This window comes from Amycolatopsis sp. NPDC098790 (assembly GCF_044759945.1).
Lineage (GTDB): Bacteria > Actinomycetota > Actinomycetes > Mycobacteriales > Pseudonocardiaceae > Amycolatopsis.
In genome coordinates this window covers 1-102,738 of the sequence record NZ_JBIWAI010000013.1, presented here as the reverse complement: position 1 = coordinate 102,738, position 102,738 = coordinate 1, and the positions used below count along the sequence as shown (strand labels likewise).

Sequence of the window (102,738 nt, the reverse complement as noted above, 5' to 3'; positions counted from 1 at the left end):
TTTAATGCTCTCAAAGGAACCTCATACGAGGTTCAATACATAAGCTCTACTGGCTTAGTTCACTAGCACACTGTTGAGTTCTCAAGCAACACACTTCGGACCGCCGCGCCGCGAAGCGCCTTGGTCTTCGGCTTTTGTTTCAAGCTTTGTTCCAGGGATACCACCCTGGTTCGGGACCACCCACTCTACCACGATCGTGGGAGCTTGGTTCGTGTTCCCGGCGGCCACCCGGTTTCCCTGGCGACTTGGAGAACTTTACATGCCCCCGAAACCCCCTTGCACAGGGGGGTCCCTTTAACCGCGCCAGGCCGCTGACCTGCACCGATCGGCGCTCACACCGTCTGGGGCTCGCCGTGGGTCGCGACGACCGTCAGCGCGACGAGCGCGGCCGTCAGCACCGCGGCGACGTGGATCGGCGCCGGCGTGAACGACGCCGCCAGGACGAGCACCGCCGTCACCGGGAAGCCGATGGCGATCGGACGGCACTCGTTGGTCGGCCCGATGTGCAGCAGCCACACGCTCAGCAGGAAGACCGCGACCGGGATCGTGGTCGGCAGCGCGGCAGCCACCCCGCCCAGGTGCAGGGTCCCCGTGTCGTACGCGACCGCCACCTCGAGCCCCGCTCCGACGGCCGCGATGGACGCGAAGATGAAGTAGTGCCCGTAGCCCCAGCTCATCGACGTGAACATCGTCGGGCGGCGGACGAGCCGCGCGTGGCCCGGGCGGTCGAAGTACAGCCACCACATGGAGAACACGAGCACCAGCCCGGCCGCGGCCAGCGAGACCAGCGCGCCGGTGTGCCCCGGTCCGGCGGCGCCCTCCTTGATCGCGTTCGTCGCGCCGAGGATCACCTCGCCGAGGACGATCAGGGTGAACAGGCCGTACCGCTCGGCGATGTGGTGCGGGTGCCACGTGGTGCCTTGGCGGCGCTCCGCCCACACCGGCACCCCCATCTCCAGGACGGCGAACACCACGAAGGCCGCCACCCGCACGCCGTGCGGCAGCCACAGGTAGGAAACCCACAGCACCTGGATGACCGCGATGCCGGCGGCGTACCGCAGCGCGGCGGGCCGGCAGCCGGGATCCGACCGCGCCGCCCGCAGCCACTGGAACACCAGCGCGAGCCGCATCAGGACGTACCCGACGACCATCAGCCGGAAGTCGCCTTCGAACGCGCTCGACACCGCCGCCGCGACGGTCAGCCCGCCGGCGATCTGCACGAGCGTGGCCAGCCGGTACGGGACGTCGTCGGTGTCGAACGCCGAGGCGAACCAGCTGAAGTTCAGCCAGCCCCACCAGATCGCGAAGAAGACCATCGCGAAGGACGAGACGCCGTGGGCGGCGTGGCCCTCGGCGAGCGCGTGGTGCAGCGAAGCCCCGGCCTGGCCGACGGCGACGACGAAACAGAGGTCGAACAGCAGTTCCAGCGGGGTCGCGACGCGGTGGTGCTCACCGCTGTCGCGCGAGCGCATCGGCCGGTACCACACCCGGAGCCGGCTCTCCGGCCGCGACGGCTGCTGGGTCATCGGAGCTCCCGGTGTCGTGCCTGTCGGACGCGGTCATCCCAACATGATCACGAGCGGGGTGGAAGCACGACACGAAGAACGGGCGGGCCCGGTTCCCCCTCACCCGGGCCCGCCCGCTGCCGTCACGCGCCGGCGGCTGCCGATGGGCATCCCTTCCGCGACTGCCGGACGGTCCCCCGCGGACGCCGACACTCACTGGACGGAAGGTGACCGAGTGTGTCCATTCCCTCGAACTCCGGACGCCTCGATCGCTCGGGCCGGTCACCCCATCCCCGGGTGGCCGACCGATTGCCACTGTCGGTAGCCGAAGCCGCGCAGTGAAGGCTCCATAAGATCTACCCGGTTGCTCTGCGTAGCACCAGTGTCTTTCCGTGCTCGTCACTCGTTTGGAGCATCGCGAATCTGCGGACAGTAGTGTCTCAGCCCCGCTGGACGTCCGCGGCGGACGTCTCGGCCCGCCGGTCCTCGGTTTCGTGCTCGGAAGTCTGCGCACGGTGGCGCCGCGCCCGGAGTTCGGCGATCGCGAGGGCCAGCGCGGTGCACGTCAGGCCCGCCGCGCAGCACAACGCGATGGTGAGAGCGAGCGGGTAGTCCTTCGCGGAGCCGACGACCGTGCCGAACACCGACGCGAGCACGGCGGTGCCGATGGCCGTGCCGATCCGCTGCCCGGTCTGCAGCGCGCCGCCGGCGACGCCCGCCATCCGGACCGGCACGCACTCGAGCGTCAACGTCGTGTTCGGCGAGATCACCATGCCGCCGCCGACCCCCGCGAACAGCAGCGGCAGCGCGAACGCCCACCCGGACGCCGACGGCGGGACGAACTCGGCGAGCAGCGCCACCGCGAGCAGGCCCAGCGCGACCATGGCCAGGCCCGTGACGGTCAGGCGCCTTCCGTACGTCGGCACGAGCCGCCCGGCGACGGCCGCGGACACCGCCGAGCCCAGCGCGAACGGCGTCACCGACAGGCCCGACTGCAGCGGCGTGTAGCCGAGGCCCTGCTGGAAGAACATCGCGAAGACCAGCCAGATCCCGGCGAACCCGCAGAAGTAGAGCGCGCCGACCGACGCCCCGGCCGCGTACCCCGGCGTGCCGGTGAACAGCCGGGTGTCCAGCAGCGGCGACCGGCCGCGCCGGACGACCGAACGCTCCCAGCGCACGAACCCGAACCCGAACACCGCGGCGACGAGGAACAGCCACCAAAGCTGCGCGAAGCCGCCGCTGTCGGAATCGATGACCGGCAGCAGCACGCCGAGCACGGCGACCGCGAGCAGCGCGATGCCGACGAAGTCGATCTCCGCCCCGACCTTGACCTTCTTCTTTTCGCTGCGTGGCAGCAGCCGCAGGGCCAGCACGAACGCGACGACGCCGATCGGGACGTTGACGTAGAACACCCAGCGCCAGCCGTCCTCGGCACCGAAGACGGCGAGGATCGCGCCGCCGAGGATCGGGCCGACCGCCGTCGAGATCCCGACGACTGCGCCGAACATCCCGAACGCGCGGCCGCGCTCGGCGCCGCGGAAGAGGTCCTGGATCAGGCCGGTGTTCTGCGGGGTGAGCATGCCGGCCGCGACGCCCTGGGCGAGCCGCGCGATCACCAGCATCGTCTCGTTGGGGGCCGCGCCGGCCAGCGCGCTCGTGATGACGAACGCGGCGAGGGCGCCGAGGAACATGTTCCGGCGGCCGAACGCGTCGCCGAGCCGGCCACCGGTGACCAGGACCAGGCCGAACGCCAGTGCGTAACCGGAGACGACCCAGCGGATGCCGCCGCTGGTCGCGTGCAGCCCGGACTGCATCGACGGGAGCGCGACGTTGACGATGCTGACGTCGAGCAGGCCCATGAACCCGGCCGTCAGTGAAACGGCGAGCGCTTTCCAGCGCCGGGGATCGGGTTCGTACGACATCGAAGGGCTGACCTCACGCGTGTTCACCGGCCGGGGATACCCCGCTCAGCAAACACGAAAGGCGGGATCCGCGCGCGTTGTGCTCCGCGGTTCCCGCCCTGTTCGTCACGTGCTGGCCGTAATGCCCCGGATGCCCTTCAGCTCGCCGATCAGCATGGAGCTGACCTTCACCGGGTAGTCGTAGAGCGCGAAGACCGTCTGGTTCCGGCCGACCAGCTTGAGGTGCACCGGGGTTTCCCCCTTGTGGGCGAGCAGCGTGGACCGCAGCTCGCTGACCACCGACTGGTCGATCTTCTCCGCCGCGGCCAGCAGGACCAGCGGGGGCTCGTCGTCGCCGTTGCCGGTGCCGACCTCGGACAGGTCCAGGGTCGCCAGGCCGCCGCCGAAGATGGACATCTTGTCCTCGCGCCAGTTGACCCGGCCCTTGACCAGCACCGCGTTGTCCTCGATCAGCTCGCCCGCGAAGAGCGCGTACGACTTCGGGAAGAACAGCACCTCGAGCGAGGCGTCCATGTCTTCGACCGTGCAGATCGCCCAGGGCTCGCCCTTCTTGTTGACCCGCCGCTCCAGCGACGTGATCAGCCCGGAGATGACGATCTCGCCTTCCTTGGGCGGGTCGGCGAGGATACCGGCGATCGGTTTCGGGGCGTGCTTGCGCAGGATCCGCTCGGCGCCGTCCAGCGGGTGGGCCGAAACGTACAGGCCGAGCATCTCGCGCTCGTAGGCGAGCAGCTGCTTGCGCGGGTACTCCTCCTCGCCGAACTTCAGGTGCGCGAGCGGCGAGGACGACGGGGCCGCCTCGCCGTCGTCGCCGCCGAAGCCGAAGAGGTCGAACTGGCCCATCGCCTCCTGGCGCTTGAGCGGGACGACGGCTTCGACCGCGTCCTCGTGGACCTGGATCATCGACAGCCGCGTGTGGCCGAGCGAGTCGAACCCGCCCGCCTTGATCAGCGACTCGATGACCCGCTTGTTGCAGGCCACGAGCTCGGACTTGTCGAGGAAGTCGGTGAAGGAGGCGTACTTGCCCTTCTCCTCGCGGGTCTTGATGATCGACTCGACGACGTTCGCGCCGACGTTGCGGACGGCACCCAGCCCGAAGCGGATGTCGTCCCCGACGGCCGCGAACCGCAGGGCCGACTCGTTGACGTCCGGCGGCAGCACCTTGATGCCGAGCCGGCGGCACTCGGACAGGTAGACCGCCGACTTGTCCTTGTTGTCGCCGACCGACGTCAGCAGGGCGGCCATGTACTCGGCGGTGAAGTTCGCCTTGAGGTACGCGGTCCAGTAGGAGACCAGGCCGTACGCGGCCGCGTGGCTCTTGTTGAACGCGTAGCCGGCGAACGGGAGGATCGTGTCCCAGAGCGCCTTCACGGCCTCGGCCGAGAACCCGCCCGGGAGCAGGTCGCTGGCCTTCATGCCGGCCTCGAAGCCCTCGTACTCGAGGTCGAGGACTTCCTTCTTCTTCTTGCCCATCGCGCGGCGGAGCACGTCCGCGCGGCCCATCGTGTACCCGGCCACCTTCTGGCCGATGTGCATGATCTGCTCTTGGTACACGATCAGGCCGTAGGTGTCGGCCAGGATCTCCCGCAGCGGCTCGTCGAGCTCCGGGTGGATCGGCTTGACCTTCTGCCGGTTGTTCTTCCGGTCCGCGTAGTCGTTGTGCGCGTTCATGCCCATCGGGCCGGGGCGGTAGAGCGCGCCGACCGCGACGATGTCGTCGAAGACCGTGGGCTCCATGCGGCGGAGCAGGTCGCGCATGGGCCCGCCGTCCAGCTGGAACACGCCGAGCGTGTCGCCGCGGGCGAGCAGCTTGTAGGTCTCCGGGTCCTCGACGCCCAGGGTGTCGAGGTCGATGTCGATCCCGCGGTTGGCTTTGATGTTGTCGATCGCGTCACCGATGACCGTGAGGTTCCGCAGGCCCAGGAAGTCCATCTTGAGCAGGCCGATGGCCTCGCACGACGGGTAGTCCCAGCCGGTGATGATCGAGCCGTCGTCACGCTGCCAGAGCGGGATCGCGTCGGTCAGCGGGTCGCACGACATGATGACCGCGCAGGCGTGCACGCCCGCGTTGCGGATCAGGCCCTCGAGGCCGCGGGCGGTCTCGAAGATCGTCTTGCACTCGTCGTCGGTCTCGACGAGCGCGCGGACCTCGGCGGCCTCGCCGTAGCGCTCGTGCTTGTTGTCGACGATGCCCGAAAGCGGGATGTCCTTCGCCATGATCGGCGGCGGCAGCGCCTTGGAGATCTTGTCCGCGATCGCGTACCCGGGCTGGCCGAAGTGGACGCGCGCGGAGTCCTTGATCGCCGCCTTCGTCTTAATGGTGCCGAACGTGATGACCTGGGCGACCTTGTCCGAGCCGTACTTGTCGGTCGCGTACCGGATCATCTCGCCGCGCCGGCGGTCGTCGAAGTCGATGTCGATATCGGGCATCGAGACGCGCTCGGGGTTCAGGAACCGCTCGAACAGCAGCTTCTGCGGGATCGGGTCCAGGTTGGTGATACCGAGGACGTACGCGACGAGCGAGCCGGCCGCCGAACCACGGCCCGGGCCGACCCGGATGCCGACGCGGCGGGCGTAGCTGATGAGGTCGGCGACGATCAGGAAGTAGGCCGGGAAGCCCTTCCCGATGATGACGTCGAGCTCCTTCTCGATGCGCTCGTCGTAGCCCTCGGGCGGGCCGTCCGGGAAGCGCCACTTCAGGCCCTTCGCGACCTCTTCGCGCAGCCAGCCGCCCTGGTCGTAGCCTTCCGGCACCTCGAAGAACGGCAGCCGGTCCTTGTGCGCGTAGACGTCTTCGTAGGACTCGATGCGCTCGGCGATCATCAGCGTGGTGTCCGCCGCGCCCGGGACTTCCTTGTCCCAGTACTCGCGCATCTCGGCGGCGGACTTGAGGTAGTAGCCGTCGCCGTCGAACTTGAACCGGGTCGGGTCGTTGAGGGTCTTGCCTGCCTGGACGCACAGCAGGGCGGAGTGCGTGTCGGCCTGGTCCTTGGTGACGTAGTGCGAGTCGTTCGTCGCGAGGGGCCTGAGGTCGAGCAGCCGGCCGATCTCGAGGAGACCTTCGCGGACCGACCGCTCGATCGGCAGGCCGTGGTCCATCAGCTCGAGGAAGAAGTTGCCGGCGCCGAAGATGTCCTTGTAGTCGGACGCGGCCTGGATCGCCGCTTCCTTCTGGCCCAGCCGCAGCCGGGTTTGCACCTCACCGGACGGGCAGCCGGTGGTGGCGATGATGCCGGAGTGGTTCTCGGAGATCAGCTCGCGGTCCATTCGCGGCTTGCGGTAGTAGCCCTGCATGCTGGCCAGCGAGGACAGCTTGAAGAGGTTCCGCAGGCCGGTGGCGTTCTGCGCGAGCATCGTCATGTGGGTGTACGCGCCGGCGCCCGAGACGTCGCCGCCCTCGCCCAGCTCGTCGGAGCCGCGCTGGTTCGACTGTCCCCAGAAGACGGGCTTCTTGTGGAACCGGCTCTCCGGCGCGATGTAGGCCTCGATGCCGATGATCGGCTTGAGGCCGGCCTTCTTGGACTGCTGGTAGAACTCGTCGCCGCCGTACATGTTGCCGTGGTCGGTCATGCCGACCGCGGGCATGCCGAGGCGCGCCGCTTCCGCGAAGAGGGGAGCGATCTTCGCCGCACCGTCGAGCATCGAGTACTCGGTGTGGACGTGCAGGTGGACGAAAGAATCGTTCGACACCAGCGAAAACCTCCCCTTGGTTGGTCGGACCTGCGCGCCCGGGTCCCTCACCCTAACCCGTGGCGCTCTCGGCTCCGACACGTGCTCGCAGGGTCGATTCTGCTCCTCGGGGGAGGTGTTCCGCCGGTGGGACACGCCCCCCTTTTCGGGCGGTGGTGATCACGGGCACGCGGTGCTGCCGGGCGGTCACGCGGGGCGCCGGTTGAGGGGGTGGGCCGGTCTTGGGGATCGGTTCGGGTGGGGCTTGTGGCCGGGGGCGCGGGACGGCGGCTGGGCCCGGGGGCGGCGGGGTGGCGGCGGCTGGGGCACGGGCCGGCCGACGACATGAACGACCCTTTCATGTCGTCTGGTGACATGAACGACCCTTTCATGACGTCCGGTGAGACGAGCCGGCGAACGGCGGGGCAAGCCGAGTCGCCGCCAAACCGAGGCCGGCGGCGGCCGGGTGCGCGTCACGAAGCCAAACGCCGGTGAGGTGAGCCACAGCCGCCGCCGCTCGCGTTGACACCCCGTCCCCCGGCGCCGAGCATCCCTCCCATGAACCTGTCTGACAGCCAGACAGCCGGACAAGGTGGTCCCCGGCGGGTCAGCGCCATGGAAGCCGTCCTGGCGCACCTGCGGCAGCTCATCGAGCGCGGTGACTACCCCGTCGGCGCCAAGCTGCCCTCCGAAGCGGCCCTCAGCAGGGAGTTCGAGGTCAGCCGCTCGGTTGTCCGGGAAGCCCTCCGCGGTCTGCAGGCCCTCGGGATGACCGAGTCCAAGACCGGCAAGGGCACCTTCGTCACCGCGACCGGCCCCGCCGACAACCCCACCTTCGGGCCCTACTCCGCCCGCGACCTCATCGAGGTCCGCCGGCACGTCGAGATCCCCGTCGCCGGCTACGCCGCCACGAGACGCAGCCAGGACGACCTCGACCTGCTCGGCCACCTCCTCGACCGGATGGACGCCGAGACCGACAACACCGCCTGGGTCGCGCTCGACTCGCTCTTCCACATCACCATCGCCCAGGCCTCGGGCAACCCCGTCTTCGGGAAGGTGATCGAAGAGATCCGGGACGCGCTGGCCCGCCAGTCCGCCTTCCTCAACCAGCTCGGCGACCGGCGGCGGCAGTCGAACATCGAGCACCGCGAAATCGTCACGGCCATCGCGAGCGGCGAAGAAGCAGCAGCCGTCGACGCCATGACCGCGCACCTCACGCACGTCGAAGCCACTCTCACCAGCATCGTGAACGGGGACCAGTGACCGAGCAGACCCTCACGGCCCCCGCGGACGCGGGCGACGCCGGCTACAACAAGGCCCTCAAGCCCCGGCACGTGAACATGATCGCCATCGGCGGCGCGATCGGCACCGGGCTCTTCCTCGGCGCCGGCGGGCGGCTCGCCCAGGCCGGGCCCGCGCTCGCCATCGTCTACGCCGTCTGCGGGCTCTTCGCCTTCTTCGTCGTCCGCGCGCTCGGCGAGCTCATCCTCTACCGGCCCTCCAGCGGTGCCTTCGTCTCCTACGCCCGCGAGTTCATGGGCGAAAAAGGCGCGTACGTCGCCGGGTGGATGCACTTCCTCAACTGGTCGACCACCGGCATCGCCGACATCACGGCCATCGCGCTCTACGCGCACTTCTGGTCGTTCTTCTCCCCGATCCCGCAGTGGGTGCTCGCGCTGATCGCCCTCGCTGTCGTCCTGACGCTCAACCTCGTCTCGGTGAAGCTGTTCGGCGAGATGGAGTTCTGGTTCGCCATCGTCAAGGTCGCCGCGCTCGTGCTGTTCATGGTGATCGGCATCTTCCTGCTCGTGACGCAGACGCCGATCGACGGCGCGGCAGGCGGGCCGCAGCTGCTCGCCGACCACGGCGGGATCTTCCCCACCGGGCTGCTGCCGATGGTGCTGATCGTGCAGGGCGTGGTGTTCGCCTACGCCTCGGTCGAGCTGGTCGGCGTCGCCGCCGGGGAGACCGAGCACCCGGAGAAGATCATGCCGAAGGCGATCAACTCCATCATGTGGCGGATCCTCGTCTTCTACGTCGGCTCGGTCGTGCTGCTGGCGATGCTCCTGCCGTGGAGCTCCTACACGAAGGACCAGAGCCCGTTCGTCACCGTGCTCTCGCACCTGGGCGTGCCCGCGGCGGACAGCGTGATGAACCTGGTCGTGCTCACCGCGGCGCTGTCGAGCCTCAACTCCGGCCTCTACTCGACCGGCCGGATCCTGCGGTCGATGGCCAAGGCGGGTTCGGCGCCGAAGTTCACCGGCGTGATGAACCGCAACCAGGTGCCCTACGGCGGCATCCTGCTCACCGCGTCGGTCTGCGTGCTGGGCGTCGGGCTCAACTACCTGGTGCCGAAGGAAGCCTTCGACATCGTGCTCAACTTCGCCGCGATCGGCATCCTCGCCACCTGGGCGATCATCGTCCTCTGCCACCTGCTCTTCGTCCGGAAGGCCAAGCGCGACGGGCTCGAGCGGCCCGCGTTCCGGCTGCCGTTCTCGCCGTACACGGAAATCGCGACGCTCGTGTTCCTCGCCGCGGTCGTCGTGCTGATGGGCTTCGACGAGACCGGCCGGATCACCCTGCTGGCGCTGCCCGCGATCGCCGTCGCGCTGGTCGCGGGCTGGTTCGCCGCCCGCAAGCGGATCGACATGCGCGCGTTCGACGAGGAGGGCATGTGACCACCGAACCCCTGGTCGAGCTGGTCCGCGACGGTCTGGTCGAAGGCGTCCACCACGGCGCCGCGATCGTGCTCGGCCCGGACGGCGAGACGCTGTTCGCCGCGGGCGACCCGGACGTCGCGATGTACCCGCGGTCGACGGCCAAACCCCTGCAGGCCACGGCGATGGCGCGGCTCGGGCTGCGCCTGTCCCCCGCCGGGTTCGCCATCGCGGCGGCCAGCCACTCCGGCGAGCCGATGCACCTCGACGCCGTCTCGGACGTGCTCGCCGGCCGCTCCCCCGACGCGCTCGGCAACCCCGCCGACCACCCGTACGACCCGGTCGAACGGGACCGCTGGGTCGCCGCGGGCCGGGCGCCGAGCCGGCTCGGGCACAACTGCTCCGGCAAGCACGCGGCGATGCTCGCGACCTGCGACCTGAACGGCTGGAGCACCGACGGCTACCTCGACCCGGCGCACCCGCTGCAACGCGCGATCGCCGCCACCGTCGAGGACCTGACCGGGCACGGCATCGAGCGCGTGGCGGTCGACGGCTGCGGCGCACCCCTGTTCGCGACGACGTTGCGCGGCCTCGCGACCGCCGTCTCGAAGATCGCCACGGCCGCGCCCGGGACGCCGGACCACCTGGTCGCCGACGGGATCCGGCGGCACCCGGAGCTGGTCGGCGGGAGCCGCCGGGACGTCACCGCCGTCATGCGCGCGGTGCCCGGGCTGATCGCGAAGGACGGCTTCGAGGCCGTCCAGGTCGCCGCTTTGCCGGACGGCACGGCGATCGCGGTCAAGATCTCGGACGGCGGTGACCGCGCGCGGTACCCCGTGCTGGCCGCCGCGCTGAAGCTGTGCGGGGTCGAGGTCCCGGACGGACCGGGCAACCTGCGCGTCACCGGAAAACTTCTCGTGGAGAGCCGGCGATGACCACCCGACGCGAACACGACCTGCTCGGCGACAAGGACGTCCCCGCCGACGCCTACTGGGGCGTGCACACCGCCCGCGCCCGCGAGAACTTCCCCATCACCGGCACGACGATCGCCGCCTATCCGCACCTGGTCGAGGCACTGGCCGCGGTGAAGGAAGCCGCGGCGCGCGCCAACGCCGAGCTGGGGCTGCTGGAACCCGAGATCGCGGACGCCGTAGTGAGTGCCTGCCGGGAAATCCGCGAAGGCGCGCTGCACGGCGAGTTCGTCGTCGACGTCATCCAGGGCGGTGCCGGGACCTCGACCAACATGAACGCCAACGAGGTGATCGCCAACCGCGCGCTCGAGCTGCTCGGGCACGCCAAGGGCGACTACCACGTCGTGCACCCGAACGAGCACGTCAACCTCGGGCAGTCGACGAACGACGCGTACCCGACCGCGGTCAACGTCGCGACGATCATCGCCGTGCGCGAGCTGTCCGACGCCATGGTCGTGCTGGAGAAGGCGTTCGCCGCCAAGGCCGTCGAGTTCCACGACGTCCTGAAGATGGGCCGGACGCAGCTGCAGGATGCGGTCCCGATGACGCTCGGCCAGGAGTTCGGCACCTACGCCGTGATGCTCGGCGAGGACCGGCTGCGGCTGAACGAGGCCGTCGCGCTGCTGCACGAGATCAACCTCGGCGCGACCGCGATCGGCACCGGCCTCAACGCCGCGCCGGGGTACGCCGAGGCCGCGTGCCGGCACCTGCGCGAGATCACCGGGCTGCCCGTCGTCACCGCGGCCGACCTGGTCGAGGCGACGCAGGACTGCGGCGCGTTCGTGCACCTTTCGGGCGTGCTCAAGCGGATCGCCGTCAAGCTGTCGAAGAGCTGCAACGACCTGCGGCTGCTGTCCTCGGGCCCGCGCGCCGGGCTCAACGAGATCAACCTGCCGCCGGTGCAGGCCGGGTCGTCGATCATGCCCGGGAAGATCAACCCGGTGATCCCCGAGGTGGTCAACCAGGTCGCGTTCGAGGTCATCGGCAACGACGTCACCGTGACGATGGCCGCCGAAGCCGGACAGCTGCAGCTCAACGCCTTCGAGCCGATCATCCTGCACGCGCTGTCGGAGAGCATCACCCACCTGGGTGCGGCCTGCCGGACGCTCGCCTCGAAGTGCGTCGAAGGGATCACCGCGAACGTCGACGTGCTGCGCGCCTACGTCGAGAATTCGATCGGGCTGGTCACCGCGCTCAACCCGAGCATCGGCTACGCGGCCGCGACGGAGATCGCCAAGGAGGCCCTCGCGACCGGGCGGGGCGTCGCCGAGCTCGTCGTCGAGAAGGGCCTGCTCCCCGCCGAAGAGCTGGCCAGGCTGCTGCGTCCGGAAACGCTCGCGCGGGCGAACTGAGGTACGGTCGGATCCGGAAGGATCTACTCCACTTCGGAAGGCGGGCGCCCGTGCTGGACCGACTTGTCGACAAGCTGCTCGGACTCCCCCAGGCCGAAGGACCGAAGCCGGTCGTGACGCGCGACCTGACCGTGCCGATGCCCGACGGCGTCACGCTGCTCGCCGACCGGTACGCGCCGCCCGGCACGACGTCGGCACCGGTGGTGCTGATCCGCACGCCGTACGGGCGCAAGGGCATCCTGTCGAAGCTCTTCGGCGACACGTTCGCCCGGCACGGCCTGCAGACGGTCATCCAGAGCACGCGCGGCTCGTTCGGCTCCGGCGGCGAGTTCCGGCCGTTCCACCTCGAGCGCGAGGACGGCGTCGCGACCGCCGAATGGCTGCGCGCGCAGCCGTGGTGCGACGGCGACATCGCCATGGCGGGCGCCAGCTACCTCGGGCACACGCAGTGGGCGGTCGGGCCGTACCTCGACCCGCCGCTGAAGGCGATGTGCCTCGGCGTGACGGCGTCGGAGTTCGTCTCGACGTTCTACCCGGGCGGCGTGCTCGCGGCGGACAACATGGTGTCGTGGTCGGCGATGATCGGCCGTCAGGAAGAGCGTTTCGCCGCGCTGCCCAACCCGCTGCAGAAGCGCAAGACGCGCAAGGCGATGTCGTTCCTGCCGCTGAGCCGCGCCGACGTCGCCGCGATCGGGAAGCCGGTGCGGTTCCTCCAGGACATCACCGAGCACTTCGTCCCCGACGACGACTACTGGGCGATGTCCGACCACAGCGCCGAAGTCGCGAAGCTCAACGTCCCGGTGTCGATGGTGACCGGCTGGTACGACCTGTTCATCGGCTCGCAGCTGCGCGACTTCCGGACCCTCGCCGAGGCGGGCAAGGCGCCGCGGCTGACGATCGGGCCGTGGGCGCACGGCGAGCCGGGGAGCATGGGCCCGATGATCCGGGACCAGCTCGGGTTCCTGCGCGCGCACCTGCTCGGCGACCGGACGCAGCTGCAGCGTTCGCCGGTCCGGTTGTTCCTGCAGGGCGCGGGCACGTGGCTGGACTTCGAGTCGTGGCCGCCGCCGTCGACGGCGACCGCGTCGCACCTGCGGCCGATCGGCGGGCTCGGCGAGACGGTCGCCGGCGAGGCGCGGCCGACGACGTTCACCTACGACCCGGCGGACCCGACGCCGGCGGTCGGCGGTCCGCTGCTGACCGGCGAGTGGAAGCAGCGCGACAACCAGGAGGTCGAAGCCCGGCCGGACGTGCTGGTGTTCACCGGCGAGCCGCTGCCGGCGGAGCTGGACGTCATCGGTGAGGTGACGGCGACGGTGCACGTGCGCACGGAGCTGCCGCACGCCGACGTGTACGTGCGGCTGTGCGACGTCGACACGAACGGCGTGTCCCGCAACGTGACGGACGGGATCCTGCGGCTGCGGCCCGGTTTCCCGGAGGCCGGCGAAGACGGGGTGGTGACGGCGGAGGTGACGCTCGACCCGACGGCGTACCGCTTCCGCCGCGGCCACCGGTTGCGGGTGCAGGTGGCGGGCGGGGCGTTCCCGCGGTTCGCGCGCAACCACGGGACGGACGAGCCGGTGACGTCGGCGGTGAAGGGGAAGCCGAACCGGTTCGAGGTGTTCCACGACGCGGAGCGGCAGTCGAAGATCACGTTACCGGTGTTCGGCGGCTGATCAGGCGGGTCAGGCCCGCGGCGATCAACCGCTGACCACGCGCGCCCACGGGCGGCGCAGCAGCGGCCAAGCGGCGAGGAACGCGGCGGCCGCCGTCCAGACCGGCCAGCCCGCCGTCGCCCACAGCCCGATCGCCCGCGGGGTGCCGGACTCGCCGAGCTGCAGCCACGCGGCGTTCGCGGCGAGCAGCAGCCAGCCGAGCTGGACCAGCCAGCCCAGCGGGTAGCACGCGATCGCCGCCACGGCCGTGGCGCGCGGGCCCGCGGCGAGCAGGCGACGGCGCAGGGCCATCGGCGGGTGGGTGAGCCGCGCCGTCATGCGGTGGGTCTTCGGTGCGCCGAGGCGGGTGGCCGCCGCCGCGCCGGCGACGTGGTCGGCGGCGAACTCGGCGCTCCACGAGCCGGCGACCGGCAGCGTCACGGCGGCCAGCGACGAGCCGAGCGCGGTCAGCAGCATCAGGCCGAGCCCGGTGGCGATTTCGCGGCCGGCGTACCCGCCTCCGTCGAAGACAGCGGCGAACCACACCGCGCCGACGGGGACCACGGCCGTCCAGACGAACAAGCCGAACCAGTGCCGGACGACGAAGGCCAACGGACTGGTGGCGCCGGCGAGGAGGGTGTCGCCCTGCCGGCAGTGCGCGAGTTCGTGCCGCACGACGGCTTCGGCGGCCGCGCGGTCCCGCCGCCAGAGCACGACGAGCGGCCCGAAGACGGCGAGCCGCGGCCGGCGCGGCCGGCGGAGGTAGGCGAAGGCGAGCAGATCGGTGCGCCGGAGGTTCGCCCGCACCTCGACGGCGGGCAGCTGCGCTTTCGCGTACCCGGCGATGGCGGCGACGGTGGGAGTACGGGGCTCGCCCAGCCGGTACCGGCGTTCGACGAGCCGCCCGCGGACGCCGGCCCCGGCAACGGTTGCGACGGCGGAGAGAAGCACGAAGGCGGACACGAGATCGACCAGCCCGGCGACGCGGAGGAGATCGCTGCCCGGGACGGTCGTGGCGGGGTTCGGCGTGGTGCCGAGGAGGTCCAGGAGGGTGTCCCGCCAGAAGGGGAACTGGCGGGGCGCGGTCCAGCCGACCGCGGTGAGGAACCAGAAGAGCAGCCAGGGCGGTGCGGGCGAGAACCCGCCACGCACCCACGTCGTTCCGGGCGCTCCCGGCCCGGGCCGGCGGGCGTAGGCCGGAAACCCCGGTCCGGACGTCACCGCTTCCGCTCCTCCACCGGCGCCGCCGCCAAGAACGCCCGCGTTCCCGCGCCGTCCTCGATCAGTGCCCGGACTATGCGGAACGTCAGGACCTCGCTCTCGATCGGCGGCACCCCCGCCGCCGTCAGTTCCGCGACTATCGTGTCGATCAGCCGGTTCAGCTCCGGCAACGGCGGGTCCGCGGGCGCCGTCTTCGCGCGGCGGCGGTCCCACAGGTCGCCCAGGTTCTTCAGCAACGTCGAGACGCTGCTCAGATTGCCGCCCAGCGCGGCCCAGATCGCCGGGGCCGCCAGGGACACCGCCGCCAGCACGTGCGGGAACAGCACGATCGGCGCGGTCACGTCGAAGCCGCCCGGGGCGGAGTTCGCGCGGGCGAACAGTTCCCGGCGGGCCGCTCCGCCCGTCAGGTACGCCACCGTCAGCTCCGGGACCAGCTCCGCCTCGTCCGGCGCCACCCCCTCCGCCAGCCGCACCGCCCAGCCGATGACCTCGTCGCTCACCCGCTCCGCCTTCCTACGCGAACGCCTCGTGGAACTCCACCTCGTACGGGCCCGGCACGAACGCGCCGCCGAGACCCAGCTCGACCACCACCGTCGCGCCCGGGGCGACCGCGGTCCGCACCTGGCCGAACAGGTCCGCCACCTTCGTCCCGCCGGCCGACAAGGTCAGCCGGAACAATCCCGTCCGCGCCCGGGAAGCCTGGTTGGTCACCGTGATTTCGCCGGTGAAGAACCCGGTTCCGTCGTCACCCACCCGGGCGCCGCGCAGCTCCCACTGCCGGTCGCTCCCCGAAGCCGGAACGTCCGTCAGCGACGGAGCAGCGGGAGCGAGCACCGGTTCGGCCGGCCGGCTCAGGTGGATGCCGAACCCGAGCAACGCGGTGACCGCGACCACCCCGAGCGCGCGGAACCCCGCGCGGCGAACGACGCCCGGCATCCGATCCTCCACTGTGGACGGACACCCGGCCGGGCGTCCGTCCGGGAGTCGCGCCCGCGGGCGAAGCCGTTACAAACCGGTCGTAACGTCTCCGCGGCCGCCACCGACCTACGCCGTGACACGCCGCCCAGGTCAGGATTTCCCTTGATCAGCAACCGAAAGATCGTCGCCGTGCTGACCGCCGGACTGCTGCTCACCGCCGGCTGCGGTGGCGTCGAGCAGGTCGCGAGCCCGGTTTCGGCGACGGACACGCCGACGACCACGACCGAGCCGACGACGGACACCCCCACGACCTCCGAGACGACCGAAACGACCGAGACGTCCGAACCGGAAACCACCACCGAGGAAGAAACCACAACCTCGGAGACCGAGGAAGCGCGCCGGACCTCGTCCGGCTCCTACGACGTCACGATCTCCGGCTCGGTCTCGGGCCATTCGTTCCGCCGGTCGGCGACCCTGCGGGTCGTCGAGACGATCTCCTCGAGCGGCACCACGAACGACGTCAACCCGGTCGACGTCTGCCTGGTCTCCGGCAACCCCGCCGCCCAGCCGCAGCCCGGCGCGCTCCGGTTCGGCTCCAACTCCGGGTGCCTGCCCGGTTCCGGCGCCGCGGACCTCGACCTGGCGAGCGTGGAGGCCGACGGCGACACGATCACCGTCGAACCCGTGGAGAACATGGCCGCCACCGGCGGGAACGTCTTCACGTCGTCGTCGAGCGTCGCGGCGTGCCCGTTCTTCCCGAAGTCGGGACGGCTGCGGGTGACGATCGACGGCGGCGACGTCTCCGGCAGCATCGAAGTCACCGGCTACGGCGGCGCTTTCTGCGGCAACACCGTCTACGACGCGCAGATCTCCGGCTGAGCCTCAGCCGGCCACGCGGTGGTGGCTGGTCACCCGGCCGTCGTCGTGCAGGACGTGCAGCAGCAGCGACGGCGGCCGCTCGTAGTCCAGCGGGCCGCCTTCGTCCCACCCGCGGTCCGCGCCGGGCTCGACCGGCAGAAGAGACTGCGACACGACGCCGGGCGCGATGCGCAGCGGCACCCCGGCGAACGTCGTCGACGCGCCCGTGTGCACGTGCCCGGCCAGCAGCGCCTTCACGCGCGGGTGCCGGCCGAGCACCGCCGCCAGCCGGTCTTCGCCGGTCTGGCGGATCGCGTCGACCAGCGCCACCCCCACCTCGACCGGCGGGTGGTGGAACGCCACGAACGCGGGACCGTCGCCGCCGGACAGCACTTCGTCGAGCCAGTCCAGCGTCGCGTCGGCCAGGAAACCCGCGCCGCGGCCGGGAATCGTCGAGTCGCACAGCGCGAACAGGACGCCGTCGACCTCGTGCGCGAGGTCGATCGGGTCGTCGGACGCGGGCAGGTCCAGCAAACCCGTGCGGAACGCGGACCGGACGTCGTGGTTGCCCGGGCACACCAGCACCGGCGCCGGGTGCTTCAGCAGTTCGGCGGCGCGTGCGTATTCGGATGCCGCGCCGTGGTCGGCGATGTCGCCGGTCACCACGATCGCCTCGATCGGCTTCGCGAGCCCGCCGAGCCAAGCCATGACGGCGGCGACCCGGTCCTCGGCCCGCGGGTCGCCGTCGAGGTGCAGGTCGCTCAGGTGCGCGATGATCATCGTTCGTCCTTCCCCAGGTACGCCAGCGCTTTCACCCAGTTGCGGACGAGCACCGCGGACGCGGCCGGCAGGTCGCCGTCGCGCAGCGCGGCGGCGATCCGGCGGTGCTCGCCGATGCTCTCCCCGGCGCGGCCGGCTCCGCCGAAGTAGCACGATTCGTACCGCTTCAGCAGCGGCTTGGTCTGCCCGATCAGCCGCAGCAGGTGCGGGTTGGGGCAGCGCGACAGCAGCAGGGTGTGCCACCGTTCGTCCACATCGGACAGATCGGCGCCGGACTCCAGCGCTGCCACCATTTCGTCGGCGACGGCGTCGAGCGCGTCCGGCAGCCCGGCCAGCTCCAGCGGCGACGTCCAGCGCAGGGCGAGTGCTTCCAGCTCGGCCACCAGCGGGTAGAGGCGGCGGGCCTCGTCCGGGTCGAACGGCGGCACCAGGAACCCCCGCCCCGGCGCGGAAACGAGCAGCCCGCGGTCGGCGAGCCCGATCAGCGCCTCCCGCAGCGGCGTCCGGCTGACGCCCAGCTCTCGGGCCAGGTGCACCTCGTTGACGCGCGCGCCGGCGGCGAGCCGCCCGTCCAGCACGCGGGTGGTGATCTCCTCGATGAGGTCGCTGCGCAACGGGGTCCGAGCCATGGACGGCAGTATTGCATACAGAAGAGAGCTACTGTATTCAGTTCACATGACCTTCGACGTCGACCGCGCTCGCCGTGACACGCCCGGCTGCGCCGAAGTGGTCCACTTCAACAACGCCGGTTCGGCGCTCCCGCCGTCCGTCGTCACCGACACCGTCGTCGGCTACCTGCGCCACGAAGCGCTGGTCGGCGGCTACGAAGCCGCCGCGGAAGCGGCCGACCGGCTCGCCGCGGTGTACGCGTCGGCGGCGCGGCTCGTCGGCGGCGAACCCGGCGACATCGCGCTCACCGACAACGCGACCCGGTCGTGGCAGGCGGTCTTCTACGCGCTGCCCTTCAAGACCGGCGACCGGATCCTCACCTCGCGCGCCGAGTACGCCAGCAACGCCATCGCGTACCTGCAGGTCGCGCGGCGCACCGGCGCGGTCGTCGAGGTGGTCGGCGACGACGAGTCGGGCCAGCTCGACGTCGAAGACCTCAAGCGGCGCGTGGACGGCGACGTCAAGCTGATCGCCGTCAGCCACGTGCCCACCCAGGGCGGGCTGGTCAACCCGGCCGAGGAGATCGGCGAAGTCGCCGCAGCCGCCGGCATCCCGTACCTGCTCGACGCGTGCCAGTCCGCCGGCCAGCTCGACCTCGACGTCTCGCGCCTGAAGTGCGACGCGCTGTCGACGACCGGCCGCAAGTACCTGCGCGGCCCGCGCGGCACCGGGTTCCTCTACGTGCACCCGCGGCTGCGCGAACGGCTGGAGCCCGCGATGCTCGACCTGCACTCGGCCAGCTGGGAGTCGCCGACCGAGTACGTCGTCGACCCGACCGCGAAGCGCTTCGAGGTGTGGGAACGCGACTTCGCGGCGGTGTTCGGCCTCGGCGCGGCCATCGACTACGCGCTCGATTGGGGCTTGCCCGCCATCGAAGAGCGCGTCGCCTCCCTGGCGGCCACGCTGCGCGGCCGCCTCGCCGACGCCGGGGCGCGCCTGCACGACGTCGGCGCCCGCAAGTGCGGCATCGTCACGTTCAGCCTCGACGGCACCCCGGCCGCGGAGGTCAAGGCGCGGCTCGCCGAGGCGAACATAAACACGTCGGTGTCGTCGCGCACCTCGGCGCAGTACGACTTCACGGCGCGCGACCTGCCGGACCTGGTCCGGGCGTCGGTGCACTACTACAACACCGAGGCCGAGATCGACCTGCTGGTGCGGCAGGTGGAAAAGCTCTAGAACGCGTTGACGCCGGTCAGTTCGGCCGACACCGTCCAGAGCCGCTCGGCCAGGACCGGGTCGATCGCGTAGTCCTTGACGCCCGTGCGGGTGCCGTCGGCGGGCGCGGGCCCGGCGATGTCGCAGTCGTCGAGGTAGACACCGCCGAGGCCGTCGAGCTGCGGGGACGTCGCCGCCCAGACCTGGGTCGCGGCGCCCTGCTCCGGCGTCTTCGCGCCGCCGGTCACCTGACCTTCGGCGTCCACCATGCCCGCGTCGACCAGTTCCTGACGGTCGAGAAAGCGCACGAGGTCGGTCAGGATCCGGCCCGGGTGCAGGGCGAACGCGCGGACACCGCGGTCGCGCGCCAGCGCGTCGAGGTGGACGGCGAAGAGCACGTTCGCCGTCTTCGCCTGGCCGTAGGCGAGCCACTTGTCGTAGCCCCGCCGGAATTCGAGGTCGTCGAAGCGGACCGGGCCGTAGTGGTGGCCGCGCGAGGACACCGAAACCACGCGGGCGCCGGCGGTGAACGCGGGCCAGAGCCGGTTCACCAGGGCGAAGTGGCCGAGGTGGTTGGTCGCGAACTGCGCTTCCCAGCCCGGCCCGACGCGCGTCTCGGGCGACGCCATGATCCCGGCACTGCCGATGAAGACGTCGATCCCGCGGCCCGACGCGAGGAACCGCTCGGCGAACGCGCGGACGCTGTCCAGGTCGCTCAAGTCCACTTCGTCGACCTCGACGTTTTCGAAGCCCCGCAACGCTTCTTCGGCCGTCGCGCGGCGGCGGGCCGGGACGACGACGTGCGCGCCGGCCGCGGTCAGCGCCCGCGTCGTCTCCAGGCCGATGCCGGAGTAGCCGCCGGTGACGATCGCGAGCTTGCCGGTCAGGTCGATCCCCGCCACGACCTCGGCCGCGGTGGTCTCGGCCCCGAAACCGGAGCCGATCTTGTGCTGTGCAGTGGTCATGAACCCGACGCTAGATCCTGGAGTGGACTCCAGCGCAAGTTCAGTCCTTGAGCAGCTGCCGCGCGATCACGAGCTTCTGGATTTCGCTGGTGCCTTCGTAGATGCGGAACAGCCGGGCGTCGCGGTAAATCCGCTCGACCGTGACGCCGCGCACGTACCCCATCCCGCCGTGCACCTGCACCGCGCGGTCGGCGACCCGGCCGAGCATCTCGGTGCAGAACAGCTTCGCCGACGACGGCCCGAGCTTGCGGTCCTCGCCCGAGTCGTACTTCGCGGCGGCTTCGTGGACCATCGCGCGCCCGGCCGCGAGCTCCGCGTGCGACTCCGCGAGCAGCGCCTGGACGAGCTGGTACTCGCCGATCACCCGGCCGCCTTGGCGCGCCGTCCGCGCGTACTCGACGGCTTCGGCGAGGGCGCGTTCCGCCATGCCGACGCACAGCGCCGCGATGTGCAGCCGGCCGCGGGCGAGCGAGGCCATCGCGATGCCGAAGCCCTTGCCCTCCTCGCCGACCAGCGCGTCGGCCGGCAGCTCGACGTCGTCGAAGACCACCTCGGACGTCCACGCGCCGGCCTGGCCCATCTTGGCGTCGTGCGGGCCGACCGTCACGCCGTCCGCGCCCGCGGGCACCAGGAACGCCGAAATCCCGCGGCTGCCGGTGCTGTCGACGTCCGTGCGCGCGAACACGACGAAGACCTCGGCCAGCGGCGCGTTCGTGATGAACCGCTTGGTGCCCGACAGGCGGTAGCGGTCGCCGTCACGGACCGCGCGGCTGGTGAGCCCGCCCGGGTCGGAGCCGGCCTCGGCCTCGGTGAGCGCGAAGGAGGCGATCGCCTGCCCGGCCGCCAGCCGGGGCAGCCAGCGGGTGCGCTGCTCCGGCGTCCCGTAGTGCACGATCGCCTGGCCGGCGATGCCGTTGTTGGTGCCGAACAGCGACCGGAACGCGGGAGTCGTGTGGCCGAGCTCGACGGCGAGCCGGACGTCTTCGGCCATGCCGAGGCCGAGCCCGCCGTACTCCTCCGGCAGCGCCCAGCCGAACAGCCCCAGCTCGGCGGCCTTGTCCCGGATCTCGCCGGGGATCTCGTCACGCTCGTCGATCTCCGCCTCGCGCGGCACGACCTCCTTGCGCACGAAGTCCCGCACCGCGCCGAGAACCTGCCCGAAAAGCTCCGCGTCCATGCGTCGCACGCTACCCGGTAACGTGCGCTCGTGAGCACCTTCTTCGACGTCGCCGAACAGCACCCGGACCGCCTCGCGGTGCTCGCGCCGGACGGGACGGCGGCGACCTTCGGCGAGCTGGCCGCGCGGGCGAACCGGCTGACGCACGCGCTGCACCGGCTGGGGCTCGGCCCCGGCGACGGCGTCGTCGCGATCGTCCACAACGGACTCCCGTACTTCGAGCTGCTGTTCGCCACGCTGCAGGCGGGGATGTACTTCACGCCGGTCAACTACCGGTCCTCGCCGGACGAAATCGCTTACTTGGTGGGGAACAGCGGCGCCCGCGTCGTCGTCGCCGACGCGGCCATCGCGCGGACGTGCGACCCCGGCGTGCCCCGGTTCTCGGTCGGCCGGGTCGAGGGCTGGGGCGACTACGCGTCCTGGGGCGAGGACGAGCCGTCGGCGCCGCCGCAGCCCCGGACCGCGGGCCAGACGATGCTCTACACGTCGGGGACGACCGGCCGGCCCAAGGGCGTCCGGCGCGCGCTGAGCGGGAACCCGCCGTCGCTGCACCCGATCCACCGCGACCTGCTGGCATCGTTCGGCGTTCTCCCGGGGCCGGGGGTGCACCTGGTGGCGTGCCCGCTCTACCACGCGGCGCCCGGCTCGTTCGCCGTCAACGCGATGCACCTGGGGCACAGCGCGGTGCTGATGGACCGCTTCGACGCCGAAGAGACGTTGCGGCTCGTCGAGGAGCACCGCGTCACGGACACCCACCTCGTGCCGACCATGTTCCACCGCATGCTGCGGCTGCCCGACGACGTCCGCGCGCGGTACGACACGTCGAGCCTGACCAGCGTCATCCACGGCGCGGCGCCGTGCCCGCCCGAGGTCAAGGAGCGGATGATCGCCTGGCTCGGCCCGGTGGTGCACGAGTACTACGGCGCTTCGGAAGGGCTGATCTGCGGGGTCACGGCGCCGGAGTGGCTGGCGGCGCCGGGCACCGTGGGCCGGCCGTTGACCGGCGTGCGGCTGAAGGTCCTCGACGACGACGGCGCCGAGGTGCCGGACGGCGAACCGGGCACGATCTGGTTCAGCTCCGCCCACACGGCGATCGACTACCTCGGCGACCCGGAGAAGACCGCGGCCGCCCGGTCCGGGGAGTTCATCACCGTCGGCGACTTCGGTTACCGCGACGCCGAAGGCCGCGTCTTCCTGCTCGACCGCCGGACCGACCTGATCCTCTCCGGCGGCGTCAACATCTACCCGGCCGAGATCGAGGCGCGGCTGCTCTCGCACCCGGACGTCGCCGACGCCGCGGTGATCGGCGAGCCGGACGACGAGTGGGGACAGCGGGTCGTCGCCGTCGTCCAGCCGGTGCCGGGCGTCTCCGGCGACCTGGCCGCGCGGCTCGACGAGCACTGCCGTGCCGCGCTGGCCGGGTTCAAGACGCCGAAGCGGTTCGACTTCACCGATCGCCTGCCGCGCACCGAATCGGGCAAGATGGTGCGGCGCACCCTGCGCTCATCGTGAGGAGACCCGCCCGATGCGCAAGACCTGCACGATCATCGCCGCTGCCGCGCTCGCCGTCGCCCTGCTGCCCGGGACCGCGTCCGCAACACCCGGCAGCGGCGTCACCGGCACGATCCTGGCCCAGAAGACCATCGGCCACACCGACTACACGCTGCGGGAAATCACCGTCCAGCCCGGCGGCTACACCGGCTGGCACTTCCACGACGGCACGCTCTACGCGTACGTGAAATCCGGGACGCTGACGCACAACCTGGCCGACTGCAGCATCGACGGCATCTTCGGCACCGGGCACGCGTTCACCGAAAAGCCCGACCAGGTGCACATCGGCCGCAACCTCGGGTCGACGCCGCTGGTGCTCGAAGTCCTGTACGTGCTCCCCGCGGGCAGCCCCCTGTCGGAGGACGCGCCGGACCCGGGCTGCGGTTTCTAGCTCGAGAACCAGCCCGCCGCGTCGAGCCGGTACGCGGCGGGGCCGACGACCTTGCGCAGGTCGGTCTCGAGCGCGCTGATCCGGTCGGCACCGACCGTGCGGGCCCAGTCCCTGCGCAGGTCGTCGAAGATCTCCGCGGACTTGCCGAGCGCGTCGACGCCGTGGGCGGTGAGCCGCACGATCTTGCGGCGCGCGTCGTCCGGGTCGTCGGCGCGCTCGGCATACCCGAGCGCCTCGAGCCGCTCGACCGTCTTGCCCGCCGCCTGCTTCGAGACGCCGAGGCGGCGGCCGATCTCCGACGCCGTCGCGCCCTGGACGCCGATGGCCTGCATGGCGAAGCCGTACGACGGCCGCACGTCCGGGTGCCCGCGCCGCGCGAGTTCGGCGTGGAGGCGGTCGATGAGCGTGCGGAAGCCGCCGAAGAGCAGGAAGGGCAGCTCGTAGCCGGGCGTGTCGGTCATCGCCCCTTGCCCTTTTCGACAACCAGGTTTACGGTTTCGACAACCACGTTGTCGATCCTACCTTTGGAGACGTCTTGTTCCCCGATCACACCCCGGAGTCTGCACCCCCGGCCGCCCGCCCGGCGATGGCGGCCACCGCGAAGAAGTTCGGCCGCGTCCCGTCCGCCGTCGCGCGCCTGGCGACGTCGCCGGAGCTGCTGAACGGCTTCCTCAAGCTCAACGCGATCTTCGAGTCGTCGACGCTGCCGGCGCTGGACCGCGAAGTGCTGATCATGACGGTGGCGGCCCGCAACGGGTGTCACCTGTGCGTGGCGATGCACACGGCGTCCCTGACGGGCATGTCCGCTGCGCCGGAGCTGGTGGCGGCGTTGCGGGCGGAGTCGGCCTTGCCTTCGCCGCGGCTGGAGGCGTTGCGGCGGTTCGTGTCGACGGTCATGGACACGACCGGCGACGTCCCGTCGTCGGAGCTGGCGGCGTTCACCGAGGCCGGGTACACGACCCGGAACGCCCTGGAAGTCGTGCTGGGCATCGGGACGTACACGCTGTCGACGTTCGCGAACCGCCTGACGGACGCACCACTGGACGAAGCCTTCGCGGCGCACGAATGGCACGCTACCGCGGTCTGACGGTGGTGCCGTTGGCGTCGCCTTCGACCAGGGCTAGGTAGGCGTCGGCGACGACGGCCACCGGCGTCCCGCCGTCCCGTCCCATGGATCGCAGGGTTTCCCGGATCCAGCCGGGGCTGACGACGTTGATCCGCAGCCCGCGCGGCAGCTCGGCGGCGGCCGACCGGACGAACCCCTCGAGCCCGGCGTTGACGAGCGCGCCGAGGCCGCTGCCGGGGAGGGGTTCGTCGAAGGTACCGCCGGTGAGGGTGATCGAACCGCCGTCGGCGAGCCGGTCCGCCGCTCGATGCGCGAGGGCGACCTGGCCGAGGAGCTTGCCGCGGAGGTCGTCGAGGATCTGCGCGTCGGTCAGGCCGGCCAGGGGCCGCAGCGGCACGTTGGCGGCGCAGCAGACAACGGCGTCGGCACCCCCGTCGAAGAGGGCGTCGAGGGACGCGGGATCGGTCAGGTCGGCTTTCACCGGCGAGGTCCGCGCGGCGCGGACGAGGTCGTGGCGCGGTTCGAGAGCGTCGACGACCGCCTGTCCGACGAGCCCGGTGGCGCCCAGCACGATGATCTTCACGCCTTCGACGCTAGTTGTGGCGGCAAGCGAAAAAACTTCGGAGACCGGTGTCCGGTCCTCCCCCGCGGCTCCGACCCCCTCGGTGACCGACCACCGAGAAGGAGTCGAAATGGACAAGCCGGCCGGACGGCGGGAGTGGCTGGGACTGGCGGTGCTCGTGCTGCCCACCCTGCTCGTCGCGATGGACATGACCTCGTTGTTCCTCGCCCTGCCGCAGCTGAGCGCCGGCCTCGGGGCGAGCGCCACCGAGCAGCTGTGGATCACCGACAGCTACGGCTTCGTCGTCGCCGGGTTCGTCATCACCATGGGCACCCTCGGCGACCGCATCGGGCGGCGACGGCTGCTGCTCGTCGGCGGCGGGGCGTTCGGCGTGCTCTCGCTCGTCGCCGCCTTCTCGACGAGCGCGGCGATGCTCATCGTGGTCCGCGGCGCGCTCGGCGTCGCGGGCGCGACGCTGATGCCGTCGACGCTCGCCCTGATCACCAACATGTTCCGCGACGGACGCCAGCGCGGGAAGGCCATCTCGATCTGGGCGACGTGCCAGTTCGCCGGCGGAGCGGCGGGTCCGGTGTTCGCCGGTTTCCTGCTCCAGCACTTCGCGTGGGGGTCGGTGTTCCTGGTCGCGGTCCCGGCGATCGCCGTCCTGCTCGTCGCCGGCCCGATCCTGCTGCCGGAGTTCCGCGCGCCGGCGTCCGGACGGCTCGACTTCGCCGGGGTGGGGCTGTCGCTCGCCGCGGTGCTGCTGATGGTGTTCGGCCTGAAGCAGCTGGCGGCCGGCTCGGTGGCGCTCCCGCTGGGCGCGATCGTCGCCGGGGCCGCGTTGGGCCTGGTCTTCGCGCGTCGGCAGCTCAGGGCGTCGACGCCGCTGCTGGACCTGCGGCTGTTCCGCAACCGGCCGTTCACGGCGGTGCTGGTCGCGCTGGTGTTCGCCGGCGTGGCGATGGCCGGGGTCGGGTTGCTCGTGACGCAGTACCTGCAAAGCGTCTTGGGCTACTCGCCGCTGGTGTCGGCGGTGCTGTTCGCCCCGATGGGCCTCGGCGTGGCGGTGGGCACGATGACGGCACCGTCGCTGACCCGCCGGATGGCCCCGGCACCAGCGATCGCGGGCGGCTTGGTGGTCTCGGCGGCGGGAGGGGTTTTGCTGGCGTTGGCAGACGGCGCCGGGCTGGTGATGGTGGGCATCGCGGTGCTGACGCTGGGCACGGGCCCGCTGTTCGCGCTGGGCATCGGCCTGGTGATGAGCGCGGTCCCGCCGGAGCGAGCGGGTTCGGCGGCCTCAATGGCGGACACGGGCAACTACCTGGGCGGTTCGCTGGGCTTGGCGTTGATCGGCTTGACGGCGACGGCGGCGTACCACGCCGCTTTCCCCGGCGGTTCGACTCTCGCAGCGGATGTCACCCATCCGGAACTGGCGTCCCAGGCGAAGGACGCGTTCACCACGGCGCTGAACGTGACGGGCGTGATCGCGGCGGTGCTGTTCGCGGGGTTGGCGGTGCTGGTCCGGTCGATGAGCCGCACGGAGACGCCGTCACCGGAACCGGCGATGGCCGGCTGAAGCGGGACCGACGCCGCCCCGGACATCGGGGGGATTCGCTCCGCTCGTCGTTGCTCAGCGGCCTGCCCGGACTGCGAGGCCGTCACGCCGCGCGCCGCTGTCCTCGCCGGAGCAGCGGCCGGCCCCGCTGCTCCGTCGGTTCGGCCAGGCCCCGATCGGGGTGGAAGCCGCCGGGGTCAGCAGTTCACCGCCAACGCCGGGCTCACGACCGTGGTCCGGACCCCAGCGAAGGAAACGGCGACGTTGGCGGTGATGGTGGCCGCGTTCGGGCGTGTCGCGCAGACGGTCGACCGCTTCACCGCGGTGCCGTAGCAGGCCGCCGTGTAGCCGGCGGACAGCGCGCTGGCGTAGCAGGCGTCGCCCTGGATCTGCTGCGCCGGGCTGGGCGTGCTCCAGATGTTGACCACGGGCGCGCTCATCTGGTAGCCGACAGGGGTGTCGTTGGTGACGACCAGCACCGCCTTGTAGACCTGCTCGATGCCGTCGTTCGAGTTGATCAGGCACGAGTAGACCTTGCGCGACTTGTCCGCGCAGTGCCAGTTGCCGGGGATCGGGAAGGGATCCGGCAACCAGCTCCGCACCGCCGCGGAGGCCGCCGGCGCCGTCAGACCCAGCGTGAGCAGCGCCATCAGCACCGCGGTGACGACCCCGCCGCGGCTCGTGAACCTCATCGATCGCATGCGTCTCTCGCTCTCGTTCTCGCGCGAGGGCACCTGCCGACGAAGTGCCCGTGCCACGTCCGGCGGATGGCTCACGCTTGAACCGGAGAGCGGTTGACGTCGAGGCCGAAGCCCACTCGATCGGACCAGCCGCGGCCACTCGCGACGACGATCTCGCGGGGCCTGATCAGGTGGGCGCAGCAGGGTTCGAACCTGCGACCGCTCGGGTGTAAACCGAGTGCTCTTCCGCTGAGCTATGCGCCCGCGGGCAGCGGCCCCACCAGGACCGCTGCCCAGGGAAAATCAACCCAGTTCGGCCACGGCCTTCTTCCAGCCCTGCTGGTCACGCGCCTCGCCCGGTGCGTTGACCTCGGCGAACCGCACCACGCCGGACGTGTCGATCAGGAACGTCCCGCGGACGGCCAAGCCGGCGTCGGAGTTGAAGACACCGTAAGCCTGGGCCACCTCGCCGTGCGGCCAGAAGTCGGACAGCAGCGGGAACTGGTAGCCCTCCTTCTCGGCCCACGCCTTCAGCGAAAACGGCGTGTCGACCGAGACGCCCAGCACCTGGACGCCCTTGTTGTCGTAGTCCGCGAACTCGTCGCGGAGCTGGCACAGCTCGCCGGTGCAGATGCCGCTGAACGCGAACGGGTAGAAGACCAGCAGGACCGGCTTGTCGCCCCGGAAGGACGACAGCTGCACGGGCTGCTTGTTGTAGTCGTTGAGCGTGAAGTCAGGGGCCTCAGAACCGACCTCGACGGTCATACCGCGTTTCCTCTCCCGTACGGACACGTGCCTGCGACGACAACCCTATCGTGTCAGCCGGGCGGGACCTGTTCAGCGCTGCTTGGACTTCGACTTCGGGGAGACCAGGCGCGTCCCGATCCAGTTCGCGCCGACGCTCATGTTGGCGGTCTGGGCCAGTCCGACGGCGGGCACGGCTTCGGCGATCTCACTCGGTTCGACGTGTCCGGGCTGCCCCGTCTTGGGGGTCAGCACCCAGATGACGCCGGTCTCCTCCAGGGGGCCCCTGGCGTCGATGAGCGCGTCGCCCAGGTCGCCGTCGTCTTCGCGCCACCACAGCAGCACCACGTCGATGACCTCGTCGGCTTCCTCGTCGAGGATTTCCCCGCCGATCTGCTCCTCGATCGCCGCGCGGAGGTCGTCGTCGACGTCCTCGTCCCAGCCGATCTCCTGGACCACCATCTCGGGCTTGATGCCGAGCCTCTCGGCGACGCTGCTCTGATCAGCGTCTCCCGCGGCGACCACTGCTTTCACTCCTCCAACTACGACGGAGTGTGGCGTCCGGCACCCCTTGGGAGGGTACGGCGGCGCCACACTCGGCGACCCGGTTGCCGATAGCGAACACTGGTGAGGCTCCGCGCGCAACCGTCCACACCGGATCTTTGACAACTCGTGTCGCAGGATACGGCCCGCGACCGGCCTTGCGCGACGGCGTTTCGGGTGCCTCGCGCGACCGGTCTGCCACCCCATCGGGTGCCGTCCCCTAGGGTGGGGGAGAAGAAAACGCGCGCGCGATACACCGCGCGCGGGGAGTGGCCCGACCGGGTCGGCCCATGTTACCGCCAAGTAGCGGTGCGGAAGCCGGGACGGAAGACGACGATGGAGAGTCGTACACCCCCGAGCACGAGCACCACCGGCTACAACTTTTCGCAAGGAGACCCCTTGGCCCCGCAGAACGACGGCGCCTCCGGCAAGGAGACCCCGGCACGCGTACGCGTCATCCGTGACGGACTGGCCGCGCACCTGCCCGACATCGACCCGGAGGAGACCGCCGAGTGGCTGGACTCCTTCGACGAGGCCCTCGCGAGGGGCGGGCAGCAGCGAGCCAGGTACCTGATGCTGCGCATCCTCGAGCGCGCCCGGGAGCGGAACGTCGGTGTCCCGGCGCTGACCTCGACGGACTACGTCAACACCATCCCCACCGAGAACGAACCCTGGTTCCCCGGTGACGAGGACATCGAGCGCCGCTACCGCGCGTGGATCCGGTGGAACGCGGCGATCATGGTGCACCGCGCGCAGCGCCCCGGCGTCGGTGTCGGCGGCCACATCTCGACCTACGCCTCCTCCGCCGCGCTCTACGAAGTGGGCTTCAACCACTTCTTCCGCGGCAAGGACCACTCCGGCGGCGGCGACCAGATCTACATCCAGGGCCACGCCTCCCCCGGCATCTACGCCCGCGCGTTCCTCGAGGGCCGGCTGAGCGAGTCGCAGCTCGACGGCTTCCGCCAGGAGTTCAGCCACGCGGGTGAGGGCGGCGGCCTGCCGTCGTACCCGCACCCGCGGCTGATGCCGGAGTTCTGGGAGAACCCGACGGTGTCCATGGGCCTCGGCCCGATGAACGCCATCTACCAGGCGCGGTTCAACCGCTACCTGCGCGACCGCGGCATCAAGAACACCGACGACCAGCACGTCTGGGCGTTCCTCGGCGACGGCGAGATGGACGAGGCCGAGTCCCGCGGCCTGGTGCACGTCGCGGCCGGCGAGGGACTCGACAACCTGACCTTCGTGATCAACTGCAACCTGCAGCGGCTCGACGGGCCGGTGCGCGGCAACGGCAAGATCATCCAGGAGCTGGAGTCGTACTTCCGCGGTGCCGGCTGGAACGTCATCAAGGTCATCTGGGGCCGCGAGTGGGACTCGCTGCTGCACGCCGACCGCGACGGCGCGCTGGTCAACCTGATGAACGTGACGCCGGACGGCGACTACCAGACGTACAAGGCCAACGACGGCGCCTTCGTCCGCGAGCACTTCTTCGGCCGCGACCCGCGGACGAAGGACCTGGTCAAGGACCTCTCCGACGCCGACATCTGGAACCTCAAGCGCGGCGGCCACGACTACCGCAAGGTGTACGCGGCCTACAAGTCGGCGCTGGAGCACCACGGCCAGCCGACGGTGATCCTGGCCCACACCATCAAGGGCTACGGCCTGGGCCCGGCGTTCGAGGGCCGCAACGCCACGCACCAGATGAAGAAGCTCACCCTCGACGACCTCAAGCTGTTCCGCGACTCGCAGCGGATCCCGATCAGCGACGAGGAGCTCGAGCGCGACCCGAAGCTGCCGCCGTACTACCACCCGGGCGCGAACTCGGCCGAAATCGAGTACATGATCGGCCGCCGCAAGGCGCTCGGCGGCTTCCTGCCGGAACGCCGTCCCAAGGCCGCCAAGGCGCTCGTGCTGCCCGGCGACAAGGTCTACGAGGGCATCCGGAAGGGCTCCGGCAAGCAGGAGGTCGCCACGACGATGGCGTTCGTCCGGCTGGTCCGCGAGCTCGCGAAGGACTCCGAGATCGGCAAGCGCGTCGTCCCGATCATCCCGGACGAGGCCCGCACCTTCGGCCTCGACTCGATGTTCCCGACGGCCAAGATCTACAACCCGCACGGCCAGACGTACACGTCGGTCGACGCGAGCCTGATGCTGGCCTACAAGGAGTCCGAGAAGGGCCAGCTGCTGCACGAGGGCATCAACGAGGCGGGCTCGACCGCGTCGTTCACCGCCGTCGGCACGTCGTACGCGACGCACGGCGAGCCGATGATCCCGATCTACATCTTCTACTCGATGTTCGGGTTCCAGCGGACCGGTGACGGCCTCTACGCGGCCGCCGACCAGATGGCCCGCGGGTTCGTCCTCGGCGCCACCGCCGGCCGCACCACGCTGACCGGTGAGGGCCTGCAGCACGCCGACGGGCACTCGCTGCTGCTGGCGGCGACCAACCCGGCCGCGGTGGCCTACGACCCGGCGTGGTCGTTCGAGATCGCGCACATCGTGAAGGACGGCCTGCGCCGGATGTACGGCGAGACCGGCCCGGACGGCAACGGCGAGAACGTCTTCTACTACATGACGATCTACAACGAGCCGTACCAGCAGCCCGCCGAGCCGGAGAACCTCGACGTCGACGGCCTGCTGAAGGGTCTGTACAAGTACGCCGACGCCCCCGCGGGCGACGGTCCCGAGGTGCAGATCCTGGTCTCGGGCGTCACGATGCCGGACGCGCTCAAGGCGCAGAAGCTGCTGGCCGAGGAGTGGGGCGTGCGGGCCGCGGTGTGGTCGGCGACGTCGTGGACCGAGCTGCGGCGCGAGGCCGTCGAAATCGACCACGACAACCTGCTCTACCCGGGCAGCGAGCCGCGTGTGCCGTTCGTCACCGAGAAGCTGCAGGGCTCGAACGGCCCGGTCGTGGCGGTGTCGGACTGGATGCGCGCGGTGCCGGACCTGATCCGCCCGTACGTCCCGACCGACATGCTGACGCTCGGCACGGACGGGTTCGGCTTCTCCGACACCCGGCCCGCCGCGCGGCGGAAGTTCCTGGTCGACGCCGAGTCGATCACGGTCGGCGCCCTGTCGATCCTCGCCAAGCGCGGCGAGGTCGACCAGGCGAAGGTCCTCGAAGCGGCCACGAAGTACCGGCTCGACGACATCGCGGCCGCCGGGCCGCAGACGTCCGACGCCGGGAACGCGTGACCTGGTGCTAGAAAGGAGCCCGGCAGACATCCGATGTCTGCCGGGCTCCTCTTTCCGCGTTGTGTTTTAGGGAGTTGATGAAGGTGACCAAGCGCCGCCTGCCGAAGCCGGATGAGCTGAAGCAGATCCTGCGACCCAAGCCGATCCTGCTGAACCCGACCGAACGGCGGCTGGCGAACGCACACACCATCGCCGACCTGCGGATGGCCGCGCGCAAGCGCACCCCGCGGGCGGCGTTCGACTACACCGACGGCGCCGCCGAGCTCGAGGACAGCCTGCTCCGCGCGCGGCAGGCCTACCGCCGGGTCGAGTTCCACCCGAACGTGCTGCGCGGGGTGTCCGATGTGGACACCACCCGCGAGATCCTCGGCAAGACCTCGGCGCTGCCGTTCGCCTTCGCCCCCACCGGGTTCACGCGGATGATGCAGCACGAGGGCGAAAGCGCGGTCGCCCGCGTCGCCGAGCGCAACGGCATCCCGATGGGCCTCTCGACGATGGCGACGACGTCGATCGAAGACCTGGCCGCGGCCGCGCCGGGCGCCCGCAAGTGGTTCCAGCTCTACGTCTGGCGCGACCACGGCGCCGGTGAAGATCTGATGAATCGCGCGTGGGAGAACGGCTTCGACACGCTGATGCTGACCGTGGACACTCCGGTCGGCGGCGCGCGCCTGCGCGACGTCCGCAACGGCCTGACGATCCCGCCGGCGCTGACGCTCAAGACGTTCCTCGACGGCGCGACGCACCCGGCGTGGTGGTTCAACCTGCTCACCACCGAGCCCCTGCAGTTCGCCTCGCTCAACCACTTCGGCGGCACCGTCGCGGAACTGCTCAACAAGCTCTTCGACCCGACGCTGAACTTCGACGACCTCGACTGGGTCCGCCAGACGTGGCCCGGGAAGCTCGTGGTCAAGGGCGTGCAGAACGTCGACGACGCGCGTGACGTCGTGAAGCACGGCGCGGACGCGGTCCTCATCTCGAACCACGGCGGCCGCCAGCTCGACCGCGCCCCGACGCCCCTGGAGCTGCTCCCGGCGGTGCTGGACGAGGTCCAGGGTGGCGCCGAGGTCTGGATCGACACGGGCATCCTGTCCGGCGGCGACATCGTTGCGGCGATCGCCCGCGGCGCGGACGCGGTGCTGATCGGCCGCGCGTTCCTGTACGGCCTGATGGCCGGCGGCGAGCGCGGGGTCCAGCGGTGCGTCGACATCCTGCGCACCGAGATTGTCCGCACGATGCAGCTGCTGGGCGTCCGGACCTTGAAGGACCTGACGCCCAGCCACGCGACGCTGCGCTGAGGGACTGAAACGTTTAAACCTGCGCCTGGCCACCGTCGACGAAGAACTCGACGCCGTTGACGAAGCTCGCTTCGCCGGTGGCCAGGAACAGCGCGGCGGCCGCGATCTCCGCCGGGTCGCCGAGCCGGCCCAGCGGGACCTGCGCGGCCATCCCGTCGACCAGCTGCTGCTGCGCGCCGGGCTCGGCCAGGCCGAGCAGCCCCGGGGTGAGCGTCGGCCCGGGGCTCAGGACGTTCACGCGCACCCCGCGTCCCTGGAGGTCCAGGGCCCAGGTGCGGGCGAAGTTGCGCACGGCGGCCTTCGTCGCCGCGTAGACGCTCATGCCCGGCGCCACCCGGGTCGACGTCGTCGAGCCGGTGAGGATGATCGACGCGTGCTCGTTGAGCAGCGGCAGCGCCTTCTGCACGGTGAACAGCACGCCCTTGACGTTCGTCCCGAAGGTCGCGTCGAACTGCTCCTCGGTGATCTCGCCCAGCGGCGCCACTTCGCCACCGCCGGAGTTGGCCACCACGACGTCCAGCCCCCGCCCGCGCTCGGCGATCGCGCGGTAGACCTCGTCCAGGTCGGCGAGGTCCGAGGAATCGGCGCGGATCGCCTGCACGCTGCCGCCGATCCCGGCGACGGCGTCGTCGAGGACCTCCTTGCGCCGCCCGGTGACGAAGACGTGCGCGCCTTCCGCCGCGAACCGCTTGGCGATCCCCAGCCCGATGCCGGTTCCGGCGCCGGTCACGAGCGCCGTCTTGTTCTCCAGCTTCACGTTGCCCTCCCGAATTCTTGACTGTCTCGTCCAGAACCTACGCCGTTCTGGACGAGACAGTCAAGAATGCCTATCCTGGGGCCATGGCCAGACCGCGGAGCTTCGACGAAGGCGCGGTCCTGCGCACGGCACGCGACCGGTTCTGGTCGACCGGCTACGCGGGCACGAAGATCGACGACATCGCCGCCGCGACCGGGCTCGGCAAGGGCAGCCTCTACGGCGCCTTCGGCGACAAGCACGCGTTGTTCGTCCGCGTCTTCGACGACCACTGCGTCACCGCGGTCGAAGGCGCGCGCCGCAAGCTCGAGGGCCCCGACAGCGAGGCCTACCAGCGGCTGCGCGACTACGTCCTGGCCGACGCCGAAGCCGTCGCCGCGGACGACATCCACCGGGGCTGCCTGATCGCGAAGGCCGCCGCCGAGTGCGCCGAGCACGACCCCGAGGTCGCCGACCGCGCCCGCCGGGCGTTCCGCGAGCTGAACGGCCTGCTGACGGCCTGCGTCGCGGCCGCCCAGCGCGCGGGCGACCTCGCCGAGGGCCACGACCCGGCCCGGCTGGCCGGCCTGCTCCTGGCGACCATGCGCGGCATCGAAGCGCTCGGCAAGGGCGGCTGCGAGCAGACCGACCTGCGCGGCATCGCCGAGACCGTCCTCGCCGTACTGCCGGTCAGCGGCTGACCGATTGGGCCAACCGGTCTCAAGTTCTTGACGGACCGACCGGTTTGTGACGAAGATCTCGGGCACCCGCCGAAAGGCCGTTTTCGCATCGTGGAAAACGGAGGTCGCCCGTGTTCGTGCAGGATCTCACTCCCCTTGGTTCGCTCGGCCTGTCGGCGCTCGTCGCCGTACTGCCGCTCGCCACCGTCCTCGTGCTCCTCGGCGCCGTCCGGATGCGCGCGCACCACGCCGCCCTCATCGGGCTGCTCGTCGCGCTCGTGGTCGGGATCGCCGCCTACGGCATGCCGGTCGTCCAGGCCGTCTCAGGCGCGCTCTCCGGCGCCGCCTTCGGGCTGTGGCCGATCATGTGGATCGTCGTCAACGCGCTGTGGATCTACCGGCTGACCGTGCGGACCGGGCACTTCGACGTCCTGCGCCGCTCGTTCGGCCGGATCTCCGACGACCCGCGCATCCAGGCGCTCATCATCGCCTTCTGCTTCGGCGCGCTCATGGAAGCCCTCGCCGGCTTCGGGGCGCCGGTCGCGATCAGCGCCGTCATGCTGGTCGCCGTCGGCTTCCACCCGGTGAAGGCCGCCGTCGTCGCGCTCGTCGCGAACACCGCGCCGGTCGCGTTCGGCGCGATGGGCACGCCCGTCGTCACGCTCGCCCAGGTCACCGGGCTGCCGCTGGAGCAGGTCTCCTCGATCGTCGGCCGCCAGACGCCGCTGCTCGCGCTGGTCGTCCCGCTGCTGCTGGTGATCATCGTCGACGGCAAGCGCGGCCTGAAGGACACCTGGCTGCCCGCGCTGGTCTGCGGCATCGCGTTCGGGCTCGTCCAGTTCCTCGCGTCCAACTACGTGGCGCCGCAGCTGGCCGACATCGGGGCCGCGCTCGCCGGCGCCGCCGCGCTGGTCGCGCTCCCCCAGACCCGCCGCCCGGTGCCCGAAGCCGTCCGGGTCAGCATCGGCACCGGCGGGACGGCGACCGAAGAAGCGCCGCCGGAAGACTCGCGCAACGACGTCGTCAAGGCGTACCTGCCCTACGCGCTGATCATCGTGATCTTCTCCCTCGCCGTGCTGCCGCCGATCAAGAAGCTGCTGGACAAGGCGACCTGGAAGTTCCACTGGCCGGGCCTGAACGTCGCCGCGCCGAACGGGAAACCGGTGTCCGGCAACACGTTCTCGCTGCCGTTCCTCAACACCGGCGGCACGCTCGTGCTGCTGGCCGGGATCATCACGGCCGCGATCCTGGCCGTCTCGGCGCGCGGCACGGTCCAGGAGTGGCTGGCCACGGTGAAGGAGCTGCGGTTCGCGATCCTCACCGTCACCGGCGTGCTCGCGCTGGCCTACGTGATGAACCTGTCCGGCCAGACGACGACGATCGGCACGTTCATCGCGGCCGCCGGCGCCGGTCTGGCGTTCCTGTCGCCGGTGCTGGGCTGGTTCGGCGTCGCCGTCTCGGGCTCGGACACGTCGGCGAACGCGCTCTTCGGCGCGCTGCAGGTGACGGCGGCGAACAAGACGGGCCTCGCCGCCGACCTGCTGGCCGCGGCCAACAGCTCCGGCGGCGTCCTCGGCAAGATGGTCTCCCCGCAGAACCTGACCATCGCCTGCGTGGCGGCCAACCTGCCCGGTGAAGAGGGCAAGCTGCTGCGGAAGGTGCTGCCGTGGAGTCTGGGGCTGCTGCTGGTGATGTGCCTGATCGTGCTCGGGCAGAGCACGGCGGTGCTCAGCTGGATGCTGCCATGACCTGACGTCCGGCGACGCGCTTGGCCGAGCGGTTCCAGCTCCACCAGCCGTGGACGACGAGCCCGGCGAACACGATGTAGATCGCGGCCGAGAAGTACAGGCCGGAGGAGATCTGCAGCGGCACGCCGATCGCGTCGACGACCAGCCAGACCAGCCAGAACTCGACGAGTCCCGCGCCCTGCGCCCCGAAGGCGACGAGGGTGCCGACGAAGATGGCGGCGTCCGGCCAGGGCGCCCAGGACGCGTTCAGCGCGTCGAGGACCAGAGCCATCACGGTGGTGCCGACGACGAAGGCGCCGAGCATGGCCAGCCGTTCGGCGAGCCGGCCCTGCCGGACCACGACGCCGAACACCGGGTCCTGGCGGCGGGTCCAGGCCCACCAGCCGTAGACGGAGATGGCGAGGATGGCGACCTGGCGGGCGGCGAGCCCGCCCAGGTGCGCGGAGGCGTAGACGGCAAATAGCAGCACGGTCGCCCCGACCTGCACGGGCCACGTCCACAGGGTGCGACGCTGCGCGAGGAACACGACGGCGAGCGCGAACACCTGCCCGGCGAGCTCCGCGATCGAGATCCACTGACCGAGCACCGTGATTCCGTGGTGCAGCAGGAAATCCACCTGACGCCCCTTTCGTCCTACCGCATCAAACATGCTCCGCGGGGGGTGAATTCCCTAGAGACTGTGAGCCGCGGAACATCCCACTTCGTGGACGTCCCCGAGGCGGAGCGTCCCGCCGCGGACCACGCGGGCCTGGACGCCGAAGGTGACGTCGTTGACGTCGGAGATCGTCTTCAGCAGGCCGGGCGCGGCCGGCAGCCCGTCGGCCGGCAGCCCGACCATCACGCAGCGGACGGCCTTGCGGAGCACCTCGAGCTCGACCTCGCCGAGCCGGATCCGCTCCCCCACCCAGGCCTCTTCCACGAGCTCGGGCGCCGGACCGGTGTCGAGCAGGACGTTGGCCCGGAACCGCCGTTCGTCGAGCGCGACGCCGGGCGCGCGCTCGGCCAGCCACGCCAGCGACGACGTCGTGACCAGGTGCAGCGGCGCTTCGTCGTGGTGCGGGACGCCGGCTTCCTTCGCCAGCTCGACGCCCGGGAGGCCCAGCGCGGCGGCGATTTCCCCGCTCGCGGTGCCGCCGCGGACCTCGCGGCCGTCCGGGAGGGTCACCACCGGGACGTCGCCGTCGTACCGCGCGGCGAAGGCGTGCAGGCCGGGCATCCGCCGGAACCGGCGGGAGTTCTTGCCGCTGCCGAACTTGCCTTCGGCGTCGCGGACGGCGTAGAGGCGGTCGCCCTCGAGTCCGCGCTCGCCGACGGTCACCTCGGCCAGCCGTTCGCCCGCCATCGACTTCACCGGATAGCGCCACAGCGCCGCCACGACCCCCATCGGACCAGCGTAGTGCGCGGAAGGGCCCGGCGGCTTCCTCGTCCGCCGGGCCCTTCCGCGCTCGCGTCCCGGCTCAGATCTGGGGGCGCGGGGTGCCGGCCGGCGGCGTCGGGGTGTTGTCCGCGCCGACCGTCGTCCGGGGACGCTCGGCGGTGCCCATCTCGCCCGTCCGCTGCTTCGGCGTCTCCAGCTGGTGCTCCATGTTCGCCATCCAGCCGCGCCAGCGGTCCTGGGCCGGCTTGATCAGGCCGCCGCCGAAGCCGACCACGATCACGCCGCCGATCGTCGCGAGGACCGCGATCAGGACCGGGCCGGTGATGGCCGTCGCGATGTTCACCTGGCCGAGCGCCGCGATGATGCCGAACGCCATGACCAGCCAGTAGGCACCCAGCGACAGCGGCCGCGCCGCTCCCCTGCCGGACAGCGCCGACGCGACGACGTCACGCACGACCTTCGCGATGGCCGCGGCCACCACGACGAGCACCAGCGCCACCACGATCCGCGGCAGGAACGCGATGATGTCGTTCAGCAGCTGGCTCACCGGGTTCGTCGGCCCGAACACCCCGAACGCCAGCTGCAGGGCGATCAGCAGGATGAAGTAGTAGACCAATTTGACGAGGATCCCCGTCGCGTCGATCTTCTGCTGCCCGATCTTCCCGCTCAGGCCGGTCCGCTCGACCAGTTTCCCGAAACCGGCTTTCCCGAGCACGAGCGCCAGCCCTTTCGAGACGGCTTTCGCGATCAACCAGCCGATCAGCAGGATGATCAGGAATCCCACGAGTTTCGGGACGAACGTGGCCACCATGCTCCACGCCTGCCCGAGCCCGTCCTTCAGTTGCTCGCCCATACCGACTCCCTCCACGGATTTGCACCGGATCGTTGATCAGGTACCCCGCGGCGGCAACTCGTGCGCCCCACGATCGAGTGAGACGACTGGCGCGCGAAGATCACCCGTGGCCATACTGGTTTCACCGGTGGGGACCGGGGAGACGAGGCCGTCCGGCGCAGCGAAAACCGCAAGCGCCGGGCGGCCTCGAGCATTCAGGCCCCGTGCATTCAGGCGGCGCGCAGCGCGTCGCGCAGTTTCACCTTCGCGCCGGTGCGCATCACCGCATTCCGGTAGATCCGCGCGGCCAGCCAGATCAGGCCCGGAATCATCAGCACCACCAGCCCCACCGACACCACCGCTTCCCACACCGGCACCCCGCCCATCGCCAGCCGCATCGGCATCAGCGTCGGCGAAAACACCGGGATCACCGAAAGCACTTCGACGAACGTGTTGCCCGGATCCGACGGCAGCACGGAAATGCCGACGACGTACCCGGCGATCACGAACATCAACGCGGGCATCGTCGCGCCGCCGACGTCTTCCTGGCGCGAAACCAGCGCCCCGAGCGCGGCGAACACGATCGAGTACATGAAGAACCCGAGCAGGTACCACACGACGAGCCAGACGATCGTGCCGACGGCCGCCGAAACGGAAATGGTGAGCGTGCCCGTCGCCAGGCCGGTGACGACGCCGCCGACCCCGATCACCAGCATCTGGATCAGCCCGACCACGCCGATGCCGAGCACCTTCCCGGCCATCAGCTGCCACGGCTTGATCGTCGAGAGCAGCAGCTCGACCACCCGGGACGTCTTCTCCTCGACGACGCCCTGCGCGACGGTCTGGCCGTTGATCATCAGCGACAGGTAGATCAGGATGCCGGCGACGATGCCCAGCACGAGCTGCTGGCCGTTGTAGTCGTAGGGCTCCTCCAGCGGCGGGTCCTCGACGAACTTCGCGCTCGCGACGGCGCTTTCGAACTGCGCCGGGTTCCCGCCGAGCGCGGTGATCTGCTGGTCGAGCGCGACCTGGCGGGCCACCAGCTGCAGGACGTTCGCGAGCTTGCCGTCGAGGTCCTTCTTCACCTGGACGTGCACGCTCTTGCCGTCGCCGGTGAGCAGCGCGTCGAGCGAGCCGTCGGCCAGCTTCGCGCGCCCGGCGGCCTCGTCGGCGACCTGCGTGGTTTCGATGGTCTCGTCGACGGCCTGCCCGGACGCCTTCAGCGGCGCCGAGAACCCGGCCGTGGCCGCGGTGACGCCGACCTTCGAGTCGGCGCCGTCGCCACCGCCGGAGATCAGCTTGATCAGCACGATGCCGACGACGATCAGCAGCAGCATGACGACGGTGGCGACGCGGAATGCCTTCGACTGCACGCGGGTGCTGATCTCGCGGGAGGCGACCAGCCCCACCGCGGCCGCCGGGCTCATCCGCACGTCCGGAACCGGGGTACTCATGCCGGGACCTCCTCGGTCGTCACGACGGAACGGAACAGCTCGGTCAGCGAGGGTTGCTCGCGCGCGAATTCGCGCACCGGCCCGGTGGCCAGCGCGGCCTTGAGGACCGCCTGGTCGTCGGCGCCGTCGCCCAGCTCGAGCTCGGTCACCGGGCCCGTCCGGCCGAGCACCTTCACCCCGGCCAGGCCGTCGGCCCAGCCGCCGCCGGCCTCGGGCGCGTCGACGCGCAACCGCACCGCGCCGCCGGCCCGCAGCTCGTCCACCGTCCCCTTCGCCACCATTTGTCCACTCCGGACGATCCCGACCCGGTCGCACAGCCGCTCCACGAGGTCGAGCTGGTGGCTGGAGAACACGACCGGCACGCCCTCGGCGGCCTTTTCCTTGAGCACCTGGCTCATCACGTCGACCGCGACCGGGTCGAGGCCGGAGAACGGCTCGTCGAGCACCAGGATCCGCGGCTCGTGCACCAGCGCCGCGGCCAGCTGGACGCGCTGCTGGTTGCCCAGCGACAGCTTCTGCACCTCGTCGTCGCGGCGGCCGGCGACGCCGAGCCGTTCGGTCCACTTCTCCACCGACTTCCGCGCGGCGGCGGCCGGCATGCCGTGCAGCCGCGCGAGGTAGGTCAGCTGCTCGGCGACCTTCATCCGCGGGTAGAGGCCGCGTTCTTCGGGCATGTACCCGATGTGGCGGCGCGTTTCGTGCGTCACCGGCTCGCCGTCGTAGCGGACTTCGCCGCCGTCGGCGGAAAGCACGCCCAGCGCGATGCGCATGGTCGTGGTCTTTCCGGCGCCGTTGCTCCCGACGAAGCCGAAAAGCTCGCCGGGCCGGACTTCGAACGTCATTTCCCGCAAAGCGACCACGTCGCCGTAGCGTTTGGAGACCCTGTCGATCTCTAAACCGGTCATTCCGGTTCCCCCGTTCATCCTGATTTCCCCCGCCCGTGATCCTAGGCACCCCGTACACGCACCGCCTACTGCCGGGCGTTGCCACCTGCGGCTACGAAAGTTGCGGAGCACGTAGGATCGCGTCCGCCATGGATGGAACCCCCTCCCCGCGCCGGGTGCCGAAGCACCACGGGCTCTCCGCGAAGACGCTTCGACGGCTGGAGCACGCGTCCGGCAGCCTGGCGAGCGCGAGCATCGCGGTGATGGAACGGCGGCTGCCGTGGTTCGCCCGGCTGCCCGCCGACCAGCGCGCGAGCGTGCTGCTGATCACCCAGGCGGGCGCCGCGGGCTTCGTCGACTGGCTGCGGGACTCGAAGGAGGCCCTGAAGCTGACGACCGAGGCGTTCCGCGACGCGCCGGCCGAGCTGTCGCGGTGGGTCAGCCTGCGCCAGGCCGTCGGCATGGTGCGCCTGGCCATCGAGGTCTTCGAGGAGCAGCTGCCCGACTTCGCCGCGAACGAGGCCGAACGCGCGGCGCTGATCGAGGGAATCCTGCGCTACGGCCGGGAAATCGCGTTCGCGGCGGCCAACTCCTACGCGGCGGCGGCGGAGGCGCGCGGCGCGTGGGACGCCCGCCTGGAAGCACTCGTCGTCGACGGGATCGTCCGCGGCGACGCCGAGGAGTCCGTGCTCTCGCGCGCGACGGCCCTGGGCTGGGAGCCGTCGGCGAACGCGACGGTCCTGGTGGGCAACCCGCCGTCGGAGGACCCGCCGACGGTCGTGTTCGAGGTCCGCAGCCGCGCGGCCCGCGTCGGCCGCCCGGTGCTGCTGTCGGTACAGGGCTCCCGCCTGGTGGTCGTGGTCGGCGGCCCGACCGACGGCGGCGTCAAGGAACGCGAAATCCTCGCCCGGATGTCGGTGGCGTTCGCCGACGGCCCGGTGGTGGCCGGCCCGACGGTGCCGACCCTGGCCGAGGCGCACCACAGCGCGATCGAGGCGTTGTCGGGGCTGCGCGCGGTGGTCGGCTGGCCGGGCGCGCCCCGGCCGGTCCGGTCGGAGGACCTGCTGCCGGAGCGGGCGTTGTCCGGCGACGCGGAGGCAGAACGCCTGCTGGTGGACACGATCGCGCGGCCGCTGGAGGAGGCGGGCCCGACGCTGCAGCGCACGGTCGAGGCCTACCTCGAGAGCGGCGGCGTGCTGGAGACGTGCGCGAAGACGCTGTTCGTCCACCCGAACACCGTCCGCTACCGGCTGCGCAAGGCGGCGGACCTGACGGGCTGCCAGGCGACCGACCCCCGCGACGCGCTGGTGCTGCGAATCGCGTTGACGGTCGGGCGGCTCGCGAGGGCCCGCGGCATCTGGTGACCTCGCCGGGTGTCGAGAACGGGCAACCGGCTCCGTCCCCGGCGCCCGACGGCCACGGCCGGCTCGAGCTGATGAAGTTCCACGCCCCGGCCTCCCCCGCCGCCCTGCCGGCCCAGCCGGTCAACGCCTTCGGGATGCGCCGCATCATGTTCGCCGTCGACGACCTCGACACGTCCTCGCCCGGCTGCGCCCGCACGGCGCGGAGCTCCTGGGCGAGCGGGTCGAGTACGGCGGCAGCCACCGGCTCGCCTACGTCCGCGGCCCCGAAGGGCTCGTCGTCGCCCTCGCCGAGACGCTGGGCTGACCGCCCTTCCCGAGACGACCGTCACGTGATGGACTTAACAGCGAAAGGTGATTGAACCCGACAAGGCATTCGGGTTACGCGCGAGCTTCTTCGGCGCGTCTTTGGAGGGTTCCGACAAAGACGCCGGACAGACACTGTGAACGTCGGCATCCCGCGGAGACCCCGTGAACGTGTTGTCTTGAAGGGTGACAGCAGCAGTCCTCGCTCCCGGTCAGGGGTCCCAGGCCCCCGGTATGTTCACGCCCTGGCTCGACCTCGACGGCGCCCGCGAGCGCGTCGCACTGTGGTCCGAGCGCGCGGGCCTCGACCTGCTCCGCCTCGGCACCGAGGCGGACGCCGACGAGATCCAGGACACCGCCGTCGCGCAGCCGCTGATCGTCGCGCTGTCGCTGCTCACCTTCGAGCACCTCCAGGCCACCGCGCCGGTCCCCGCGGACGCGCCGGTCGCCGGGCACTCCGTCGGCGAGCTCGCCGCGGCCGCGATCGCCGGGGTGCTCGCGCCCGAAGACGCCGTCGCGCTGGCCGCCGTCCGGGGCGCCGAGATGGCGAAGGCGTGCGCGCTGGAACCGACGTCGATGGCCGCGGTCATGCTCGGCGACCCCGAGCAGGTCGTCGCGTGGCTGGAAGAGCGGGGCCTGACCGCGGCGAACCGCAACGGAGCGGGGCAGATCGTCGCCTCCGGTGCCGCCGACGCCATCGCGAAGATCGTCGCCGAGCCCCTGGAAGGCACGAAGATCCGCGCCCTCAAGGTCGCCGGCGCGTTCCACACGCAGTACATGGCGCCGGCCGAGGAGGCGCTGCGCGCCCACGCCGCCGGGCTGACCCCGGCCGACCCGACGCGCCCGCTGCTGTCCAATGCGGACGGCACGGTCGTCACCAGCGGCGCCGAGTACCTGGACCGCCTGGTCAAGCAGGTCACCCGGTCGGTCCGCTGGGACCTGACGATGGACGGCCTGGTCTCCCTCGGCGTCACCCGCACCGTCGAACTCGCGCCCGCGGGCACGCTGACCGGCCTGGTCAAGCGGCAGCTCAAGGGCGTCGTCACCACTACCACGGCGCTGAAGACGCCGGCCGAGCTGGCCGCGCTGCGCCAGGAGGACGCCTCGTGACCGACCGACCCACCCTGAGCCTCAACGCCGGCTCGCGCGGCAGCCGCGTGCTGGGCGTCGGCAGCTACCAGCCCGCGAAGATCGTCACCAACGACGACCTCTCGCAGGTCATGGAGACCAACGACGAGTGGATCCAGACCCGCGTCGGGATCGTGGAGCGCCGGTTCGCCGAAAAGGACGAGCTGCTCACCGACATGGCGGTCGCCGCCGGCACCGCCGCGCTGGCCGACGCCGGGGTCGACCCGTCCGAAGTGGACACGGTGATCCTGCCGAACTGCACCATGCCGACGCTGATCCCGAACGCCGCCGCCCAGGTGGCCGCGCGGATCGGCATCCCCAGCCCCGGCGCCTTCGACCTCAACGCCGCGTGCGCCGGGTTCTGCTACGGCCTCGGCGTCGCCTCCGACCTCATCCGGGCGGGCTCGGCGAAGAAGGTCCTGGTCATCGGCGCGGAGAAGCTCACCGACTCGGTCGACCCGGTCGACCGGGCCAACGCGATCATCTTCGCCGACGGCGCGGGCGCCGCGGTCGTCGGCCCGTCCGACGAGCCGGGCATCGGCCCGGTGTCGTGGGGCAGCGCGGGCGACCTGGTCGACCTGATCTACATGCGCGACGAGAAGTACATCTACCAGGAGGGCCAGTCGGTCTTCCGGTGGGCGACGACGAAGATCGCGCCGATCGCCATGCAGGCGCTGGAGGCCGCCGGGCTCAAGCCGTCCGATGTGGACGTGCTGATCCCGCACCAGGCCAACCTGCGCATCGTCGAGGCGATCGCGAAGAAGCTGCGGGCCAACGGCGCCCGCGACGACATGGTCGTCGCCGACGACATCAGGTTCTCCGGCAACACCTCGTCGGCGTCCATCCCCCTCGCGCTGGACCACATGCGCAAGGCCGGGACGGCGAAGCCCGGCGACGTGGTGCTGGCGGTCGGGTTCGGCGCGGGCCTGTCCTACGCCGGGCAGGCGTTCGTCTGCCCCTGATCACCGTTACGCTCCCCGCGGGCATTCGCCCGAGGGCTACAGACCCCCAGAAAGACCGAGAAGGGAACTACCCCATGGCTGACAACGCTGAGATCCTCGCCGGCCTCGCCGAGATCGTCGAAGAGGTGGCCGGTGTGGCTCAGGACGACGTCACCGCCGAGAAGTCGTTCGTGGACGACCTGGACATCGACTCGCTCTCGATGGTCGAGATCGCCGTGCAGGCCGAGGACAAGTTCGGCGTCAAGATCCCGGACGACGAGCTCGCCAACCTCAAGACCGTGGGCGACGCGGTGAACTACGTGTCGGCCAACTCTAAGTAAGTCCTCTTCCCTCCTTGAGGAGACTCCCATGAGCAACATCGACGTCGTGATCACCGGTCTCGGCGCCACCACACCGCTCGGCGGGGACGTCACGTCCACCTGGGACGGTCTGCTGGCCGGACGGAGCGGGATCCGGACGATCGAGGCCGACTGGGTCGAGGAGCTGCAGCTGCCGGTCAAGATCGGCGGCCAGCTGGCCGTCGACCCGGCCGAGGTCCTGCCGCGGGTCCAGGCCCGCCGCATGGACCGCTGCGAGCAGGTCGCGCTGATCGCCGCCCGCCAGGCGTGGGCCGACGCCGGGTACGCCGAGCCGACCGACGAGCACACCGACGTGGACCCCGACCGCCTCGGCGTGTCGATCGGAACGGGCGTCGGCGGTCCCGTCACCCTGCTCACCCAGAACGATCTGTTGCACCAGCAGGGTCTCCGCAAGGTGTCGCCGCTGACCGTGCCGATGCTGATGCCGAACGGCCCGGCCGCGCACGTGGGCATCGACCTGAAGGCGCGGGCCGGGGTGCACTCCCCGGCCTCGGCCTGCGCTTCGGGTGCCGAGGGCATCGCGAGCGGGGTGGAGATGATCCGCTCCGGCCGCGCCGACGTCGTGATCGCGGGAGGCGCCGAAGCGTGCATCCACCCGATCACGCTGGCCGGCTTCGCCCAGGCCCGCACCGTGTCCACCCGCAACGACGACCCGGCGAGCGCGTCGCGGCCGTTCGACGCGAGCCGGGACGGCTTCGTCCTCGGCGAGGGCTCCGGCGTGGTCATCCTGGAGCGCGCCGACCAGGCGAAGGCCCGCGGGGCGCGCGTGTACGCGACGATCGCCGGCCACGGCATCACCTCGGACGCCTACCACATCACCGGCAACCACCCCGAGGGTCTCGGCCAGATCGCCGCGATGCGCGCGGCGATGAAGATGGCCGGCGTCACGGCCGCCGACGTCGGGCACGTGAACGCCCACGCGACGTCCACTGTGGTCGGTGACATCGGCGAAGCCGCGGCGATCCGCAACGCGATCGGGGAGCACCCGGTCGTGACGGCCCCCAAGGGCGCGCTCGGTCACCTCGTCGGCGGCGCCGGCGCGGTCGAGGGGATCATCACGATCCTCTCGCTGTACCACGGCATCGTGCCGGCGACCCTGAACCTGACCGACCAGGACCCGCGGGTCCAGCTGGACGTCGTGTCGGGCGAGGCGCGCAAGGTCGAGCTGACCGCGGCGATCAGCAACTCGTTCGGCTTCGGCGGGCACAACACCGCGCTGCTGTTCACCCCGGCGGCCTGATTTCCGCTGTGGGTAAAGGGGCTCGGCTTCGGCCGGGCCCCTTTTTCAGCACTTCTCGTGTTCGGGCCCCGGACCGGGGTCGACGGTGTCGATCTTCAGGCCGGTCCTGTCGTTGACCACCGGCAGGACGAGCCGCCACTTGATGCACGTCTCCGGGAAGGTGTCCGGGGCGTCGGCCTTGTTCTGGTTGCTGGTGAAGCCGACCAGGACCCGCAACGACCCGCTGGCGCCGCGCTCGATCCGGTAGACCAGGGCGTCCGAGTCCTTCGTGGACTTGACGCCGGCTTTCCACTCGCTGGCCGACTGTTGCGCGGCGCGCTTGCTGCTGACGACCTGCAGCCACAGCGAATACTGCTTGGTGTTGATGGCTTCGAAGTACGTCTTGAGCAGCTCGCGCACGGCGGAGGCCTGCGGGTGGTTGCGCGCGTCGTCGGTCATCCCGACGGCGCCCAGGCCCGTGGGCTCGTTCCCGCTGGTCGAGGACGGCGCCGACGTCGGCGCGGAGGGTTCGTCGGCGGGCTGGTCGGGACGGCGGTAGGCCTCGCGCGCGAGCAGGCCGGCACCGACGGTCACGGAGAGCACCACGACCACGACGGGCACCAGCCAGCGCTGGCGGGAGCTGGGGGCGGGGGTGGTCACGCGACGAGCGTACCGGCCCCCGTCCCGCCGCTAACCGACCTGGTGCAGCCAGGTCACCGGGGCGCCGTCGCCGGCGTGGCGGTAGGGCTCGAGCGCCTCGTCCCAGCTCGCGGCGAGGAGCTCGTCGAGCTTGTGCGCGAGGGTCTCGCCACCGCGGGTCATGGCGACGAGGGCGCGCAGCTGGTCTTCGCCCACCACGATGTCGCCGTTGGCGCTCGTCCGCCCGTGCCACAGGCCGAGGCCGGGCGCGAAGCAGAACCGTTCGCCGTCGACGCCCGCGCTGGGCTCTTCGGTGACTTCGAACCGAATCATCGGCCACGCCTTGAGGGCGGACGCCAGTCTGGCGCCGGTGCCCGCGGGCGCGCGCCAGCCGCACTCGGCGCGAAGCTGACCCGGACTGGCCGGCTGCGCCGTCCACTTCAGGTCAACGCGGGCACCCAGGGTGCCCGAAATGGCCCACTCGACGTGCGGACACACCGCAGACGGCGACGAGTGGACGTACACCACACCTCGGGTGCTGCCACGGGTGCTCACTGCTACCTCCGCTTGTTGCTCGACGAGGGACGTCTTCCCCTACGCCCTACTTCGAGCTGCAGCGCGGCTTCAGTGCGGCTCCCGAATGCCGCCTCCGATGCGTTGTAGCACATTCTGCACCCCAACCGTGCTGTTTGGCCACACGAACACCACAAGTCACCCGGGGCACCACTTTCGGAGGGCACCGGGCCGCGTCGTCCCCGTGTCGCGCCGGGGATTCGGCCGGGCGCGCTAGCGTGATGACCCGGAACGACGAGCAGGGAGGGGTTTCGGTGCGACTGGTGCGCCTGGAGCGGCAGCAGTCCCGCGTCGCCGACGACGTCCGGGCGGCGCTGGCGTCCCTGGGCCGCGGCAGCACCGTGATCGGCGGGATCGCGCTGGTGGGCGTCGGCTCGGTGACCGAGCGCCCGATCGAGGCGGTGGTCCTGCTCCCCCACGGGGTGATCATCGTGATCGGCGTGGACCTCCCGGACCCGGCGTTGAGGCTGGAGGCCCCGCTGGGCGCCGAGTGGAAGGCGGACGGCTGGCCCCTGGTGGCCGACGACGACGCGATCAACCCGGCGACGGAAGCGCTGGACATCTCCCAGGCGTGTGAGCGGCGGATCGCTTCCCTGGTCCCGGGAACGGGCCCGGTGGGGACGATAGTCGCGGTAGGACCGTACGTGGAGACGGTCGACCAGCCGGCAACGGACCTGGCGGGTCCGGTTCGAGTGTTGCACCCCACCCCGACGACGATGCTGGCGGCAACGGTGTCGCTGGCCACGGCGCACCGGCCGCGTTCGGTGGACCAGGTGCGGGCGTTGATCCGGGGATTGGCCCCGGAGGCACCGGAGTTTTCGGACGAAGTGTTGTTGGGCGAGGGATTCAGCCGGTTCACGGACGATTCGCCGCCGGAGTCCCTTTGGGACGGTGGGCCGCCGGTGCCCAGCCAGGCGGGGGTTGCGGCTGGCTCGGCGACCGGCTCCGCCGCCTCGGCTGAAGCGAGCGCAGGCCCGGCTTCGGCGGTGGCGGCTCCCTCGCTTTCGGCCTCGAACTCGGCCGAACCCGGCTCCCCCTCCGAGGAGCTGCCCGCAGCGGACCCCGCCGAGCCGACCTCGCTCCCGGCCGAACCCAGCTCACCCGCCGAAACCTTGCCTGCTGACCCGGGTTCGCCCACTGTGGACAACTCCGGATGGCATACCAAAACTCCGGTCGCCGCCAAAGCCGAACCGGCACCCTCGCCGGCCGATGCCTCGGAGCCCGCCGCCGAGCCGGAGGTCGAGCCGGAAGCTGATCTCGCCCCGTCCGCGCAGAACTCCGGCGCCGAAGCCTCATCCCCGCTCGCCGAACCCGAGCGCACCGAAGTGCTGCCGTCGCCCGACGCCGAGCGCACCGAGAAGCTGCCCGCGCCGGCTCTTCCGCTGTTCCCAGGCGCCGTGCCGCCTCGGCCGGCCGAGGCGGACACCGAGCGAACCGAGAACCTCACCGCCGCACCCGCGCCAACCACCTCGCGGCCGACCACGCCACAGCGACCCGACCACACCGAACCGGCGCGGTCCAGCCAGGAGCCAGAGCCGCCCAACCGCACCCAACCGGCGCGCCCCAACCACACCGAACCGGCGCGCTCCTTCACACCGAGCCACGGCGGCTCAACCACACCGCGTCAGAGCGCCCCCGACAACACCGCGCCACAGCAGGCCAACCAGACCGAGCCGGCGCAATCCACTCCACCAAGCCACGGCGGCCCAACCACACCAGGCCAGAGCGCCGCCAACCACACCGAACCGGCCCGAGCCACTCCACCGGCCGCCCAGCCACACCCCCCAGCGGACTCGCCGCGTCCCTTCCCCACCCCGCGCCCGACCCCGCGCGAAGCCGCCCCCACCTCGAAAACCGTCCGCTGGATCCCCCTGGCCGCGATCGGCCTCTTGGTCGCCCTGGTCGTCGCCGCCATCGTCGTGGCCACCTCCGGCGAAAACACCGAGACCGCCGCCGCCCCGACCGGCGCGCCCTCCTCCACGACACAGCCTCCGCCGCCGACCAGTACTCCCGTCGCGCGGAGCCTGCAGTTCTCCCTTCGCGCCGCCGACCACGATCAACGTTGCGCGTCCCACGCCTTCGGCGATGCCCAAGCCAGCCTGCAGCAGACCAGCTGCTCCGGCGTGCGGCGCGCCTCCTACGCCGCCACCGTCGACGGGCGGGCCGCCGCCGTCACCATCGGGATCGTCGAGTTCCCCGCCGCCGCGCAGGCCGCCGCCTTCAAGGCCGTGGCCGACACCCCCGGCGGAGGCGGTGTGCTCGACCTCGCCGCCGAGACCGGCAAGTGGGGCGCCACCCCCGCGCCCCGCTTCGAGAACGCCGCCTACGCCTCCAAGACCGTCGGCAACTCCGTGCGGATCGTGCAGGCCGTCTGGGTGCCGGGACCGTCCACTCCGGACGATCCCGGACTCACCCGGGCCGTGCAGGCCGCCCTCGACCTGCCCGCCCAGTGACCCTCAGAGCCCGTACGCCTCCAGCAGCCGCAGCCACACCTCGCTGATCGTCGGGAACGACGGCACCGCGTGCCACAGCCGGTCCAGCGGCACCTCCCCGACGATCGCGATCGTCGCCGAGTGCAGCAGCTCCGAGACGTCCTGGCCGACGAACGTCACACCCAGCAGGACGTTCCGCTCGGTGTCGACGACGATCCGCGCCTTGCCCGTGTAGCCGTCCGCGTGCAGCGACGAGCCCGCCACCGCGATGTCGATGTCGACGACCCGGTCGGCCGACCCCGGCCGCGCGTCCGCCAAGCCGACGGCCGCCACCTCCGGGTCGGTGAACACGACCTGCGGCACGGCGTGGTGGTCGGCCGTCGCGGTGAAGCGGCTCCACGGCTCGGCCGCCGAGAACGTTCCCGCCGCCAGCGCCGCGACCGTGTCCCCCGCCGCGCGGGCGCCGTACTTGCCCTGGTGGGTCAGCGGGGCGCGGCCCGTGACGTCGCCCGCCGCGAACAACCAGCCACCGTCCACAGCGGACACGCGGCCGGTGTCGTCGACCTCCAGCGCGCGGCCCGCCTCGACCCCGAACGCCTCCAGGCCCAGCCCGGACGTCGCGGGGCGCCGGCCCGTCGCCAGCAGCAGCTCGTCGACGACGACCGTCTCGCCGTCCTTCAACGTCAGCTCGGTGCCGCCGTCGCCCGCGGCGACCCGTTCGATCCCCGACTCCGTGTGCACGTAGACGCCGGCCTCGCGCAGCCCGTGCAGCACCAAGTCGCCGGCGAACGCGGCGTTCTTCGGCAGCGGCCGCTCGCCGGTGATCACCAGGTGGACCTCCGAGCCGAGCGTCGCGAACGCCTGCGCCATCTCGACGCCGACCACCCCGCCGCCGAGGACGCCGAGGCGCCGCGGCACCGACTCCGCCGACGTCGCCTCCCGCGACCCCCACGGCCGGATCGTGTCGAGCCCCGGGATCGACGGCTTGCTCGGCACGCTGCCGGTGCAGACGATCACCGCGTGCCGCGCGGTCAGCACGCGGTCGCCGTCGAGGGTGACCTCGCGCTCGCCGGTGAGCACGCCGTGGCCGCGGATCGGCTCGATGCCGGCGCCGCGCGCCCACTCGACCTGGCCGGTGTCGTCGCCCTTGCCGGTGAACCAGTCGCGGCGCGCGAACACCGCCGCGGGGTCGAGCCGGTCGCCGACCGGCACGCCGGGGATCCGCTTCGCCGCTGCCAGGAGGTTTCCCGGCCGCAGCAACGCCTTGCTCGGGATGCACGCCCAGTAGGAGCACTCGCCGCCGAAGAGCTCGTGCTCGACGAGCGCGACCTTCAGGCCTCCTCGCGCCGCACGTTCGGCGGCCACCTCCCCCACCGGGCCCGCGCCGATCACCACTACGTCAAAAGTCTGTCCGGACATGGCATCAGCGCACACCACCACGCGGGTTCGCGCAAGCCAGCGGTTATCCTCGTGAGGAAGCTGCAAGAAGTCGGCGGCCCGGGTGTCGTCGGCCCCGGTGCGCGCGCGAACACACACGTTCGGAGCACGGGAGGTTTGTCGTGGCCAGGAACACGGCTGTGCGGGTGCTGGATGATCTGACCGGTGAGCCGGCGGCGGAGACCGTCGGGTTCGGGCTCGACGGCATCGACTACGACATCGACCTCTCCTTCGCCAACGCCGACGCCCTGCGCGAGCTGCTGCAGCGCTACGCCGACGCCGGGCGCCGCACGGGAGGCCGCAAGCGCCGGCCGCGGATCGTCCCGGGCGCGAAGCGGCCCCGGGCGAAGGCGAAGGCGGCGCCGAAGAAGGTGACCGCCAAGGCCGAGCCGAAGAAGGCCGCCGCGAAGAGCACCAAGGCGAAGGCCGAGCCGGCGAAGACGACTCGCACGCGCAAGGCGGCGGAGCCGAAGAAGATCACGCGGGCGACGGCGCGGAAGGTGCCGGGCGTCACGTTCTCGGCCCCGGAGTAGTCCACAGTAGACAGACCCCCGAGCGCCCCAATGTGGCCTTGGTTGCGTCTGACGCACCGAAGGCCGCCTTGGGTGCGTCTCACGCACCGAAGGCCACATTGGGGCGCTCGGGGTCAGGCCGCGCGCTGGGCGCCGTCCGCGTGCCACGACGGGTACCGGTACCGGGTGTGCAGCAGCGCGCGCTGCCGGGCCAGCTCGGCCGCCGACGGCGGCCGCGGCACCAGCGTCCCGAGGATCTGCGATGCCGCCGCCCGCACCGCCGCCTCGACCGCCGGGAACCCCGGGCGCAGGCCGTGCTCGGCCAGCGACGCCACCGGGCTGCGGTGGGAGTCGAGCGGCCGCGGGTCCGGCGGCGCGCTCGTCAGGTAGCGGCCGACCAGCGCCGCCGACGTCTCCACCAGCAGCGTCGAGTGGGCCAGCAGCCCACCCTTGGTCCGGAACACGGCGAAGCCGCACAGCTTCGCGTCCTCGACGAACAACCCCCGGTCGCCGATCCGCGGCACCAGCCCGAGCTGGTCGACGGCGGCGCTCATCACCTTGCCGAGCGTCTCCAGCGGCCGGTCGGTCGGGCCGGGCAGGACCAGCGTGACGTTCAGGTTGCCCGGGTCGTGGAACACGGTGCCGCCGCCGCTGGCCCGCCGCAGCACCGGGACGCCGTCACGCTCACACTCCGCGACACGCACCTCGCGCGCGACCCGCTGGCCGCGCCCCACCACGACGCAGACCGGGTTGCGCCAGAGCCACAGCACCGGTGACTCGGGCGCAACCCGGATGAGCGCTTCGTCGAACGCGAGGTTCTCGACGGGGTCGGTGAACGCGGCACGCACATCCGACCCGGTCGTCATAACGCCTTGAGTTCCTCCACGATCTCGCCCACCGACGACTTGGCGTCCCCGAAGAGCATGCTGGTCTTCGGATCGTAGAACAGGTCGTTGTCGATGCCCGCGAAGCCGGAAGCCATCCCGCGTTTCAAGACGATCACGGACCGGCTCTCGTTGACCTTGAGGATCGGCATCCCGTAGATCGGCGAGCTCGGGTCGGTCTGCGCGGCCGGGTTCGTGACGTCGTTCGCGCCGATCACCAGCGCGACGTCGGTCTGGGCGAACTCGGAGTTGATCTCGTCCATCTCCTTGAGCTGCTCGTAGGGCACGTCGGCCTCGGCGAGCAGCACGTTCATGTGCCCGGGCATCCGGCCGGCGACCGGGTGGATCGCGTACGCGACCGTGATGCCCTTCTTCTCCAGCAGCTTCGCCATCTCGCGGACGGTGTGCTGCGCCTGCGCCACGGCCATGCCGTAGCCCGGCACCACGACGACCTTGCTCGCGTACGCCATCTGGATCGCCGTGTCGGCGGCGCTGGTCGCGCGGACCGGACGGGCTTCCTTCGCGCCGCCGCCGGCCGCGACCGCCGGGCCGCCGCCGAAGCCGCCCGCGACGATCGCCGGGATGGACCGGTTCATCGCCTTGGCCATCAGGTTGGTCAGGATCGAGCCGGACGCGCCGACGATCATGCCCGCGACGATCAGCGCCGTGTTGTCCAGCGCGAGGCCCATCGCGGCGGCCGACAGGCCGGTGAACGCGTTGAGCAGCGAAATGACGACCGGCATGTCCGCGCCGCCGATCGGCAGCACGACCGTGAGGCCGAGGATGCCGGACGCGACCAGCAGCCCGACGATCAGCAGCCAGGAGTCGCCACCGGCGATGATCCCGACCGCGCACCCGATCGCGACCAGCAGGAGCAGCGCGTTGACCGGCTGCTGCAGCTTGCCCATGGTGACCGGGCGGCCGCTGATCAGCTCCTGGAGCTTGCCGAACGCCACGTTCGAGCCCCAGAAGGAGATCGACCCGATGATCGCGGCGAACAGCGACGCGATCGCGATGTACGCCGGCTCGTGCGCGTAACCGTCGGTGGAGTTGAACTCGACCCACGCGATGAGCGCGACCGCGCCGCCGCCGACGCCGTTGAACAGCGCCACCATCTGCGGCATCGCGGTCATCTTGACCTTGCGCGCCGACGGGACGCCGACGACCACGCCGATCCCAACGCCGAGCGCGATCAGCACCCAGTTGCCCATCCCGGGGGTGAGCAGGGTGGCGACGACGGCGATGCCCATGCCGACCGCGGCGATCCAGTTGCCGCGGACGGCGGTGCGCGGGCCGGTCAGGCCCATCAGGCCGTAGATGAAGAGGGCGAACGCGATGATGTAGAGGATCGCGATGAAGTCGGTCACTTCGTCTCCTCCTCATCGGCCGGCGCGGGCTTCTTGCCCTTGAACATCGACAGCATCCGGTCGGTGACCAGGAAGCCGCCGACGACGTTGATCGTGCCGAACGCGATCGCGATCACCAGCAGGATCTTGTTGAAGACGCCGTCGACGCCGAGGCCGAGCACCACCAGCCCGCCCAGCAGCACGATGCCGTGGATGGCGTTCGTACCGGACATCAGCGGCGTGTGCAGGGTGTTGGGCACCTTCGAGATGACGGCGAAGCCGACGAACCCGGCGAGCACGAGCACCGCGAGGTTCTGCACGAGTGGGCTCACGCGACACTCCCTTCGCGCCCGGCCACGCAGGCACCGGCGACGATCTCGTCTTCGAAGTTCAGCTCCAGCGCGCCTTCCTTCGTCACGAGCAGCTCCAGCAGCTCGGTGACGTTGCGCGCGTACAGCTCGCTGGCGTGCGAAGGCATCTCGGCGGGCAGGTTCAGCGGGGACGAAATGGTGACGTCGTGCTCCACGACGTCCTCGCCCGGCTTGGTCAGCTCGCAGTTGCCGCCGGTCTCGCCGGCGAGGTCGACCACGACCGACCCGGCGGGCATGCCCTTGACGGCGTCCGCGGTGACCAGGGTCGGCGCCTTGCGGCCCGGCACCAGCGCCGTCGTGATCACGACGTCGAACTTCGTGATGGCCTCGGTGAGCCGCCGCTGCTGCTCCTCGCGCTCCTCGGCCGTCAGCTCGCGGGCGTACCCGCCTTCGCCGACCGCCTCGATGCCGAGGTCCAGGAACTGCGCGCCGAGCGACTTGACCTGCTCGGCGACCTCGGGCCGGACGTCGTAGCCGGTGGTCTGCGCGCCGAGCCGCTTCGCCGTGGCGAGCGCCTGCAGGCCGGCGACGCCGGCGCCGAGCACCAGCACCTTGGCCGGGGGGACGGTGCCCGCCGCGGTGGTGAGCATCGGGAAGAACCGCGGGAGCTTCTGCGCCGCGAGCAGCACGGCGCGGTAGCCGCCGATGCTGGCCTGCGACGACAGCGCGTCCATCGCCTGCGCCCGGGAGATCCGCGGGACCGCCTCCATGGCGAACGCGCGCAGGCCCGCTTCTTCGAGCTTCGCGAGCCCGTCCGGGTTGCCGCGCGGGTCGAGGAAGCCGATGAGCACGGCACCCCGGCTCAGCTTGGCGACCTCGTCGGGGCTCGGTGGGTTGACCTTCACGACGACCGACGCACCCCAGGCGTCGCCGAGTTCGGCGCCCGCTTGGGTGTACGCGTCGTCACTGAGGTGCGCACCGGAACCGGCGCCCGGTTCGACCAGGACGCGCAGCCCGCGTTGGGCGAGCCTCCCGACCAGTTTGGGCACCATGGCCACCCGGCGCTCCCCGGGGCGTGACTCGGCCACCACACCCACGGTGAGCTGCTGATGCTGTTCGCTGTCCGCCACACGACCTCCTCATCGGCGAGGCACGATCCGAGGGTTGTACCACGCCGGACCGACAGTCCCCAGTGACCTGGGTCGCAAGTCCGGGGGTTGTGCCGGGAAATACGGGTGGGGTGCGGGAAACGTTCAGGCCGATTTCCAGTGCGGGATCCCGAGCAGGATCAATCGCAGCCGCTTTTCCGCCGTTCCGGTGATTTTCGCATCCTCACCTGGGCGGGCTTCCAGCAGTTCGATGGTCGTCGTGATCATCGCGGAAACGATCAAGTCGGCCAGCATGTGCAGGTCTTCGGTGCTCCACGCGCGCAGCGGCGCGAACCGCGCGAGGTCGATCGCGAGGTCGCCGGAGAACATCCGCAGTTCCACGGCGATGGAGCGGGCGAGCGGACCGCCGCCGTAGCGTTCGCGCGTCAGGAACCGGAAATGGTCCTCGTGCGCGCGGACGAATTGGTGCACCGTGGCCACCGAGGCGCTGATCATCCCCTGGTAGGTGTCCGGGTCGGTGCGGGCCGAGCGCATCATGCCGCGCAGCGTGCCCGTCGCTTCTTCGACGAGCGCGACGCCGAGCTCCTCCATCGAGGCGAAGTGCCGGTAGAAGGCCGTCGGGACGAGGCCGGCGCCCTTCGCGACCTCGCGCAAGGACAGCGTGGCGAACGGGCGGTCGGCCAGCAGGTCGAGGGCGGTGTCCAGCAGCGCTTGACGCGTGCGCTGCTTGCGCTCCTGACGACTGACCGGCTCTTCGGACACGGCCTCCAGCGTACGGATGTCCACCGCGTTGCTCACGTCACATCCTCCGCGCTCTCCGTTGACAGGCAGTCCACTCCTGCAGTGCACTATTCAGTGTACAGTCGTTCACTGTAATCGAGGAGGACAGATGACGGCGCTCATCCCCCGGCGGGTGCGCAGCCTCGCCTCGCTGGCCGAGGCGCTGCTGACGCCGCACGGGATGGACCGCTACCTGGAGCTCGTCGACCCGATGCTGGTCCGCCGCGAGATCCGCGGGCTGGTCACGGCGGTGCGCAAGCAGACGCCGGACACCGTCACGCTCACCGTCAAGCCCAGCCGCGCGTGGCCCGGCTTCACCGCCGGGCAGTACGTCCGCGTGCAGGTGGAGATCGACGGCGTCCGGCGCACGCGCTGCTATTCGCCGTGCGGTTCGCAGTACGACGGCGAACTGGAGTTCACGGTCAAGGAGCAGGGCCTGGTCTCGGGACACCTGAACCGCGCGATCGGCGTCGGCTCGGTGGTCGACCTGTCCACTCCGGACGGTGGGTTCACCCTGCCCGCCGCCCGCCCGGACCGGGTGCTGCTGATCGCGGGCGGCAGCGGCATCACGCCGGTGCTCGCCATGGCCCGCACCCTGGTCGACGAAGGCCACACCGGCGAGATCGTGTTCGTGCAGTACTCGAACGGGCCGGCCGACACGCTGTACCGCACCGAACTGGCCGAGCTCGCCGCCCGGCACCCCGGCCTGCAGGTCGTGCACGCCTACACGCACTCGAAGGGCGGCGACCTCAACGGCTTTTTCGCGCCGGAGCACCTCGCGCGCGTCGCGCCCTGGTACCGCGAGGCGGAGGCGTTCGTCTGCGGCCCGAAGCCGCTGATGGACGCCGTTCGCGAAGAGTTGGGTGAACGCGTGCACACCGAAGAGTTCACGCCGCCGGCGTTGACCTTCGACACGGCCGCCGCGGAAGGCCAGGTGCGGTTCAAGCGCAGCGGGCGCGAGTGTGCGAACTCGGGGAAGCCGTTGCTGGAGCAGGCCGAGGAGGCGGGCCTGTCGCCGGAGCACGGCTGCCGGATGGGCATCTGCTTCTCCTGCACCCAGCTCAAGACCGCCGGGCGCGTCCGCAACGCCCGCACCGGCGAGGTGTCCGGCGACGAAGACGAAGAAATCCAGCTCTGCATCTCCGTCCCCGTCGGGGACGTCGAGATCGACGCCTAGAGGAGATCGCCATGACCGGTCTGCAGGACCGCCTGACCCCGGAACAGGTCGAAGAGTTCGGCCGCGAGCTCGACGCGCTGCGCCAGCGAATCGTCGACGACCTGGGCCAGGAAGACGTCGACTACATCCACAACGTCATCAAGACCCAGCGCGGCCTGGAGGTGGCCGGCCGGGCGCTGCTGTTCGCCGGGTTCTTCCCGCCCGCGTGGCTCGCCGGCGTCGGCGCGCTGTCGGTGGCCAAGATCCTGGACAACATGGAGATCGGCCACAACGTCATGCACGGCCAGTACGACTGGACGCGCGACCCGGCGCTGAGCTCGCAGCGCTTCGAGTGGGACACGGTGGCGCCGTCGGAGAACTGGCGGCACTCGCACAACTACATCCACCACACCTACACCAACATCGTCGACAAGGACCGCGACGTCGGCTACGGCATCCTGCGGATGGACACCGCCCAGAAGTGGCACCCGTACTACCTGGGCAACCCGGTGTACGCGACGCTGCTGGCGCTGTTCTTCCAGTGGGGCGTGATGCTGCACGACCTCGAGGTCGAGAACGTCGTCAAGGGCGAGCGGTCGTGGGCCGAGAACCTGCCGGTGCTGCGGCGAATCCTGCCGAAGGCGGCCCGGCAGGTGGGCAAGGACTACGTGCTGTTCCCGCTGCTGACGGGTCCGCTGGCGCCGCTGACGTTCCTCGGCAACGCGACGGCGAACCTGACCCGCAACCTGTGGGCGTTCGCGATCATCTTCTGCGGTCACTTCCCGGCGGACGTCGAGAGCTTCTCGGAGGAGGAGACCGAGTCGGAGTCGCGCGGCCAGTGGTACCTGCGCCAGATCCTGGGCTCGGCGAACATCACGGGCGGCCCGCTGTTCCACATCATGAGCGGCAACCTGTCCCACCAGATCGAGCACCACCTGTTCCCGGACATCCCGGCGCGCCGGTACCCCCAGATCGCCGGCGAGGTGCGCGCGATCTGCGAGAAGTACGGGCTGCCGTACAACACGGGACCGCTGCACAAGCAGCTGTGGTCGGTGGCGAAGAAGATCGTGAAGCTGGCCCTGCCCACCTCGCCGTCCCCGGCTACCGTGGAACCCGACCGGCAGCTCCGAGCAGCGTGAGGGTGACATGGTGGGCCAGTTCGAGCGGGAGAAGGACACCCTGCAGGTGATCACCGAATCAGCGGCGACGCACGTCGGCAACATAGCGTCGATCATCACGGGCGCGATCCGCGACATCGCCCGCGAGACGGGCGACTGGCTCACGGACGTGATCGAGATGCGCGAAGCGGCGCAGAAGGCCCGGGAGGACGACCCGGACACGCCGTAGGTTTTGGTTCCGTGACGGCCACCTCGAGGAGTTCCGGGGTGGCCGTCACTCGTTCCGGGGACGCCGGCGACGTCATGAAAGAGTCGTTCATGACGTCCGGCGCGATGAACGACCCTTTCATGACGTCCTGGCCGGGCCGACGCGGACTTTCCGCCGCCGGAATTGTCGGTGCCTGCCGGTAGCGTGGAAAACGGGGGGCGCCCCCGCGACCCACCGCCGGATCCGCCTCGCCAAAGGTCTTGAATGAGTCATTCAAGACCTCCCACGTCCTGAATGACTCATTCAAGACGTCCGGAGCGAGCCGTTCACCGGCAGCCGGGTGGCCTGACCGCCCGAGCCGGACCCGCGGCCACCGGGAGGAGACCCGGGGCCGGTCCCGGGGGAAAACCGGATGGGCAGGCCACCACGCCCGAGCCAAACTGGATCGGTGACCAGCCCCGACCAACCCCACCACCCCCTGCGCCGCGTCTTCGGGCCGCTCGCCACGCGGGACTTCTGGGCCGAGTACCTCTGGCTCGGCCTCTCCGCGCCGCTCACCCTCTTCGCCCTGACCAGCCTGATCGTCGTGCTCGCCCTCGGCGTCTGGCTGACCCCGATCCTCGTCGGCTTCCTCGTCCTCGCCGGCGCCCTCTCCTACGCCCGCGGCCTCGGCGCCGCCCATCGAAAACTCGCGAAAGCCCTCCTCGGCGTCAGCGTCCCCGCCCCGCGGCGGCCCGAGCTCAAACCCGGCCTCTGGGCCTGGGTCAAGGCCCGCGTCGGCGACCCCGCCGGCTGGCGCGCCGCCGGGTACCTCCTCCTGCGCCTCCCCCTCACCTTCGCCGGGCTGTTCGCGACCATCACCGGGACCCTCTACGCCATCGCCGCGACCCCCTTCGCCGTCTTCTGGTTCCCGCTCGGCGAACGGGCCCTGCCCGTCTTCGAAATCCGCGCCGAGCACTGGCCCGGCGCGCTCGCCTGGTCCGCGTCCGGACTGCTGGTGCTCGTCGCCCTCCCCTGGGTCACGCACGCCTTCGCCTCGCTCGACCGGCTGCTGGTCGTCGGCCTGCTCGGCACGCGGGAGCTGTCCGAACGCGTCCGCGACCTCGAAGCCAGTCGCGCCACCGCCGTCGAAGATTCGGCGCTGCGGCTGCGGCGCATCGAACGCGACCTGCACGACGGCGCCCAGGCCCAGCTCGTCGCCCTCGCGATGAAGCTCGGGCTGGCCAAGGACGAGCTCGAAGACGCCGACCTCCCCCAGGTCAAACAGCTGGTCACCGCGGCGCACGCCAACGCCAAGCAGGCGCTCACCGAGCTGCGCGACCTCGCCCGCGGCATCCACCCCGCCGCCCTCGACGCCGGCCTCGACGTCGCCCTCGCCACCCTCGTCGCGACGTCCGGCATGGACGCGCGGGTCACCGTCGACCTGCCGCGCCGGCCGCCGCCGTCGCTGGAAACCATCGTCTACTTCAGTGCCGCCGAACTGCTCACGAACGCCGCGAAACACGGCGGGACCACGTACGTCGAAGTGGCCGAAGAGCGGGACGTCCTCTGGCTGCGGGTGCGCGACCACGGGCCGGGCGGCGCGCGGCTCGTCCCGGGCGGCGGGCTGGCCGGGGTCGCCGAACGGCTGCGGACGGTCGACGGCGAGCTGCTCGTCGCGAGCCCGGTGGGCGGTCCGACCGAAGTGACCGCGCGGGTGCCGCTGCCCCGCTAGGGTCGCGGCATGCGGATCGTCATCGCGGAGGACTCCACCATCCTGCGCCAGGGCCTGGTCGAGCTGCTGACCTTCCGCGGCCACGAGGTCGTCGCCGCGGTGAAGGACGCCGACGCGCTGCGTGCCGCCGTCGGAGACCACGCCCCCGACGTGTCCATTGTGGACATCCGGATGCCGCCGACGCACACCGACGAGGGCCTGCGGGCCGCGATCGCGCTGCGCCGCGAGTCACCGTCCCACGCGATCCTGCTGTTCTCCCAGTACGTCGAGACGAAGTACGCGGCCCAGCTGCTGGCCGACCGCGCGGGCGGCGTCGGCTACCTGCTCAAGGACCGCGTCGCCGAGGTGTCGGACTTCCTCGACGCGCTGCGCCGGGTGGCCGACGGCGAGACCGTCCTCGACCCCGAAGTCGTCAGCCAGCTCTTCTCGGCGACGCGCCAGACCGACGCGCTCGGCGGCCTGACCCCGCGGGAACGCGAGGTACTGGGCCTGATGGCGGAGGGCCGGTCGAACTCCGCGATCGCCGCGAAACTGTTCCTCTCGGCCGGATCCGTCGAAAAGTACGTGACGTCGATCTTCGGCAAGCTCGGCCTGCCACCGTCCGAAGGGGACAATCGCCGGGTGCTCGCGGTGCTGCGCTACCTGGAAACCTGAGCCTAGGCTGGAACCCATGTACTCCACCGAGATCGAAGTCCGCACCGGCGCCGAAGCCGTGGTCCACGACCTCACCCACGAGGCCGAGGAGTTCCTGCGCGACGCCGACGCGGCGGACGGCCTCCTGCACGTCTGGGTCCCGCACGCCACCGCCGGCCTGGCGATCCTCGAGACCGGCGCGGGCAGCGACGAAGACCTGCTGACCGCGCTCGACGAGCTGCTCCCCCGCGACGGCCGCTGGCGGCACCGGCACGGCAGCCCCGGTCACGGCCGTGACCACGTGCTTCCCGCGCTGGTGCCGCCGTACGCGACGATCCCGGTGCTCGGCGGCGTCCTCGCGCTGGGCACCTGGCAGTCGATCTGCCTAGTGGACACCAACCTCGACAACCCGGTCCGCAAGGTGCGGTTCAGCCTGCTCGCGGGCTGAGCGACCCGGCCACAGCACCGCCAGCAAGCCAGCGACGAGCAGGGCGCCGAGCACCCACAGCCCGGTCGTGACGTCGGGCGCGTCCGGCACGCCCTGCAGCAGGCTGCGCAGGCCCTCGGCCGAGAAGCGGAACGGCGTCCACGACCACAGCAGCGTGCGGTAGGCCGGGTTCAGCAGCTCGGGCACCTGCCCGGCGACCGCGGGCGCGACCAGGTAGAGCGGGCCGAGCACGGCCATCGCGCGCAGTCCGAGCAGCCGCAGCAGACCGGCTTGCAGGGCCGCGAACGCCGTCGCGGCGAGGAAGACGAACCCGAGGACACCGGCGTCGAGCGGCAGCGCCGAGTCCCACAGCGCGAAGAACCCCGCGACGACCGCCGTGACCAGCACGCCGACCCCGACGACCTGCAGGAACCGGGCGCCGGCGCCGATGGTCCGGCCGGCGCGTCGCGCCAGCTGCGTCAGCGCGAGCCCCGCGACCAGCGTCCCGATCCAGGCCAGCGCGGACGCGGCCAGCGGCGCCGTCCGGCCGGCGACGCTCACCGGGTGCAGCACTTCCTGCTTCGGCGTGCCGCCCAGCGCGGCCGCCCCGGCGGTGAGCGCCTGCTGCGCGACCTGCGTGCCCGCCGGGTTGACCGCCCCCGACGTCACGACGGTCGCGGGCGAGCCGAGTTCGAGCACGCCGTAGACCTGCTTGTCCTCCAGCAGCCGCCGGGCCTCCGCCGGGGTCGTGACGGTCCAGGCGAGCTGGCCGCCGCCGTGCGCCGCGATGCGCTGCGCGAGCTCCGGCGGGCCGGCGACCGCGACCGGGACGCCGTCGGGCGCGGCGGTGGCCTGCGCGCCGAAGGTGAGGAACCCGAGCACCACGGCCACCAGCGCACCGGCCACCGCGGCGAGGGATACGAGACGAGACATGCCGGCTCCAGTTATTCGTCGCTTGTTGAATTAATAGCCAAGGTACGACCAAGTCCCGAGAAAGTCAACGCGTGTTGAATTGTGTCACCGGTAGCCTCGGCAGCGTGACGAAGACACGGCTGGTGCTCTGGGACATCGACCACACGCTGGTGGACTTCACCGGCCTCGGCGCCGCCTGGTACGCGGCGGCGCTCGCCGCGACGACCGGGACCGAGCTCGTCTCCTACCCCGACTTCGGCGGCCGCACCGAACGCGCCATCAGCACCGACCTGCTCACTGCGCACGGCATCGCGCCCACCGAAGAGCTGCTCCAGGCGCTCTGGCTGGCGCTGATCGCGGAGTCCGAACGCGCCGTCGAGCACCTCCCGACGTCCGGCCGCGCGCTGCCGGGCGCCGCCGAAGCGCTGAAGGCGTTCGCCGGGCACGGCGGCGTCGTCCAGTCGCTCGTCACCGGCAACCTGCCGGAGATCTCGCGGCACAAGCTCGTCGCGTTCGGCCTGCACGAGCACCTCGACCTCGACATCGGCGGCTACGGCACGCTGTCGGCGCACCGCCCGGACCTCGTGCCGCACGCGGTGGCGCTCGCCGCGGCCAAGCACGGCACCGAGTTCGCCGCCGGCGCGGTGGTCGTCATCGGCGACACCCCGAACGACGTCGAAGCCGCCCGGCACCACGGCGCGGTTTCGATCGCGGTGGCGACCGGGCACTACGCCGCCGAGGAATTGCAGGCGGCCGGCGCACACACGGTGCTGCCGGATCTCGCCGACACCGACGCCGTGAAGGCCGCCGTTTTCGGCTGAGTGTCGTCCTTCAGAGGGGGTCAACCCTCATTCGAAGGGACGACCCCTTAGGGGTCAATCTCCTTCGTTTGCCCGATGTGGGTAGGGGCGGGCACTCGCCATGCTGTCCCGCATGACTGATGCAGCGTCGGCGGCCGTGACCGTCGGAGGGGGACGCATCCGGGGCGTGGCCGCGGTGCTCAGGCAGCGTCTGCCGTTCACGAGCACTGTCGTGCTCGCCATGCTCGTGCTGGCGGTCGCGACCGGGGCGTTGTGGAACGCCGCCGAGGACCGTGCGGCCTACCCGTTCATCGCCTACGGGCTGCCGTCGCTGGAGGCGGGCCGGTGGTGGACGATGCTCACCGGGCCGTTCTTCGCCGTGGTCCCGTGGTTCTACCTCCCGATGGTCGGCAGCTTCGCGCTCTTCGCCGGTTTCGCCGAGTGGCAGCTGGGGACGCGGCGCGCGATGGCGGTGACCATCGGCGGCCAGTTCGTCTCGGTCCTCGCCGCGACGCAGTTCCTCGCGCTGTGCCGCAATTCCGGCTGGCTGTGGGCCGAGCGCATGGCGGGCAGCCTCGACGTCGGGTTCTCCGGCGGCGCGCTCGCCGCGGTCGCCGTCGCCAGCGCGACGCTGCGGCCGCCGTGGGCGCTGCGGCTGCGGGCCGGGCTGTGCGTGTACGCCGGGGTCGCGATCGTCTACGTCGGCACGCTGGCCGACCTCGTGCACTTCTTCGCGCTGCTGCTGGCGATCCCGCTCGGCAACCGGCTCGTCGGCTCCCGCCGGGTGCCGTCGGTGGGGCCGAACCTGCGGGAGTGGCGGCTGCTGACGGTCGCCGGCCTGCTGCTGCTCACCATCGCCGAAGTCGTCATGTTCCTGGTGCCCGGCGACGGCCCGTTCGGCTCCGACGAAGGGGTTTCGCTGTCGGCGCCGGAGCTCGCACTGCTCGTGCTGGTCGTGGTGCCGATGCTCAACGGGCTGCGCAAGGGCGGCCGCGTCGCGTGGCGCTGGGCGGTCGCGCTGTCAGTCTTCGTCACCGTGCAGGGGCTCGCCGCGGCCACGGTCTACGGGCTGGCCGAGGTCTTCGGGTCGGAGTACGACACCACCGGCCTGCCACTGTTCTTCGTGGACAATCTCTTGTGGACGGTCGAGCTGGGTGTGCTGATCGCCGCGCAGCACGCGTTCCGCGTCCCGTCCCGGCGCCGGCTGCGCCGCCACGCCCAGGGTCCCGGGCCCGCGCTGGCCCGGACGCTGCTCGACCGGCACGGCGGCAGCACGCTGTCGTGGATGACGACTTGGCCGCGCAACACGTACTTCGTCCGCGAGGACGGGCGTTCGTACCTCGCCTACCGCAAGCACGCGGGCGTCGCCGTCGCGCTCGGCGACCCGATCGCGCCGGACGGCACGGCGGCCGCCACGGTCACCGAATTCGCTTTGATGTGCGAGAACTCCGGCCTGGTGCCGTGCGTGTTCTCCGCGACGGAGGAGACGGTCACGGCCACGCGCGAGCTGGGCTGGCAGCACGTCCAGGTCGCCGAGGACAACGTGCTCGACCTGGAGAACCTGGAGTTCCGCGGCAAGGCGTGGCAGGACGTCCGGTCGGCGCTGAACAAGGCCGCCAAGCAGGACATCGAGTTCCGCCTGGTCCGCCTGGCCGACCAGCCGGAGCCGATCCTCGCCCAGGTCCGCGCGCTGTCGGAGGAGTGGATGTCGGACAAGGGCATGCCGGAGATGGGCTTCACACTCGGCGGGCTCGACGAGGCGATGGACCCGGCGACGCGCGTCGGCCTGGCGGTGGACGCCGAGGGCACGGTCCACGGCGTGACGTCGTGGCTGCCGGTGTACACGGGCGCGGGTCAGGTCGGCGGCTGGACGCTGGACGTCATGCGCCGCAGCGCCCACGGTTTCCGCCCGGTGATGGAGTTCCTGATCGCGTCGGCGTGCGTGGCGTTCCGTGCGGAAGGGGCGCGGTTCGTGTCGCTGTCGGGGGCGCCCTTGGCGCGCAGCGCTTCCCCGGCGTGCCCGCTGGACCGGGCGCTGGAGTCGCTGGGCCGGGTCATGGAGCCGTACTACGGATTCCGTTCCCTGCACGCGTTCAAGGCGAAGTTCCAGCCGCGGCGGGTGCCGTTGTACCTGGCTTACCGCGACGTGGCGGACCTGCCGCGGATCGGGCTGGCGCTGGGCCGGGCGTACCTGCCGGACGTCCGGCTGCGGGAGCTGGCGAAGCTGGTCAGTAGCTCTCGGGCACGCTGATCCGCTGCGGGAACCGGATCTTCCGGCGGCTGACGACGTTCTGGTCCTTCTCGATCAGCCTGCCGTCGGTCAGCCGGAGCCAGTGGCCGTTGCGCGAATCGGTGAAGGCGAGCATCACGCCGGGCGTCATGTCCGGCCGCTGCCACCCTTCGCGGATCGGCATCCGCCACTTGCCGGGCGGGAGGATGGCGTAGAGGTACTCGTCGTCCTCGATGACCGGCCCGCGGTGCAGGGTGGACCCGGTCATCGGCAGGTGCCGCACGAGGTCGAACGACACGACGACGTGGTTGACGGCCTCGGCGTTCGCGTTGGAGACGATCATGTCGACGCCGTCTTCGGTGGTTTCGATCCAGGCGGTGACCTTCGCGGCCTGCTCCTGGCGTTCGCGCTGATCCCGTTTGACCCGGTCCGCCCGCGCCAGCCGGTTGTCCCGGATGGCGATCCACAGCGCGACGACGACGGCCCCGATCGTCCCGACGCCACCGACCCACTGCCCGCCGGCGGCCCACCAGTCCGGATTCCGCGGCTCGACGAGCCAGATCCACGCTTTGGCCAGGAGAGGACCGAAGAGGAGCAGGAGCCCGCTGACGGCCAGCACCCCGAACGCGCCGGTCCGGATCCGGTCCAGCCGTCTGTCCGCATCACCGGTCATGGGACCACAGCCTGCCGAATCCGGGCGCCGGGCGGTAGCGCCAAGTACCCTGGTCGCCGAACCTGAGGAGGCGACGTGCCCGAGGGAACGGTCGGACGGCTGCACTTCGGCCGTGACGACGCCGAGCACGACTTCGCCGACGGACTGCTACGCGAAGGGTTCCTGGTCACCAAGGCCTTCGAAGAGGCTTCGGCAGGGCACAAGAACCTCGTCATCGGGCGCAAGGGCACCGGAAAGAGCGCCATCTGCGTGCGGATGGCGGCGAACGGCGGCGCCTGCGTGATCACGCCGGACGAAACGGCGGGTGAGGAACTCCGCCGGTTCGAGCTCCAGGGGCTCACCGGCGCGACGGCGAAGTCGCTGATCTGGCGGTACGTCTTCGCGGTCCAGGCGGCGCGCCACCTCATCGCCCACGCGCGCACCGGGCACCGCCGCCGGTTCTCGAAGCCGGTCCGGGCGCTGCGCCGATTCCTGGAGAAGAGCGGCGAGCTCGCCGACGTCAGCTTCTACGACCGGATCCTCCGCGGCGGCCAGGGCTTGCAGGCCTCGCTTTCGCTCGAGGCCTTCGGCGTCAAGGCGAGCGTCGACCACAAGAGCGGTGGCACCGAGGGGGCCCGCGCCGCCAAGCAGCTCGAAGTGCTCGAGGCCGGTGTCGCGCGGGCGTTCCAGGCGCTCGGCTGCGCGAGTCACGCTCCGCTGCCGGTCTTGGTCGACCAGCTGGAACAGGTGTGGTCGAGTGACCGCGAGAGCGACGACTTGGTGATCGGGTTGCTGCTGGCGAGCAAGCGCGTGAACCAGGCGTACGGCGGCGCGGTGCGGTGCGTGCTCTTCGTCCGCTCGGACATCTACGACGCTCTTCAGTTCGACGACGCGGACAAGTTCCACAGCGACGAACTGCGCTTGGAGTGGACGCCGGAGAAGCTCGAAGAAGTCGCGCTGCTGCGGGCTCGGGCATCCCTCGGGAGGCCGCTTTCGTCCCGGCAGCTCTGGAGCGAGGTGTTCCCGGAGCGGGTGAGCGACGAGCCGGCCGCGCAGTACCTGTTCTCCCGTACGCTCCCCCGCCCGCGCGACGCCATCCAGTTCCTCAACCTCTGCCGGGACGCGGCCAACGCCCGCGGCGCGGACCGGGTCACCGAGGCGGACGTGCGCGGCGCGACCTTGCAGTTCTCCCAGTGGAAGCTCCTCGACCTGGCCAAGGAGTACCTGGTCACGGTGCCCTTCCTGGACCGGCTGTTCGTGCTGTTCCAGAACACGGGGTACGTCGTGATGCGCAGCGCCGTGGCGACGCGGCTCGAGCCGTTCGCCGAAGTCCTGCACGGTCAATTTCCCAACTACGCGACCATCCTCACCGCCGATGGCGTCGTGGAGGTGCTTTATCGCGTCGGATTCCTCGGAGTGCTCCGCGAATCCGGCGTCTCCTACGCCGGCTCCGGACAACTCCCGCTGCAGCCGCAGGAAAACGAGTTCCACATCCACCCGTGCTTCCGCCCGGCGCTGAACGCTCTCGACGCGGCGCCGCTTTTGCCTTTCGAGGCGAGCACCCGGCTCGTCCAGATTTCCGCGGACCGGGTGACGAACGCCTCGTTCGCGGTCACCGGCAGCGGCCTGCGGGTCAGTCAATCCCGCGACTTCGAGCTCCTCGACCGGCTCGTCGAGGTCTGTCAACGCTTGCTGCGCCAAGTCAGCCGAATGCCCTTGCCCGCCGGCGTGCACGAGCAGGTCACCGGCGAAATCTCGGCCGTCCTCTCGAACACCGCCACAGCCCGGGACCGGCTGTTCGCCGGCTATGCCGAGATCAACGCGTTCGGGCACGTCGTCCAAGCCGCCCAGTACCTGGACGAACTGGCTGAACGGCTCATGAAGGCCGGGATCGGGGCACGGGACGACGGGATCGTCCAGACTCTCGTCGCATCGTCGCGTCAGCTGCACGACGAGATGGGCGGCGGGTACTCCCCGACCCGGAGTTAGCGGTAGGTCGTCGGCGGCGGGGTGGTCGTGCCGCGATCCGCCGCCGGCACGAACCGGTAGCTCTCCACGATCTTGACGAGGTCCTCGCGGATCGACGGGCCGGAGCGGTCGCTGTCCGCGTACGCCACCACGACGCCGGACGAGCTCGAGCTGGTCCCGAAGCCCAGCGCCACCACCGAAGCGTGCTTCGCCGCGCACTCGCCCGTCGCCGCCGGGACCACTTCGGCGACCACCATGCGAGCCGGGGCCTTCGTGCCGTCGGCCTTCGTGAGCTGGACGTCCGTGGCCGGGCCCACCTGGGACGTCCCGCCGTACGCACCCGTTGCCAGGTCCGTCGCGGCCTTGCGCGCCGCCGCTTCGGGGTCGGCGAGCGGCTCGGTCGTGACGCCCGCGCCGCCCAGCGTGTCGCGGCCGCAGAAGTCCTTGCCCAGGAACGCGCTCGTGATCAGGCGGATCGACGGCTCGTCCCAGCCGTGCTGCGTGGTCGGGGCCGGCTCCCAGTTCGGCGGGACGTCGTAGGCGTACGACCCGTCCCGGCCCGCGACCGACTGCCAGCCGTCGGTCAAGGCCGGCACTGTCACGCGCGGCGAAGGCGTCACGACCATCGGCGCGGGTGGTGGCGTCGACGACGCCGGGCGAGGCTTGCCGACGCCCAGCGCGTTCAGCACGCCCGCGACCAACGCGATGAACACCAGGCCGAACCACGGCGCGCGGCGCCACTTCAGCGGCTTCGCGGCGGGGCGGATCCGCTTCGGCCGCGCGCGCGGCGGCGTCGGCGCGTCCGCGGGTTCGTAGCCGCCGAACCCGCGGAGCGCCGCGTTGTCCTCGTACCCCGGCGTCGGGTCGTCCGGGCGCCGGGCCATCAGGAGCGGACGAGTTTGACCAGGTGCTCGACGACGGCGTCGACCGCGATCTCCTCGCGCTCGCCCGTCCGCCGGTCCTTGACCTCGACGACGCCGTTGGCCAGGCCGCGCCCGACCACCAGGATCGTCGGGACGCCGACCAGCTCGGCGTCGGCGAACTTGACGCCGGGGGTGGCCTTGCGGTCGTCGAGGATGACCTCGATGCCGGCCGCGTCCAGCTCGGCGGCGATCTTCTCGGCGCCGGCCGCGACGGCCTCGTCCTTGCCCGCGATGACGACGTGCACGTCGAACGGCGAGACCTCGCGCGGCCAGACCAGGCCGAGGTCGTCGTGGTTCTGCTCGGCGAGCACGCCGACCAGCCGCGAGACGCCGACGCCGTAAGAACCCATCGTGATCCGGATCGGCTTGGAGTCCGGGCCCAGCGCGTCCAGCTCGAACGCGTCGGCGTACTTGCGGCCGAGCTGGAAGATGTGCCCGATCTCGATGCCGCGCGCGGCGACCAGGGTGCCCTGGCCGTCCGGCGACGCGTCGCCTTCGCGGACCTCGGCCGCCTCGATGGTGCCGTCCGGGGTGAAGTCGCGGCCGGCGAGGAGGTCGACGACGTGGTGGTCGACCTTGTCGGCCCCGGTGACCCAGGCGGTGCCGGGGACGATCCGGGGGTCGGCGAGGTAGCGCACGCCGTTGTCCTGCAGCGCCTTCGGGCCGATGTAGCCCTTCACGAGGAACGGGTTCTTCGCGAAGTCGGCTTCTTCGAGCAGCGCGACCTCGGCGGGCTCCAGCGACGCTTCGAGGCGCTTCATGTCCACTTCGCGGTCGCCCGGGACCGCGACGCAGACCAGCTCCCACTCCTTCGCGCCCGGCTGACGCGTCTTCAGCATGACGTTCTTCAGCGTGTCGGCCGCGGTGAAGGTGCGGCCCAGGTTGGCGTCGTTGAGGAAGTTGACCAGCGTCTCGATGGTCGGCGTGTTCGGAGTGTGGTGCACCTGCGCGTCGGGGCGGCCTTCGATGGACTGCGCGGGCGGCGCGGGCGTGACGACGGCTTCGACGTTCGCCGCGTAGCCCGACTCGGTGCTGCGGACGTAGGTGTCTTCGCCCGTCTCGGCGACGGCGAGGAACTCCTCGGACGCCGAGCCGCCCATCGCGCCCGACGTCGCCTTCACGACCACGTACTCGAGGCCGAGGCGGTCGAACAGCTTCGTGTAGGCGTCGCGGTGGGCCTGATAGGAGCGCTCGAGGCCCTCGTCGTCGAGGTCGAAGGAGTAGGAGTCCTTCATGACGAACTCGCGGCCGCGCAGGATGCCGGCGCGGGGGCGCGCTTCGTCGCGGTACTTGGTCTGGATCTGGTAGAGCGTGACCGGGTAGTCGCGGTACGAGCTGTACTCGCCCTTCACGGTGAGGGTGAAGAGCTCCTCGTGCGTCGGGCCGAGGAGGTAGTCGGCGCCCTTGCGGTCCTTGAGGCGGAAGAGGGCGTCGCCGTACTCGGTCCAGCGGCCGGTGGCCTCGTAGGGCTCCTTCGGCAGCAGCGCGGGGAACTGGATCTCCTGCGCGCCGATCTTGTTCATCTCGTCGCGCACGACGTTCTCGATGCGGCGCAGCACGCGCAGGCCCAGCGGCAGCCACGAGTACCCGCCCGGGGCGACCCGGCGGACGTAGCCGGCGCGTACCAGGAGCCGGTGGCTCGGTACCTCGGCGTCCGCCGGATCCTCGCGCAAGGTGCGAAGGAACAACGACGAAGTCCTGGTGATCACTGCGGGGCTCCCTGCTCCGGGCGGGTGTGAAAGTCCCGCTCAGGGTAGTCACTCCCCCGGCCGTGACTCCAACGGGTTACTCGGCCGCCCGTTTTTGTCGGTGGTGGCGGCTAGCTTCGAGGGCATGGCGATCCACATGGGCATGATCACGATCGACTGCGCGGACCCCCGAGGTCTGGCGGAGTTCTGGACGGCCGCGCTGGGCACGACGGTAGCCCAGGACTACGGCGGCGAGTTCCTGGTGCTGGCGCCGCCCGAGGGCGGGCTGCCGCTGGGGCTGCAGCGGGTGCCCGAGCCCCGGGCGGGCAAGAACAGAGTGCACGTCGACTTCGGCGGGGATGATCGCGGGGCGGAGGTGAAGAGGCTGGTCGGGCTGGGTGCGAAGGAGGTGGCGGAGCATTCGGTGCCGGGGTTGGCTTGGACCGTGCTGACCGATCCCGAGGGCAACGAGTTCTGCGTCTCGGGGTAGCCCGGCGGTAGAAAGGCGGCATGAGCGCTCGCGTACTGCTGCCCTGGACCGACATCGACGTGCCGGAGGGGGTCGACGCCGCCTACTACGACGGCGTCTCGGCGCCGCCGGACGGCCTGGACGGCGTCGAGTTCTACGTGCTGCCCTACGACCGCGGGCCCGAGCCGCCGAAGCTGATTCGGGAGCTGCCGGCGTTGCGCGTGGTGCAATCGCTGTCGGCCGGGGTCGAGACGCTCGTGCCGTTGCTGCCCGACGGCGTCCGGCTGGCGAACGGGAGGGGCTTGCATGACCTGAGCGTGGCGGAGCACGCGCTCGCGTTGATCCACGCGGCGCAGCGGGACCTGCCGCGGTGGTTCGCGCAGCAGACGCGCGGCGAGTGGACGCGGGAGCACACGCGCTCGCTCGCCGACAGCCGGGTGCTCCTGGTCGGCTACGGCTCGATCGGGCAGGCCATCGAACGTCAGCTCGTCGCGGCGGAGGCCGTCGTGACGCGGGTGGCGAGCCACGCGCGCCCGGACGACGGTGTCCATGGCGTTGACGAGCTGCCCGGGCTGCTGCCGGAGGCGGACATCGTGGTGCTGATCCTCCCGGACACCCCGTCGACGCGCGGCCTGTTCGACGCGAAGGCCCTCGCGGCCCTGCCCGACGACGCCCTGGTGGTGAACGTCGGCCGAGGCACGGCCATCGACACGGAGGCGTTGCTGGCCGAGACCCGGTCCGGACGGCTGCGCGCGGGCCTGGACGTCGTCGATCCGGAGCCACTGCCGAGCGACCATCCACTGTGGACGGTGCCCGGCGTCGTCATCACCCCGCACATCGCCGGCGGGTCGGCGTCGTTTTACCCGCGCGCGAAGAAACTGGCAGCGGAGCAGGTGCGGCGGTACGTGGCGGGTGAGGAGCTGCTCAACCTCGTAGAGCGGTGAGGACGGCGGTCCACGCAGCCGGGGTGACGGTCAGTTGCCCCTGCTCGCGGGCCTTCGTGTCCCGAATCCCGACGGAACGGTCGAGCTTCACCTCGACACACTCGGATTGGGCCCCGCTGTAGCTCGCTTTGCGCCAGCCGACCTCGACACAATTGCCTTCGGTCGCGCTATAGCTCGCCGTGCGCCAGTCGAAGGCAACCTCCACGCACTCGGATTGGGTACCGCTGTAGCTCGACTTGCGCCAATCCCGCATGTTCGGCCTCCCGGCTATCGCGCGACCTCCCGAAGCAGTGCTCGGGTGGCATCCTCGGTCATTGCCTTGCCCTCCAAGAGCTTAGCCTGCTTGCGATACTTGCCGACAACATCGACCTCGTGGAGGAACGCGGTCGCTTCGGAGTGCTCGAGGTGCACGATGGTCGGCAAGTCGCCGAACTCGTAAAGCACGAACGGTCCGTAGAGGCCGGGGTGGTAACCAATTTTCGCGGGCAGCACGCGCAACGTCACGTTGGCGAAGTCCGCTATGCCCAGCAGATGATCCATCTGGTCGGACATCACATCTTCACCGCCGATCTCGTCGCGGATCGCGGCTTCGCCGACGATCGCGGTGAGCTTGACCGGATCGGGCTTTGTCAGAATCCGCTGGCGGGCGAGCCGGGTAACGAGGTGGATATCGGCCTGCGCCAGGCTGAGTTGCCCGCCGTTGAGAACTGCCCGCGCGTAGTCCGCGGATTGCAGCAGTCCCGGAATGATCGCCAGCGACCACATCGTGATGTGGGTGGCGGTGCGCTCGTACTCGACGATGCCGCTCAGCGCGGGCGGCAAATCCGACGGGTTGGAATCGAGCCAGTTGTCGTCCTTGGCGCGTCTGGCCAGGCGCATCATGCGGTCGTACGTCGCGTCGTCGACCTGGAGGGCGCCCAGCAACCGGGCCACGTCCTCCGGGGATGCCACCCGCTGCCCCTTTTCCCACGCCGACAGCAACTGCGGGAGGATCCGCACCATCCGGGCCAGTTCTCGCAAACCTTTACCCCGCGCCATGCGCAATTCCCGCAGCGACGCGGCCAATGCCCGCGCACCCGGGGAAGCTGAAGTCGGCTTCATACGGCGATGGTACGAATGCCGTCCATTCCCCGATCGGCAGTGGGGCGTCCCAAAACCAGGACAGTTCAGGAGAGGACGTACACGTGCCATTCGTCGTCGACGCGGAATCCGCACCGTTCGTAAACGCCCAGGGCGCGGTGCGCGTTGTCGACGTCGACGTTCAGTGCCGACCGGTCGAAGCCCGCCGCCTTCGCCGCCAGGAGCGTGTGCCCCAACAGCCCTGATGCCACGCCGCGGCCGCGCAGCGCCTCGCGCGTTCCCACCCAGGTGGCGTAGTGCTCGCGGATACCCGTCGCCGCGGCTTCGGACTCGTAGAAGTGACTGAGCACGAACGCCAGGACCTTGTCGCCGTCGAGGACGAGGAACGACAGGTCCGGGCGGAAGTCCTTGGAGCCGGTGACCAGGTGGCGCCAGGCGTCCGGCCCGTAGACGGTGCTGCCCCAGTGGCCGGCGAAGGCGTCGTTGCGGGCGTCGAGCGCCGCGAGGTCGTGCTCGAAGCCGAACGGCACCGCCGTGACGCCCTCCGGGAGCGGCGGCTGCGGCGGCAGGTCGGCGAGGCCGACGCGCATGTTGACCATCGTCCGCTGGTGCGTAAAACCCGCGCCGGCCAGGACGCCGGCGATCCAGCGCTCGTTCTGGTGCTGGCCGTGGTGCAGCTCCATCGGCGCGTCCGGGAAGGCGCGCTCGTGGACCTCGCGGCTCGTGCGCGTCAACCACTCGACCAGGTGAGCGCCGACGGCGTCGGTCCGGTACCCGGGGTGCACGACCGACTGCAGGCGGATCATGTGCACCGGGTCGGCGGCGTCGCGGCGGCGGATCAGGCCGTAGCCGGCCAGCTCGTCACCCGCCCAGGCGCCGATGGTGGCGCGGGGCAGGTCGATGTTGGGGGCGACCAGCTCGTCGCGGAGGTCTTCGTCGCTGAAGTGGTCACCCGTCCGGTCGATCTCCTCGGCGGCGGCGTACAGGCGGGTGAGCGCGGGGACGTCGTCGAGGGTCAGCGGGCGCCAGGTCAGGTCCATGCCCGGAGGCTAGGCCGGGCGGCGGCGCCCGCGCATCCCGATTTAGGCTCGTTCCGTGCTGGTGCTCCTCCCCCCATCCGAGACCAAGGCCGACGGCGGCCGCGGCGGGCCGCTCGACCTCGGCGCGCTGTCGTTCCCCGAGCTGAACCCGGCGCGCGCGAAGCTCGCCGACGCGCTCGCCGAGCTGGCCGGCGACGTCCCGGCGAGCATCGCGGCCCTGGGCATCACCGAGCGCCAGGCCGGTGAGGTCACCCGCAACGCGGAGCTGTGGACGTCCCCGACCATGCCGGCGCTGCGCCGCTACACGGGCGTCCTGTACGACGCGCTCGACGTGCAGAGCTTCACGAAGGCGGGCCTGGAGAAGGCGCACCGGCGGCTGGCGGTGACGTCGTCGCTGTTCGGCGTGGTGTCGGCGACCGACCCGATCCCGGCGTACCGGCTTTCGGGCGGGAACTCGCTGCCGTCGGTCGGGACGGTCCGCGGCCACTGGAAGCCGGTCCTCGAGCCGGTGTTGCAGCAGGTCGAGGGCCTGGTGGTGGACCTCCGGTCGGGCACGTACTCGGCGTTCGCGAAGCTGCGCCCGGACGCGGTGACGGTCCGCGTGGTGACGGAGAACGCCCGCGGCGAGCGCGTGACGGTCAGCCACTTCAACAAGGCGTACAAAGGCCGTCTGGCGCGGGCGCTGGCGGAGACCCGGGCGGAACCGTCCACTGTGGACCAGCTGGTCAAGGTGATCACCAAAGCGGGCATGACGGTCGAACGCACCGGCGACCACGCCCTGGAACTGGTCACCGAAGGCTGACCGCGCCCCCGGCTCAGAAGCGATCCGCAGCGAACGGCGTCAGGTCGAAGCCCGGGTCCTCCCCCAGCGCGACCGCCGCCACCAGCTTGCCGGCGAACGGCGCGTTCGTCAGCCCACCCGCGCCGAAGCCCGTCGACACCACCAGCCCCGGCCGGATCGCGCCCAGGATCGGCAACCCGTCCGGGGTGCCCGGGCGGAAGCCGACCCGGGTTTCCGCCAAGGTCGCGTCCGCGAGGCCGGGCGCCACCGTCAGCGCGTTGTCCAGCACCTCGCGCTGGCCCGCCGCCGTCACGCGGTAGTCGAAGCCCGACTCCGCCTCGCGCGTCGCGCCCGCCACCACGCGGCCGCCCGCGAACGCCAGCAGGTAGTGGCTCGTGCGGGGCAGCACCACCGGCCACGCCGCCGTCTCCGTGCCCGGCAGGTCGAAGTGGCTGATCTGCCCGCGGTGCGGCGTCACCGGCAGGTCGATCCCCAGCGGCGCCAGCAGTTCGCGGCTCCACGCGCCCGCCGCGACCACCACGCTGTCCGCCTCGAGCACGCCGTCCGGGCTCGCCACCGTCCCGTCGGCGCGGAACGCGACCTCCCCTTCGACGAACTTCGCGCCCCGGCGTTCGGCGTCGAGCAGCAGGGCGCGGCGCAGCTGGTGACCGTCGACGCGGCCCGCGCCGGCCAGGTGCACCGCGCCCAGCCCGGGCGCCAGCGCCGGGAACAGCTCGCGCGCCTGGGCCGGGTCGAGCCGGCGGACCTCGCCCATCTCCGGCGCGTCCGCCGCCCGCGCGGTCAGCCGCTCGTGCGTCTCGGCCAGCTCGGTGTCGTCGGCCGAGACGACCATGCCGCCGACGACCTCGAACGACGACTCCGCCAGCGAAGCCGCGAATTCGCGGTAGTACCGGCCGGCCGCCGACGCGAGCGGGTACAGGGCGTCGTCCCAGCGCGACGTCCACGGGCTGACGATCCCGGCGCCGGCTTCGGTGGCCGTCCCCGGGCGGGCCGCGTCCGCCACGACCACCTCCGCGCCCCGGCCCGCCAGGTGCCACGCCGTTGCCGCGCCGCCGATTCCGCTTCCGATCACGAGCACTCGCATGTCCCCCACCCTGCCCGAAAGTGCCGCGCCCGGGCCAACGGCCTTCCCCCGCGCCTCACGGTGACCGGTCGTATGCTGCGCGCCATGCCGAGCCGTGCCGAGCGGTATGTCGCCCATCTCGACACCCTGACCGGGGACGTCGAACCCCGGTTGCAGCCGATCACGTCGACCCACGCCGGGCTCGACGACGTCATCGCGTTCGTCTTCGCCGACGAACCGGAGCCGAGATACCTGACCGGCGCGACCTACGGCCTTTCGCTCGCCGACCACGCCGAGTGGCACGGCGTCAGACCGGAGCTGTGGATCAGCGTCCGGTCCGACGACCCGGTCTGGGCGCTGGCCATCGGCTACCTCGCCGAGCAGCTGCGGGGCACGTGCCCGTTCGTCTACGGCGACACCATCGACTTCGGCGAGCCGATCGCGCCGGAGTCCGCGATGACGGCGTTCGCCGTGTCGGCGCCGGCGGGCCTCGACGCGCACCAGTACACGCTGATCGACATCGGCGGCCCGCCGGTCAGCATCGCCGGCTGCTACCCGGTGCACGACACCGAGCGCAAGTACATCCGCGAGCACGGCATCGACGCGTTTTGGCAGCTGGACTGGGACCTCTACGACGTCCGGCGCCCGCCCGTCGTCTGATAGGCAGCCGTCGCGAGCTCGGCGAACGACCGCACCAGCGGGCCGGCGTCCCGCCAGGCGACGACCACCGGGTTCGGCGCCAGATCGGTCAGCGGCAAGACCGTCAGGTCGCCCGGCGGCCGGTGGCCGAGCGGCATCAGGCCGACGGTCCCGTTCCACAGCACGGCCTGCAGGCACTCCTGGACGCCGCGCACCACCGGACCTTCGCGTGGTTCGCCGCCGTGCCAGTAGGCCTGCCAGAGCGGGTCGGTGCCGTCCGGGAACCGGAACCACCGCCGGTCGGCCAGGTCGGCGAGCCGCAGGTGGTCGCGGCGGGCCAGCGGGTCGTCGGCGCGCAGGACGGCGCCCACTGGGTCTTCGCGCAGCCGGTGCACGGTCAGGCCGGTGTCGTCGAACGGCCCGCGGGTCAGCGCGACGTCGACGAGCCCGGCGCGCAGCCCGCACGTCGGGTCGGTCAGGTCCGTGTCGCGGACGCGGACCTCGACGCCGGGGTGGCGCCGCCGGTAGGCATCGGCCAGCCGCGTCGCGTCCGGGTCGGCGCTGTCGGCGAGGATGCCGACGGTGATCGTCGAGGCGCCGGCTGCCGACGCCACCCGCACGCGCGCCTGGTCGGCCTGGTCGAGCAGGGCGCGCGCCTCGTCGAGCAGCGCCGCGCCGGCGGGCGTGAGCGCGACGCCCGCGGCCGAGCGCACCAGCAGGACGGCGCCGACGTCGGCCTCCAGCTGCTTGACCGCGCGGCTCAGCGGCGGCTGGCTCATGTGCAGCCGCGCGGCGGCCCGGCCGAAGTGGAGCTCTTCGGCGACGGCAACGAAGTACCGCAGGGTGCGCAGCTCCACCTCAACGCTCGGCTTCGTACGGCCAGACGTCGTCGGGGAAGACGCGCGCGAACCAGTGCGGCTGGACGTCCCGCAGCCGCAGCGCCCGCCACCGCCGCGGATCGGCCGGCTCGGGGACGGCGACTTCGACGTCCGGCCCGTGGGCGAAGAGCCGTTCCTGGCAGACGCCGCAGGGCGCCAGGACCCAGTAGCCGCGGTCCTCGTCGGCCGCGGTCACGCAGACCGAGCCGGTCACGCGCCGCCCGAGCTTGAAGGCTTCGCAGATCGCGCCGGTTTCGTGGCACAGGCTGACGGCCTGGTTCGGGAAGTCCGGTGCGGTGCTCGTCAGCACGGTGCCGTCGTCGAGGCGCAGGGCCGCGGCCCCGGACCACGCCGTGCCGCCGAAGCGGTCACGCGCCAGCGCGATCGCCGCGTCCACCAGTTCCTGATCGACTGCCATGCGCCGACAGTAGCGCTGACCGGCGATGATGTTCTCCTGGTATCGGTACCTCCCGATCGGTCTTGGACGGCTTGCCCGCCGCGGCGGTGGAATCGGGTCATGACCAACATGACCGATCCCGCCGTGCGGGTGGCCGACGCCGTGGAACTCGCGCCGGACCTGCTGGTGCTCCCCAACCACGGCGTCGACCTGGTGCCGAACATCGGCGTCGTGGGCGGCTCGGAGGCCGTCCTCGTCGTCGACACCGGCCTCGGCGTCGCGAACGCGGCGGAGGTGCTCGCGTTCGCGACGGCGGTGGCCGCGGGCCGCCGCCTGTTCCTGACGACGACCCACTTCCACCCCGAGCACGCCTACGGCGCCCAGGCGTTCGCCGGCGCGGCGACGTACCTGGTCAACCGCGCCCAGGCCGACGACCTCGCCACGAAGGGCGCGGGCTACCTGGAGATGTTCCGCGGCCTGGACCCGGTGGTGGCCGCCCGGCTCGAGGACGTCCGCGTGCCGTCGCCGGACGAGGTGTACGACGGCACGCGGACGCTCGACCTCGGCGGCCGGACCGTCCGGCTGCGGCCGACGGGCCGGGGCCACACGCCCGGTGACCAGGTGGTCGAGGTCCCGGACGCCGGCGTCCTGTTCACCGGCGACCTGGCCGAGACCGGGCAGTTCGCGATCCTGCCGTGGTTCCCACCGCACGACACCGACGTGACGGGCGTCGGGTGGCTGTCGGTCCTGGACGGGCTGGTGGCGGCCGGCCCGCGGACGGTGGTGCCCGGGCACGGAGAGGTCGGCGGGGTGGCGGTGCTCACCGACGTCCGTGACTACTTGCGCGAGCTGCGGGACGAGACCTGGCGCCGGCTGGGCTCCGGGCTCGGCGTGGATTCCGTGGTCGCCGAGGTGCGTTCGGTGCTCGTCGAACGCCATCCGGAGTGGGCCGGCCGGGAGTGGATCGCCCCCGGGGTCGGCTGCCTGTGCGCCGAGCACGACGCACAGACCGCCGCCCAGGGGTGATCACCGGTGGCGGCGGGGTGGAGGGCGTTCGCCGAGGAAGCCTTCGCCGGAGCAGGTCCCGCCCGGGCCGACCCACCCCGGGATGGGTCAGCTCGCGCGGGCGCCTGGCCGGCGGCCGCTTTCCCTGGGGACGAACGCCTCCCGCTCAGCCGCCCAGGACCGCCATCGCCGCGTTGTGGCCCGGGATGCCGCTCACGCCACCTCCTCTCACGGCTCCCGCTCCACACAGCAGCACTCGCTCGTGGGCTGTCTCCACGCCCCACTTCCCTTGCTGCGCCGGGTCTTCCGCGTACGGCCACGCCAGGTCGCGGTGGAAGATGTGGCCCGCCGGCAGGCCCAACTCCGCCTCGAGGTCCAGCGGGGTCTTCGCCTCCACGCACGGCCTGCCGTCCGGGTCCGCGAGCAGGCAGTCCTCGATCGGCTCGGCCAGCACACTGTTCAGCGAAGCCAGCGTCGCGCGCAACGCCGCTTCGCGCGCCTCTTCGTTGCGCCCCTCGAAGAGACGCGCCGGCATGTGCAAGCCGAACAACGTCAGCGTCTGGGCGCCCGCTGCCCGTTCGGCCGGGCCGAGGATCGACGGGTCCGTCAACGAGTGGCAGTAGATCTCGCACGGCGGGAGCGTGGGGATCTTTCCCGCCGCCGCCTCGCGGTAGGCCGTCTCCAGCTGCGAATAGCTCTCGTTGACGTGGAAGGTGCCGCCGAACGCCTCCGCCGGGTCGACCCGCGGATCGCTCAGCTTCGGCAGCCGGGACAGCACCATGTTCACCTTCAGCTGCGCTCCCTCCGGCCGGTCCGGCGGCTCCTCGCCCAGCAGCCTCGCGAGCGTCGCCGGCGCGACGTTCGCCAGGACGTGCCCGCCGCGTACGACGTGCTCCGCGTCGTCGCGGCGGTAGCGCACCTCGCCGTCCGGGGCGACGGACAGCACTTCCGCACCCGTCACGAGACGCGCTCCCGCGGCGGCCGCCACCGCCGCGAGCGAACCGGTGACCGCGCCCATGCCGCCGACCGGGACGTCCCAGTCGCCGGTTCCGTTGCCGATCACGTGGTAAAGCAGGCACCGGTTCTGCCGCAGGTCCTCGTCACCCGCAGCGGCGAACGTGCCGATCAGCGCGTCGGTGAGCACGACGCCGCGGACCGTGTCGTCGCCGAACCACGACGTCAGCGTCTCGCCGATCGGCCGTTCGAACAACGCCGTCCACGCCTCGGCGTCGCCCACCCTCGACCGGAAGTCCACTTCGGACAGCAGTGGTTCGGTGAGGGTGCCGAAGACGCGCTCGGCCACACCGCCCGCCAGCGCGTAGAACCGTTGCCACGCAGCGAAGTCCGCTGTGGATCCGGTGATCGCGCGGAACGACGCCGCCGTCCGGTCGTCGTCGCCCGTGTCGACAAGGAGACCCGTGTCGCCCCTCGGCGTGTAGGACGACATCCGGCGCCGCAGCAGCCGGACGTCGAGACCCAGGTCGGCCACGATCTTCTTCGGCAGCAGGCTGACCAGGTAGGAGTAGCGGGACAGCCGGACGTCCACGCCGTCGAACGCGCGGAACGACACGGCGGCGCCACCGGTCTCCCCGCGTCGTTCGAGCACGAGCACCGACCGGCCCGCCCGCGCCAGGTACGCGGCCGCCACCAGCCCGTTGTGCCCGCCGCCGACGACCACGACGTCGTAGGAATCCATCCGCCCCTCCTCGGGTGTTGCCTGCCCGTTCATCGTGGCCACGCCGACCCGGCGAATTCAAGGAAACGTCGCGAACGGTCCTTTCGCGCTATTCGGTTGCGCGGAGGGCGACCGACCCGGCAAGCTGAAGCGCAACCGGCAGGGAGCCGGGGTAAGAGCGGGGAGGTGCCGTCGTGATGGATGTCCGGGCCCTTTCGCGCCCTCACCCACCCGCCCCCCGGAGCTGACCACGCGCCCGGTGGGGCATCCCTGACCAAGGAGAACCCCACCAGTGCGCATGCACGACTTCGAAGACTTCGACTCGTTCGACGACCAGTCCACCCGCCGTCAGGCGCGGTCGCGTCGCCGCGGGCGGTTGGACGATCCCGAGCCCACCCGCAGCGGCCGGCTCACCGAAGGCGAACGCGTCCGGCTCGCCAAGCTGCGCGACGACGCCTACACCGAAAACCAGCTCCCGGACGGCGCCGACCGCTGGTCCACCTGGGACGACGCCGAACACGGCCCGCGGCCCCGGCCGGACTGGGTCGTCACCGAGCTCGCCGCGGTCGACACCGACCTCGGCGTCCTCAAGACCGGCAAGGAGGCCGACGTCCACCTGCTGCGCCGCGGCCTGCCCGGCACCGAAGGCACGCTGCTCGCCGCGAAGCGCTACCGCAGCGACGAACACAAGCTCTTCCACCGCGACGCGGGCTACCTCGAAGGACGGCGGATGCGCCGGTCCCGCGAGATGCGCGCGATCGAGCACCGCACGGCGTTCGGCCGCAACCTCATCGCCGAACAGTGGGCCGTCGCCGAGTTCGCCGCGTTGAGTCGCTTGTGGACGCTCGGTGCGCCCGTGCCGTACCCGGTGCAGCGCAACGGCACCGAGCTGCTGCTGGAGTTCCTCGGCGAGGAGGACGGGACGGCCGCGCCGCGGCTGGCCCAGGTGCGCCCGGACCCGGACGAGCTGAAGGACCTGTGGTTCCAGGCCACCGGGGCCCTGGAACTGCTCGCCTCGGAAGGGCTCGCGCACGGCGACCTCTCGGCGTACAACCTGCTGGTGCACCGGGGCCGGCTGATGGTGATCGACCTACCGCAGGTCGTCGACGTCGTCGCCAACCCCGGCGGCGCCGAATTCCTCGCCAGGGACGTGCGCAACCTCGCCGGCTGGTTCCACGGCCGCGGGCTCGGCGAGCACGTCACGAACACCGACGGGCTGCTGGCCGACCTCGTTTCCGCGGCCGGGCTCGCCTGACCTCGCGGCGGCGTCGCGGATGTGGCACGGAACACGTCTGCGACGCCGCCCACAACGGGTTACCTCCATGCGGAGGACCAGCTCCCCTTCAGGTACTATCGATTCAGACCGCAACCGGCGGCGTGGATGTAGTTGGTGTCCGTCGCCTCCAAAGCCACCGAATGGCTCGCGGTGATCCGTAATCCCAAGCGGCGCGCAGTGTCGGAAAAGCGCAAGACACAGTGTGCCGGGTCCGTCCTTGTGAACGCCCACCGCACACCATCTTGCCCTGCCTGCGCGCGGGGAGCCCGGGCCTCCTTGTGACGAACCATGTCCGAGAGGCATTTGTGACCGTCACGTTCAACTCCGGCCCTTCCTCGACGTCCGCGCGCGCGGACCGTCCCGACCGCAAGCCGCGCCAGCGGCCCGCCGGTGGGGACATGCTGCGCGACGACGCCGTCGAGCTCGTGGCCACCAAGACCTTCGCCGAGCTGGGCCTGCCGGAGCCGCTGCTCCGCGCGCTCGCCGACGCGGGCATCACCACCCCGTTCCCGATCCAGTCCGCGACCATCCCGGACGCGCTGGCCGGCCGCGACGTGCTGGGCCGCGCCCAGACCGGCTCCGGCAAGACCCTCGCCTTCGGCCTGGCCATGCTGGCCCGGCTCGACGGCGGCAAGGCCCGCCCGAAGCGCCCCCGCGCGCTGATCCTGGTCCCGACCCGCGAGCTGGCGATGCAGGTCGCCGACTCGCTGACCCCGCTGGCCAAGTCCCTCGGCCTGTGGTGCCGCACCGCCGTCGGCGGGATGGCCTTCGCCCGCCAGGCGGACGCGCTCTCCCGCGGCGTCGACCTGCTGATCGCCACCCCGGGCCGGCTGTCGGACCACGTCCGGCAGGGCACCGCGCACCTGGGCGACTGCAACTTCATCGCGCTCGACGAGGCCGACCAGATGGCGGACATGGGCTTCATGCCGCAGGTCCGCGAGATCATGGACCTGACCCCGCCGGGCGGGCAGCGGCTGCTGTTCTCCGCGACGCTCGACGGTGACGTCAACCGCCTGGTCAAGCAGTACCTGACCGACCCGGTGACGCACTCGGTCGCGCCGTCGACCGCGAGCGTCACGACCATGGACCACCACGTGCTCCAGGTCTCGCACCAGGACAAGCAGGACGTCATCACGCAGATCGGCGCCCGCGAGGGCCGCACGATCATGTTCGTGCGGACCAAGCACCACGTCGACCGCCTGACCGAGCGGCTGCGCGAGCAGGGCGTCCACGCGGCGGCGCTGCACGGCGGCAAGACGCAGGGGCAGCGCAACCGCGTCCTGGCCGACTTCAAGGAAGGCCACACCCCGGTGCTGGTCGCCACGGACGTCGCGGCCCGCGGCATCCACGTCGACGACATCTCGCTGGTGCTGCACGTCGACCCGGCCGCCGACCACAAGGACTACCTGCACCGCGCCGGCCGCACGGCCCGCGCCGGGGCGTCCGGCGTGGTCGTCACGCTGGCGACGCACGACCAGCGCCGGATGGTCCGCCGGCTGACCGACCGGGCCGGCGTCCGCGCCGAGTCCACGACGGTCCGCCCGGGCGACGACGCGCTGTCGCGCATCACCGGCGCCCGGGAGCCCAGCGGCGAGCCGGTCGTCGAGCGGCGGCGCGAGAACCCGCGTCGCGGCGGTGGCTTCCGCGGCGACCGCGGCTTCGGCGGCGGGCGCGGCGGTGACCGCGGTGGCTACAACCGCGGCGAGCGCAGCTACGGCGACCGTGACCGCGGCAGCTACGGCGGCGGCGACCGCGACCGCGGTGGCGAGCGTGGCGGCTACCGCGGCGGCGACCGCGAAGGCCGTCCCGGCGGCTTCGGCGGCCGCGGCCGTCAGCCCCGCTCGGGCAACGGCGGTGGCTACGGCCGCCCGAGCCGTGGCCCGCGTCGCGGCTACGACAGCTGATTTCCCCCTGGAAGCCCCGGACTCCGGTCCGGGGCTTCCGGCGTTTCCGGGCCCTGGTTCACGGCCCGGCGCACGGCGGATGGGAGACTGCGGGACGTGACTACGCCGCCGACGCCCCCGCCCGATGAGGTTTTCGACTGGCTCGACGTCGAGGCGGAGAAGCGGGCGAACGCGGGGCTCGTGCGGCAGCTGCGGCCGCGGCCGGCGCAGGCGGACGAGCTGGACCTGGCCGGGAACGACTACCTCGGGCTGGCCCGCGACAAGCGCGTCGCCGGGGCCGCCGCGGCCGCCGCGCTGCGCTGGGGCGCCGGGTCGACCGGGTCCCGGCTGGTCACCGGGTCGACCGAGCTGCACACCGAGCTGGAGCTGGAGCTCGCCCGGTTCTGCGGCGCACAGGCGGCGCTCGTGTTCTCGTCCGGGTTCGCCGCGAACCTGGGTGCGGTGACGGCGTTGTCGGGATCCGAGTCGGCGATCGTGACCGACAAGTACATCCACGCTTCCCTGATCGAAGGCTGCCGGCTGTCGCGCGCCGACGTCGCCGCGGTCGCGCACTCGACGCCGTCGGCGATCAAGCACGCGCTGGCGACCCGGCGCAAGCCGCGGGCGCTGGTGGTGACCGATTCGGTGTTCTCGGTGGACGGCGATCTCGCCCCGCTCGGCGAGCTGGCCGGAATCTGCCGCTCACACGGCGCGGCGCTGCTCGTGGACGACGCGCACGGCTTCGGCGTCCTCGGCGAAGGCGGGCGGGGCGCGGTCCACGCGGCCGGGCTGTCCGGCGCGCCCGACGTCGTCACGACGTTGACGCTGTCGAAGTCGCTCGGCGCCCAGGGCGGAGCCGTGGTCGGGCCGCGGCGCGTGATCAAGCACCTCGTGGACACCGCGCGCAGCTTCATCTTCGACACCGCGCTGGCGCCGGCGAGCGCCGCGGCCGCATTGGCCGCGTTGCACGCGCTGAAGGAAGAGCCGGGGCTGGCCGAGAAGGTCGTCGAGAACGCGGGCAACCTGTCGATGTCGCTGAAGGCGGCCGGGTTGAAGGCGAGCCTGCCGGACGCCGCCGTGATCTCGGTGCAGGCGCCGTCGGCCGAGACGGCCGTCGCGTGGGCGGCGGCGTGCGCGGAGCACGGCATCCGGGTCGGGTGCTTCCGGCCGCCGTCGGTGCCGGACGGCATTTCGCGGCTGCGGTTGACGGCGCGGGCCGACCTCACGGAGGCCGATGTGGAACGCGCGGTGAAGGTGATCACGGCGACCGCTCCGCGCGGCGCTACGGCTTAAGCCGGGCGGCGGCGCATGCGGATGTGCGGGATCCCGTCGTCGTCGGTGTACTCCGCGCCCTCCGCCACGAAGCCATATCGCGCGTAGAAACCCTGGACGTACGTCTGGGCGTCCAGCACGTACTCACCAGGGATCGTCAAAGCCGCGTCCATCAGCTGGGCCGCCAAGCCCTGGCCCCGGGCCGATGCCGCCGTGACCACGCGGCCGATGCGGCGGACGCCGTCCGGGTCCAGCAGCACCCGCAGGTACGACGTGACCCCGCTCGCGTCCGCGAACCACAGGTGGCGGGTGTCCGGCCGGAGGTCGCGGCCGTCCAGTTCCGGGTACGCGGCCTTCTGCTCCACCACGAACACGTCCACGCGCAGGCGGAGGATGTCGTGGAGCTGGGCGGCGGTCAGTTCGGGCCCGGTCGCGTCGTGCAGGGTCGGCATGTCCCCTGCCTATCACGCTCAGCCGAGGAGGCGGGGCCTGGCCTGGGCCTCGATGTCGGCCGTGTACGCCGAGACGCGCGTGTAGACGCCCGGCTTGCCCGGCTTGCCGCAGCCGTCGCCGAAGGACACGATCCCGATCAGCGTGTCGCCCACGACGAGCGGGCCGCCCGAGTCGCCCTGGCAGGCGTCGATGCCGCCCTTCTCGTACCCCGCGCAGACCATCGTCTTCTGGTCGTACACGGAGTAGTCGGCGCGGCAGGCGCTGTCCGAGACCACGGGGACCTGGGCGCCGCGCAGGTAGTCGGAGCGGTCGCCGCCGTCGGCGATGCGGCCCCAGCCGAGCACCGTCGCCTGCGTGCCTTCGCGGTACGAAGCCGTGTCGCCGCTCTCGGGCAGCTTCGCGGGCCGGTAGTCGAGCTGGCCGCGGACGGTCAGCACCGCGATGTCGTCGCCCTGCGTCGGGTCGCTGTAGCCCTTGCCGATCCAGACTTTCGAGACACCCAGAACCTGACCGTCGTCGGTGCGCTTGTCCTCGCGGCCCGCCACCACGCGGACGTCCTGCTTCGCGACCGCCTTGGCGCAGTGCGCCGCCGTCGCGACCGCCGTCGAGCTGACGATCACCGCGCCGCAGAACTGGTTGCCGCCGGCGTCGGTCAGGTAGACCGCGTACGGGTGGTCCGAAAGGGATGCCCTGTCGCCGCCCACGATCCGCGGCTGGTTGGCCGAAGCCGGGTCCGCCGACGCCGTGCCGACCACCACCGGGACGGCCACCGCGGCGACCGCGAGGAGCGCGCCGCTCGCGAGCAGCAGGGATCGGCGGGACTTCACGGACATGGGACTTCCCCCTCTTCGGAGCAGCACAAGACAGAGCACTCAGCACTCGGATGACTCCGGTGCGTGAACGACGTGCGCTCAATACCCTAATCCGAGGGGGCCCAAAACGGTGTCACTGGAACGGGTGGACTCCGCGCCGAACACACGCCTCTGTCAAGCTGGCCGGATGCGGAGAGCGGCGGCGGCACTCGGGGCGGTCCTGGCCCTGACGGCGGCCGCGTGCTCGACCGAAGTGCCTTCGACGCCGCAACCTGCGCCTTCTCCGCCCGCGTCGACCACGGTCGCGGCGCAGGCGGCCCCGGCGCCGAGCCCGCCCGCCGCCACCTGGCAGGTGGGTCTCCACCCGCTGCCCCTGCGTCCCGACGGCTTCGGCGAGATCGAGCCGACGCCACCCGAACTGGTGAACCGGGCACTTCCGACAAAAGACATCCTGCCGCCTCCGGCCGGCGACCGGTACGCGTCGACGATCAGCGCTGTGCCGCCCGGCGTCCTCGCGCGCAGCACCTGGCAGGCCGCCTGCCCGGTCAAGCCGACCGACCTGCGCTACCTGACCATGTCGTTCTGGGGGTTCGACGGCCGCGCGCACACCGGCGAAATGCTCGTCAACGCGAAGGGCGCCACCGGGATCACCAAGGTCTTCGGGCAGCTCTTCGCGGCGCACTTCCCCCTGGAGGAGATGCGCGTGACCAGCCCCGCCGAACTGACCGCACCGCCGACCGGCGACGGCAACAGCACCAGCGCGTTCGTCTGCCGCCCGGCGCGCGGGCAGACGACCTGGTCTGCGCACGCGTACGGGCTCGCGGTCGACGTCAACCCGTTCTGCAACCCCTACACGCAAGGCGACCTCGTGCTGCCCGAGCTGGCCTCGGCCTACGTCGACCGCGCGAACCACCGGCCGGGCATGGTCCTGGCCGGCGACGCGACCGTGCGCGCGTTCGCCGCGATCGGCTGGACGTGGGGCGGTGCCTGGACCAGCCCGAAGGACCGGATGCACTTCACCGCGACCGGCCATTGACCACGTAATACGACGTTGAGCACAAGCGGGAACACCCGCTTCGCGCGGACGGTTGGCTAGGGTGAACCGACCGGACCCAATCCCCGCGGAGGATGCAGTGCCCCACTACGACCTGGTGATCGTCGGGACGGGATCGGGGAACTCCATCCTCGGCCCGGACTTCGCCGGCAAGAAGACGGCGATCGTGGAGAAGGGCACCTTCGGCGGCACCTGCCTGAACGTCGGCTGCATCCCGACCAAGATGTTCGTGTACGCCGCCGATGTCGCGTACACGCCTTCGCACAGCGCGAAGTACGGCGTCGACGAAGAGCTGAAGGGCGTCCGCTGGCGCGACATCCGCGACCGGATCTTCGGCCGGATCGACCCGATCGCCGCCGGTGGCGCGGAGTACCGCCGCAGCCACGAGGACAACAAGGACGTCGACGTCTACGAAGGCACCGCCCGCTTCACCGGGCACAAGGAGCTGACCGTCAGCTTCGCCGACGGCCGTCCCGACGAGGTGCTGACCGCCGACAAGTTCGTGCTCGCCGCGGGCGGGCGCCCGGTCATCCCGGACATCCCGGGGCTGGGCGACGTCGAGTACTACACGTCCGACACCGTGATGCGGCTCGACGAGCTGCCCGGGCGGATCGTCGTCCTCGGCGGCGGGTACATCGCGGCCGAGTTCGCGCACGTCTTCGCCTCGTTCGGCGTGCACGTCACGCTGGTCAACCGCTCCGGGCGCCTGCTGCGCTCGGAGGACGAGGACGTCAGCGAGCGGTTCACCGAGCTGGCCGCGGAACGCTTCGACGTCCGGCTGGACCGCAAGACCGTGCGGGCGCGCAAGACCGGCAGCGGGGTGGCGCTGGACCTCGAAGGCCCGCAGGGTGCCGAAACCGTCGAGGCCGACCTGCTGCTGATCGCCACCGGTCGCCGTCCGAACTCCGACCTCCTCGACGTCGCCGCCACCGGAGTGACCACAAAGGACAGTGGGCACGTCGTCGTCGACGACTACCAGGAGACCGCGGTCGAGGGCGTCTACGCGCTCGGCGACCTGTCTTCGCCGCACGAGCTGAAGCACGTCGCGAACCACGAAGCCCGCGTGGTGCAGCACAACCTGGTGCACCCGGACGACCGGATCACCGCCGACCACCGGTTCGTGCCGCACGCGGTGTTCACCCATCCGCAGGTCGCCTCGGTCGGGCTCACCGAGCAGAAGGCGCGCGAGCTGGGCGTGTCCTACGTCGTCTCGAAGCAGGACTACGCCGGGATCGCGTACGGCTGGGCGATGGAGGACACGACGGGCTTCGCGAAGCTCCTGGCCGACCCGGCGACCGGCAAGCTGCTGGGCGCGCACATCATCGGGCCGCAGGCGTCGTCGGTGATCCAGCCGCTGATCCAGGCGATGAGCTTCGGCCTGGACGCGCGTTCGATGGCGCGTGGCCAGTACTGGATCCACCCGGCGATGCCGGAGCTGGTCGAGAACGCCCTGCTCAACCTGCCCCTGGACTGAGTCACCGCGGGCCGGGCGGGGTGACCGCCCGGCCCGCGGGAGTCCCTACAGCGTGATCGACCAGGTGTCGAGGGTGCCGGTGTCGCCGGGCCCGTAGTCGGCGACGCGCAGCTGCCACTTGCCGGCGGCCGGGGAGGACGCGGGAACGCTGAACGTCCGGGGGCCGTTCCACGGCGTGCACGTGCTGCCGCCGCTGTACTTCAGCGCGTACGCCTTATTCTTCGGGTCCAGCAGCGTGACGCCCAGGTCCTCGGCGCACGTGTGGCGGATCGTCACCGCGACCGACAGCGAGGTCGCCGCCTGACCGGTGAGCGTCGAAGTGACCGGGCTGAACACCTGCTGGTAGTCGCGGATCGGGTAGTCCGCGTCGTTCGTCAAGGTACGACCGCCCGGCGTCGGGCCGCTGCCGGTGACCAGGCTGAGCTGCCACTTGCTCAAGGCCTCGATGACCGGCTGGAACAGGGACAGGTCGCCGTCGGACGGGTTCTGCACGCACTGGGACGGGCCGCCGTCGTGCAGGCCGGTGGCCTTGTCGCCGAGCAGCCAGCCGCCGCCGGAGTCGCCGCCGAGGGAGCACGCCGTCGTCCAGGTCAGGTCGTCGATGACCAGGCCGCCGCCGTAGTCGACGGACTTGTGCGTGTACTTCACCTCGCCGCACTGCCAGTGCGAGGTGTTGCCGGAGTGGCAGACGCGGTCGCCGACCATCGCCTCGGCCGCGCCGGTGAGCGTGACCGCCGGCTGGCCCCAGGTGTTCACCGACGCCGAGAGGGTCCAGCCCGCCTCCGTCACCGCGACGACGCCCATGTCGCCTTCGCGGGCGTTGACGCTGTGGCTGCCGCCGACGTTCGACGTCCCGATCCGGTTCTGCTGCCCGGATGCGCCATACGCGGCTTGGTCGCGGTCGTTCGTGCAGTGGCCGGCCGTGAGGAAGTGCTTGGCACCACTCGCATCCGTGACTGGAAAGCCGACCGAGCAGTTGCTCTCGCTGCCCGGCCACCACGGGTTGCCGGTCTGGATCGTGCCCGACTGCTGCCGCGGCGACGTCGCCGTCTCCGTGACCCGGACGCCCAGTTCCCGCACGCGCGAAAGGAAACTCTCGGTCGCCGCGGTCTTCTTCGTCCGGTCGACGTCGACGCCGACCTCGTTGCCGCGGACGTCGACGCCCCAGCCGTAGACACCCGGCACGCCCGCCCCGACCAGTGCCCGGACGGCCGCGTCGGTGCGATCCAGGTCGGCCCGACTCCGCGCGACGACCCGCGCCGCGGCGCCCGCCGCACGCGCCTGACCAGCGGCTTCGGTGGTCGTGACGGCGAGGGTCAGCTTGCCGGTGGCCGCGTCGAACCACTGCCCGGCCGAACTCGCGCGCACCGAAACGGGCAAGGCGGCGGCGAGCCGGTGGGCCTCGTCCTGCGCGGCGAGCTGGGCCCGGGCCTGGCCGTCGGACAGCCCGAACGCCGCGGCGACGCCGGCCACTTCGGCGTCCGGGTGGCCCGGCGCCGCTTCGGCGGGCACGACGCCCAGCCCGAAGGCGGCCAACGCGGCCACGCCGGCGACGGAAACGAATCTGCGCATCGGTTTTCTCCTCGGATCGGCGAGTGGAGTGCGCAGACGGTAAGCCGCCGGAAAGCTCGTTTTGAAGATCCGCAAGTCTTTAACAGTTAACTGGCCAGTCCCATTCGAAGCCGTAGCGGCCGGGGCCGAAGTTCAGCGCGACCCCGTGCACCGCACCGGATTCCGGGACGACGTCCGCACATTCACCGGGCTCGGCGAACCGGCGGCACACGACCGGAACCGCCTCCGGGGAGAACCGGATTTCGAGCACGTATTCGCGAACGGGCAACCGGAACTTGCGTTCGTAGTTCGTCGCGACCGGGTGCGGTGCGCGATTCACGAGCGTGTGTTCGGTGAGCACCGTTTCCCCGCGCAGCAGCGGCCGCGCGAAAAGCAGTTCGACGACGAGCAGGCCGTCTTCCGGCCGGTGGACGCTGCGGCCGGGGCGGCAGCCGCGCAGCGAACGCAGCTCCGGCAGCGGGCGGTCGTGCTCGTCGAGGTGCAGGATCACCACCCACCGGTCCGGACCGTCGGCCTCGGCGCGCAGCACCTGCCGCGACCGGATCTCCAGCTCCTCGTGACCGGGACCGACGAGGACGACGTCGTGCTGGCTCAGCCGGGTCAGCCGTTCGTCCCACCGGGTGTCCACATCGGACACCGCGGCGTCGATGCGCCCGCCGTCCGGCCAGAACCGGCCGATCTCCGCGGGCGCGGCCCGGCGCACCCGCGGCGGGCCGAGCAGCGCGACGAGCGAACCGGCCGGCACCTCGAGGACGGCTTCGAGCTGACGCAGCCCGCGCACCGAATCCCGCCGTTCGGGCCGGCTGCGGCCGGACTGCCAGTAGCTCAACGTCGCCGTCGTCACCGTGACCCCGCGGACCCGCAGGTGCTCGCGCAGCCGGTCCAGGCTCAGCCCGCGGGCGCGGATGGCCGCGCGCAGGGCGGCGTCGAACGGGCCCTCGCGCAGCAACGTCCCGAGGTCCGGCGACGGCACGGCCACCGGACGATCTTAAGCCGCGCGCACCGGGCGAACCGCGTTAACAGTTAAGAATCAGACGAACCGGCGGCGGCCGGCGAGCGCACCGAACACCACCTGGACGACGAGCAGGCCGAGCAGCATCGCCAGCGGCACGGTCCAGCCGGCCGCGACGTCGTGCAGCAGGCCGAAGAGGAACGGCCCGAGCGCGGCGAACAGGTAGCCGAAGCCCTGCGCCATCCCGGAGAGCCGGGCGGTGTCGGCGCCGGTCCGCGCGCGCAGCGCGATCACGGTCAGGGCCAGCGAGAACACGCTCATGCCGAGCCCGATCAGGATGCTCCACAGCAGCGGCGACCACGACGGCGCGAGCATCAGCCCGGTCGTCCCGGCGAAGCCGAACACGCCGAGGCCGACGATCCAGGGGCCCTGGCCACCGCGGGCGCGGGCCGCCATCGGCGCGATGAAGAGGCTGATCGGCACGGCGATGAGCGAGACCAGGCCGAACAGCAGGCCGGCCTGGTCGCGGGACACGCCCGCGTCCATCAGCACCTGCGGGAACCAGCCCATCGCCGCGTAGGCGTAGAAGGCCTGCAGGCCGAAGAACACCGTGACGATCCAGGCGAGCCGGTTGCGCAGCAGCGACCGGCCGCCGGCCGCGGCGTCGGTAAGCCGCGGCGACCGGCCGGTGCCGCGGGCTGCGAGAATCCACGCCAGCAGCGCCACGACGGCCACCACCGCCCAGCTTCCGAGGGCCGGTCGCCAGCCGCCGAACGCGTCGCCGAGCTGCGGGGTCACCGCCGACCCGAGGGCGCCGCCGCCTTGCAGGGCCGCCGTGTAGACGCCGGTCATGGCGCCGATGCGGGCCGGGAAGGAGTCCTTGATGACGACCGGGATGAGCACGTTGATCAGGGCGATCCCGGCGGTGGCGACGAGCGTCCCGCCGAGGACGACGGCCGGGCCGTCGAGCACGCGCAGCACGAGCCCGGCGCCGAGCGCGGTCAACGCGATCGCGATGGCGGCGCCGATGCCGGCCCGGCGCGCGAGCAGCGGCGCGGCCAGCCCGGCGCCGGCGAAGCAGAGCGTCGGCAACGTCGTGAGCACGCCCGCCCAGACCCCGGAGGTCGCCAGGTCGGCGCGCATTTCGGCGAGCATGGGCCCGACGCCGGTGATGGCCGGGCGCAGGTTGAGTGCGGTGAGCACCACCGCGACCGCGAGCAGCGCGCCGGCGGCGACCACGCCCGGCGTCCGGACCTCCACAGCGCCATCCAGTTCGGGTTCACGGTTTTCGACGCGCATGACGGCTACTATCGCATACGTAGGATGATTGGATGAAGGGATGACTCCTGTGCCTCTGGCCACCACCCGGCGCACCGGCCTGGTCGACCAGGTCATCGAGCAGCTGAGGACCGCGGTCGCGCAGGGCGACTGGCCCCTCGGCACGCGCATCCCCACCGAGGTCGAGCTGGGCGAGCAGCTCGGCGTCGGACGCAACACCGTCCGAGAAGCCGTGCGCGCACTCGCGCACACGGGCCTCCTCGAAGTGCGCCAGGGCGACGGAACGTACGTGCGCGCGACCAGCGAGGTCTCCGGGGCGATCCGCCGGCTCTGCGGCGACGAGCTGCGCGAGGTCCTGCAGGTCCGGCGCACCCTCGAAGCCGAAGGCGCCCGGCTCGCCGCGCTCTCGCGCACGGAGGAGGACGTCGCCGAGTTGCGGTCACTGCTGGCGCGCCGGGAGACCGAGCTGCGCGAACGGCGCTGGGAGGACTTCGCGCACACCGACGCCGAGTTCCACACCGCGGTCGTGCGCGCCGGGCACAACGGCCTGCTCACCGAGCTCTACCGCGGGCTGATGGAGGTCATCACGGCGAGTGTCGCGGCGACGTCGAGCATCACGCCGGGCGTGGACCACGTGCCCGAGATCGGCCACGAAGGCCTCGCCGCCGCCATCGCCGAGCGCGATCCGGACCGGGCCGCGGCCGAGGCGTGCGGGTTCCTGGACGAGCTCCTGGAGCGCGTCGACCGCACCTGACCAGCACTTTTACTTCGTTTGGCACCACATCTGACCCTTAAGGGTGCCAATTCAGGGTTGTCGTGGTGCCATCGTGGCGCCATAGTTGTGCCATGGACCTGACACCACTCGTGGACAGCCTCCGCCGCGAATTCGCGGTAGCCGCCGAGGCGGCCGGCGAGGACGCTGTCGCCCTGGCCGAACGGCTGGCCTCCCCGTTGGAGGCGGCCATCCGGCTGACCCTGCTCGACGCCCTCTCGGCCGCCGCCGACGAGATCACCCGCGACCTCGCGCCCGGCTCCGTCGAAGTCCGCCTTCGCCGCCGTGACGCCGAGTTCGCCGTCACGCTCCCGCCCGCCCCGGCCGCCGAGCCGGAAGCCCCGGAGCCCGTCGCGCCGCCGCCGGAAGCCGACGACGGTGCCGTCTCCCGGATCAACCTGCGGCTGCCCGAGCAGCTGAAGCAGCGGGTCGAGGAGGCGGCGAGCCGCGACCGGCTCTCCACCAATGCCTGGCTCGTCCGGGCCGCGAACACCGCGCTCGGCGCCGACCGCCCGCGCCCGACCCAGCGCCGGTCGGTCTTCGGCGAGAAGTACACCGGCTGGGTTCAGTAACCGCCCTTCACTTTCCCTCACCGTCTCCGACCTGCGGAGACGCCCCACGAGCACCCCAGGAGGGCGCAGCCATGCCTGTTTTCCCCACCCCCGAGCCGATCACGGCCACGATCGACGTCAGCGTCGCGGACGTCCGGATCGTCGCCGGCGACCGCCCGGAGACGACCGTCGAGGTCACCGCGGCCGACCCGGGCGACAGCGAGGACGTCAAGGCCGTCGCGAAGACCCGCGTCGAGTTCGCCGGCGGTGAGCTGCTGGTCAAGGGCCCGAAGTACGTCACCAAGCTCTGGGGCAAGGGCGGCGCGCTGCACGTCACCGTCGAGCTGCCCGCCGGTTCGCAGATCACCGGCACCGCCGCGATGGGCGACTTCCGCGTCACCGGCCGGGTCGGCACCAGCCGCTTCAAGACGTCCGTCGGCGACATCCACCTCGACGAAGCCGCCCGGCTCGAGGCGAGCACGGCGACCGGCGACGTCACCGTCGAACGCGCCACCGGGCACGCCGAGGTCGGCACCGGCTCCGGCGAGCTGCGGATCCGCGAGATCGACGGCACCGCCGTCCTGAAGAACTCCAACGGCGAGACCCGCGTCGGCGAAGTGACCGGCGACCTGCGGGTGAGCGTCGCCAACGGCGACATCCTCGTCGACCTCGCCCACGCCGGCGTGCACGCCAAGACCGCGTCCGGCGACATCCGGCTCGGCGAGGTCGTGCGCGACCGGGTCGTGCTCGAGACCGCCGTCGGCGAGATCGAGGTCGGCATCCGCGAGGGCACGGCCGCGTGGCTCGAGCTCAACTCGCTGACCGGCTCGGTGCGCAACACGCTCAGCGCCGCCGACGGCCCGAGCGCCAACGCCGAGACCGTCGAGGTCAAGGCCCACACCTACACCGGCGACATCGTCATCCGCCGGGCCTGAGACGCCACCAGAAAAGGGGAAGATCCATGTCAGACGCCATCGTGGCCGAGGGACTGGTCAAGAAGTACGGGAAGGTCGCCGCGCTCGACGGGATGTCGCTTTCGGTGCCCGAAGGCACGGTGCTGGGGGTGCTCGGGCCGAACGGCGCCGGGAAGACCACCACCGTCCAGATCCTCACGACACTGCAGAAGCCGGACGCGGGCCGCGCGACGGTCGCCGGGTTCGACGTCGTGAAGGACGCGCCCGAGCTGCGTTCGCACATCGGCGCGTCGGGGCAGTACGCCGCCGTCGACCCCGAGCTGACCGGTGCCGAGAACCTCGAAATGGTTGGCCGCCTGTACCACCTGGGCACCAAGCGGGCCAAGGCACGCGGCCGGGAGCTGCTGGCCCGGTTCAGCCTGGCCGACGCCGCCGACCGCCCGGTCAAGGGCTACTCCGGCGGCATGCGGCGCCGGCTCGACCTGGCCGGCGCGCTGGTCGCGAACCCGCCGGTGCTGTTCCTCGACGAGCCCACCACCGGGCTCGACCCGCGGGCCCGCACCGAGCTGTGGGACGTCATCACCGAGCTGGTCGCCGGCGGCACCACGCTCCTGCTGACCACCCAGTACCTGGAAGAGGCCGACCGGCTGGCCGACAGCATCGCCGTCGTCGACCACGGGCGCGTGATCGCCCGCGGCACCGCCGACGAGCTCAAGGACCTCGTCGGCGGCGAGCGGATCGAGCTGACCGTCGGCACGCACGACGACGTCGTCGTCGCGCAGCGGGCGCTGGCCCGGCTGTCCAGCGGCGAGCCGCAGGCCGAAGGCTTCCGGCTCACCGTGCCCGTGTCCCACGGCGCGAAAGCGCTTACCGAAGCGCTCGCTCTGCTCTCCCTCGACAACGTCGACGTCCGCGACGTCGGCGTCCGCCGCCCCACCCTCGACGACGTTTTCCTGTCCCTCACCGGTCACGAGGTGGCCGAAACCGCGAAGGAGGCCGTGTGATGAACGCGGTGCAGATGGCCGTGACCGACGGCGTGACGGTCGCCAAGCGCAACTCGATCAAGATCTTCCGGTCGCTGGACCTGCTGGGGTCCCTCGTCTTCACGCCGGTGATGTTCGTGCTGCTCTTCGGGTACGTGTTCGGCAGCGTGATCGACATCCCGGGCCTGTCCTACCGCGAGTTCATGCTGCCGGGGATCTTCACCCTCGCGGTGGCGATGGGCGGGATCGTCACCGGCTACGGGCTGACCGACGACCTGCAGAAGGGCATCATCGACCGGTTCCGCTCGCTGCCGATGTCCCCGGCCGCGGTGCTGATCGGGCGGACCACCGCCGACCTCATCCTCAGCACGGCGAGCCTGCTCATCATGGGCCTGGTCGGCCTGCTGGTCGGCTGGCGCATCCACACCGGCGTGCTGGAGGCGGTGGGCGGGATCGTCCTGCTGCTGGCGTTCTCCTACGCGCTGTCGTGGGTGATGGGCGCGCTGGGCCTGGCCGTGCGCAAGCCCGAGGTGTTCAACAACGTCTCGATGGTGGTCGTCTTCCCGCTGACGTTCCTGGCCAACACGTTCGTCGACAGCGGCCGGCTCCCCGGCCCGCTGCGGGCGATCGCGGACTGGAACCCGGTCTCGGCGGTCACCCAGGCGGCACGGGAGCTGTTCGGCAACACGAGCGCGGCGCTCCCGCCGCGTGACGTCTGGCCGATGCAGCACGCGCTGCTGGCCTCGGTGCTGTGGATCGCGCTGCTGCTGGTGATCTTCGTGCCGCTTTCGGTGCGCTGCTACAAGAAGGCCACGAGCCACTGACTCAGGGCAGCGTGAGGATCTCGCTGCCGTCGGCCGTCACCACGAGGGTGTGCTCGAACTGGGCCGTCCACTTCTTGTCCTTCGTGGTGACGGTCCAGTCGTCGGCCCAGATGTCGTAGTCGATGGTGCCCAGCGTGATCATCGGCTCGATCGTGAAGGTCATGCCCTCCTCGATGATCGTGTCGACGGAGGGCTCTTCGTAGTGCAGGACCGTCGGGGGCGTGTGGAACGCCGGGCCGACGCCGTGGCCGGTGAAGTCGCGGACCACGCCGTAGCCGAAGCGCTTGGCGTAGGACTCGATGACCCGGCCGATGACGTTGAGCTGCCGGCCCGGCCGGACCGCCTTGATCGCCCGCATCGTCGCCTCGCGGGTGCGCTCCACCAGCAGGCGGGCCTCCTCCGAGACGTCGCCGGCCAGGAACGTCGCGTTCGTGTCGCCGTGGACGCCGCCGATGTAGGCGGTGACGTCGATGTTGCAGATGTCGCCGTCCTCGATGACCGTCGAGTCCGGGATGCCGTGGCAGATCACCTCGTTGAGCGAGGTGCAGCACGACTTCGGGAACCGGCGGTAGCCCAGCGTCGAGGGGTAGGCGTGGTGGTCGAGCAGGAACTCGTGGACCACCTGGTCGATGTCGTCCGTGGTCGCGCCCGGCTTCACGGCCTTGCCGCCCTCTTCCAGCGCCTGCGCCGCGATCCGGCTCGCGACCCGCATCGCCTCGATCACCTCGGGCGTGCGCACCCCGCTGCCGGTGTCCCGCTTCGGCGCCGGCTTGTCCACGTACTCGGGACGGGCGATGGAAGTGGGGACGTCACGGCGCGGCGTCTGGACGCCGGGAACCAGCGGGGCACGAACGGACATGCCCCCCACCTTACGACGGCCCGCTCAGCCGAGCCCCGCCAGGAACCGGTGCGCGGCCTGCACCGCCGGTTTCGACGAGCCGGCCTCGGTGAGCAGCACGGCGAACGCCAGGTCGCCGCGGTAGCCGACGAACCAGCCGTGCGACTGCGAGCCGTCGCCGAACTGGGCGGTGCCGGTCTTGCCGGCGACGTCGGAGAGGTCCCGCAGCCCGGTCGCGGTGCCGGTGGTGACGACCTCGCGCATCATCCCGCGCAGCGCGTCGAGCACGTCCTGGGACGGCGCGTCACCGACGTTCTTCGTGGTCGCGGGCATGCCCCGGACGAGCGACGGCGTCGGCACCTTCCCCGCCTGAACGGTGGCCGCCGCCAGCGCCAGGCCGAACGGGCTGGTCACCACCGTGCCCTGGCCGAAGCCGTTCTCCGCGCGTTGGACGGCCGAGTCGCTGGGCGGGACGGCGCCGGTGACCGTGGTCAGGCCGGGGACCACGAAGTCCGCGCCGATGCCGAACGAGCGGGCGGTGTCGGTCAGCGTCGAGGACGGCAGACCGGCGGCGAGCCGGGCGAAAGTCGTGTTGCACGAGCGCGCGAACGCCGTCTTCAGCGGGACGCGCCCGAGGTCGAACCGGCCTTCGTTCGGGATCACGCGGTTTTCGATCGTCGTCGTGCCCGGGCAGTCGACGGCGCTGCCGGCCTCGACGTCGCCCGCCGACAGCGCGGCCGCCGCCGTGACGATCTTGAACGTCGAGCCCGGCGGGAAGCGCCCGGACAGGGCCAGCGAGCCTTCGTCGTTCGCGGCGTCGTTCTGGGCGACGGCCAGGATGTCGCCGGACGACGGCTGGATCGCCACCAGCGCGGCCGGGTACTGCTCGGTGTCGAGCGCCTTCTCGGCGGCGGCCTGGACCTTCGCGCTGAGCGTGCTGGTGACCGCGGGCGACGGGTGCGGCGGCTCGGCCTTCAGTTCGGAGACCTCGCCGCCGGTGACGTCCCGGGTGACGATCCGCCAGCCCGCCGCCCCGGCCAGCTGCTGCTCGACCAGCGCGCGGATGCCGGGCAGGACCTGCTGACCTGACCCGCGCGTGACCGGCAGCAGCCGTTCCTGGCTGGCGAACCGGACGCCGGGCAGGTCGTAGATCACCGGCTTGACGCGCTGGTAGTCCCCGGCCCGCAGGGTGATCACCGAGTAGGCGTCGCCGGGCTTCGTCTTGCTCATGCCGTCCAGCACCGAGCGCCCGGTGACCGACGGCTCGTACCGGTGCAACGCCTTCGCGAGCGAACCCGCGACGGCGCTCGCGTTGCCCGTCTTCTGCGGGTCGACGACCACGCCGATGACGGTCTGCGGGCGCATCAGCGGCACGCCGTCGCGGTCGAGGACCGGCGCGGTCTCGGGCAGCTGCGGCAGCAGGCCGAGGGTCTGGCCGACGGCCAGCTGCGGGTGCACGACCGTCGGCTGCCAGTGCACCTGCCAGCCGTTCTCCGCGGCGCGCAGGAGAGCGTCGGCGCGGTAGGTCCACGTGCGGCCCTGGGGCAGGTGCCAGGTGAGCTGGTAGCTCGCGGTGACGGTCTCGCCGTTCGCCGGCTCCTTCACCTCTTCGTCGTCGACGTCGAGGGCCTCGGGTTCGAGCACGCCGCGGACCTGGGTCAGCACGGTCGTGGCCGCGTCGGGTGAGTCGGTGTTCGCGGCCGCGGCGGCGACGTCGCCGGCCGCGACGGCGTCCAGGAACGCGGACAGGGCGTCCTCGGGACCGTCGCCCGAGCACCCGGCCGTGGTCGCGGCGACGAGCAGCAGCACCGCGAGCGCACCGCGGTGTCGACGTGCACTCATGGCCGGATGATGCCTGGTCAGAGCGGTGTCGCGGCCTTGAAACACCGCCACGGAAGAGTGGTTAGAACAGCACCGTCGCGTACTGGCCGACCTGCTTGAAGCCGATCTTGCGGTAGGCGGCGAGGGCGGGGCTGTTGAAGGCGTTGACGTACAGGCTGGCGGTGCGGCCCAGGCCTTTCACCAGCCGGTTGACCACGGCGGCGGTGCCGGCGGTGCCGAGGCCGTCGCCGCGGCGGTCGGGGTGCACCCAGACGCCCTGGATCTGCCCGACGGTCGCCGACATGGCGCCGATCTCGGCCTTGAAGACGACTTCGCCGTTCTCGAAGCGGGCGAAGGCGCGCCCGGCGCCGATGAGCTCGGTGACGCGGGCGCGGTAGCTGGCGCCGCCGTCTCCGCTGCGCGGGTCGACGCCGACCTCCTCGATGAACATCGCGACGGCCGCGGGCAGGTAGCGCTCGAGCTCGTCCGGCCGGACCGGGCGGACCAGCGGGTCGGCCTTGACCAGCGGCTGGGTGTCCAGCGCCAGCAGCGGCTGGTCGTCGCGGACCTCGCGGGCCGGGCCCCACTCGCCTTCGAGCTCGTCCCACAGGCCGAGGACCTGCTCGGCCGGGCCGACGAGCGAGGAACAGGTGCGTTGTCTCCTGAGCGCCCGATCGGCGAAGGAGCGCAACGCGGGGGCGTTGCCCCTCAGCGGGATGAGGTTGGGGCCGGAGAAGCACAGCCCTTGGAGCCGCCCGGCGCGAACCGGCCGGCTGTCGGCGGCCCAGAGCTCGCCACCGAGCCGCCACGGGTCGAGACCGGCAGCCTCGACCCGGGCGCTGACCATGCAGCTGCCCACCGGGTCGGCGGCGAGCGCCGCACGGACCGCCGGATAGTCCCGATCATCGAGCAGCCGTGCACCTGCAAGCCGCAACACGGGGTCCAGGGTGCCAGATTCGGCCGGTAAACGGAACGCGAGGCCGTCGACACGGTGAGATGAACAGCCCGGTTCGGTCTCCGGGGGCAGAATCGGGCGTATGCAGCGTTATACGTACAAGGTCGTCGAGGTCCGGGAAAAGATGATCGGCGGGAAGATGTCGGGCGGCAAACTGGAGAAGCTGCTCAACGACCACGCCGAGGACGGGTGGCAGCTGAAGGCGATCACGTCGGCGGAGGTGAAGGGCCGCGTGGGGCCCGGCGGGGTCGACGGGCTGCTGGTCACGTTCGAGAAGCCGGTCGGCTGAGATGACGTGAATGACTCATTCATGTCGCCTGGTGACATGAATGAGTCATTCACGTCGTTTCAGGGCGCGCCGCGGTAGGTGCCGATCGTCCAGGAGTTGCCTTCGGGGTCGCGGAGGCTGAAGGTGTGCGAGCCGTACTCGGTGTCGGTCAGCGCGGCCGTGATCTCCGCGCCCGCGGCCTGGACGCGCGCGTGGATCTCGTCCACCTGATCCGACACCACGTACACCGCGCCGGTGCCGGGCTTCATCGCGTCGTGGACACCGTCCGGAGGGCGGACGCTGCCCAGCATCACCGCGCCGCCCTCGGGCCAGCGCAGCTCGGCGTGCGCGATCAAGTCGCCGTCCGGCACCACCAGCGTCTCGGTGAAGCCCAGGACGTCGACCAGGAAACGGACCGCCGCCGGGGCGTCGTCGTAGCGGAGGGCGGGCCACACGTTCGGTTCGGGAGTCATGCCCGGGAGTCTTGCCCGGCCGCCACCTCCTCGTCTTGGAGGAACGGGAGCTCCTCGGCGATCCACGTCCCGGGCGTGCACCCCGCCAGCGCGCGCCACTCGTTGGTCAGGTGCGCCTGGTCGTAGTAGCCGCACTCGACGGCCAGCCCGGCCAGGTCCGCGCGGCCCTCGCGCAGCAACCGGCCGGCCCGCTCGAACCGCAGAACCCGCGCCGCCTGCTTCGGGGCCAAGCCCAGCTCCGCCCGGAACCGCTCCCCCAGGTGCCGGCGGCTCCAGCCGACTTCGCCCGCCAGGTCCGTGACGCGCACCTGCCCGTCCGCGCCCCGCAGCCGGCGCCACGCCTCCCCCAGCTCGGGCGGCGGCACGACCGGTTCGACGGCCCGCGCGGCCAGGACGTCGTCGAGCAGCGCGAACCGCTCGCGCCACGGCAGGTCCCGCAGCCGATCCGGCAGCGAGCCCAGGCCGAACTCCGCCAGGTCGACGACCTCGCCGCTCAGCTCCGCCGCCGTGACGCCGAAGAGCGTGCGCACGCCCAGCGGGTCGAGCTCCAGCTGCAGCCCCTCTTGCACGCGGTCCTGCCGGATCAGCACCGCGCTCGTGTGCAGGCCGCCGACCAGCGCCTGCAGGCTGTGGCCGGCCATCCGCACCGGCCCGGCGAGGCTGATGACGAGCGTCACGTGCCGGGAGGGCAGCCCGCGGTGGACCGGCAGCGTCACCTCGTTCTGCGCGTACCCGACATAGCGCGTGACCAGCGGCCGCACCACCGGGTGCGGCTGGTGAATGGCCCAGGTCACGCTCACGAATGCCAGCGTAAACGTCACCACCGACAGTTCCGGTTCTGATAACACGGAGGGTGCGTCCCCACCGCGGAAGGAACCCCCTGATGACGATCCAGGAGCAGGCGCAGCAGCTGGAGCTGCTCGCCGACCAGGTGCCCACCGGCATCGCGCTCGCCACGAAGAGCGACCTCGAAGACCTGCAGGCGCAGGTGCTCGGCCTGCTCGGGGAGACGTCGACCGCGACCTCGATCCAGGGCGCCATCCAGCTGGCTTCGCAGCAGATCGACGAGGTCGCCGCCGCGCTGGAAAACGTCCGGCTGCAGATCCGCGACGCCGCCCAGCACCACCTGCAGGGCTAGCTGTGATGTCCGGGGAGGTTGGTCAGCCGAGTGATGGGTGCCTTGCCTCCGACGGATGAGTGGGGTCGGTGGTGATTGTAGAAGTGCAGCCACCCGGGCAGGGCTGACCTGCGGTCGTGTTCGCTGGGATAGAAGCGGGCGTATGCCCATCCATCGGCCAGGGTGCGGTGGAAGCGTTCGATCTTGCCGTTAGTTTGTGGCCGGTAGGGGCGAGTTCGTTTCGGCGTGATGCTCAGCTCGGTGCAGGTGTTACGCCAGGCCGACGAGCGGTAGCAGGCGCCGTTGTCCGAGAGCACGCGTTCGACGGTGACGCCGCGGTCGGCGAACCAGGCGACCGCGCGGCGCAGGACAGTGATGGCGGTATCAGCTTTTTCGTCGGCGCAGATTTCGGCGTAGGCGACGCGGGAGTGGTCGTCGATCACGGTGTGCACGAACGCGGTGCCGGTGCGGGCGTGCCGGTCGGCGCTCCAGGTTCCGGTGCGTCGAGAGGTCGCTGATCTGTTCTTTTTGCCTTGCTGTTTGCCGACGTAGCGCCAGCCGCCGCCGTCGGGGATGTTGCCGAACTTGGTGACATCGACGTGGATCAGCGAGCCGGGGTGGTCGTGTTCGTAGCGGCGCAGTGGTTCACCGG

Annotated in this window: 99 protein-coding genes and 1 tRNA gene; 48 read left to right on the top strand and 52 right to left on the bottom strand. The window is 71.4% G+C overall.

Annotation, left to right across the window (positions count from 1 at the left end; genetic code table 11):
- Positions 1–332: 332 nt before the first annotated feature.
- The 3 genes from ACIQWX_RS50180 to dnaE form a co-directional block, all read right to left on the bottom strand.
- Positions 333–1,526 carry a low temperature requirement protein A gene (locus ACIQWX_RS50180; protein WP_400887307.1) on the bottom strand — a complete coding sequence of 398 codons (1,194 nt, stop codon included), beginning with the start codon at positions 1,524–1,526 and terminating at the stop codon, positions 333–335.
- Positions 1,527–1,945: 419 nt separating this feature from the next.
- Positions 1,946–3,427 carry an MFS transporter gene (locus tag ACIQWX_RS50175; protein WP_400887305.1) on the bottom strand — a complete coding sequence of 494 codons (1,482 nt, stop codon included), beginning with the start codon at positions 3,425–3,427 and terminating at the stop codon, positions 1,946–1,948.
- A 105-nt stretch (positions 3,428–3,532) separates the two neighbouring features.
- Complete coding sequence (gene dnaE / locus ACIQWX_RS50170; RefSeq protein ID WP_400887303.1) at positions 3,533–7,117, bottom strand: DNA polymerase III subunit alpha; 3,585 nt, start codon at positions 7,115–7,117, stop codon at positions 3,533–3,535.
- A 594-nt stretch (positions 7,118–7,711) separates the two neighbouring features.
- Here dnaE and ACIQWX_RS50165 point away from each other — a divergent pair.
- From ACIQWX_RS50165 to ACIQWX_RS50145, 5 genes are read left to right on the top strand one after another with little or no spacing between them, the layout of a single operon-like run.
- Positions 7,712–8,359, top strand: a complete 648-nt coding sequence (locus ACIQWX_RS50165) for a FadR/GntR family transcriptional regulator (protein ID WP_400887301.1) — start codon at positions 7,712–7,714, stop codon at positions 8,357–8,359.
- Positions 8,356–9,774, top strand: a complete 1,419-nt coding sequence (locus tag ACIQWX_RS50160) for an amino acid permease (protein WP_400887298.1) — start codon at positions 8,356–8,358, stop codon at positions 9,772–9,774. Before ACIQWX_RS50165 ends, ACIQWX_RS50160 begins: the two co-directional genes overlap by 4 nt.
- The gene (locus ACIQWX_RS50155; RefSeq protein ID WP_400887296.1) at positions 9,771–10,688 is read left to right on the top strand and encodes an asparaginase; all 918 of its coding nucleotides are present in this window, start codon (positions 9,771–9,773) and stop codon (positions 10,686–10,688) included. Before ACIQWX_RS50160 ends, ACIQWX_RS50155 begins: the two co-directional genes overlap by 4 nt.
- Positions 10,685–12,076, top strand: coding sequence for an aspartate ammonia-lyase (gene aspA / locus ACIQWX_RS50150; protein WP_400887294.1), 1,392 nt, complete (start codon positions 10,685–10,687; stop codon positions 12,074–12,076). Before ACIQWX_RS50155 ends, aspA begins: the two co-directional genes overlap by 4 nt.
- A 50-nt stretch (positions 12,077–12,126) precedes the next feature.
- Positions 12,127–13,752, top strand: coding sequence for a CocE/NonD family hydrolase (locus ACIQWX_RS50145; RefSeq protein ID WP_400887291.1), 1,626 nt, complete (start codon positions 12,127–12,129; stop codon positions 13,750–13,752).
- Positions 13,753–13,776: 24 nt separating this feature from the next.
- Here ACIQWX_RS50145 and ACIQWX_RS50140 read toward each other — a convergent pair whose 3' ends face one another.
- From ACIQWX_RS50140 to ACIQWX_RS50130, 3 genes are read right to left on the bottom strand one after another with little or no spacing between them, the layout of a single operon-like run.
- Complete coding sequence (locus ACIQWX_RS50140) at positions 13,777–14,952, bottom strand: M48 family metalloprotease (protein ID WP_400887289.1); 1,176 nt, start codon at positions 14,950–14,952, stop codon at positions 13,777–13,779.
- Entirely contained in the window at positions 14,949–15,452 is a 504-nt protein-coding gene (locus ACIQWX_RS50135; protein WP_400887288.1) for a hypothetical protein, read from the bottom strand. The genes ACIQWX_RS50140 and ACIQWX_RS50135 overlap by 4 nt, the downstream gene beginning before the upstream one ends.
- A 13-nt stretch (positions 15,453–15,465) precedes the next feature.
- A complete protein-coding gene (locus tag ACIQWX_RS50130; RefSeq protein WP_400887286.1) occupies positions 15,466–15,888 on the bottom strand; it encodes a hypothetical protein in 423 nt (140 codons plus the stop codon).
- A 144-nt stretch (positions 15,889–16,032) separates the two neighbouring features.
- Here ACIQWX_RS50130 and ACIQWX_RS50125 point away from each other — a divergent pair, with 144 nt between their 5' ends.
- Positions 16,033–16,749 (top strand): hypothetical protein, encoded by a 717-nt coding sequence (locus ACIQWX_RS50125; protein WP_400887284.1) that lies wholly within the window; start codon positions 16,033–16,035, stop codon positions 16,747–16,749.
- Between the two features lie 3 nt (positions 16,750–16,752).
- Here ACIQWX_RS50125 and ACIQWX_RS50120 read toward each other — a convergent pair whose 3' ends face one another.
- Complete coding sequence (locus ACIQWX_RS50120; RefSeq protein WP_400887282.1) at positions 16,753–17,508, bottom strand: metallophosphoesterase; 756 nt, start codon at positions 17,506–17,508, stop codon at positions 16,753–16,755.
- Positions 17,505–18,137, bottom strand: coding sequence for a GntR family transcriptional regulator (locus tag ACIQWX_RS50115; protein WP_400887280.1), 633 nt, complete (start codon positions 18,135–18,137; stop codon positions 17,505–17,507). The genes ACIQWX_RS50120 and ACIQWX_RS50115 overlap by 4 nt, the downstream gene beginning before the upstream one ends.
- Before the next feature lie 46 nt (positions 18,138–18,183).
- Between ACIQWX_RS50115 and ACIQWX_RS50110 the strand changes: the two genes are divergently transcribed.
- A complete protein-coding gene (locus ACIQWX_RS50110) occupies positions 18,184–19,353 on the top strand; it encodes an aminotransferase class V-fold PLP-dependent enzyme (RefSeq protein ID WP_400887277.1) in 1,170 nt (389 codons plus the stop codon).
- Here ACIQWX_RS50110 and ACIQWX_RS50105 read toward each other — a convergent pair.
- Positions 19,350–20,297: an SDR family NAD(P)-dependent oxidoreductase gene (locus tag ACIQWX_RS50105; RefSeq protein ID WP_400887275.1), complete on the bottom strand. Its 948-nt coding sequence runs from the start codon at positions 20,295–20,297 to the stop codon at positions 19,350–19,352. The two genes, ACIQWX_RS50110 and ACIQWX_RS50105, sit on opposite strands and share 4 nt — an antisense overlap.
- Positions 20,298–20,337: 40 nt before the next feature.
- Entirely contained in the window at positions 20,338–21,474 is a 1,137-nt protein-coding gene (locus tag ACIQWX_RS50100) for an acyl-CoA dehydrogenase family protein (RefSeq protein ID WP_400887272.1), read from the bottom strand.
- A gap of 30 nt (positions 21,475–21,504) precedes the next feature.
- On the opposite strand from ACIQWX_RS50100, the gene ACIQWX_RS50095 reads away from it, so the two are divergent.
- Complete coding sequence (locus ACIQWX_RS50095; RefSeq protein WP_400887269.1) at positions 21,505–22,986, top strand: AMP-binding protein; 1,482 nt, start codon at positions 21,505–21,507, stop codon at positions 22,984–22,986.
- 13 nt (positions 22,987–22,999) lie between these two features.
- Positions 23,000–23,416, top strand: coding sequence for a cupin domain-containing protein (locus ACIQWX_RS50090; RefSeq protein ID WP_400887267.1), 417 nt, complete (start codon positions 23,000–23,002; stop codon positions 23,414–23,416).
- On the opposite strand, the gene ACIQWX_RS50085 is transcribed toward ACIQWX_RS50090, so the two are convergent.
- A complete protein-coding gene (locus ACIQWX_RS50085) occupies positions 23,413–23,877 on the bottom strand; it encodes a MarR family winged helix-turn-helix transcriptional regulator (protein ID WP_400887265.1) in 465 nt (154 codons plus the stop codon). The genes ACIQWX_RS50090 and ACIQWX_RS50085 overlap by 4 nt on opposite strands.
- A gap of 125 nt (positions 23,878–24,002) precedes the next feature.
- Here ACIQWX_RS50085 and ACIQWX_RS50080 point away from each other — a divergent pair, with 125 nt between their 5' ends.
- Positions 24,003–24,503, top strand: a complete 501-nt coding sequence (locus ACIQWX_RS50080; RefSeq protein WP_400887316.1) for a carboxymuconolactone decarboxylase family protein — start codon at positions 24,003–24,005, stop codon at positions 24,501–24,503.
- Here the strand turns inward: ACIQWX_RS50080 and ACIQWX_RS50075 are convergent.
- The gene (locus tag ACIQWX_RS50075) at positions 24,490–25,065 is read right to left on the bottom strand and encodes a short chain dehydrogenase (RefSeq protein WP_400887263.1); all 576 of its coding nucleotides are present in this window, start codon (positions 25,063–25,065) and stop codon (positions 24,490–24,492) included. The genes ACIQWX_RS50080 and ACIQWX_RS50075 overlap by 14 nt on opposite strands.
- 109 nt (positions 25,066–25,174) lie before the next feature.
- Here ACIQWX_RS50075 and ACIQWX_RS50070 point away from each other — a divergent pair, with 109 nt between their 5' ends.
- A complete protein-coding gene (locus tag ACIQWX_RS50070; protein ID WP_400887260.1) occupies positions 25,175–26,620 on the top strand; it encodes an MFS transporter in 1,446 nt (481 codons plus the stop codon).
- 176 nt (positions 26,621–26,796) lie between these two features.
- Here ACIQWX_RS50070 and ACIQWX_RS50065 read toward each other — a convergent pair whose 3' ends face one another.
- From ACIQWX_RS50065 to ACIQWX_RS50050, 4 genes are all read right to left on the bottom strand, one after another.
- The gene (locus ACIQWX_RS50065) at positions 26,797–27,300 is read right to left on the bottom strand and encodes a hypothetical protein (RefSeq protein WP_400887257.1); all 504 of its coding nucleotides are present in this window, start codon (positions 27,298–27,300) and stop codon (positions 26,797–26,799) included.
- A 171-nt stretch (positions 27,301–27,471) separates the two neighbouring features.
- A tRNA-Val gene (locus tag ACIQWX_RS50060) sits at positions 27,472–27,543 on the bottom strand.
- Between the two features lie 39 nt (positions 27,544–27,582).
- The gene (locus tag ACIQWX_RS50055) at positions 27,583–28,044 is read right to left on the bottom strand and encodes a peroxiredoxin (protein WP_400887255.1); all 462 of its coding nucleotides are present in this window, start codon (positions 28,042–28,044) and stop codon (positions 27,583–27,585) included.
- Positions 28,045–28,116: 72 nt separating this feature from the next.
- Positions 28,117–28,548, bottom strand: a complete 432-nt coding sequence (locus ACIQWX_RS50050) for a DUF3052 domain-containing protein (RefSeq protein ID WP_400887252.1) — start codon at positions 28,546–28,548, stop codon at positions 28,117–28,119.
- A 417-nt stretch (positions 28,549–28,965) separates the two neighbouring features.
- Here ACIQWX_RS50050 and aceE point away from each other — a divergent pair, with 417 nt between their 5' ends.
- On the top strand, positions 28,966–31,761 hold the full coding sequence (aceE, locus tag ACIQWX_RS50045) for a pyruvate dehydrogenase (acetyl-transferring), homodimeric type (RefSeq protein WP_400887250.1): 2,796 nt from the start codon (positions 28,966–28,968) through the stop codon (positions 31,759–31,761).
- 83 nt (positions 31,762–31,844) lie between these two features.
- Positions 31,845–33,056 (top strand): alpha-hydroxy-acid oxidizing protein, encoded by a 1,212-nt coding sequence (locus ACIQWX_RS50040; protein ID WP_400887247.1) that lies wholly within the window; start codon positions 31,845–31,847, stop codon positions 33,054–33,056.
- Between the two features lie 13 nt (positions 33,057–33,069).
- Here ACIQWX_RS50040 and ACIQWX_RS50035 read toward each other — a convergent pair whose 3' ends face one another.
- Positions 33,070–33,813, bottom strand: coding sequence for an SDR family oxidoreductase (locus tag ACIQWX_RS50035; RefSeq protein ID WP_400887244.1), 744 nt, complete (start codon positions 33,811–33,813; stop codon positions 33,070–33,072).
- 83 nt (positions 33,814–33,896) lie between these two features.
- Here ACIQWX_RS50035 and ACIQWX_RS50030 point away from each other — a divergent pair, with 83 nt between their 5' ends.
- On the top strand, positions 33,897–34,490 hold the full coding sequence (locus ACIQWX_RS50030) for a TetR/AcrR family transcriptional regulator (RefSeq protein WP_400887241.1): 594 nt from the start codon (positions 33,897–33,899) through the stop codon (positions 34,488–34,490).
- Between the two features lie 110 nt (positions 34,491–34,600).
- Positions 34,601–36,217, top strand: a complete 1,617-nt coding sequence (locus ACIQWX_RS50025; protein WP_400887238.1) for an L-lactate permease — start codon at positions 34,601–34,603, stop codon at positions 36,215–36,217.
- Here ACIQWX_RS50025 and ACIQWX_RS50020 read toward each other — a convergent pair.
- From ACIQWX_RS50020 to ACIQWX_RS50000, 5 genes are all read right to left on the bottom strand, one after another.
- Positions 36,198–36,833: a nicotinamide riboside transporter PnuC gene (locus ACIQWX_RS50020; RefSeq protein WP_400887236.1), complete on the bottom strand. Its 636-nt coding sequence runs from the start codon at positions 36,831–36,833 to the stop codon at positions 36,198–36,200. The two genes, ACIQWX_RS50025 and ACIQWX_RS50020, sit on opposite strands and share 20 nt — an antisense overlap.
- Before the next feature lie 54 nt (positions 36,834–36,887).
- Entirely contained in the window at positions 36,888–37,601 is a 714-nt protein-coding gene (locus ACIQWX_RS50015) for an MOSC domain-containing protein (protein ID WP_400887233.1), read from the bottom strand.
- Between the two features lie 73 nt (positions 37,602–37,674).
- Positions 37,675–38,448, bottom strand: a complete 774-nt coding sequence (locus ACIQWX_RS50010; protein ID WP_400887230.1) for a hypothetical protein — start codon at positions 38,446–38,448, stop codon at positions 37,675–37,677.
- 209 nt (positions 38,449–38,657) lie between these two features.
- Entirely contained in the window at positions 38,658–39,881 is a 1,224-nt protein-coding gene (locus ACIQWX_RS50005; protein WP_400887228.1) for an ABC transporter permease, read from the bottom strand.
- On the bottom strand, positions 39,878–40,786 hold the full coding sequence (locus ACIQWX_RS50000) for an ABC transporter ATP-binding protein (protein ID WP_400887225.1): 909 nt from the start codon (positions 40,784–40,786) through the stop codon (positions 39,878–39,880). Before ACIQWX_RS50000 ends, ACIQWX_RS50005 begins: the two co-directional genes overlap by 4 nt.
- Before the next feature lie 128 nt (positions 40,787–40,914).
- Here ACIQWX_RS50000 and ACIQWX_RS49995 point away from each other — a divergent pair, with 128 nt between their 5' ends.
- The 5 genes from ACIQWX_RS49995 to ACIQWX_RS49975 all read left to right on the top strand — a co-directional run bounded on the left by ACIQWX_RS49995 (position 40,915) and on the right by ACIQWX_RS49975 (position 46,121).
- Positions 40,915–42,129, top strand: a complete 1,215-nt coding sequence (locus ACIQWX_RS49995; RefSeq protein ID WP_400887223.1) for a PucR family transcriptional regulator — start codon at positions 40,915–40,917, stop codon at positions 42,127–42,129.
- Positions 42,130–42,618: 489 nt separating this feature from the next.
- Positions 42,619–43,542, top strand: coding sequence for an ACP S-malonyltransferase (locus ACIQWX_RS49990; RefSeq protein WP_400887221.1), 924 nt, complete (start codon positions 42,619–42,621; stop codon positions 43,540–43,542).
- A complete protein-coding gene (locus tag ACIQWX_RS49985) occupies positions 43,539–44,522 on the top strand; it encodes a beta-ketoacyl-ACP synthase III (protein ID WP_400887219.1) in 984 nt (327 codons plus the stop codon). Before ACIQWX_RS49990 ends, ACIQWX_RS49985 begins: the two co-directional genes overlap by 4 nt.
- Positions 44,523–44,596: 74 nt before the next feature.
- Complete coding sequence (locus tag ACIQWX_RS49980; protein ID WP_004559006.1) at positions 44,597–44,842, top strand: acyl carrier protein; 246 nt, start codon at positions 44,597–44,599, stop codon at positions 44,840–44,842.
- 28 nt (positions 44,843–44,870) lie between these two features.
- The gene (locus tag ACIQWX_RS49975; RefSeq protein ID WP_400887218.1) at positions 44,871–46,121 is read left to right on the top strand and encodes a beta-ketoacyl-[acyl-carrier-protein] synthase family protein; all 1,251 of its coding nucleotides are present in this window, start codon (positions 44,871–44,873) and stop codon (positions 46,119–46,121) included.
- A 45-nt stretch (positions 46,122–46,166) separates the two neighbouring features.
- Here the strand turns inward: ACIQWX_RS49975 and ACIQWX_RS49970 are convergent, their stop codons facing one another.
- Positions 46,167–46,760, bottom strand: coding sequence for a hypothetical protein (locus tag ACIQWX_RS49970; protein WP_400887216.1), 594 nt, complete (start codon positions 46,758–46,760; stop codon positions 46,167–46,169).
- A 30-nt stretch (positions 46,761–46,790) separates the two neighbouring features.
- A complete protein-coding gene (locus tag ACIQWX_RS49965; protein WP_400887214.1) occupies positions 46,791–47,294 on the bottom strand; it encodes a DUF3145 domain-containing protein in 504 nt (167 codons plus the stop codon).
- Positions 47,295–47,566: 272 nt separating this feature from the next.
- Between ACIQWX_RS49965 and ACIQWX_RS49960 the strand changes: the two genes are divergently transcribed.
- The gene (locus ACIQWX_RS49960) at positions 47,567–49,765 is read left to right on the top strand and encodes a hypothetical protein (RefSeq protein WP_400887212.1); all 2,199 of its coding nucleotides are present in this window, start codon (positions 47,567–47,569) and stop codon (positions 49,763–49,765) included.
- A 3-nt stretch (positions 49,766–49,768) separates the two neighbouring features.
- Here the strand turns inward: ACIQWX_RS49960 and ACIQWX_RS49955 are convergent, their stop codons facing one another.
- On the bottom strand, positions 49,769–51,163 hold the full coding sequence (locus ACIQWX_RS49955; RefSeq protein WP_400887210.1) for a dihydrolipoyl dehydrogenase family protein: 1,395 nt from the start codon (positions 51,161–51,163) through the stop codon (positions 49,769–49,771).
- Positions 51,164–51,303: 140 nt separating this feature from the next.
- Between ACIQWX_RS49955 and ACIQWX_RS49950 the strand changes: the two genes are divergently transcribed.
- The gene (locus tag ACIQWX_RS49950) at positions 51,304–51,714 is read left to right on the top strand and encodes a histone-like nucleoid-structuring protein Lsr2 (RefSeq protein ID WP_400887209.1); all 411 of its coding nucleotides are present in this window, start codon (positions 51,304–51,306) and stop codon (positions 51,712–51,714) included.
- A 113-nt stretch (positions 51,715–51,827) separates the two neighbouring features.
- Here ACIQWX_RS49950 and ACIQWX_RS49945 read toward each other — a convergent pair whose 3' ends face one another.
- The 5 genes from ACIQWX_RS49945 to ACIQWX_RS49925 form a co-directional block, all read right to left on the bottom strand.
- Positions 51,828–52,559 carry a lipoate--protein ligase family protein gene (locus tag ACIQWX_RS49945; RefSeq protein ID WP_400887207.1) on the bottom strand — a complete coding sequence of 244 codons (732 nt, stop codon included), beginning with the start codon at positions 52,557–52,559 and terminating at the stop codon, positions 51,828–51,830.
- Complete coding sequence (locus ACIQWX_RS49940) at positions 52,556–53,944, bottom strand: NAD(P)(+) transhydrogenase (Re/Si-specific) subunit beta (RefSeq protein WP_400887205.1); 1,389 nt, start codon at positions 53,942–53,944, stop codon at positions 52,556–52,558. Before ACIQWX_RS49940 ends, ACIQWX_RS49945 begins: the two co-directional genes overlap by 4 nt.
- A complete protein-coding gene (locus ACIQWX_RS49935) occupies positions 53,941–54,255 on the bottom strand; it encodes an NAD(P) transhydrogenase subunit alpha (RefSeq protein ID WP_400887203.1) in 315 nt (104 codons plus the stop codon). Before ACIQWX_RS49935 ends, ACIQWX_RS49940 begins: the two co-directional genes overlap by 4 nt.
- A complete protein-coding gene (locus tag ACIQWX_RS49930; RefSeq protein ID WP_400887202.1) occupies positions 54,252–55,364 on the bottom strand; it encodes a Re/Si-specific NAD(P)(+) transhydrogenase subunit alpha in 1,113 nt (370 codons plus the stop codon). Before ACIQWX_RS49930 ends, ACIQWX_RS49935 begins: the two co-directional genes overlap by 4 nt.
- Positions 55,365–55,487: 123 nt before the next feature.
- Positions 55,488–56,141, bottom strand: a complete 654-nt coding sequence (locus tag ACIQWX_RS49925; protein WP_400887200.1) for a TetR family transcriptional regulator — start codon at positions 56,139–56,141, stop codon at positions 55,488–55,490.
- Positions 56,142–56,232: 91 nt separating this feature from the next.
- Here ACIQWX_RS49925 and ACIQWX_RS49920 point away from each other — a divergent pair, with 91 nt between their 5' ends.
- The 6 genes from ACIQWX_RS49920 (at position 56,233) to ACIQWX_RS49895 (ending at position 61,400) form a co-directional block, all read left to right on the top strand.
- The gene (locus tag ACIQWX_RS49920; RefSeq protein WP_400887198.1) at positions 56,233–57,300 is read left to right on the top strand and encodes a ferredoxin reductase; all 1,068 of its coding nucleotides are present in this window, start codon (positions 56,233–56,235) and stop codon (positions 57,298–57,300) included.
- Positions 57,301–57,311: 11 nt separating this feature from the next.
- Complete coding sequence (locus tag ACIQWX_RS49915; RefSeq protein WP_400887196.1) at positions 57,312–58,418, top strand: fatty acid desaturase family protein; 1,107 nt, start codon at positions 57,312–57,314, stop codon at positions 58,416–58,418.
- Between the two features lie 7 nt (positions 58,419–58,425).
- A complete protein-coding gene (locus tag ACIQWX_RS49910) occupies positions 58,426–58,626 on the top strand; it encodes a hypothetical protein (RefSeq protein ID WP_086680004.1) in 201 nt (66 codons plus the stop codon).
- A 391-nt stretch (positions 58,627–59,017) separates the two neighbouring features.
- Entirely contained in the window at positions 59,018–60,319 is a 1,302-nt protein-coding gene (locus ACIQWX_RS49905; protein WP_400887195.1) for a sensor histidine kinase, read from the top strand.
- A gap of 9 nt (positions 60,320–60,328) precedes the next feature.
- A complete protein-coding gene (locus tag ACIQWX_RS49900; RefSeq protein ID WP_400887194.1) occupies positions 60,329–60,973 on the top strand; it encodes a response regulator transcription factor in 645 nt (214 codons plus the stop codon).
- Positions 60,974–60,989: 16 nt separating this feature from the next.
- On the top strand, positions 60,990–61,400 hold the full coding sequence (locus ACIQWX_RS49895; protein WP_086680010.1) for a secondary thiamine-phosphate synthase enzyme YjbQ: 411 nt from the start codon (positions 60,990–60,992) through the stop codon (positions 61,398–61,400).
- On the opposite strand, the gene ACIQWX_RS49890 is transcribed toward ACIQWX_RS49895, so the two are convergent.
- Positions 61,338–62,312, bottom strand: a complete 975-nt coding sequence (locus tag ACIQWX_RS49890; protein ID WP_400887192.1) for an ABC transporter permease — start codon at positions 62,310–62,312, stop codon at positions 61,338–61,340. The two genes, ACIQWX_RS49895 and ACIQWX_RS49890, sit on opposite strands and share 63 nt — an antisense overlap.
- 104 nt (positions 62,313–62,416) lie before the next feature.
- On the opposite strand from ACIQWX_RS49890, the gene ACIQWX_RS49885 reads away from it, so the two are divergent.
- Positions 62,417–63,112: a haloacid dehalogenase-like hydrolase gene (locus ACIQWX_RS49885; RefSeq protein WP_400887190.1), complete on the top strand. Its 696-nt coding sequence runs from the start codon at positions 62,417–62,419 to the stop codon at positions 63,110–63,112.
- A gap of 112 nt (positions 63,113–63,224) precedes the next feature.
- On the top strand, positions 63,225–65,342 hold the full coding sequence (locus ACIQWX_RS49880) for a bifunctional lysylphosphatidylglycerol flippase/synthetase MprF (RefSeq protein WP_400887188.1): 2,118 nt from the start codon (positions 63,225–63,227) through the stop codon (positions 65,340–65,342).
- On the opposite strand, the gene ACIQWX_RS49875 is transcribed toward ACIQWX_RS49880, so the two are convergent.
- Positions 65,320–65,994, bottom strand: coding sequence for a hypothetical protein (locus tag ACIQWX_RS49875; RefSeq protein ID WP_400887186.1), 675 nt, complete (start codon positions 65,992–65,994; stop codon positions 65,320–65,322). The two genes, ACIQWX_RS49880 and ACIQWX_RS49875, sit on opposite strands and share 23 nt — an antisense overlap.
- Positions 65,995–66,069: 75 nt before the next feature.
- On the opposite strand from ACIQWX_RS49875, the gene ACIQWX_RS49870 reads away from it, so the two are divergent.
- On the top strand, positions 66,070–67,962 hold the full coding sequence (locus ACIQWX_RS49870; RefSeq protein ID WP_400887184.1) for a P-loop ATPase, Sll1717 family: 1,893 nt from the start codon (positions 66,070–66,072) through the stop codon (positions 67,960–67,962).
- On the opposite strand, the gene ACIQWX_RS49865 is transcribed toward ACIQWX_RS49870, so the two are convergent.
- Together ACIQWX_RS49865 and ACIQWX_RS49860 are read right to left on the bottom strand one after the other, a co-directional pair.
- On the bottom strand, positions 67,959–68,825 hold the full coding sequence (locus ACIQWX_RS49865; RefSeq protein ID WP_400887182.1) for a hypothetical protein: 867 nt from the start codon (positions 68,823–68,825) through the stop codon (positions 67,959–67,961). The genes ACIQWX_RS49870 and ACIQWX_RS49865 overlap by 4 nt on opposite strands.
- Complete coding sequence (locus tag ACIQWX_RS49860) at positions 68,825–70,573, bottom strand: proline--tRNA ligase (protein WP_400887180.1); 1,749 nt, start codon at positions 70,571–70,573, stop codon at positions 68,825–68,827. Before ACIQWX_RS49860 ends, ACIQWX_RS49865 begins: the two co-directional genes overlap by 1 nt.
- Positions 70,574–70,697: 124 nt before the next feature.
- Between ACIQWX_RS49860 and ACIQWX_RS49855 the strand changes: the two genes are divergently transcribed.
- Complete coding sequence (locus ACIQWX_RS49855) at positions 70,698–71,042, top strand: VOC family protein (RefSeq protein ID WP_372670799.1); 345 nt, start codon at positions 70,698–70,700, stop codon at positions 71,040–71,042.
- A gap of 20 nt (positions 71,043–71,062) precedes the next feature.
- Positions 71,063–71,965 (top strand): 2-hydroxyacid dehydrogenase, encoded by a 903-nt coding sequence (locus tag ACIQWX_RS49850; protein WP_400887179.1) that lies wholly within the window; start codon positions 71,063–71,065, stop codon positions 71,963–71,965.
- Here the strand turns inward: ACIQWX_RS49850 and ACIQWX_RS49845 are convergent.
- From ACIQWX_RS49845 to ACIQWX_RS49835, 3 genes are all read right to left on the bottom strand, one after another.
- On the bottom strand, positions 71,946–72,218 hold the full coding sequence (locus ACIQWX_RS49845) for a DUF397 domain-containing protein (RefSeq protein WP_400887177.1): 273 nt from the start codon (positions 72,216–72,218) through the stop codon (positions 71,946–71,948). The two genes, ACIQWX_RS49850 and ACIQWX_RS49845, sit on opposite strands and share 20 nt — an antisense overlap.
- 14 nt (positions 72,219–72,232) lie before the next feature.
- Positions 72,233–73,066: a helix-turn-helix transcriptional regulator gene (locus ACIQWX_RS49840; protein WP_400887175.1), complete on the bottom strand. Its 834-nt coding sequence runs from the start codon at positions 73,064–73,066 to the stop codon at positions 72,233–72,235.
- Positions 73,067–73,131: 65 nt separating this feature from the next.
- Entirely contained in the window at positions 73,132–74,085 is a 954-nt protein-coding gene (locus ACIQWX_RS49835; RefSeq protein WP_400887173.1) for a GNAT family N-acetyltransferase, read from the bottom strand.
- A 55-nt stretch (positions 74,086–74,140) separates the two neighbouring features.
- On the opposite strand from ACIQWX_RS49835, the gene yaaA reads away from it, so the two are divergent.
- Positions 74,141–74,887, top strand: a complete 747-nt coding sequence (gene yaaA / locus ACIQWX_RS49830; RefSeq protein WP_400887171.1) for a peroxide stress protein YaaA — start codon at positions 74,141–74,143, stop codon at positions 74,885–74,887.
- Positions 74,888–74,900: 13 nt separating this feature from the next.
- Here yaaA and ACIQWX_RS49825 read toward each other — a convergent pair whose 3' ends face one another.
- Positions 74,901–75,971, bottom strand: a complete 1,071-nt coding sequence (locus tag ACIQWX_RS49825) for an NAD(P)/FAD-dependent oxidoreductase (protein WP_400887169.1) — start codon at positions 75,969–75,971, stop codon at positions 74,901–74,903.
- A gap of 84 nt (positions 75,972–76,055) precedes the next feature.
- Here ACIQWX_RS49825 and ACIQWX_RS49820 point away from each other — a divergent pair, with 84 nt between their 5' ends.
- Positions 76,056–76,610, top strand: a complete 555-nt coding sequence (locus ACIQWX_RS49820) for a suppressor of fused domain protein (RefSeq protein ID WP_400887166.1) — start codon at positions 76,056–76,058, stop codon at positions 76,608–76,610.
- Here the strand turns inward: ACIQWX_RS49820 and ACIQWX_RS49815 are convergent.
- Complete coding sequence (locus ACIQWX_RS49815) at positions 76,580–77,446, bottom strand: LysR family transcriptional regulator (RefSeq protein ID WP_400887163.1); 867 nt, start codon at positions 77,444–77,446, stop codon at positions 76,580–76,582. The two genes, ACIQWX_RS49820 and ACIQWX_RS49815, sit on opposite strands and share 31 nt — an antisense overlap.
- Before the next feature lies 1 nt (position 77,447).
- A complete protein-coding gene (locus ACIQWX_RS49810; protein WP_400887161.1) occupies positions 77,448–77,885 on the bottom strand; it encodes a cytidine deaminase in 438 nt (145 codons plus the stop codon).
- 99 nt (positions 77,886–77,984) lie between these two features.
- Here ACIQWX_RS49810 and ACIQWX_RS49805 point away from each other — a divergent pair, with 99 nt between their 5' ends.
- Positions 77,985–78,890, top strand: a complete 906-nt coding sequence (locus ACIQWX_RS49805) for an MBL fold metallo-hydrolase (protein ID WP_400887158.1) — start codon at positions 77,985–77,987, stop codon at positions 78,888–78,890.
- Positions 78,891–79,035: 145 nt separating this feature from the next.
- Here the strand turns inward: ACIQWX_RS49805 and ACIQWX_RS49800 are convergent, their stop codons facing one another.
- Complete coding sequence (locus ACIQWX_RS49800; RefSeq protein ID WP_400887155.1) at positions 79,036–80,565, bottom strand: phytoene desaturase family protein; 1,530 nt, start codon at positions 80,563–80,565, stop codon at positions 79,036–79,038.
- 271 nt (positions 80,566–80,836) lie between these two features.
- Here ACIQWX_RS49800 and ACIQWX_RS49795 point away from each other — a divergent pair, with 271 nt between their 5' ends.
- The 3 genes from ACIQWX_RS49795 to ACIQWX_RS49785 all read left to right on the top strand — a co-directional run bounded on the left by ACIQWX_RS49795 (position 80,837) and on the right by ACIQWX_RS49785 (position 84,996).
- Positions 80,837–81,799 carry an RIO1 family regulatory kinase/ATPase gene (locus tag ACIQWX_RS49795; protein ID WP_400887152.1) on the top strand — a complete coding sequence of 321 codons (963 nt, stop codon included), beginning with the start codon at positions 80,837–80,839 and terminating at the stop codon, positions 81,797–81,799.
- A gap of 326 nt (positions 81,800–82,125) precedes the next feature.
- Positions 82,126–83,724, top strand: a complete 1,599-nt coding sequence (locus ACIQWX_RS49790) for a DEAD/DEAH box helicase (RefSeq protein ID WP_400887150.1) — start codon at positions 82,126–82,128, stop codon at positions 83,722–83,724.
- A gap of 96 nt (positions 83,725–83,820) precedes the next feature.
- Positions 83,821–84,996 (top strand): 8-amino-7-oxononanoate synthase, encoded by a 1,176-nt coding sequence (locus tag ACIQWX_RS49785; protein ID WP_400887149.1) that lies wholly within the window; start codon positions 83,821–83,823, stop codon positions 84,994–84,996.
- On the opposite strand, the gene ACIQWX_RS49780 is transcribed toward ACIQWX_RS49785, so the two are convergent.
- Together ACIQWX_RS49780 and ACIQWX_RS49775 are read right to left on the bottom strand one after the other, a co-directional pair.
- A complete protein-coding gene (locus tag ACIQWX_RS49780) occupies positions 84,993–85,427 on the bottom strand; it encodes a GNAT family N-acetyltransferase (protein ID WP_400887146.1) in 435 nt (144 codons plus the stop codon). The two genes, ACIQWX_RS49785 and ACIQWX_RS49780, sit on opposite strands and share 4 nt — an antisense overlap.
- 18 nt (positions 85,428–85,445) lie before the next feature.
- Positions 85,446–86,261, bottom strand: a complete 816-nt coding sequence (locus ACIQWX_RS49775; RefSeq protein ID WP_400887143.1) for a S1 family peptidase — start codon at positions 86,259–86,261, stop codon at positions 85,446–85,448.
- Between the two features lie 331 nt (positions 86,262–86,592).
- On the opposite strand from ACIQWX_RS49775, the gene ACIQWX_RS49770 reads away from it, so the two are divergent.
- Together ACIQWX_RS49770 and ACIQWX_RS49765 are read left to right on the top strand one after the other, a co-directional pair.
- Positions 86,593–87,276 (top strand): M15 family metallopeptidase, encoded by a 684-nt coding sequence (locus ACIQWX_RS49770; protein WP_400887313.1) that lies wholly within the window; start codon positions 86,593–86,595, stop codon positions 87,274–87,276.
- 97 nt (positions 87,277–87,373) lie between these two features.
- Entirely contained in the window at positions 87,374–88,768 is a 1,395-nt protein-coding gene (locus ACIQWX_RS49765) for a mycothione reductase (RefSeq protein WP_400887140.1), read from the top strand.
- A 45-nt stretch (positions 88,769–88,813) separates the two neighbouring features.
- On the opposite strand, the gene ACIQWX_RS49760 is transcribed toward ACIQWX_RS49765, so the two are convergent.
- The 3 genes from ACIQWX_RS49760 to ACIQWX_RS49750 all read right to left on the bottom strand — a co-directional run bounded on the left by ACIQWX_RS49760 (position 88,814) and on the right by ACIQWX_RS49750 (position 92,591).
- Positions 88,814–90,340: a proprotein convertase P-domain-containing protein gene (locus tag ACIQWX_RS49760; protein WP_400887138.1), complete on the bottom strand. Its 1,527-nt coding sequence runs from the start codon at positions 90,338–90,340 to the stop codon at positions 88,814–88,816.
- A gap of 79 nt (positions 90,341–90,419) precedes the next feature.
- Positions 90,420–91,319, bottom strand: coding sequence for an XRE family transcriptional regulator (locus ACIQWX_RS49755; RefSeq protein ID WP_400887135.1), 900 nt, complete (start codon positions 91,317–91,319; stop codon positions 90,420–90,422).
- A gap of 51 nt (positions 91,320–91,370) precedes the next feature.
- A complete protein-coding gene (locus ACIQWX_RS49750) occupies positions 91,371–92,591 on the bottom strand; it encodes a CynX/NimT family MFS transporter (RefSeq protein WP_400887132.1) in 1,221 nt (406 codons plus the stop codon).
- A 49-nt stretch (positions 92,592–92,640) separates the two neighbouring features.
- Between ACIQWX_RS49750 and ACIQWX_RS49745 the strand changes: the two genes are divergently transcribed.
- The 5 genes from ACIQWX_RS49745 (at position 92,641) to ACIQWX_RS49725 (ending at position 96,614) form a co-directional block, all read left to right on the top strand.
- Complete coding sequence (locus ACIQWX_RS49745; RefSeq protein ID WP_400887310.1) at positions 92,641–93,324, top strand: FadR/GntR family transcriptional regulator; 684 nt, start codon at positions 92,641–92,643, stop codon at positions 93,322–93,324.
- A gap of 92 nt (positions 93,325–93,416) precedes the next feature.
- On the top strand, positions 93,417–93,914 hold the full coding sequence (locus ACIQWX_RS49740; RefSeq protein ID WP_400887131.1) for a hypothetical protein: 498 nt from the start codon (positions 93,417–93,419) through the stop codon (positions 93,912–93,914).
- Between the two features lie 71 nt (positions 93,915–93,985).
- Positions 93,986–94,828: a DUF4097 family beta strand repeat-containing protein gene (locus tag ACIQWX_RS49735; protein WP_400887128.1), complete on the top strand. Its 843-nt coding sequence runs from the start codon at positions 93,986–93,988 to the stop codon at positions 94,826–94,828.
- A gap of 26 nt (positions 94,829–94,854) precedes the next feature.
- Positions 94,855–95,811 (top strand): ATP-binding cassette domain-containing protein, encoded by a 957-nt coding sequence (locus ACIQWX_RS49730; RefSeq protein WP_400887127.1) that lies wholly within the window; start codon positions 94,855–94,857, stop codon positions 95,809–95,811.
- Positions 95,811–96,614: an ABC transporter permease gene (locus ACIQWX_RS49725; RefSeq protein ID WP_400887124.1), complete on the top strand. Its 804-nt coding sequence runs from the start codon at positions 95,811–95,813 to the stop codon at positions 96,612–96,614. Before ACIQWX_RS49730 ends, ACIQWX_RS49725 begins: the two co-directional genes overlap by 1 nt.
- Position 96,615: 1 nt before the next feature.
- Here ACIQWX_RS49725 and map read toward each other — a convergent pair whose 3' ends face one another.
- From map to ACIQWX_RS49710, 3 genes are all read right to left on the bottom strand, one after another.
- Positions 96,616–97,473 carry a type I methionyl aminopeptidase gene (gene map / locus ACIQWX_RS49720; protein WP_400887123.1) on the bottom strand — a complete coding sequence of 286 codons (858 nt, stop codon included), beginning with the start codon at positions 97,471–97,473 and terminating at the stop codon, positions 96,616–96,618.
- 24 nt (positions 97,474–97,497) lie between these two features.
- Positions 97,498–99,294 (bottom strand): penicillin-binding transpeptidase domain-containing protein, encoded by a 1,797-nt coding sequence (locus ACIQWX_RS49715; protein ID WP_400887121.1) that lies wholly within the window; start codon positions 99,292–99,294, stop codon positions 97,498–97,500.
- Between the two features lie 61 nt (positions 99,295–99,355).
- Positions 99,356–100,210, bottom strand: a complete 855-nt coding sequence (locus tag ACIQWX_RS49710) for a GNAT family N-acetyltransferase (protein ID WP_364450240.1) — start codon at positions 100,208–100,210, stop codon at positions 99,356–99,358.
- A gap of 100 nt (positions 100,211–100,310) precedes the next feature.
- Here ACIQWX_RS49710 and ACIQWX_RS49705 point away from each other — a divergent pair, with 100 nt between their 5' ends.
- Positions 100,311–100,517: a DUF4177 domain-containing protein gene (locus ACIQWX_RS49705; protein WP_400887118.1), complete on the top strand. Its 207-nt coding sequence runs from the start codon at positions 100,311–100,313 to the stop codon at positions 100,515–100,517.
- Positions 100,518–100,576: 59 nt separating this feature from the next.
- Here the strand turns inward: ACIQWX_RS49705 and ACIQWX_RS49700 are convergent, their stop codons facing one another.
- Both ACIQWX_RS49700 and ACIQWX_RS49695 read right to left on the bottom strand, forming a co-directional pair.
- Positions 100,577–100,969: a VOC family protein gene (locus tag ACIQWX_RS49700; RefSeq protein WP_400887115.1), complete on the bottom strand. Its 393-nt coding sequence runs from the start codon at positions 100,967–100,969 to the stop codon at positions 100,577–100,579.
- Entirely contained in the window at positions 100,966–101,769 is an 804-nt protein-coding gene (locus tag ACIQWX_RS49695; RefSeq protein ID WP_400887112.1) for a helix-turn-helix domain-containing protein, read from the bottom strand. The genes ACIQWX_RS49700 and ACIQWX_RS49695 overlap by 4 nt, the downstream gene beginning before the upstream one ends.
- Before the next feature lie 83 nt (positions 101,770–101,852).
- Here ACIQWX_RS49695 and ACIQWX_RS49690 point away from each other — a divergent pair, with 83 nt between their 5' ends.
- The gene (locus tag ACIQWX_RS49690; protein WP_020644535.1) at positions 101,853–102,107 is read left to right on the top strand and encodes a hypothetical protein; all 255 of its coding nucleotides are present in this window, start codon (positions 101,853–101,855) and stop codon (positions 102,105–102,107) included.
- Here the strand turns inward: ACIQWX_RS49690 and ACIQWX_RS49685 are convergent.
- A partial coding sequence (locus tag ACIQWX_RS49685) for an IS481 family transposase (protein ID WP_400887108.1) occupies positions 102,104–102,738 on the bottom strand: 635 nt, incomplete at its 5' end. The genes ACIQWX_RS49690 and ACIQWX_RS49685 overlap by 4 nt on opposite strands.

Excerpts from the sequence above, each read along its gene's own strand:
- ACIQWX_RS50180 (WP_400887307.1), bottom strand. The coding sequence starts at position 1,526 with ATGACCCAGCAGCCGTCGCGGCCGGAGAGCCGGCTCCGGGTGTGGTAC.
- ACIQWX_RS50175 (WP_400887305.1), bottom strand. The coding sequence starts at position 3,427 with ATGTCGTACGAACCCGATCCCCGGCGCTGGAAAGCGCTCGCCGTTTCA.
- ACIQWX_RS50165 (WP_400887301.1), top strand. The coding sequence starts at position 7,712 with ATGGAAGCCGTCCTGGCGCACCTGCGGCAGCTCATCGAGCGCGGTGAC.
- aspA (WP_400887294.1), top strand. The coding sequence starts at position 10,685 with ATGACCACCCGACGCGAACACGACCTGCTCGGCGACAAGGACGTCCCC.
- ACIQWX_RS50130 (WP_400887286.1), bottom strand. The coding sequence starts at position 15,888 with ATGCCGGGCGTCGTTCGCCGCGCGGGGTTCCGCGCGCTCGGGGTGGTC.
- ACIQWX_RS50120 (WP_400887282.1), bottom strand. The coding sequence starts at position 17,508 with ATGATCATCGCGCACCTGAGCGACCTGCACCTCGACGGCGACCCGCGG.
- ACIQWX_RS50115 (WP_400887280.1), bottom strand. The coding sequence starts at position 18,137 with ATGGCTCGGACCCCGTTGCGCAGCGACCTCATCGAGGAGATCACCACC.
- ACIQWX_RS50110 (WP_400887277.1), top strand. The coding sequence starts at position 18,184 with ATGACCTTCGACGTCGACCGCGCTCGCCGTGACACGCCCGGCTGCGCC.
- ACIQWX_RS50105 (WP_400887275.1), bottom strand. The coding sequence starts at position 20,297 with ATGACCACTGCACAGCACAAGATCGGCTCCGGTTTCGGGGCCGAGACC.
- ACIQWX_RS50100 (WP_400887272.1), bottom strand. The coding sequence starts at position 21,474 with ATGGACGCGGAGCTTTTCGGGCAGGTTCTCGGCGCGGTGCGGGACTTC.
- ACIQWX_RS50090 (WP_400887267.1), top strand. The coding sequence starts at position 23,000 with ATGCGCAAGACCTGCACGATCATCGCCGCTGCCGCGCTCGCCGTCGCC.
- ACIQWX_RS50085 (WP_400887265.1), bottom strand. The coding sequence starts at position 23,877 with ATGACCGACACGCCCGGCTACGAGCTGCCCTTCCTGCTCTTCGGCGGC.
- ACIQWX_RS50080 (WP_400887316.1), top strand. The coding sequence starts at position 24,003 with ATGGCGGCCACCGCGAAGAAGTTCGGCCGCGTCCCGTCCGCCGTCGCG.
- ACIQWX_RS50070 (WP_400887260.1), top strand. The coding sequence starts at position 25,175 with ATGGACAAGCCGGCCGGACGGCGGGAGTGGCTGGGACTGGCGGTGCTC.
- ACIQWX_RS50065 (WP_400887257.1), bottom strand. The coding sequence starts at position 27,300 with ATGCGATCGATGAGGTTCACGAGCCGCGGCGGGGTCGTCACCGCGGTG.
- ACIQWX_RS50055 (WP_400887255.1), bottom strand. The coding sequence starts at position 28,044 with ATGACCGTCGAGGTCGGTTCTGAGGCCCCTGACTTCACGCTCAACGAC.
- ACIQWX_RS50030 (WP_400887241.1), top strand. The coding sequence starts at position 33,897 with ATGGCCAGACCGCGGAGCTTCGACGAAGGCGCGGTCCTGCGCACGGCA.
- ACIQWX_RS50015 (WP_400887233.1), bottom strand. The coding sequence starts at position 37,601 with ATGGGGGTCGTGGCGGCGCTGTGGCGCTATCCGGTGAAGTCGATGGCG.
- ACIQWX_RS50010 (WP_400887230.1), bottom strand. The coding sequence starts at position 38,448 with ATGGGCGAGCAACTGAAGGACGGGCTCGGGCAGGCGTGGAGCATGGTG.
- ACIQWX_RS50005 (WP_400887228.1), bottom strand. The coding sequence starts at position 39,881 with ATGAGTACCCCGGTTCCGGACGTGCGGATGAGCCCGGCGGCCGCGGTG.
- ACIQWX_RS50000 (WP_400887225.1), bottom strand. The coding sequence starts at position 40,786 with ATGACCGGTTTAGAGATCGACAGGGTCTCCAAACGCTACGGCGACGTG.
- ACIQWX_RS49995 (WP_400887223.1), top strand. The coding sequence starts at position 40,915 with ATGGATGGAACCCCCTCCCCGCGCCGGGTGCCGAAGCACCACGGGCTC.
- ACIQWX_RS49980 (WP_004559006.1), top strand. The coding sequence starts at position 44,597 with ATGGCTGACAACGCTGAGATCCTCGCCGGCCTCGCCGAGATCGTCGAA.
- ACIQWX_RS49975 (WP_400887218.1), top strand. The coding sequence starts at position 44,871 with ATGAGCAACATCGACGTCGTGATCACCGGTCTCGGCGCCACCACACCG.
- ACIQWX_RS49955 (WP_400887210.1), bottom strand. The coding sequence starts at position 51,163 with ATGTCCGGACAGACTTTTGACGTAGTGGTGATCGGCGCGGGCCCGGTG.
- ACIQWX_RS49945 (WP_400887207.1), bottom strand. The coding sequence starts at position 52,559 with ATGACGACCGGGTCGGATGTGCGTGCCGCGTTCACCGACCCCGTCGAG.
- ACIQWX_RS49920 (WP_400887198.1), top strand. The coding sequence starts at position 56,233 with ATGACGGCGCTCATCCCCCGGCGGGTGCGCAGCCTCGCCTCGCTGGCC.
- ACIQWX_RS49915 (WP_400887196.1), top strand. The coding sequence starts at position 57,312 with ATGACCGGTCTGCAGGACCGCCTGACCCCGGAACAGGTCGAAGAGTTC.
- ACIQWX_RS49910 (WP_086680004.1), top strand. The coding sequence starts at position 58,426 with ATGGTGGGCCAGTTCGAGCGGGAGAAGGACACCCTGCAGGTGATCACC.
- ACIQWX_RS49905 (WP_400887195.1), top strand. The coding sequence starts at position 59,018 with ATGGGCAGGCCACCACGCCCGAGCCAAACTGGATCGGTGACCAGCCCC.
- ACIQWX_RS49900 (WP_400887194.1), top strand. The coding sequence starts at position 60,329 with ATGCGGATCGTCATCGCGGAGGACTCCACCATCCTGCGCCAGGGCCTG.
- ACIQWX_RS49895 (WP_086680010.1), top strand. The coding sequence starts at position 60,990 with ATGTACTCCACCGAGATCGAAGTCCGCACCGGCGCCGAAGCCGTGGTC.
- ACIQWX_RS49890 (WP_400887192.1), bottom strand. The coding sequence starts at position 62,312 with ATGTCTCGTCTCGTATCCCTCGCCGCGGTGGCCGGTGCGCTGGTGGCC.
- ACIQWX_RS49880 (WP_400887188.1), top strand. The coding sequence starts at position 63,225 with ATGACTGATGCAGCGTCGGCGGCCGTGACCGTCGGAGGGGGACGCATC.
- ACIQWX_RS49875 (WP_400887186.1), bottom strand. The coding sequence starts at position 65,994 with ATGACCGGTGATGCGGACAGACGGCTGGACCGGATCCGGACCGGCGCG.
- ACIQWX_RS49865 (WP_400887182.1), bottom strand. The coding sequence starts at position 68,825 with ATGGCCCGGCGCCCGGACGACCCGACGCCGGGGTACGAGGACAACGCG.
- ACIQWX_RS49855 (WP_372670799.1), top strand. The coding sequence starts at position 70,698 with ATGGCGATCCACATGGGCATGATCACGATCGACTGCGCGGACCCCCGA.
- ACIQWX_RS49850 (WP_400887179.1), top strand. The coding sequence starts at position 71,063 with ATGAGCGCTCGCGTACTGCTGCCCTGGACCGACATCGACGTGCCGGAG.
- ACIQWX_RS49845 (WP_400887177.1), bottom strand. The coding sequence starts at position 72,218 with ATGCGGGATTGGCGCAAGTCGAGCTACAGCGGTACCCAATCCGAGTGC.
- ACIQWX_RS49840 (WP_400887175.1), bottom strand. The coding sequence starts at position 73,066 with ATGAAGCCGACTTCAGCTTCCCCGGGTGCGCGGGCATTGGCCGCGTCG.
- ACIQWX_RS49835 (WP_400887173.1), bottom strand. The coding sequence starts at position 74,085 with ATGGACCTGACCTGGCGCCCGCTGACCCTCGACGACGTCCCCGCGCTC.
- ACIQWX_RS49825 (WP_400887169.1), bottom strand. The coding sequence starts at position 75,971 with ATGCGAGTGCTCGTGATCGGAAGCGGAATCGGCGGCGCGGCAACGGCG.
- ACIQWX_RS49820 (WP_400887166.1), top strand. The coding sequence starts at position 76,056 with ATGCCGAGCCGTGCCGAGCGGTATGTCGCCCATCTCGACACCCTGACC.
- ACIQWX_RS49810 (WP_400887161.1), bottom strand. The coding sequence starts at position 77,885 with ATGGCAGTCGATCAGGAACTGGTGGACGCGGCGATCGCGCTGGCGCGT.
- ACIQWX_RS49805 (WP_400887158.1), top strand. The coding sequence starts at position 77,985 with ATGACCAACATGACCGATCCCGCCGTGCGGGTGGCCGACGCCGTGGAA.
- ACIQWX_RS49800 (WP_400887155.1), bottom strand. The coding sequence starts at position 80,565 with ATGGATTCCTACGACGTCGTGGTCGTCGGCGGCGGGCACAACGGGCTG.
- ACIQWX_RS49780 (WP_400887146.1), bottom strand. The coding sequence starts at position 85,427 with ATGCCGACCCTGCACGACGCGACCGGGCCCGAACTGACCGCCGCCCAG.
- ACIQWX_RS49775 (WP_400887143.1), bottom strand. The coding sequence starts at position 86,261 with ATGTCCGTGAAGTCCCGCCGATCCCTGCTGCTCGCGAGCGGCGCGCTC.
- ACIQWX_RS49760 (WP_400887138.1), bottom strand. The coding sequence starts at position 90,340 with ATGCGCAGATTCGTTTCCGTCGCCGGCGTGGCCGCGTTGGCCGCCTTC.
- ACIQWX_RS49750 (WP_400887132.1), bottom strand. The coding sequence starts at position 92,591 with ATGCGCGTCGAAAACCGTGAACCCGAACTGGATGGCGCTGTGGAGGTC.
- ACIQWX_RS49740 (WP_400887131.1), top strand. The coding sequence starts at position 93,417 with ATGGACCTGACACCACTCGTGGACAGCCTCCGCCGCGAATTCGCGGTA.
- ACIQWX_RS49735 (WP_400887128.1), top strand. The coding sequence starts at position 93,986 with ATGCCTGTTTTCCCCACCCCCGAGCCGATCACGGCCACGATCGACGTC.
- ACIQWX_RS49730 (WP_400887127.1), top strand. The coding sequence starts at position 94,855 with ATGTCAGACGCCATCGTGGCCGAGGGACTGGTCAAGAAGTACGGGAAG.
- ACIQWX_RS49725 (WP_400887124.1), top strand. The coding sequence starts at position 95,811 with ATGAACGCGGTGCAGATGGCCGTGACCGACGGCGTGACGGTCGCCAAG.
- map (WP_400887123.1), bottom strand. The coding sequence starts at position 97,473 with ATGTCCGTTCGTGCCCCGCTGGTTCCCGGCGTCCAGACGCCGCGCCGT.
- ACIQWX_RS49715 (WP_400887121.1), bottom strand. The coding sequence starts at position 99,294 with ATGAGTGCACGTCGACACCGCGGTGCGCTCGCGGTGCTGCTGCTCGTC.
- ACIQWX_RS49705 (WP_400887118.1), top strand. The coding sequence starts at position 100,311 with ATGCAGCGTTATACGTACAAGGTCGTCGAGGTCCGGGAAAAGATGATC.
- ACIQWX_RS49700 (WP_400887115.1), bottom strand. The coding sequence starts at position 100,969 with ATGACTCCCGAACCGAACGTGTGGCCCGCCCTCCGCTACGACGACGCC.
- ACIQWX_RS49690 (WP_020644535.1), top strand. The coding sequence starts at position 101,853 with ATGACGATCCAGGAGCAGGCGCAGCAGCTGGAGCTGCTCGCCGACCAG.